108 protein-coding genes, 2 pseudogenes and 1 riboswitch are annotated in these 115,343 nt (G+C 51.2%); of the genes and pseudogenes, 34 read left to right on the top strand and 76 right to left on the bottom strand.

Translation table 11 applies throughout. The features are described from left to right. The first annotated feature begins 61 nt into the window (after positions 1-61). Positions 62-1,441, top strand: a complete 1,380-nt coding sequence (locus tag IEY53_RS21260) for an MATE family efflux transporter (protein WP_189028547.1) — start codon at positions 62-64, stop codon at positions 1,439-1,441. An 89-nt stretch (positions 1,442-1,530) separates the two neighbouring features. Here IEY53_RS21260 and IEY53_RS21255 read toward each other — a convergent pair whose 3' ends face one another. The 5 genes from IEY53_RS21255 to IEY53_RS21235 form a co-directional block, all read right to left on the bottom strand. After that, positions 1,531-2,415, bottom strand: coding sequence for a carbohydrate ABC transporter permease (locus tag IEY53_RS21255; protein ID WP_189028545.1), 885 nt, complete (start codon positions 2,413-2,415; stop codon positions 1,531-1,533). 33 nt (positions 2,416-2,448) lie between these two features. After that, the gene (locus IEY53_RS21250; RefSeq protein ID WP_189028543.1) at positions 2,449-3,330 is read right to left on the bottom strand and encodes a carbohydrate ABC transporter permease; all 882 of its coding nucleotides are present in this window, start codon (positions 3,328-3,330) and stop codon (positions 2,449-2,451) included. 17 nt (positions 3,331-3,347) lie between these two features. After that, a complete protein-coding gene (locus IEY53_RS21245; protein ID WP_189028541.1) occupies positions 3,348-4,685 on the bottom strand; it encodes an extracellular solute-binding protein in 1,338 nt (445 codons plus the stop codon). Positions 4,686-4,803: 118 nt separating this feature from the next. Further along, the gene (locus tag IEY53_RS21240; protein ID WP_189028539.1) at positions 4,804-5,604 is read right to left on the bottom strand and encodes a response regulator; all 801 of its coding nucleotides are present in this window, start codon (positions 5,602-5,604) and stop codon (positions 4,804-4,806) included. After that, positions 5,567-7,360 (bottom strand): sensor histidine kinase, encoded by a 1,794-nt coding sequence (locus IEY53_RS21235; RefSeq protein WP_189028563.1) that lies wholly within the window; start codon positions 7,358-7,360, stop codon positions 5,567-5,569. Before IEY53_RS21235 ends, IEY53_RS21240 begins: the two co-directional genes overlap by 38 nt. Positions 7,361-7,936: 576 nt before the next feature. On the opposite strand from IEY53_RS21235, the gene IEY53_RS21230 reads away from it, so the two are divergent. From IEY53_RS21230 to IEY53_RS21215, 4 genes are all read left to right on the top strand, one after another. Further along, positions 7,937-9,619, top strand: a complete 1,683-nt coding sequence (locus IEY53_RS21230) for a GAF domain-containing sensor histidine kinase (protein WP_189028537.1) — start codon at positions 7,937-7,939, stop codon at positions 9,617-9,619. An 18-nt stretch (positions 9,620-9,637) separates the two neighbouring features. Continuing rightward, positions 9,638-10,330 carry a response regulator gene (locus IEY53_RS21225; protein ID WP_229696269.1) on the top strand — a complete coding sequence of 231 codons (693 nt, stop codon included), beginning with the start codon at positions 9,638-9,640 and terminating at the stop codon, positions 10,328-10,330. 169 nt (positions 10,331-10,499) lie between these two features. After that, the gene (locus IEY53_RS21220; protein WP_189028535.1) at positions 10,500-11,051 is read left to right on the top strand and encodes an NADPH-dependent FMN reductase; all 552 of its coding nucleotides are present in this window, start codon (positions 10,500-10,502) and stop codon (positions 11,049-11,051) included. Then, on the top strand, positions 11,048-11,509 hold the full coding sequence (locus IEY53_RS21215; RefSeq protein WP_189028533.1) for a VOC family protein: 462 nt from the start codon (positions 11,048-11,050) through the stop codon (positions 11,507-11,509). The genes IEY53_RS21220 and IEY53_RS21215 overlap by 4 nt, the downstream gene beginning before the upstream one ends. A 120-nt stretch (positions 11,510-11,629) precedes the next feature. Here the strand turns inward: IEY53_RS21215 and IEY53_RS21210 are convergent, their stop codons facing one another. From IEY53_RS21210 to IEY53_RS21200, 3 genes are all read right to left on the bottom strand, one after another. Next, positions 11,630-11,860 carry a cold-shock protein gene (locus tag IEY53_RS21210; RefSeq protein WP_189028531.1) on the bottom strand — a complete coding sequence of 77 codons (231 nt, stop codon included), beginning with the start codon at positions 11,858-11,860 and terminating at the stop codon, positions 11,630-11,632. A gap of 126 nt (positions 11,861-11,986) precedes the next feature. Continuing rightward, entirely contained in the window at positions 11,987-12,187 is a 201-nt protein-coding gene (locus IEY53_RS21205; RefSeq protein WP_019914790.1) for a cold-shock protein, read from the bottom strand. 258 nt (positions 12,188-12,445) lie between these two features. Next, positions 12,446-12,724 carry a hypothetical protein gene (locus IEY53_RS21200; RefSeq protein WP_189028529.1) on the bottom strand — a complete coding sequence of 93 codons (279 nt, stop codon included), beginning with the start codon at positions 12,722-12,724 and terminating at the stop codon, positions 12,446-12,448. A gap of 296 nt (positions 12,725-13,020) precedes the next feature. Here IEY53_RS21200 and gdhA point away from each other — a divergent pair, with 296 nt between their 5' ends. Next, positions 13,021-14,406, top strand: a complete 1,386-nt coding sequence (gene gdhA / locus IEY53_RS21195; protein ID WP_189028527.1) for an NADP-specific glutamate dehydrogenase — start codon at positions 13,021-13,023, stop codon at positions 14,404-14,406. A gap of 86 nt (positions 14,407-14,492) precedes the next feature. On the opposite strand, the gene IEY53_RS21190 is transcribed toward gdhA, so the two are convergent. From IEY53_RS21190 to IEY53_RS21085, 22 genes are all read right to left on the bottom strand, one after another. Next, positions 14,493-15,206 carry an HAD family hydrolase gene (locus tag IEY53_RS21190; protein WP_189028525.1) on the bottom strand — a complete coding sequence of 238 codons (714 nt, stop codon included), beginning with the start codon at positions 15,204-15,206 and terminating at the stop codon, positions 14,493-14,495. Positions 15,207-15,222: 16 nt separating this feature from the next. Next, positions 15,223-16,509, bottom strand: a complete 1,287-nt coding sequence (locus tag IEY53_RS21185; RefSeq protein WP_189028523.1) for a DUF3999 family protein — start codon at positions 16,507-16,509, stop codon at positions 15,223-15,225. Beyond that, positions 16,478-19,045, bottom strand: coding sequence for a DUF2339 domain-containing protein (locus IEY53_RS21180; RefSeq protein WP_189028521.1), 2,568 nt, complete (start codon positions 19,043-19,045; stop codon positions 16,478-16,480). Before IEY53_RS21180 ends, IEY53_RS21185 begins: the two co-directional genes overlap by 32 nt. A 90-nt stretch (positions 19,046-19,135) precedes the next feature. Then, positions 19,136-20,707 carry a sensor domain-containing diguanylate cyclase gene (locus tag IEY53_RS21175; protein WP_189028519.1) on the bottom strand — a complete coding sequence of 524 codons (1,572 nt, stop codon included), beginning with the start codon at positions 20,705-20,707 and terminating at the stop codon, positions 19,136-19,138. A 417-nt stretch (positions 20,708-21,124) separates the two neighbouring features. Further along, on the bottom strand, positions 21,125-21,373 hold the full coding sequence (locus tag IEY53_RS21170; RefSeq protein ID WP_038597814.1) for a type B 50S ribosomal protein L31: 249 nt from the start codon (positions 21,371-21,373) through the stop codon (positions 21,125-21,127). Positions 21,374-21,579: 206 nt separating this feature from the next. Continuing rightward, on the bottom strand, positions 21,580-22,368 hold the full coding sequence (locus IEY53_RS21165; protein ID WP_189028517.1) for an SDR family oxidoreductase: 789 nt from the start codon (positions 22,366-22,368) through the stop codon (positions 21,580-21,582). Between the two features lie 52 nt (positions 22,369-22,420). Continuing rightward, a complete protein-coding gene (locus IEY53_RS21160; RefSeq protein WP_189028516.1) occupies positions 22,421-23,275 on the bottom strand; it encodes a diguanylate cyclase domain-containing protein in 855 nt (284 codons plus the stop codon). Beyond that, positions 23,265-25,355: a cellulose biosynthesis cyclic di-GMP-binding regulatory protein BcsB gene (locus IEY53_RS21155; RefSeq protein ID WP_189028515.1), complete on the bottom strand. Its 2,091-nt coding sequence runs from the start codon at positions 25,353-25,355 to the stop codon at positions 23,265-23,267. The genes IEY53_RS21160 and IEY53_RS21155 overlap by 11 nt, the downstream gene beginning before the upstream one ends. Before the next feature lie 14 nt (positions 25,356-25,369). Then, entirely contained in the window at positions 25,370-26,620 is a 1,251-nt protein-coding gene (locus IEY53_RS21150) for a glycosyltransferase family 2 protein (protein WP_189028514.1), read from the bottom strand. Between the two features lie 28 nt (positions 26,621-26,648). After that, complete coding sequence (locus IEY53_RS21145; protein WP_189028513.1) at positions 26,649-28,202, bottom strand: hypothetical protein; 1,554 nt, start codon at positions 28,200-28,202, stop codon at positions 26,649-26,651. After that, the gene (gene wsfD / locus IEY53_RS21140) at positions 28,199-29,746 is read right to left on the bottom strand and encodes a glycan biosynthesis hexose transferase WsfD (protein ID WP_229696268.1); all 1,548 of its coding nucleotides are present in this window, start codon (positions 29,744-29,746) and stop codon (positions 28,199-28,201) included. Before wsfD ends, IEY53_RS21145 begins: the two co-directional genes overlap by 4 nt. A 34-nt stretch (positions 29,747-29,780) precedes the next feature. Further along, positions 29,781-30,935 carry a hypothetical protein gene (locus IEY53_RS21135; RefSeq protein ID WP_229696267.1) on the bottom strand — a complete coding sequence of 385 codons (1,155 nt, stop codon included), beginning with the start codon at positions 30,933-30,935 and terminating at the stop codon, positions 29,781-29,783. A gap of 199 nt (positions 30,936-31,134) precedes the next feature. After that, positions 31,135-32,148: a potassium channel family protein gene (locus IEY53_RS21130; RefSeq protein WP_189028512.1), complete on the bottom strand. Its 1,014-nt coding sequence runs from the start codon at positions 32,146-32,148 to the stop codon at positions 31,135-31,137. A 30-nt stretch (positions 32,149-32,178) separates the two neighbouring features. Then, positions 32,179-32,571, bottom strand: coding sequence for a DUF350 domain-containing protein (locus IEY53_RS21125; RefSeq protein ID WP_189028511.1), 393 nt, complete (start codon positions 32,569-32,571; stop codon positions 32,179-32,181). Next, on the bottom strand, positions 32,568-33,230 hold the full coding sequence (locus IEY53_RS21120) for a hypothetical protein (protein WP_189028509.1): 663 nt from the start codon (positions 33,228-33,230) through the stop codon (positions 32,568-32,570). Before IEY53_RS21120 ends, IEY53_RS21125 begins: the two co-directional genes overlap by 4 nt. A 6-nt stretch (positions 33,231-33,236) precedes the next feature. After that, positions 33,237-34,439: a glutathionylspermidine synthase family protein gene (locus tag IEY53_RS21115; RefSeq protein WP_189028507.1), complete on the bottom strand. Its 1,203-nt coding sequence runs from the start codon at positions 34,437-34,439 to the stop codon at positions 33,237-33,239. Next, positions 34,436-35,134 carry a hypothetical protein gene (locus IEY53_RS21110; protein WP_189028505.1) on the bottom strand — a complete coding sequence of 233 codons (699 nt, stop codon included), beginning with the start codon at positions 35,132-35,134 and terminating at the stop codon, positions 34,436-34,438. Before IEY53_RS21110 ends, IEY53_RS21115 begins: the two co-directional genes overlap by 4 nt. A 26-nt stretch (positions 35,135-35,160) precedes the next feature. After that, positions 35,161-35,376 carry a hypothetical protein gene (locus IEY53_RS21105; RefSeq protein ID WP_189028503.1) on the bottom strand — a complete coding sequence of 72 codons (216 nt, stop codon included), beginning with the start codon at positions 35,374-35,376 and terminating at the stop codon, positions 35,161-35,163. A gap of 96 nt (positions 35,377-35,472) precedes the next feature. Then, entirely contained in the window at positions 35,473-36,810 is a 1,338-nt protein-coding gene (locus IEY53_RS21100; protein WP_189028501.1) for an MFS transporter, read from the bottom strand. 339 nt (positions 36,811-37,149) lie between these two features. Then, positions 37,150-38,076 carry an Rpn family recombination-promoting nuclease/putative transposase gene (locus IEY53_RS21095; protein WP_189028499.1) on the bottom strand — a complete coding sequence of 309 codons (927 nt, stop codon included), beginning with the start codon at positions 38,074-38,076 and terminating at the stop codon, positions 37,150-37,152. A 195-nt stretch (positions 38,077-38,271) separates the two neighbouring features. After that, complete coding sequence (locus tag IEY53_RS21090; RefSeq protein ID WP_189028497.1) at positions 38,272-39,600, bottom strand: nucleobase:cation symporter-2 family protein; 1,329 nt, start codon at positions 39,598-39,600, stop codon at positions 38,272-38,274. After that, entirely contained in the window at positions 39,594-40,208 is a 615-nt protein-coding gene (locus IEY53_RS21085; RefSeq protein ID WP_189028495.1) for a xanthine phosphoribosyltransferase, read from the bottom strand. The genes IEY53_RS21090 and IEY53_RS21085 overlap by 7 nt, the downstream gene beginning before the upstream one ends. Positions 40,209-40,382: 174 nt before the next feature. Beyond that, positions 40,383-40,486: riboswitch (purine riboswitch) on the bottom strand. Between the two features lie 202 nt (positions 40,487-40,688). Between IEY53_RS21085 and IEY53_RS21080 the strand changes: the two genes are divergently transcribed. Then, positions 40,689-41,252: a hypothetical protein gene (locus IEY53_RS21080; RefSeq protein WP_229696266.1), complete on the top strand. Its 564-nt coding sequence runs from the start codon at positions 40,689-40,691 to the stop codon at positions 41,250-41,252. Between the two features lie 184 nt (positions 41,253-41,436). Here IEY53_RS21080 and IEY53_RS21075 read toward each other — a convergent pair whose 3' ends face one another. Next, on the bottom strand, positions 41,437-41,826 hold the full coding sequence (locus IEY53_RS21075; RefSeq protein WP_189028493.1) for a winged helix-turn-helix transcriptional regulator: 390 nt from the start codon (positions 41,824-41,826) through the stop codon (positions 41,437-41,439). Positions 41,827-41,962: 136 nt separating this feature from the next. Between IEY53_RS21075 and IEY53_RS21070 the strand changes: the two genes are divergently transcribed. Further along, complete coding sequence (locus tag IEY53_RS21070) at positions 41,963-43,192, top strand: MFS transporter (protein ID WP_189028491.1); 1,230 nt, start codon at positions 41,963-41,965, stop codon at positions 43,190-43,192. 42 nt (positions 43,193-43,234) lie between these two features. Beyond that, positions 43,235-44,077 (top strand): aldo/keto reductase, encoded by an 843-nt coding sequence (locus IEY53_RS21065; RefSeq protein WP_189028490.1) that lies wholly within the window; start codon positions 43,235-43,237, stop codon positions 44,075-44,077. Positions 44,078-44,155: 78 nt separating this feature from the next. Here the strand turns inward: IEY53_RS21065 and IEY53_RS21060 are convergent. Together IEY53_RS21060 and greA are read right to left on the bottom strand one after the other, a co-directional pair. Further along, a pseudogene (locus tag IEY53_RS21060) lies at positions 44,156-45,086 on the bottom strand (AEC family transporter). Between the two features lie 191 nt (positions 45,087-45,277). Continuing rightward, positions 45,278-45,757, bottom strand: coding sequence for a transcription elongation factor GreA (greA, locus tag IEY53_RS21055; RefSeq protein ID WP_189028488.1), 480 nt, complete (start codon positions 45,755-45,757; stop codon positions 45,278-45,280). Between the two features lie 218 nt (positions 45,758-45,975). Between greA and IEY53_RS21050 the strand changes: the two genes are divergently transcribed. The 3 genes from IEY53_RS21050 to IEY53_RS21040 all read left to right on the top strand — a co-directional run bounded on the left by IEY53_RS21050 (position 45,976) and on the right by IEY53_RS21040 (position 49,490). Next, complete coding sequence (locus tag IEY53_RS21050; RefSeq protein ID WP_189028486.1) at positions 45,976-47,421, top strand: FAD-dependent oxidoreductase; 1,446 nt, start codon at positions 45,976-45,978, stop codon at positions 47,419-47,421. Between the two features lie 135 nt (positions 47,422-47,556). Next, positions 47,557-48,726 carry an ATP-grasp domain-containing protein gene (locus tag IEY53_RS21045; protein ID WP_189028484.1) on the top strand — a complete coding sequence of 390 codons (1,170 nt, stop codon included), beginning with the start codon at positions 47,557-47,559 and terminating at the stop codon, positions 48,724-48,726. 14 nt (positions 48,727-48,740) lie between these two features. Then, the gene (locus IEY53_RS21040; protein ID WP_189028482.1) at positions 48,741-49,490 is read left to right on the top strand and encodes an esterase family protein; all 750 of its coding nucleotides are present in this window, start codon (positions 48,741-48,743) and stop codon (positions 49,488-49,490) included. A 181-nt stretch (positions 49,491-49,671) separates the two neighbouring features. Here IEY53_RS21040 and IEY53_RS21035 read toward each other — a convergent pair whose 3' ends face one another. The 4 genes and pseudogenes from IEY53_RS21035 to IEY53_RS21020 form a co-directional block, all read right to left on the bottom strand. Next, positions 49,672-49,959: a DUF6509 family protein gene (locus IEY53_RS21035; RefSeq protein ID WP_189028480.1), complete on the bottom strand. Its 288-nt coding sequence runs from the start codon at positions 49,957-49,959 to the stop codon at positions 49,672-49,674. Positions 49,960-50,055: 96 nt separating this feature from the next. After that, the gene (gene rlmN / locus IEY53_RS21030) at positions 50,056-51,135 is read right to left on the bottom strand and encodes a dual-specificity RNA methyltransferase RlmN (protein ID WP_189028478.1); all 1,080 of its coding nucleotides are present in this window, start codon (positions 51,133-51,135) and stop codon (positions 50,056-50,058) included. A 265-nt stretch (positions 51,136-51,400) separates the two neighbouring features. Further along, a pseudogene (locus IEY53_RS21025) lies at positions 51,401-52,052 on the bottom strand (glycosyltransferase). A 94-nt stretch (positions 52,053-52,146) separates the two neighbouring features. After that, the gene (locus IEY53_RS21020) at positions 52,147-53,166 is read right to left on the bottom strand and encodes an AraC family transcriptional regulator (RefSeq protein WP_189028476.1); all 1,020 of its coding nucleotides are present in this window, start codon (positions 53,164-53,166) and stop codon (positions 52,147-52,149) included. A 115-nt stretch (positions 53,167-53,281) separates the two neighbouring features. On the opposite strand from IEY53_RS21020, the gene IEY53_RS21015 reads away from it, so the two are divergent. Next, positions 53,282-53,863, top strand: a complete 582-nt coding sequence (locus tag IEY53_RS21015; RefSeq protein WP_189028474.1) for an NAD(P)H-dependent oxidoreductase — start codon at positions 53,282-53,284, stop codon at positions 53,861-53,863. 177 nt (positions 53,864-54,040) lie between these two features. Here the strand turns inward: IEY53_RS21015 and IEY53_RS21010 are convergent, their stop codons facing one another. The 7 genes from IEY53_RS21010 to IEY53_RS20980 all read right to left on the bottom strand — a co-directional run bounded on the left by IEY53_RS21010 (position 54,041) and on the right by IEY53_RS20980 (position 61,298). Then, positions 54,041-54,205: a hypothetical protein gene (locus IEY53_RS21010; RefSeq protein ID WP_189028472.1), complete on the bottom strand. Its 165-nt coding sequence runs from the start codon at positions 54,203-54,205 to the stop codon at positions 54,041-54,043. A gap of 20 nt (positions 54,206-54,225) precedes the next feature. Further along, entirely contained in the window at positions 54,226-54,825 is a 600-nt protein-coding gene (locus IEY53_RS21005; RefSeq protein WP_229696265.1) for an acyl-CoA-like ligand-binding transcription factor, read from the bottom strand. 24 nt (positions 54,826-54,849) lie between these two features. Then, entirely contained in the window at positions 54,850-57,210 is a 2,361-nt protein-coding gene (locus IEY53_RS21000) for a PEP/pyruvate-binding domain-containing protein (RefSeq protein WP_189028471.1), read from the bottom strand. Between the two features lie 144 nt (positions 57,211-57,354). After that, a complete protein-coding gene (locus IEY53_RS20995) occupies positions 57,355-57,711 on the bottom strand; it encodes a nucleotide excision repair endonuclease (protein WP_189028469.1) in 357 nt (118 codons plus the stop codon). Positions 57,712-57,782: 71 nt separating this feature from the next. Next, positions 57,783-58,745, bottom strand: coding sequence for an NAD-dependent epimerase/dehydratase family protein (locus IEY53_RS20990; protein WP_189028467.1), 963 nt, complete (start codon positions 58,743-58,745; stop codon positions 57,783-57,785). A gap of 76 nt (positions 58,746-58,821) precedes the next feature. Then, on the bottom strand, positions 58,822-59,379 hold the full coding sequence (locus IEY53_RS20985; protein WP_189028465.1) for a TetR/AcrR family transcriptional regulator: 558 nt from the start codon (positions 59,377-59,379) through the stop codon (positions 58,822-58,824). A gap of 134 nt (positions 59,380-59,513) precedes the next feature. Continuing rightward, the gene (locus IEY53_RS20980; RefSeq protein WP_189028463.1) at positions 59,514-61,298 is read right to left on the bottom strand and encodes a helix-turn-helix transcriptional regulator; all 1,785 of its coding nucleotides are present in this window, start codon (positions 61,296-61,298) and stop codon (positions 59,514-59,516) included. Positions 61,299-61,497: 199 nt separating this feature from the next. On the opposite strand from IEY53_RS20980, the gene IEY53_RS20975 reads away from it, so the two are divergent. From IEY53_RS20975 to udk, 4 genes are all read left to right on the top strand, one after another. Beyond that, a complete protein-coding gene (locus tag IEY53_RS20975; RefSeq protein ID WP_189028461.1) occupies positions 61,498-62,409 on the top strand; it encodes an ABC transporter ATP-binding protein in 912 nt (303 codons plus the stop codon). After that, the gene (locus tag IEY53_RS20970) at positions 62,406-63,341 is read left to right on the top strand and encodes an ABC transporter permease (RefSeq protein ID WP_189028459.1); all 936 of its coding nucleotides are present in this window, start codon (positions 62,406-62,408) and stop codon (positions 63,339-63,341) included. The genes IEY53_RS20975 and IEY53_RS20970 overlap by 4 nt, the downstream gene beginning before the upstream one ends. A 25-nt stretch (positions 63,342-63,366) precedes the next feature. Then, positions 63,367-64,062, top strand: coding sequence for a DUF4097 family beta strand repeat-containing protein (locus tag IEY53_RS20965; RefSeq protein WP_189028457.1), 696 nt, complete (start codon positions 63,367-63,369; stop codon positions 64,060-64,062). A gap of 109 nt (positions 64,063-64,171) precedes the next feature. After that, on the top strand, positions 64,172-64,807 hold the full coding sequence (gene udk, locus IEY53_RS20960) for a uridine kinase (protein WP_189028455.1): 636 nt from the start codon (positions 64,172-64,174) through the stop codon (positions 64,805-64,807). Between the two features lie 146 nt (positions 64,808-64,953). Here udk and IEY53_RS20955 read toward each other — a convergent pair whose 3' ends face one another. The 8 genes from IEY53_RS20955 to IEY53_RS20920 form a co-directional block, all read right to left on the bottom strand. Continuing rightward, the gene (locus IEY53_RS20955) at positions 64,954-66,357 is read right to left on the bottom strand and encodes an amino acid permease (RefSeq protein ID WP_189028453.1); all 1,404 of its coding nucleotides are present in this window, start codon (positions 66,355-66,357) and stop codon (positions 64,954-64,956) included. Positions 66,358-66,381: 24 nt separating this feature from the next. Beyond that, complete coding sequence (gene mmuM, locus IEY53_RS20950; protein WP_189028451.1) at positions 66,382-67,320, bottom strand: homocysteine S-methyltransferase; 939 nt, start codon at positions 67,318-67,320, stop codon at positions 66,382-66,384. A 25-nt stretch (positions 67,321-67,345) separates the two neighbouring features. Beyond that, complete coding sequence (locus IEY53_RS20945) at positions 67,346-68,560, bottom strand: cystathionine gamma-synthase family protein (RefSeq protein WP_189028449.1); 1,215 nt, start codon at positions 68,558-68,560, stop codon at positions 67,346-67,348. Positions 68,561-68,770: 210 nt separating this feature from the next. Continuing rightward, positions 68,771-69,040, bottom strand: coding sequence for a hypothetical protein (locus IEY53_RS20940; RefSeq protein WP_189028447.1), 270 nt, complete (start codon positions 69,038-69,040; stop codon positions 68,771-68,773). 101 nt (positions 69,041-69,141) lie between these two features. Continuing rightward, complete coding sequence (locus IEY53_RS35920; protein ID WP_189028445.1) at positions 69,142-69,963, bottom strand: methyl-accepting chemotaxis protein; 822 nt, start codon at positions 69,961-69,963, stop codon at positions 69,142-69,144. Positions 69,964-69,984: 21 nt separating this feature from the next. Further along, a complete protein-coding gene (locus tag IEY53_RS20930) occupies positions 69,985-70,494 on the bottom strand; it encodes a hypothetical protein (RefSeq protein ID WP_189028443.1) in 510 nt (169 codons plus the stop codon). 41 nt (positions 70,495-70,535) lie between these two features. After that, positions 70,536-71,351 (bottom strand): sugar phosphate isomerase/epimerase family protein, encoded by an 816-nt coding sequence (locus tag IEY53_RS20925; RefSeq protein WP_189028441.1) that lies wholly within the window; start codon positions 71,349-71,351, stop codon positions 70,536-70,538. Positions 71,352-71,396: 45 nt separating this feature from the next. Then, the gene (locus tag IEY53_RS20920) at positions 71,397-72,266 is read right to left on the bottom strand and encodes an EcsC family protein (protein ID WP_373293898.1); all 870 of its coding nucleotides are present in this window, start codon (positions 72,264-72,266) and stop codon (positions 71,397-71,399) included. Between the two features lie 200 nt (positions 72,267-72,466). Between IEY53_RS20920 and IEY53_RS20915 the strand changes: the two genes are divergently transcribed. Then, positions 72,467-73,546 (top strand): GIY-YIG nuclease family protein, encoded by a 1,080-nt coding sequence (locus IEY53_RS20915; protein WP_189028439.1) that lies wholly within the window; start codon positions 72,467-72,469, stop codon positions 73,544-73,546. A 68-nt stretch (positions 73,547-73,614) separates the two neighbouring features. Here the strand turns inward: IEY53_RS20915 and IEY53_RS20910 are convergent, their stop codons facing one another. From IEY53_RS20910 to IEY53_RS20900, 3 genes are all read right to left on the bottom strand, one after another. After that, positions 73,615-73,950, bottom strand: coding sequence for a zinc ribbon domain-containing protein YjdM (locus IEY53_RS20910; RefSeq protein ID WP_189028437.1), 336 nt, complete (start codon positions 73,948-73,950; stop codon positions 73,615-73,617). 56 nt (positions 73,951-74,006) lie between these two features. Then, positions 74,007-74,771 carry a hypothetical protein gene (locus IEY53_RS20905; protein ID WP_189028435.1) on the bottom strand — a complete coding sequence of 255 codons (765 nt, stop codon included), beginning with the start codon at positions 74,769-74,771 and terminating at the stop codon, positions 74,007-74,009. Positions 74,772-74,897: 126 nt separating this feature from the next. Further along, a complete protein-coding gene (locus IEY53_RS20900) occupies positions 74,898-75,581 on the bottom strand; it encodes a Crp/Fnr family transcriptional regulator (protein WP_189028434.1) in 684 nt (227 codons plus the stop codon). 107 nt (positions 75,582-75,688) lie between these two features. Between IEY53_RS20900 and IEY53_RS20895 the strand changes: the two genes are divergently transcribed. After that, positions 75,689-76,540: a leucine-rich repeat domain-containing protein gene (locus tag IEY53_RS20895; RefSeq protein WP_189028432.1), complete on the top strand. Its 852-nt coding sequence runs from the start codon at positions 75,689-75,691 to the stop codon at positions 76,538-76,540. Between the two features lie 64 nt (positions 76,541-76,604). Here IEY53_RS20895 and IEY53_RS20890 read toward each other — a convergent pair whose 3' ends face one another. Continuing rightward, on the bottom strand, positions 76,605-77,309 hold the full coding sequence (locus IEY53_RS20890) for a TioE family transcriptional regulator (protein ID WP_189028430.1): 705 nt from the start codon (positions 77,307-77,309) through the stop codon (positions 76,605-76,607). A gap of 223 nt (positions 77,310-77,532) precedes the next feature. Here IEY53_RS20890 and IEY53_RS20885 point away from each other — a divergent pair, with 223 nt between their 5' ends. Continuing rightward, positions 77,533-78,390 (top strand): alpha/beta fold hydrolase, encoded by an 858-nt coding sequence (locus IEY53_RS20885; protein ID WP_189028428.1) that lies wholly within the window; start codon positions 77,533-77,535, stop codon positions 78,388-78,390. Here the strand turns inward: IEY53_RS20885 and ybiA are convergent. Next, entirely contained in the window at positions 78,383-78,949 is a 567-nt protein-coding gene (gene ybiA / locus IEY53_RS20880) for a riboflavin biosynthesis intermediates N-glycosidase (protein ID WP_189028427.1), read from the bottom strand. The two genes, IEY53_RS20885 and ybiA, sit on opposite strands and share 8 nt — an antisense overlap. Before the next feature lie 225 nt (positions 78,950-79,174). On the opposite strand from ybiA, the gene IEY53_RS20875 reads away from it, so the two are divergent. Beyond that, a complete protein-coding gene (locus tag IEY53_RS20875) occupies positions 79,175-80,065 on the top strand; it encodes a diacylglycerol/lipid kinase family protein (protein ID WP_189028425.1) in 891 nt (296 codons plus the stop codon). A 379-nt stretch (positions 80,066-80,444) separates the two neighbouring features. Here the strand turns inward: IEY53_RS20875 and IEY53_RS20870 are convergent, their stop codons facing one another. Genes IEY53_RS20870 through IEY53_RS20860 form a run of 3 tightly spaced genes read right to left on the bottom strand, consistent with a single transcriptional unit; the run spans position 80,445 to position 83,926 of the window. Next, on the bottom strand, positions 80,445-82,484 hold the full coding sequence (locus tag IEY53_RS20870; RefSeq protein ID WP_189028423.1) for a carbohydrate-binding domain-containing protein: 2,040 nt from the start codon (positions 82,482-82,484) through the stop codon (positions 80,445-80,447). A 22-nt stretch (positions 82,485-82,506) separates the two neighbouring features. Next, complete coding sequence (locus tag IEY53_RS20865) at positions 82,507-83,190, bottom strand: DUF4956 domain-containing protein (protein ID WP_189028421.1); 684 nt, start codon at positions 83,188-83,190, stop codon at positions 82,507-82,509. Next, positions 83,183-83,926: a polyphosphate polymerase domain-containing protein gene (locus tag IEY53_RS20860; protein WP_189028419.1), complete on the bottom strand. Its 744-nt coding sequence runs from the start codon at positions 83,924-83,926 to the stop codon at positions 83,183-83,185. The genes IEY53_RS20865 and IEY53_RS20860 overlap by 8 nt, the downstream gene beginning before the upstream one ends. A 231-nt stretch (positions 83,927-84,157) precedes the next feature. On the opposite strand from IEY53_RS20860, the gene IEY53_RS20855 reads away from it, so the two are divergent. After that, a complete protein-coding gene (locus tag IEY53_RS20855) occupies positions 84,158-84,835 on the top strand; it encodes a response regulator transcription factor (protein WP_189028417.1) in 678 nt (225 codons plus the stop codon). Continuing rightward, positions 84,835-86,109: a sensor histidine kinase gene (locus IEY53_RS20850; protein WP_189028415.1), complete on the top strand. Its 1,275-nt coding sequence runs from the start codon at positions 84,835-84,837 to the stop codon at positions 86,107-86,109. Before IEY53_RS20855 ends, IEY53_RS20850 begins: the two co-directional genes overlap by 1 nt. Here the strand turns inward: IEY53_RS20850 and IEY53_RS20845 are convergent. Beyond that, entirely contained in the window at positions 86,106-86,447 is a 342-nt protein-coding gene (locus tag IEY53_RS20845; RefSeq protein WP_229696264.1) for a DUF6944 family repetitive protein, read from the bottom strand. The two genes, IEY53_RS20850 and IEY53_RS20845, sit on opposite strands and share 4 nt — an antisense overlap. Positions 86,448-86,931: 484 nt before the next feature. On the opposite strand from IEY53_RS20845, the gene IEY53_RS20840 reads away from it, so the two are divergent. Both IEY53_RS20840 and IEY53_RS20835 read left to right on the top strand, forming a co-directional pair. Then, positions 86,932-88,164, top strand: a complete 1,233-nt coding sequence (locus tag IEY53_RS20840) for a nitrate/nitrite transporter (protein ID WP_189028413.1) — start codon at positions 86,932-86,934, stop codon at positions 88,162-88,164. A gap of 40 nt (positions 88,165-88,204) precedes the next feature. Continuing rightward, a complete protein-coding gene (locus IEY53_RS20835; protein WP_189028411.1) occupies positions 88,205-92,299 on the top strand; it encodes a bifunctional nitrate reductase/sulfite reductase flavoprotein subunit alpha in 4,095 nt (1,364 codons plus the stop codon). Positions 92,300-92,326: 27 nt separating this feature from the next. On the opposite strand, the gene IEY53_RS20830 is transcribed toward IEY53_RS20835, so the two are convergent. The 4 genes from IEY53_RS20830 to IEY53_RS20815 all read right to left on the bottom strand — a co-directional run bounded on the left by IEY53_RS20830 (position 92,327) and on the right by IEY53_RS20815 (position 95,200). Beyond that, entirely contained in the window at positions 92,327-93,526 is a 1,200-nt protein-coding gene (locus tag IEY53_RS20830; RefSeq protein WP_189028408.1) for a sensor histidine kinase, read from the bottom strand. Then, positions 93,510-94,202 (bottom strand): response regulator transcription factor, encoded by a 693-nt coding sequence (locus tag IEY53_RS20825; RefSeq protein ID WP_189028406.1) that lies wholly within the window; start codon positions 94,200-94,202, stop codon positions 93,510-93,512. The genes IEY53_RS20830 and IEY53_RS20825 overlap by 17 nt, the downstream gene beginning before the upstream one ends. A gap of 61 nt (positions 94,203-94,263) precedes the next feature. Next, entirely contained in the window at positions 94,264-94,566 is a 303-nt protein-coding gene (locus IEY53_RS20820) for a hypothetical protein (RefSeq protein ID WP_189028405.1), read from the bottom strand. An 88-nt stretch (positions 94,567-94,654) separates the two neighbouring features. Then, entirely contained in the window at positions 94,655-95,200 is a 546-nt protein-coding gene (locus IEY53_RS20815; protein WP_189028403.1) for a hypothetical protein, read from the bottom strand. Between the two features lie 99 nt (positions 95,201-95,299). Between IEY53_RS20815 and IEY53_RS20810 the strand changes: the two genes are divergently transcribed. Further along, positions 95,300-96,214 (top strand): phosphatidate cytidylyltransferase, encoded by a 915-nt coding sequence (locus tag IEY53_RS20810; protein ID WP_189028401.1) that lies wholly within the window; start codon positions 95,300-95,302, stop codon positions 96,212-96,214. 17 nt (positions 96,215-96,231) lie between these two features. Here IEY53_RS20810 and IEY53_RS20805 read toward each other — a convergent pair whose 3' ends face one another. Together IEY53_RS20805 and IEY53_RS20800 are read right to left on the bottom strand one after the other, a co-directional pair. Continuing rightward, complete coding sequence (locus IEY53_RS20805) at positions 96,232-96,903, bottom strand: YdeI/OmpD-associated family protein (RefSeq protein ID WP_189028399.1); 672 nt, start codon at positions 96,901-96,903, stop codon at positions 96,232-96,234. Then, positions 96,896-97,447 (bottom strand): GNAT family N-acetyltransferase, encoded by a 552-nt coding sequence (locus IEY53_RS20800; protein WP_189028397.1) that lies wholly within the window; start codon positions 97,445-97,447, stop codon positions 96,896-96,898. Before IEY53_RS20800 ends, IEY53_RS20805 begins: the two co-directional genes overlap by 8 nt. A gap of 121 nt (positions 97,448-97,568) precedes the next feature. Here IEY53_RS20800 and IEY53_RS20795 point away from each other — a divergent pair, with 121 nt between their 5' ends. Beyond that, positions 97,569-98,918 (top strand): DUF2252 domain-containing protein, encoded by a 1,350-nt coding sequence (locus IEY53_RS20795; RefSeq protein WP_189028395.1) that lies wholly within the window; start codon positions 97,569-97,571, stop codon positions 98,916-98,918. Positions 98,919-99,506: 588 nt separating this feature from the next. On the opposite strand, the gene IEY53_RS20790 is transcribed toward IEY53_RS20795, so the two are convergent. The 3 genes from IEY53_RS20790 to IEY53_RS20780 all read right to left on the bottom strand — a co-directional run bounded on the left by IEY53_RS20790 (position 99,507) and on the right by IEY53_RS20780 (position 104,242). Next, a complete protein-coding gene (locus IEY53_RS20790; RefSeq protein ID WP_189028393.1) occupies positions 99,507-100,718 on the bottom strand; it encodes a chromate transporter in 1,212 nt (403 codons plus the stop codon). A 119-nt stretch (positions 100,719-100,837) separates the two neighbouring features. Continuing rightward, a complete protein-coding gene (locus IEY53_RS20785; RefSeq protein ID WP_189028391.1) occupies positions 100,838-101,752 on the bottom strand; it encodes a MerR family transcriptional regulator in 915 nt (304 codons plus the stop codon). Between the two features lie 372 nt (positions 101,753-102,124). Continuing rightward, entirely contained in the window at positions 102,125-104,242 is a 2,118-nt protein-coding gene (locus IEY53_RS20780) for a methyl-accepting chemotaxis protein (RefSeq protein ID WP_189028388.1), read from the bottom strand. Positions 104,243-104,405: 163 nt separating this feature from the next. On the opposite strand from IEY53_RS20780, the gene tlp reads away from it, so the two are divergent. Beyond that, positions 104,406-104,630, top strand: coding sequence for a small acid-soluble spore protein Tlp (tlp, locus tag IEY53_RS20775; protein WP_189028386.1), 225 nt, complete (start codon positions 104,406-104,408; stop codon positions 104,628-104,630). 73 nt (positions 104,631-104,703) lie between these two features. On the opposite strand, the gene IEY53_RS20770 is transcribed toward tlp, so the two are convergent. Together IEY53_RS20770 and IEY53_RS20765 are read right to left on the bottom strand one after the other, a co-directional pair. Continuing rightward, on the bottom strand, positions 104,704-105,096 hold the full coding sequence (locus IEY53_RS20770; RefSeq protein WP_189028384.1) for a tetratricopeptide repeat protein: 393 nt from the start codon (positions 105,094-105,096) through the stop codon (positions 104,704-104,706). A gap of 66 nt (positions 105,097-105,162) precedes the next feature. Continuing rightward, positions 105,163-105,324: a hypothetical protein gene (locus IEY53_RS20765; RefSeq protein WP_189028382.1), complete on the bottom strand. Its 162-nt coding sequence runs from the start codon at positions 105,322-105,324 to the stop codon at positions 105,163-105,165. 401 nt (positions 105,325-105,725) lie between these two features. Between IEY53_RS20765 and IEY53_RS20760 the strand changes: the two genes are divergently transcribed. Both IEY53_RS20760 and IEY53_RS20755 read left to right on the top strand, forming a co-directional pair. Further along, positions 105,726-106,520 (top strand): AIM24 family protein, encoded by a 795-nt coding sequence (locus tag IEY53_RS20760; RefSeq protein ID WP_189028380.1) that lies wholly within the window; start codon positions 105,726-105,728, stop codon positions 106,518-106,520. 150 nt (positions 106,521-106,670) lie between these two features. After that, complete coding sequence (locus IEY53_RS20755) at positions 106,671-107,300, top strand: LysE family translocator (RefSeq protein ID WP_189028379.1); 630 nt, start codon at positions 106,671-106,673, stop codon at positions 107,298-107,300. A 69-nt stretch (positions 107,301-107,369) separates the two neighbouring features. Here the strand turns inward: IEY53_RS20755 and hprK are convergent, their stop codons facing one another. Further along, a complete protein-coding gene (gene hprK, locus IEY53_RS20750) occupies positions 107,370-108,287 on the bottom strand; it encodes an HPr(Ser) kinase/phosphatase (protein ID WP_189028377.1) in 918 nt (305 codons plus the stop codon). A gap of 231 nt (positions 108,288-108,518) precedes the next feature. Between hprK and IEY53_RS20745 the strand changes: the two genes are divergently transcribed. Next, complete coding sequence (locus IEY53_RS20745) at positions 108,519-109,097, top strand: class I SAM-dependent methyltransferase (RefSeq protein WP_189028375.1); 579 nt, start codon at positions 108,519-108,521, stop codon at positions 109,095-109,097. 28 nt (positions 109,098-109,125) lie between these two features. Then, a complete protein-coding gene (locus tag IEY53_RS20740) occupies positions 109,126-109,998 on the top strand; it encodes a GNAT family N-acetyltransferase (protein WP_189028373.1) in 873 nt (290 codons plus the stop codon). A 78-nt stretch (positions 109,999-110,076) separates the two neighbouring features. Here IEY53_RS20740 and IEY53_RS20735 read toward each other — a convergent pair whose 3' ends face one another. The 3 genes from IEY53_RS20735 to IEY53_RS20725 form a co-directional block, all read right to left on the bottom strand. Continuing rightward, complete coding sequence (locus IEY53_RS20735) at positions 110,077-111,645, bottom strand: ABC transporter permease (protein WP_229696263.1); 1,569 nt, start codon at positions 111,643-111,645, stop codon at positions 110,077-110,079. Between the two features lie 23 nt (positions 111,646-111,668). Continuing rightward, the gene (locus IEY53_RS20730) at positions 111,669-112,553 is read right to left on the bottom strand and encodes an ABC transporter ATP-binding protein (protein WP_189028369.1); all 885 of its coding nucleotides are present in this window, start codon (positions 112,551-112,553) and stop codon (positions 111,669-111,671) included. Between the two features lie 199 nt (positions 112,554-112,752). Beyond that, the gene (locus IEY53_RS20725) at positions 112,753-113,040 is read right to left on the bottom strand and encodes an alpha/beta-type small acid-soluble spore protein (protein WP_189028367.1); all 288 of its coding nucleotides are present in this window, start codon (positions 113,038-113,040) and stop codon (positions 112,753-112,755) included. Between the two features lie 252 nt (positions 113,041-113,292). Between IEY53_RS20725 and IEY53_RS20720 the strand changes: the two genes are divergently transcribed. Then, positions 113,293-114,117 carry a MerR family transcriptional regulator gene (locus IEY53_RS20720; RefSeq protein ID WP_189028365.1) on the top strand — a complete coding sequence of 275 codons (825 nt, stop codon included), beginning with the start codon at positions 113,293-113,295 and terminating at the stop codon, positions 114,115-114,117. Positions 114,118-114,149: 32 nt separating this feature from the next. Continuing rightward, positions 114,150-115,172 (top strand): serine hydrolase domain-containing protein, encoded by a 1,023-nt coding sequence (locus IEY53_RS20715; RefSeq protein WP_189028363.1) that lies wholly within the window; start codon positions 114,150-114,152, stop codon positions 115,170-115,172. Positions 115,173-115,343 lie beyond the last annotated feature (171 nt).

The raw sequence follows: 115,343 nt of genomic DNA, 5'->3' as shown, positions 1-115,343 counted from the left end.
TTAGTGTAGCATAAGACACACCCTATCCGAAGTGTTCTAACTCACGACTGAAGTCACGAGTTTGCGAAAACTGTCTATCAAATTAACCTGGCCCATCTTTTTGGAACTGTTTCTATTCATGCTGATGGGCAGTGTAGATACATTTATGATCAGTTCCGTCTCGGACGATGCCGTATCCGGCGTAGGTGCTGCCAACCAGATCATTACGATGGCGATCCTTGTGCTCAGTGTCATCGGGAATGGAGCAGCCATCGTCGTCTCCCAGTATTTGGGCTCACGCAAGCCGCTGGAAGCAGCTCAGGTTACAGGCAATGCGATTACGCTTAATTTGCTGGTCGGGATTGTGCTGAGTGTGGGTCTGCTGATTTTTGGCGGAACGCTGCTGAGCGTACTGAATGTGCAAGGCGATATTCTCGTACATGCCAAGGTCTACATCAACATCGTCGGGGGCGGTATTTTTCTCCAAGCCTTGATTAATGCCTTGGCGACCACCATCCGCACATACGGCTTCACCAAGCAGACCATGGTGGTATCTCTGCTGATGAACATCATTCACGTCGTCGGCAACTATCTGCTGATCTTCGGACATTTTGGTCTTCCGGCGCTGGGCGTGCAAGGTGCGGCCATCTCTACGGTTGTCAGCCGCCTTATCTGCCTGGTCCTGTTCTTCCTGCTGCTCTATCGGGTTAGCGAGGTACGGGTACGCTTCACCTATTACATTCATTTGTCCAAAAAATACGTGCTGCAAATCCTCAAAATCGGTATTCCGTCCGCTTTTGAATCGATCACCTATCAATCCTGCCAGCTGGTATTCACGCTTTACATTACGTATTTGGGCGCTGAAGCCATGGCTACCCGCCAATATGCGCTGAACATCTCCAGCTATATCTTTCTGTTCAGTGTCGCGGTATCGATGGGAACCTCCATCATTGTGGGGCATCTGGTCGGGGCCCGGCGGCCGCAGGAAGCTTACTCCCGCGTCTTCTCCAGTGTGAAGTGGGCGCTGCTGGTCACCGTCATCATCGATGCGCTGGTCATCTTGTTCCGCGTACCCCTGATGGGCATGTTCACAGAGAACGAAAGCATCATTCTGATGGGCGCGCAGGTCATTCTGCTCAGCTTCTTCCTGGAGACCGGGCGAACCTGCAACCTCGTCATCATCAACTCACTGCGGGCCTCCGGCGATGCCAAATTCCCGGTCTATATGGGGCTCATCTCCATGGTCTGCATGAGCTTGCCGCTCGGCTATTTCCTGGTGTTCGAGCTGGGTCTCGGCCTGGCCGGGGTATGGATCGCCACGGCGGTCGATGAGTGGGTACGGGCGGTCATTATGTACTTCCGCTGGAAAAGCCGCGCTTGGGAGAAACATGGCCTGATCGAGCACGAGGGCGCCGAAGCTGCACTGGAGCCCGGAGATCCGGCGGTGGCAACAGCGAATTAAATCCCTATAAACAGCAAAAAGGACGGAACAGGCACCCCCTGCTCCATCCTTTTTTTGTTGTCCCTTTGCCGAGTCTCCGCTCTTCGTCCTTAACCCTTCACCGACCCCGCCGCAATCCCCTCCACAATCCGTTCGCTCATCACCACGAACACCAGCAGAATCGGCAGGATGCTGATCACAAGCGTAGCGCCGATAGCTCCCCAGTCGGTGGTATACTGCCCGATGAAGTTCTGCACGCCGACGGTCAACGTCTTATATTTGTCTGAACTGATAAAGGTGTTGACGAAAATAAACTCATTCCAGTTATAGATCATATTAATGATGGCTGTGGTCGCCAGCACCGACGAGGTCATGGGCAGCACGATGCGGAAGAACAGAATATTTACGGAACAGCCGTCAATAATGGCGGCTTCTTCAACTTCCTTCGGCAGCGCGTAGTAAAAACCCAGCAGAATCATAATGGTAGTCGGCAGATTGAATGCCACATAGGACAAAATGATGGAGAGCGGATTATCCGTCAAATGCAGCTTGTTGAACATGCTGAACAGCGGAATCAGCGTGGAATGGACGGGAATCATCAGCCCTACCATAAACAATCCGAGCACCAGCGAGCTGCCCTTCCATTTCATCCGGGTGACCGCAAAGGTAACAAAACTGGCCAGCAGCACGGTACAAACAAGGGATACAGCCGTAATCCAGACACTGTTCACAAAATACCGGCCAATGTTCCCGCTGCTCCATACGGTCACATAGTTCGACCAATGCGGATGGGCCGGAATGGCAAACGGGGCCATCCCGAATACCTCCTGATTATTCTTCAGTGAGAAGATCAGCAGCCAGACCAGCGGCAATATCTGGACGAGTGCCACCGCAGCCAGCGCTATGTACATTACGGTATAGCCGAATTTGTGCAGCAGAAGTCTTCCGGGATATTGTCTTCCCGGCGGGGCGCCTATTACAGCCTCCGTTCTCATGAGTTCTCCTCCTTTCTTAAGTCGTGGTATGAATCAGGAATACTGAATCGTCTCTTTGGACGCTGTGGCTTTGCGGATTAGATAAGTCGCCACCAGGCAGATCAGCAGCAGGAAGAATCCGGCCGCACTTCCGTACCCGAAGTCAAAGCTGCGGAATGCCTGTTTATACATATAGGATGCCATCACTTCACTGGCCCCGTTAGGTCCTCCATCCGTCATAACATAAATCAGGTCAAAATATTTAAGCGAACCTACCACAGACAGCACCACCGTCACCTTTATGACCTCGCTCATCAGCGGCAGCCTGATCCGCACTGCAATCTGCCAGGGATTGGCCCCGTCGATTCGGGCCGCCTCCATAAGCGATTCCGGAATGTTCTTCAGCGCCGCATAATAGATCAGTATATAGAACCCGGCGTACTGCCAGACAATCGGAATGAACAAAGCCGTCAGGACCAGGGAAGGTTCGGCCAGCCACGAAGGCGGGTTCTCCACACCAAGCGACGTTAGCAGTGAATTCAGCACTCCATTGGTGGGGTGATAGATTTTCAGCCACAGCTGGGCGATGGCCACAGACGACAGCAGCATGGGAATCAGATAAATTTTGCGCAACAGATTGGCGCCTTTAATCCTTCCCGACAGCACCAGCGCAATCCCCAGGTAGCCTATGAGGCTGATGCCCGAGAACAGCGCCAGCAGCAGCGAATGGCCGGCGCTTTGCCAGAAAGCTGTATCCTTCAACAAATGCCTGTAATTGTCCAATCCGACGAAAGTCATGCTGCCGATGCCATTCCATTCGTTCAGCCCGTAGTAACCGGTCAACACAATCGGAATATAGATAATGCCCATAATCAGCAGCAAGGAAGGCATTACATACAAGGCAATGACCCATTTATTGGACATGACTTTATCCATGCCGGTGTTCCCCCTTATCAGTTGCCTTTTTCCACAGCTTCCTTATGTTTGGCAGCGAATTGCTCCGGTGTAGCCGCCTTGCCGAATAGCGCCTGAATCATATCCAGATGGACCTGAGCCGCATTCGGCTTCATCTGCACATCGGCGAACAGCGTGATGCTGCTGGCATTGTTCAGCTCATTGAGCAGGTCCACATAAAGCTGCGGCAGCTCGTTCTTTGTGGTATCCACTTTGGTTGCAGGAATAACGCCTGCAGTCGTGACGGATTGCTCCCCCCATTTGGAGACGAAGTATTCCACAAAAGCTTTGGCTTCGGCCTGAACCTTGGAATCCTGGCTGACGAATAAACCTACACCCGGTCCGCCTACCCAGCTGTTAACATTCCCTTTGCCGCCATCCACCGTCGGAAACTTGAAGAAGCCCACCTTGTCCTTGAACGCCTGCGGGATATCCGGGTTGGTGGTGAAGTTGGGCAGTTCCCACGTGCCCATGAGATACATGGCCGCCTTTTCGTTCATGAACTCCGCTTTGCCCTCATCGTTGGATAAGCCGTTGAATCCTTTGTTAAAAGCATTCATATCGACCAGCGTCTGCACCTCGCTTGCCGCCTGCACCAGACCCGGATCGTCAAACGAGCCCGAACCGCTGACCGCCTGTTTCAGCGTATCGCCGCCAGCCACCCGGTCAGCCAGGTACATGTACCACAGGGAACCTGTCCAGCGGTCCTTATTTCCGAGTGCAACCGGGGCCACCCCATTGCTTGAGAGGGTCTGGACCACTTGCTTGAACTCCTCATAAGTACCCGGCACCTCCAGCTTATATTTGGCAAAGATCTCTTTGTTGTAGTAGATGGGGGAGATATTCAATTCGATCGGCAGCGCATAAGTTTTGTTGTCCATGGAATAGGCTTCCGTTGTGCCTGATACAAATTTGTCCTTCAGCGGTTCACCGGTCAAAAGATCATCCAGCGGTGCAAATAATCCGCCTTTTACATAAGGCTCCATGAATCCGGCTGCCCACGTAATGCCGACATCCGGCAGTTCATTGGAAGCAGACAGCACCTTGAGCTTGTTCTTGTATTGCTCATTCTCCAGAACCTCCTGCTTGATGGTTACATTCGGATGCTCCTGCTGATAATCGGCAATAATCTGGCTGACCAGTTTATTCTGCTGTGCCGAGCTTCCGGCCGGCCAGAGATGCATCATATTGATCGTCACTTTCTCCCCTGCCGTATCGGTTGCCGAATCTCCTTCACTCCCTGTTTCTTGATTCTGCTTCGCTCCGCCGCATCCCGACAGAACAAGCGTCAGGACAAAAGTCAGCAGCAGGCCCCTCGTCATCTTGCTCTTGGACATTGCTATAACCTCCACATGTATGGGTTGTGCGGTAGACAATATGTAACCGCTCTCAAATTAATTCTAGCACCGCTTCCGGAACTCCATAAGATCACAGGCATTGGCAATAACTCCACTTTTATTGGATTTCATCCGGCCCTTTCGTGTACTGCTGCCGGTAGCGGCTGGGACTTACGGCCTCCAGCGACTTGAACACTTTGATAAAATACTTGTCTGTCCGGTAGCCGACCCGTTCACCAATCTCCGCAATGGACAGCCGTGTATGCAGCAGCATTTCCTTGGCCCGCTGGATACGCAGACGCGACACATACTCGCTGAACGATACCCCCGTCTGCTCCTTAAAAAGCACACTGAAATAGCTGGCATTCAGGTGAATTCTGCCTGCGATTTCAGCCATGCTGAAGGATTCCTGCAAATGCTGTTCCACGTAAGCCAATGCTTCTTTGACCGGCTCTCCCATTCCGGCCTGTTCCGGGTCAATCTCCAGCAGCTTCGGGTCGACCAGCTTCTCCAGCTTCTCGCGGCGCTGCTCTTCTTCCTCACGTCTAAGCGCATCCTCGACCACCCGCAGCAATTCCTGCTTGTCCAGCGGTTTCAGCAAATAATTCACAGCCCCTAGCTGAAGCGCCTCCTGTACATAGTGGAACTCGGCATACCCGGAAATAACGATAACCACCGGACGACGGGTATCTCCCTTCAGGGAACGGATTAAATCCAGGCCGCTGACCTCAGGCATCCGCACGTCGGTTATCAGCAGATGAACCCGTTCCTGCCCAAGCCGCCGGCCGGCTTCCACACCGTTGTCCGCCGTTTCCACCGTATACCGGCCGGCAGCCCACAGCTCCAGCATCTGCTTGATGCCCTGCCGCGTTCTCGGCTCATCATCCACGACCAGAATGGTCTTGGTGTTCATTTTCATAGGTCTTCCCTCCATTTCGGGGGATTTCAAAAAAGATCCGTGTCCCCTCACCCGGCTTACTGTCAATGGTCAACCCATCCGTTCTCCCGTCTCCTCCGCCATAATACAACCTTAGCCGCCGCTGCACATTAAACAGCCCCACACCCGTCCCCTTGGTAGATATGGAAGGGCCGCCTGCCAGTGTCCCGTACAATGCCGCCAGTGTCTCTGCGCTCATCCCGGGCCCGTTATCCTGAACGAGGATGCTGCTCCAGCCTTCCCGTACAGACGGGCTTATCCGCACATGAATGGCTCCGGCTCCAATCCGGCTCTCCACCCCGTGCAGGATCGCATTTTCCACGATCGGTTGAATCAGCAGCTTGGGGACGGGCACAGCCGCTTCCGTCGGCGACAGCTCAATCTCCCAGGTCAGACGCTCGCCGAGCCGCATCTCCATAATTTGCAGATATCGCTTCACCTGCTCAAGTTCCTCTCCGACGGTTACCCACTCATCCTGTCCGGAGCTTCCGATGATATACCGGAATAACCTGGACATGGCGACAACCCGTCCGGCCAGCTCCTCCTCCCCTTTTTCCTCCAGCGACCAATTGAACGCTTCCAGCGTGTTGAAGAGAAAATGGGGGTTGATCTGTGCCTGGAGCGCCTTCAGCTCCGTACGGCTTTGCAGCACTTCTTTTTCATAAACGACCTGAATCAGTTCATTCATATGGGTGACCATGTCATTGTAGGTATAGTTCAGCTCTCTTAGTTCCATCGTGGACACCACCTCTGAGTTGGGGGTCAGGACGCCCAGGCGTGACTTGCGCATCGCCCGGATCAGATGGATAATCGGCCGCGTAATCATGGTAGACAGAAGGAAGGACATGATGAGAAACAAAACCGTCCCTATCCCGCCGGAAGCCAGAAGCACCGTTCTCAGCACAGAGATTCCTTCCGTAACATAACTGACCGGGGTCAGCACCAGCAGGTTCCAGCGGGTTTTCTCCGAGCGCAGCTTAACCTTCACATATTCTTTTTCCATGAAGTTAACGGTCTGCTCCTTACTGTCCAGCAGCCCCAGCAGCGCCCCATGCTCCGCCTCTCCGCTCCCCAGCAGCTGCCCGGCGTCATCTACCAGCAGGATGGATTCCCCGCTGTCACTGCCCGAGAGCGGATCGCCCAGCTGAAAATAGCTGCGCTGAATACGCGCCATCAAATACCCGCCGCGCGAGAACCAGCGGTCCATCAGGCTGACCTGGCGGATGGCGAGCAGACTCTGGTCATCCAAAGGATCGACGCCGATCCACACCAGCCTGCCTTTTTGCCGGTTGGCTTCCGTGATATAGCGGCTGTCGATCCGCTTGTTCAGGCTGCCCTCCTTGATTGGGAACAACAGCCGGTAATCGGCTGTATACAGCTCTAATGAGCCTACACTTGGCATGTAAGCCTGGTAGCTGGAGACAATTTGCAGCAGCGACTGCCGCTGGTTGAAGGAAACCGTCTTCCCATCCAGCTCATTGAGCAGCAGTTGTTGAACCGTCGGATGGTTCGCCGCTTGCTCCATCAGACTATCAATCTGCCCAATCAGTGCATCCAGCCTCCCGCTGGCCTGAACGGCCGTCTGCTGGATATGCCGCTCTGCATTGTTTTTGAGCAGGTAGGACACTTTCCCGTACACGAATACTCCTGCAACGCCGAGAATCACCAGCATCACCAACAGAAAGCCGATAAAGATTTGATTGCGCAGCGTGTTCAGTTCCTTGAATTTCCCGGGCATTGGCATTCCCACTTTCACTGTTAGCGTTTCCAACTCTATTCTCCTCAAGCCCTAAATATTGTCAAGAACTATCTGTAAAGTGCACATGGTACAATAGACCAAACACACACTATATAGCTTGAACTGAACAATACAAAAACAGGGCACGATGAGGTCCCTTCACGATCTATCCACGACTGATGCGGACAGGAAATCCGTTATTGGGGAGGATTCATCTATTCAGCAGGACAAACGGACAGAGATTCCGCTAATTGTCCCATCTCCCCTCATTCTAGGCTCAAACAAACGAAATAACGGTTCCTGAGTCCGAATTCGCCAGTAAAGCACACTTTTTCACAAAATAAGGGCTTCTCTGTCCGCTTCACTCCGCAAATGGAGCCCAGCCCAATCCTCCTGCACCGCCTATTTCATCTGATGCTTCCAAGATATCCACATTTTGGCATTTCATCATTTCCTAAACGACAAGAAATTTGAAGACGGGCAGCGGCCGGAAGTCCAAACATTCACCGTAGTGACGATTGAAGCTTAAGTTAGCCTCTTAAGTTCAGCTTATATAGCCAGAGGAGAGAGCACTGTATGCCGGAACAGGCCAGAATTCAGGAACTGCTGACGCTCAAAACGATTGCGGAAACCTTGAACAGCGCAACCCAGCTGGACGCCATGCTGGATACGGTGATAGGGAAGCTGCTGGAACTTACCGGCAATAAGTCCAGCTGGATCTTCCTCAGCGAGGAGCGGATGGATTACAGCTTCGCTGCCGACCGCGGCCTGCCCCCGGCACTCCAGCGGAACAACAAGGAGCCGATGCGCTGCGGGAGCTGCTGGTGCCTGAACCGCCTGTGGGACGGACGGCTGGACCGTGCCGTCAATATCGTCCATTGCAAGCGGCTGGAGGAGGCGCGGCAATATTCCTGGGGCGACAGTCTCGGAATCACCCATCACGCCAGCATACCGCTACGCTCAGGCGAGCGGAGAATAGGGCTTTTGAATGTGGCCTCGCCGGGCAAGGTGCAGTTCAAGGACAGCGAGCTGGCTTTGCTCCAGGCGGTAGCCCTGCAGATCGGCGGCACGATTGAACGGATGCGGCTGTACAGCATCGAACAGCGCCGGGCCAAGCTATACGCCAGATTGGGCGAATTCAGCACCGCGCTGGGGCTGGCCGGGGCCGGATGCACGGAACCGGAAGCACTCGCGAGGCAATGGGCCGGATTGATCGGACGGCATTTTGATTGGCCGTTTGCTGCGATACTGGGGCGCCGGGAGCAGCAATTGGAGGTATTTGCTGTGCATACGGAAGATCCGGCAGTGACGAACCCCGCCGGCTTCCGGTGCTCCGCTTCGATGGAACGACGGCTGGAGCTGCTTGCGCAGGAGCATCGGTATGCCGTGCTCTCCCCGGATGAATCCCGGGAGCTTCTCATGGCCTGCTCTTCCTATTCGGCGCAGCCGGAAGCCGGGCGGATGACGATACTCGCCGCCCCCGTCCCGCAGATGAGCACGCAGAGAGCGGACCTGCTGTTGATCGCTTCCCCAGAAGCCCCCTCCTCCCTCCAGCCGGATGGAGAAGTACTTGAAGCGCTGGCAGAGCATCTCGCGGCCGCCCTTGAAAGCGTACGGCTCGGGGAGAACCGCCGCGAGCTCGCCCGGTTGGAGGAACGCAACCGTTTGGCGCGTGATCTGCATGACTCGGTCAACCAGATCCTGTTCTCCATGTCCATGACCGCCAAAGGCGTGGAGGCCATGCTTGCCCAGGAGCCCGCCGGGCATCCGGCTGCCGACGCAGTGCGGGACATCCGTGAGTTGTCGCAGACTGCGCTCAAAGAAATGCGCGCTCTTATTATGCAGCTTCGTCCCGCAGGACTGGAAGCCGGACTATTGACTGCTCTTCAGACCTATGGACAGCAGCAAGGGCTGCATGTCCGGACTAGCCGCAGCGGTATCCGGGAGCTGCCTCACAGCCTGGAGGAAGGACTCTGGCGGATCGGACAAGAGGCACTGAATAATGTGCGCAAGCATTCCGGGGTGGCGAAGGCGGAAATCTCTTTGCAGCTGCGCACGGAAGAAGCCATTCTAAGCATCGCCGACCGGGGACAAGGCGGGGCCAAACGCCGGCGGGCCGCCGCAAGCGGTGATTCGCTCGGCCTCCGCATTATGAAGGAACGGGCCGAAGCGATGTCCGGGCGCCTTGCTATCCGGAGCAGTATACGCCAAGGCACTGTGGTAGAGGTAACCATACCTCTGCCGCGTCAATCTATGTAAGAATCGGAGGATAACGGAATGACGATTACCTTATTATTGGTCGACGACCACGCGATGGTTCGCCGGGGGCTTCAGGTCTTCCTGGCCACACAGCCGGACCTCAAGGTCATCGGCGAAGCCGCAAACGGCCAGGAAGCCCTGGACCAGACAGCCAAGCTTAGGCCGGATATCATCCTGATGGACTTGCATATGCCTGCCATGGATGGCATCGAAACCGCGCGTCAGCTGCGGGTCTCTCATCCCGCCACCCAAATCATCGTCCTGACCTCCTTCTCCGATCAGGACCATGTGCTTCCCGCCATCCGTGCAGGCATTCGGGGCTACCTGCTCAAGGACGTCGAGCCGGAAGAACTGGTCAGCGCCATCCGCAAGGTCCATAACGGACAAGTCGAGCTGCATGCCGAGGCGGCCGGACAGCTGATGAAGATGATGTCCGATCCCGCCGCAGAGAACAGCGGGCCCGGAGCTGGGGAGGCCAACCCAGCAGTAGCTGCAGTAAATCCGGCAGCAGCTGAGGATCAGCTGACCCCGCGTGAACGGGAAGTGCTGGGACTGATCGCTTGCGGCATGAGCAATAAGGAAATTGCGGACGCGCTTGTCATCACCGAGAAAACGGTCAAGACACATGTCAGCCATCTCCTCGGCAAGCTAAACGTCGCCGACCGGACCCAGGCGGCCATTATGGCGCTCAAGAACGGCTGGACACGGTGAGCCAGCGGCCTGCATGTAAACACCTCTCCGCCTTTAGTTGTAGACGCTCAGCCTAAAGGTTGAGCGTCTTGTTCCTGTATATTCATGCCAAATACGGATGTCTGGCGGGGCAGAACCAGCTACTATTAGAGGTGTAGAGAATGATACACCGCTAAAGGAGATGAAGATGATGAGGATCGTTATACTGGCAGGGAGTAACCGGAAAGAAGCCACCAGCACCAAGCTGGGGGAATATGCCGCCCATATCATTAGGCAAAAAGGGGATGAAGCCATCCTGTTTGACCTCTATAAACGGCCGCTCCCCTTCTATAGCCCCGATGAAGCCGCCCTGGAGCATGAGCATTTAAGCGGGCTGATGCACGAGATGCTGGCGGCAGATGCCATTGTGCTGGTCACACCCGAATACCACGGCAGCATCAGCGGCGTGCTGAAGAACGCGCTGGATCATCTGGGCCAGGCCCATTTTAACGGTAAAGTGGTTCTGGCGGCCAGCTCTGCAGGCGGAGCGGTTGGCGTCAGCTCCCTGCTTCAGCTCCAGGCTATTGTCCGCAATCTGCACGGCGTGAATGCCCCGGACTGGATTTCCATCGGCGGTTTACAGCGCAGACGTTTTGAAGCCGGATATGACGGCTACGAAGGCGGGCAGGACATTGAAGACCGCATTCACCTGGTCGTAGAATCCTTCCTCAATCTGGCCCGCAAACTCAGTAGAGCGATATGATCACAGGATTATACGAAGCCCATCTGCCGGTCAGCAGCCTGTCCGTAGCCGAACCGTTTTATAAAAAGCTCGGTTTGAAGGAGGCCTGGCGTGATGAGGATACCCTGTTTGTCTGGATCGAGGAAGGCCGAAGCTGGCTGGGCCTCTGGGAAGGCCCGGAGGTGCATACTCCGTATCATCCGGCATTGCGGCATATCGCCTTCCGTGTCTCCTATACGGATTTGAAGCAGTCTGTGCAATGGCTGGAATCCCTGGGCATCCAGGCTGTTCCTTTTGGCAGCAGGACCTCCAGTGCCCCCTTCGTGCGTCCGCATCAAGGCAATGCCTCCGTTTACTTCAATGACCCGGATGGCAACAGCCTCGAGCTGATGTGCAGGGTTGAAGTACCCGATGCGCTGAAACATATCACGGAAAAGCTATCCTTCGAGGAATGGGAAGTAAGGATTCGGGGCTTGTAAGCAGCATAATATCAAATTTGTTTATCCACACGCAAAAAAGGTGCTCTGCGAGGCCATTCATTCATGGCTCGCAGGGCACCCTATTGTCGATTATCTATGTCGATGTGCGGCTAAAACAGGTCAGGTAATGGTAATCCCCTTCTTGATCGCCTTCATGTCAGCATTCGTATTTACAAGCATAGGCAGTATCTTCATGCTTCTGGTCATTGGAGAATTGCATTGCCAGCAGGTAGGTACATATTGAAAGGCAAAATTATCGCGCATCCAACCTGAGCAGTCTTCCTTGGTGCAGGACCAAATGGTTGTGTTCTCTTGCGGAAGATCCTCCAGCGCTTTTTTACGAAAATACATAAGTACCCCTCCTTGGTTCGAATCTAGACACTTGCACCACCCCCGAAAGGATTGCACAGATAAACCTTCTTTTCTCAAAAAAAAAGCTGCCCTCAACAGGTGTTAAGGGCAGCTTGCTTGGGTATATTACAGTTTTACAACGTTTTCTGCTTGTGGTCCACGAGCGCCTTGAGTTACGTTGAACTCAACGCGTTGGCCTTCGTCCAAAGATTTGAAACCGTCACCAGTGATTGCGGAGAAGTGTACGAATACGTCGCTTCCACCTTCAACCTCGATAAAACCGAAACCTTTGTCTGCGTTGAACCATTTAACTGTACCTGTTTGCATAATATTACCTCCAATATTGTATTTAACACATGTCCTTTTATTCCTACGTATTGTACGAACAAATAAAAATTCACACATTGGAAAAGGATTCATCGCACAAATGCCAACCTTTTACAATAAGTGAATTAAGGTTTAAATTTATGATTGACTTCATTGTAGCACACTTATTCTCCGAATGCAAAGCAATTGTCAAAAAATTTATCGGCTGAAGCCTGCAGCCCTAACGAAAAGAGCTGCGGGCCTTAGAGCCGCTTGGACTTAGTCGATGTAACCAGCCAGTCCCTTATCCATTAAATAATCCATCTCGGCATCGAGAATAGTCTCTACAGTAAGTTCATCAAGCTGTACGTCACGCTGACCTGTAACATAATCCACCAGATCGTCGTTATCGATATCCACCTCGCCTTTGGCATTGGCCTTGGCGTTATTGATAAAAGTCTGCTCGTGCTTCAGCACCAGCCGGATCAGCTTGGGATCAACCTTGGTTTGGGCAGAGAGTTCGTTTACCATTTCCTGTTCGTTCACTTGTTCACTCATTTTGAGTATCAGCTCCTTACATCTTTATGCAGTAATATTGTAGCATATTCCATTGCATCTCTGCGCTTTAGGCCTCAGGAATAACCCCCTTTCGTGCAAAGATTGAACAACCGGTGTTCGTGATAAAAGGAAAGAATGTCGTTAAATTTTCACAAATACATACCATGAAAAGTAAGATATTTTGAAAAAACTATTGTAGGCGGCCTTCACATGTGCCAAAATAAACTATATTTCCGTAGTTAGACACAGTAACGCGAAGAAGCACTAAATTAATATAAGCAAAGGCGGTTGAATTTATGAGCTCGATCCGTACCGTTGACAACGAAGTCAGCAATAGCGAGGCCCAACACTATATTGAGCGCGTATACGCAGAGGTTGTGGCGCGTAATCCGCATGAGCCTGAATTCCACCAGGCCGTCAGAGAAATCCTGGAAACACTGCTGCCGATCCTGGCCGCCGAACCTAAATACCAGCAACATGCCATTCTGGAAAGATTGGTAGAACCGGAACGGATGATCATATTCCGTGTACCGTGGACTGACGATGAGGGCAAGATCAGGGTAAACCGGGGATACCGGGTACAATTTAACAGTGCGATTGGCCCTTACAAGGGCGGTCTTCGCTTCCACCCCTCTGTTAATGCCAGCATCATCAAATTCCTCGGCTTTGAACAGATCTTCAAGAACGCTCTTACAGGCCAGCATATTGGCGGAGGAAAAGGCGGCTCCGATTTCGATCCAAAAGGAAAATCCGACGCTGAGATCATGCGGTTCACCCAGAGCTTCATGACAGAGCTTCACAACTATATCGGTCCCGATCAGGACGTTCCGGCCGGTGATATCGGCGTAGGCGCCCGGGAAATCGGATACATGTTTGGACAATATAAGCGGATTCGCGGAGGTTATCCGGCGGGCGTGCTTACCGGCAAAGGCATTATATATGGCGGAAGCCAGGCCCGGACGGAAGCTACAGGTTATGGTGCTGTCTATTTTGTAAATGAAATGCTGAAAGAAAATGGGCATCAGTTCGAGGGCAGCAAAGTCGTTGTATCCGGTTCAGGCAACGTGGCCATTTATGCGATGCAGAAAGCACAGCAGCTGGGTGCAAGAGTCGTGGCCTGCAGTGATTCTGAGGGTTACCTCTATGATGAGGACGGCATTCAGGTCGAAACCGTACGCCGCCTTAAGGAAGTGGAGAGAAAACGTCTGAGCGAATACGTCAAAGAGCATCCGCAAGCGGTCTTTACCAAGGGCTCGGAGCAGATTTGGACGCTTCCTTGTGACCTTGCATTCCCGTGTGCCACCCAGAATGAGATCAATGAGGAAATGGCCGGAACGCTCATTAGAAATGGGGTTAAAGCGGTCGGAGAAGGCGCCAATATGCCTTCAACGCTGGAAGCCATCCACCTCTTCCAGGAGGCCGGAGTCCTGTTTGCTCCTGCCAAAGCTGCAAATGCCGGAGGTGTGGCCGTCTCCGCACTGGAAATGGCCCAGAACAGCATGCGGTTAGGCTGGAGCTTCGAGGAAGTCGATGCCAAGCTGCACCAGATTATGAGCAGCATCTACCGCCAGGCCGTTGAAGCCGCGAGCGAATATGGCTTGCCTGGAAACCTGCTGGCCGGTGCCAACATTGCCGGATTCAAGAAGGTGGCCGACGCCATGCTGGCTGAAGGCGTGATCTAAATCCAGACAGTACCCTGCTAATGCTGACAAAGACCCCGCACTCCGGCTTGTAACCTGCCGGAGTGCGGGGTCTTTTGACCTTTTATCTAGCTGTCCCATCCGGGAATCTTCCGTAAATCCCCATCCCAGATTTGCACGCTGCTCTCCACCGGAATTCCGGAGGGAGAGGAAGCCGTATGGATATAGCAGGAGTCTAAGCCTGCCGCCCGCGCCCCCTCAATATCGGTTCGCGGATCATTGCCGATCATAAGGGCCGAGCTTAGGTCTGCGCCATAATTCTCGCTTAAATAACGGTAGAATAAGGGGTCGGGCTTGCTGATCGCCGCTTCCGAAGAGATCGCCACACCATCGAACAAATGGAGAATACCCAGCATGGTCAGTTCCGCCTCCACAAACGTCTTTTGGCCGTTGGAGAGCAGGAATACTTTTTTGCCGCGTGCCCGCAATGTCTGCAGGATTTCGGCGACTCCATCGTACAAGGAAATATGAATCATGGACAAGGTCCGCACCCATCTTACCGTTTCATGCAGCCAGGCCTGTCCCGGTTCTCCGCCCAACCTGCGGGCCACCGCGCGAAAGACCTCTTCCATGACGAAATCCGGGTACTGGCAGTACAAAGCGGCTTCCGCCAACTGCCGGTCCCGTTCCTGTATATAACGTCTCTGGAGCTCCTCTCCGGAAATACCCATGCCGTGGTAGCTGAAATGGAGAGATAGGCGCTCCCAGACTTCGGGGTTGTCTTCGTCGGTCTCTATATCAATCAATGTGCCATACAGATCAAAGATATAAGTCTGGTACATGTATGCAGGCCTCCTCTTAAGTTCGGGTCCGGTTCATCTTGCGGATCAGCACTATAATCAACAGCAGCGAGACGGCGACAATGATGATATTGAATCCGGTTTTGCTTTGCAGCCAGCCGGACCCGGCAGCTGTCCCTACGCTAGCCTCCCGGGTCATATTTTGCGTTCCAAGCAGGGCAAGATTAAGTGTACTGTTTTCGATATAATCTTTGAAATGGGCAATATCATACTGCGGCGCTGACGCTTGCGGATTGCCGTAGAGCAGTTTATACGGACCTTGCGTATCGGCAGCAAATACAAGCTTATCAACAAAATATTCAGTATGAACCTTGTTAATCCGCAGGGGTGCATCATCGTTGTTCTCAATGACAACCGTGAAGGACCGTGAACGTAGCAGCTGCAAGGGGATGATATCCGTCGCAGTAATCTTGGCGTCCTTAAAGTCAAGCCGGTACAATTCATCGCCGCCTGCGGTACCCACCGGTTGGCCGCTCTCGTCCAACAATTTATACTTCCGGCTGAAATTGCCCGTACTGTCCAACAGCACCTTCGAGATGTTCAGGCGGTTGCTGTTATCCACGATAATATGCGTCTCTTTGCCCTTTTGCGTAAGGGTGTATTCCGGCGTCTGCTCACGTTTGTAGTCGGTTTTCTTCACCTCTTGGCTGTTAAAGCGCAGCTCCAGCTTGTCAAAAGCGAGCTGTTCGATGTTATTCTCCACACGGAGGCGGTAATATCCGAATTTATAGGCAGCTCCCAGCTCAATACTGTTTTGTTCAAGCCCGTCCGTAGCATACAGATCCGCCTTCTGCAGCGGCTCCCAGACATTGCCGTCATAACTTCCGGACACCTGGACATGCTTCAGAAAGGCTTCCTCCGGAAGCTCAAACACCAGCTTATTGCCGACAATATCTGTATTCTCCCGGGCGGGCGTGATTTTATAGTCGAAGATGGCAGCTTTCCCTTGGTTAGCCGTATGAACCAGCTCTGAGGCATAAGCCGTTGTATACTCTCTGATGACCGTTTCCCCGTTGTCCATATAGAAAGGGACTGTCTTGCCCTGACCATCCACAATCCGCAGATCACTCAGATCCGCCGCCGCTTCCCGGTACACATCTTCATCCAGATAGAGTGCGCGATAAGGAACGTCTCCTCCCGCTTCAATCGGCTTTGAGAACCGCCAGGCTGCGTAGCTTTCACCACTCTCGGCAGCTGCCCCCGGAATATCCGGCAACGGAAAGCCTAGCCCGGAGAGAAACAGGACCGCCAGACTAACCTGCAGTATCTTGCTCTTTATCTTCATGAAGGTCCTCCATTCTGCTCGACACCCTTTGGTACAGATAGGAAATTCCCAACAGGCACACGCCGAAGCTGAAGTAGGCAACGATTTTGTTGCCGGTGTTCAACAGACTGAGGTCGTATAACAGCAGCTTTCCCGTAGACAACAGCGTGAGCCCAAGGCCCATGCGCCGGATATAGACATACCGCTGCCGGAAACCATACATAATAAACAGCACTGCCAGCAGGAGGTACACGAGACTGAAGATCAGTCCTGCATCGCTCAGCTGCAATTGGACACCCAGGAATGCCGTCAGGATCCCCAGCAGGTATACGGCCATAATGACAGGGTACAGCTCCATACTCTTGTATTCACGTTTGATGAAAGCCAAAATCAGCCCCCGGCCGCTAAACCAGACGAAAATATTGAAGACCGTCAGCACAAAGAGCGCAATATAGTCCGCTGCCGTATTCTGTTCCAGCTCTCCCTTCAAACTCGGCAGGGTCACGGTTATAGCTATGCAAACCGCGTAACCGGCCCCGTACAACACCCAGGAGTAATATTTGATGACCGTATCATAAAATATCTTGAGCTTGGTCAGCCCATAAGCCAGCAGCAGAGTAATCAGCGCTGCCAGCAGCAAGTTGTAAAAAGTCTTGTGGGCAAAAGCCTCCGGCAACAGGCGCTTATACAAGTAGCTGGATTCATATAGCGCATACGCCCATACATTCAGCAATGCCGCATACTTGAACCCTGCAGCCGCTTGTACCTCCCACGGTTTGCTGTGCAGCAGATTCTGCTCCCGGCTATGCTGAACCGCATAGAGCAGCGCTACAGCAAGCATACCCGCCGTAATGAAGGTATATCTCAAGGAGAAATACGGGTGGCTGTAATCCCCAAGGATAAAGGACCCCATGGTTTGCAGCGGGACATCCAGTCCAAAGAACACTGCCAGACAGAGCACCAGGATGCCCCAGCCTGCCCTTTCGAGACTCTTGAACCGGTTCAGGTGGCCGTAAACCGTGAGCACTACAGCCTCTACGAGCCAGCCTATGGACCACCAAACTGTCCCCAGCTGGAAGGGGATCATCAGCACGGCAAAGGTCAGCGACGTCGCATAGAAGAGCAGCATGCTCTGTTTCTCCTGCGGCATACGTTGTTCCAGAAAACGCCCAAGGCCCAGATACATCAGGCAGAACAGCAGGGCAAGCGCCCCCTTGTAATCACCTAGTCCTTCAGCGATAAATAGGCTATACAGGGAGACACAGCTGATAAGCGTATTGGTGCCCAGCAGGGAGAAGTCCCACCAGGACAACTTGCTGCGGTAATGCAACGGGTACCACAGCGTAATGCCGAGGTACATTGCAAAGGTCAGTACCACATAGAGCATGCTGATAATGTTGCTGTCAGCCAATAACAGCAGCACCAGCACGGAGGGTGCATTGAACAAAAAGCTGATGTAATTGACGATAACCCAGCGTTTGCGCAGCGAAATCAGCAGAATGAACAGATTCAGCACAAACAAATAACCCATTGCCACATATACCGCGTTGCCGCTGAGGCCAAAAGCTCCTATATAGGAGAATAACGGAAGATAGCCGCCGATGAGTCCCAGTGAACAGATGGTGCGCGACGCATATCTCAGCGACAGGAGCACGGCTGTCAGGGTAACCAGGACAGACAACGACAACCCCATATAAATACTGATGATATCCAGTAAAAAATAGCTGTAGAAGATGGACCCGTACAGTACCGAAATCCCGCCGCCCAACAGTCCGAGGGCAAACGTCCCTTTGCCTTTACGGAATAACCATTCTCCTCCGCCCACCATCAGAGCGCCCATCAGGAAAAAGGCACTTCCCTTCATATATCCGTTGAACCAGGTAGAATAGGTGTACCTGAATCCCGCACCCACGGCCAGAATCAGGAGCAGAATTCCCAGCCGGTTGATCCAGTTCAGCCCAATCTTCATTTCCATTTGATTCTGTTTTTTTCTGCGTTCCAGCACTTCCGGGCTAATCCCCTCTTCCGCCAATTCCCCCAGCTTGTGGTGGATGCCGGCCTGCAGGGATTGCTCCGCTTCCTTTTGAGCCAAGCGGCGGCGCAGGATGCGTTCATTCAGTTCGGCGGACAAAGCCTCCATGCGAACAGACAACTCCATCTTCTCTTCACCGAGCCCACGGGATGAAGCGCCGTACATCCGCTCAATTCGTTGCTTTGCCTCCTGCTCGAAAGCTGTAAGCCGGTTCGTGTATCCTTTGCTCATGGACGCAAAATACGTCTCCAGCTTTTGGCGGGATACCTTCAGAATATTCAGCTTTTCATCCAGCATTTGTTCGCTTAATGCGGTCCGCAATTCCGAATTCTCCTGCCTCAGCTGGCCGGCCTGAATCTTCAGCTCTGCCAGTACAGCCTTCTGCTCCTCATATTGCTTCTTTAGCTGTTCATTCTCATGGACAAGATCGGAACTCTCATATTCCATAATCAAAGCCTGATAATCTTTAATGAGCACATCCTGCTGCTCTTTCATCGATTTCAAACGATCTCTGAATTGCTCCATAGTGCCCCCCTGTTTCTTGGATTGCTCAGGGGTAATCCCATAGCAAATGCTGCTGCGGAGCTGCCCCTTATCCCATATGTATGACGCCATTCAACCCTTAAGTGCTATTCTCGCTACAGGCTGGGAGCTCAGTGTTACCCGGTTTTTGCCCGTGGCCTTGGAGCGGTACATCGCCTCGTCAGCTTCCCGGTACAAATCCTCGAAAGTCACATCGCTGCGCTCCGTATAGGCAATGCCAATACTGACCGTAAGGCGGATAGGATGTCCTCCATCCAGCAGGATCACATACTCCCCCAGATTGGTGCGGAAATTCTCCGCTTGCTGGTATGCGGCAAGCTCATCCTCAGCAAAAAAGCACACGGCAAATTCTTCCCCGCCCACTCTTCCGGCAACGCCAATGTCCTGAAAAAGGCTGCGGATCTTGTGCGATAATTCAACAAGCGCCTGGTCCCCGCCCAGATGTCCAAAGGTATCATTGATTAACTTGAAGTCATCAATGTCGAACAGCAGCAGCGCCATCCCCCCCTGAGCCTGCTTGCCATGATTCTGCACCATTCGCATGAAATGCCTGCGGTTATACAGGCCTGTCAAATCATCGACGGTAGCTTGATGCAGCAGCTCCCGTTCATAGCGCTTCTTCTCACTGTGGTCGCTGAAGACAATCAGCATCCCCGTCGCTTCCAGATCGGGTTCAGTTGGGCTTAGTGATACCCCGTAACACGTGCCGTCAGGACCGGGCGCTTCAATCTCGAATTGGCCCTCCGTCCGAGAGTCATAGCAGGCTCGCAGTTCAAGTTGCTGCTCCAGCAAGGGCTGAATGCGTTGACCCATCCAGCGTCCTTGCCCTTGGCCAGTAATATTGGACAACATCGACATCCCCGCAGCATTAATATCAATAATGATGTCATAGCGGTCCGTAAGCACAACGCCATCTTTCATTTTCTCAAAAATCTTATGCTTGGCCAGTGGATAAATGGACAGCCGCGGATCGCGGAACACAGAAAAATAAGCCGCCAGCGTGGCTGGCAAATAAACGAAAGCAGTAAAGCCCGTAATCTTAATTTTCAGCAGTGGAAGCAGGAAGATAGACGCAACCGGAATAATTAGCCCTGTTAGTAGCAGTATATTGCGCCGCAGATAGTATTTGGGAGCATTCCATACAGAGAGGGTCAGCAGATAGACGGCATATACCCCAAAGAGCTGATCATAGGCTATAAAGGCCATGCTCAGTGGCGTCGGCTGTACGGTAATTCCGGTAATGCCTGCTTCCGTGACCATACCTACTTCACTTCGCATCCAGTGATGATAGGAATCGGTAAAGATCAGGAGGGTGTCCAAAAGAACCGGCAGCGAGAACCAGAACAGCCTTCGGGACAATCCTTGTGCCGAACGGGAAACATATTCCTTGATTACGGCATAAGTAAATATCGTGCTTAGAAAAAGTGGAGGCTGCTGCATATTCCTCCAGAACAGCTTGAGCGTGTAAGTCGTAGACATAATCTCCGCCGTTGTGGCTGCGAATATGAAGGCGATCAGCAGCATCAGGACCCACACATATCGTCTCCCCGCAGTCTTCCGGTATCTATACGAGGTCAAGCTCATGTATGAGCTGAGAATACTGCCCATTAACAAATAATACGGATATCCCTGTATCCATGGCATGTCAAATTTCCCCTATTTCTAGATAGCTTTGCCTCATTATATCCTACTCTTTCGCACAAATGAATCCTTCTTCATAATAACCCGGGATAAGCTTTCCGATAACAAGTTGTCACTGGTCCGGCTGTTCAAGGATACGGACTCAGTGGACCTTATTTTGGTGAAACGAAATGTTTTGTCCTTTATGCGGACTCCAAAGATCTTATTTCATGATCTCTAGCCCAATACTAGGGTCAATCGATCATTTAGCGCACCCTGAGTCCGTTTGGCAAGAAAAATGGGCTTGTTTCTCGAAATAGCGCTTCTCTGGTCCGTTAAGTCATAGATGTTGGACTCCCCGTCACTGAATACATCAAAAAAGGGACAACCCCGAAGCCATCAGCTTCATTACGGAGTCGTCCCTTCTTAATGCGGTGCTTATTATTTCTTTTGAGCCAAACGTTGTTTGAACTTGTCCACACGGCCGCCTGTTTCTGCATCTCTTTGCTTTCCTGTGTAGAAAGGGTGCGATGCGGAACTTGCGTCCACACGGATTACCGGGTAAGTGTTGCCGTCTTCCCACTCCATAGTTTCACCGGAACTCTTGGTCGATGCACTCAGGAATTTGAAGCCTACGCTGGCATCCAGGAAAATAACCTGGTTGTACTTTGGATGAATACCTTCTCTCATTCTAATCGTCCTCCTTTGGAGCAAAATAATAAATCCTTTTATGGTAACTTAACCAATTTATCTCTAGGTCTATTTATTAATATACCTGTCAGACAATGGAAAATACATAAATCTCAAATTTAGGCCACCACTCCATCATAATTCAAATTGGAGCACAAAGCAACCATTTCCCCTATCATTTTAAGTAAAAAAGCTGTACCCTCCATTTACAGCGACTTCACGGAGCCCCCGTCTACCAATAGGGACTGGCCTGTGCTGTAGGTATTGGCAAAAGAACCCATAAACACCACTGCCCTGCCGAACTCTTCCGGCGTGCCCGTTCTGCCCAGCGGAATACCGTGCAGCGCCTCAGCTTGCACCTGCTCCAGGGGAACCCCTGCCGCATCCGCCCGCTTGGAGTCCAGCTCCCGGATCCGGTCCGTACCGATTCGGCCGGGAGCGACGGTGTTAATGAGAATGCCATCCTCCGCAAGCTCCGTAGCCAGACTTTTCGTCAACGCGTTCACACCGGCGCGGAATACGTTCGACAGGATCAGCCCCTGGATCGGCTGCTTGATGGAGACGGAACTCACATTCACAATCCGGCCGCCACCCGCCGCGCGCAGATGCGGCAGCGCCTCGCGGATCAGGCGGATGGTGCTCATCAGTGTCAGGTCGAACCCGCCGCTCCAATCGGCATCCTCCATCTCGGCGAAGCCGCCGCCCGGCGGCCCGCCTGCGTTGGTAATCAGCACATCAAGCCCGCCGTTGCGCTCGACTGCTGCCTGTATAGCCTCTGTGATCTGCTCGGGGGAGGTTACATCCATCTGTACTATGCCAACTTCCTGTCCTGTCGCTTCCTTGATTTCCTGCCGGGCGGCCTCCAACTGCTGAAGGTTCCGGCTGGCGATGACGACCTTAGCCCCTTCACGCGCAAACTCAAGTGCCGTTGCCAATCCCAAGCCTTTGCTTGCCGCAGCAACAAAAACCGACTTGTTCGCCAGGCCCAAATCCATACCCATCCGCCTCCCTTAGGTTCATTTCTCTTAGTATATTTACCCAGTAGGCTTACACATCATACTCCAGCTGTTTTTTAGCCTGCACAATAAAATCGAACGGATTCTCAATCGTATCCGCGTGGTATTGCACGGCACCGATTTTCAGACCCAGGTTGACCTTGTATTTGCGGGAAAACTCATTGTCGTTTAATTCCTGCAGCTTAAGCTTGATCCGCTCGATGACGATCTTTGCTCCATCCTGGTCGGTAAAGAGCAGCAGCCCCCAGGTGGCCTCCTCTTTGTCCAGCAGATACAGCGCATCATTCGTACGGATGCTCGACTGGCTGAGCTGGGAGACATCATAGATGGCATCCGCAAGCTGTTCCTCGGGAATCAGCCGGCGGATCTCGCTCCAGTACTTCACTTTCACCACAAGCAAAGTCAAAGGGATCTGATACCTTGTCGAAATACCGGTAAACAGACTGGCATCCTTTTGGAAGGAAATGCTGTTGCGCAGATCCGTGTTCTCGTCTACGGTCGCCAGGTTGGCCGTTTTTTTCTGCAGGATTTCGTTCTCGAGCTGCAGCTCACGGCTACTCCAGGTAAAGATCCACACGACTACGGTCAGAATCGGCGTCATCAGCAGCCAGAAATAGGTGTTGATGCCGATCGTTTCGCCCCGGGAGAGGGTCTGGTACAGAATGAAGAATCCGTAGCCGAAGATGAAAGCCAGATTCAACACCAGCCCTGCAGTAACTGTCGTGAAATAGGTGACTACCGCCAGCAGAAAAGCTACGTTCAGAATAATAATATTCTGGATATAGTGGTCCGGCGATCCGGCAATAAAGACAATACAAATGTACACCAGCACCAGAAAACCCAGAAAAGTCAGGTCCGATACCAGACCGCTGCGATTACGTCTCACGCCGATCCCCCCGTTTCTTCAGATGTTTGCGCAGCAGCAGAATCAGGGACAAGAGGACCAACGCAATCACCAATACAACCGCGACTATAAAACCGAAGACATCGCTGCGTTCCGTAATGTTCTGCAAAGCTGAATCCTCTTCCGTCCCGCTGATCGTCTTGAACCGGTAGGCACTGACATTGCCGTCTTTATCGGAGACTACACCGTCCCCAAACACCCTCCACTTGTCCTTCTCCGTCGCAATCAGTTTGGAGGACAAATAATAGTTCTGTGAATTCGCCCCCGTGACCGCCAGGAATCCGCGTCCACTCTCATAAGGGGATTCGATCAGCTGCAAAGTGCCGATTCGTGCCCCGTAAGCCGCATCTATACTCATTTTTTCATTCGACAGAATAGATGACCCATCAGTGTTATATTTAAAATACAGCTTGTCGTTGTTGTCCCGGATAACCTTGTTGTCCTCGTAGGTGCCGATGGCAATGATGTTGTTGTTCTGCAGATTGTCCGTATTCACACTGTCCGTGTAAAAATGAACATCTCCTGTATTGCCTGTGGCATATTGGCCCAGCAGATTGAACACATTCGCCAAGCTCTGGTACGAATAATCGTCCATCTCCTGCGGCAGCACCACTGCGACATGATTATAGACTTCATCGCGCAGGAAAGGGTACGGGTAGTTATTGAATAACAAGTCCGTGCGGTCCTTCGTATTCAGTTTCATCACCGAATCCTTGCTGATGTAAGCCCAAGGCATCTGCTGTGTATTCGGTGTGCAGATCAAGCTTGGCAGCTCCAGATCAAAGGCCACCTTCACCGAGAAATTACCCGAGATATTCAGGTTCTGCGGCACCGCCAGATTCAGTGAATCCTTATTCGCAAGCTCCTTGGTCAGCTTCTTGCTGCCAATTGGTGTATCATTGATGCTCACCGTAACCAGCGACCGGTCAAAATCAAGATTCTGGGCATAGCGGAAATCGAGGCTGATTTTGCCCGAATCTGCAATGGAACGGTTGGAAGGCAAGGAGACATAATAGATCTGCTCCTGATGATACGGCCCCGTCAGCTGATCGCCTGTTTCCGTAAAACTTACGTCCGAACTGATCGCAAGTGTTGGCGTGGCCGTTTCCGTAGCATCATCCACCACCTTCAGGTCGCTGCTGAGCTGTGCCAGCAGCTCACTGTTCGCAATCAGGCGTCCGGCTTTGATCAGCAGGCTCTCATCCTTGGAAGTAACCACCAGCGTAGGCTGGCTGTCCTTGTTCACTAATTGAATCAGCGCATGGCTCTGCAGATCCTCGTCTGTATCCAGCTGAGCCTTCAGAGCAGCCGGCACATGATCATACATCGCTACAAGCACTACCGCGCCCTTGCCCTTGACTGTATCCGCCCGGTAAGGCAGGAGCGGGAGGGTTCTATCACTCAGTGAATTGGCGTTCGCGAACCCCGAGAGGGCATAGGCCGCAGCTTCCAGCTCAGCGCCGGTACTGCCCTCGGGCACGGCAAGCAGGCTGCGGTTGCTCTTTACCGTATCGATTCCGGAGAAGCGCTGGCTGAAATCGCTGATGCCTCCGGTCAAGGCTTTAGGTGTGTATATGACATCCACACTGGAGGTATTGAAGAGATGCAGCCAGTTATCGGTTGTATTATGGACGACACAGACCTGGTCCAGATTCGTCGTTGTCCGCAGGTACCCTTGAATCGAAAGGGTATTCGTTCCCTCCTTGAGGAAACCCTTCGGTGCAGGAATGGTAAGCTGCTGCTCTCCATTGTTCTGTACAGTCGGCCGGAATGTGTAGAACGGACTGCCATTCAGCGACAAGGTTACACTTGATTCCTGATCTTCGGTGATCTGCGAGATCTGGAACCGCAGATTCACGCGCAGCTCCTCCACGTTCCAGTACTCCATCACTTCAAACGCCTGCTGCCGGGAGCTTGTCCCCGTCAACGTGTCCGTTCCGGTAAAGGACGTCACATAGGTCTGCCTGCCGTGTCCGGGAGGTACGGCCGCTGAAGCCGCCTCAATCTGGGTCAGGAACAGCAGGAAGCAGACGGCAAGAATGACCCATTGTTTTTTCATCATATTCGTATTCCCCTTTAATAGCGCTCGGTCTTGTACCATTTGACTTCTCTTTTAAAAATTGTATCTTTGATGTAATTGTACAAACCGTATGCGGCGACAAGCATCCACAGCTGGCAGTAGGAGACATACATCAACAGGATGATCCATACATTTGACAGGCTCATTTCGCCTTTCTCTGTAGTGAGTGTAATAAAAATACCTACAACGAACAGAACGATGGCGAGCAGCCACAGGAAGCTGCTGAGGCCGGCAATGGTCGTGTGAACATAGCCGAGCGCATGCAGAACGAGCAGCGTATCCGAAGTTAGCAGTGACAGCAGCAGCAGAAAATAAATCGACAGGTAATAGAGAATATCAAACCGTATTTTAGCCGCCGATTTATCAAAAAGCAGCGGGAAATTTTTGACAATCACGTAGATATTGCCCTTGGCCCAGCGCGTCCGCTGCTTGAACCAGACCTTCAGCGTCTGCGGCTCCTGCTCCCAGGTGACCGACTTCGGCTGGAACTTGATCCGGAAGCCCATCATATAGATACGGAAGCTGATTTCGGTATCCTCCGCAATCGCCTTAACATCCCACCCGCCGATGCTCTCGATAATGGATCTGCGCATGATAAAGTTCGTTCCCGGAATGGTGCACAGCTTGAACAGCTTCCAGCGGCCTGCCTGGGCCATCCATTGAAAAGACAGGGTCTCAATATTAATGAACCGGGTAAGCAGGCTCGCATCACGGTTGCGGGTCCGGAATTTGCCGATTACTGCACCCAATGTGGAATCATTGACGATCTCGGCCACCAGATAACGCAGCGCTGTTTTTTCCGGTGTATTGTCAGCGTCATAGATGGCAATCAGTTCCCCTTTGCTGCGGGTGAAGCCGATATTCAGCGCATTGGATTTGCCCTTGCCCCCGGTAACTGCATCGGTATTGATCACAATCAGGTTGCGGGACGGATTCTTCTTCTGGATATTCCCCAGCAAAAGAGCGCTGTTGTCCGAGGAATTGTCATTGATCACAATAATCTCGTAGCGGTCATGCGGATAATCCAAAGCCAGCAGGGATTCCACGGTTTTACTGATGACCACGCCTTCATTGTGGGCGGGCACCATAATGGATACAAAGGGCATTTCCCCCTCGATCTCGGGGATCTCCTCATTTTCAGTCTTGATGTAGTACAGATAGCCCGCGATAATGAGGGTCACATTCACCAGCAGCAGCGACCAGATGCAAATCACCGCGATTACCATCAGCACGTCTGGGATCGTCATAAAGTTCTCCTAGTCACAGTTGAATTTCTTATTTCAAATATTTCTTCCGGTACATCCGGTAGCCGATGATGAGCAATCCGCCAAAAAAGAGCAGGGAAATAATGATAACGACGATAAAAAACTGGTTCTGGACATTGAACAGCTTCGTGAAGCTTTTCTGCTGCTCTTCGGTGTATTGATAATTATCGCTGACCTGATCCCGCGGGGAATAATCCACATTCAAATGCTGGCCATTGAGGGTAATGCTCCCCCGCGAAGAGACCACTTTATTTGTATCTGTAACCACCCTGTGCTCTTCCTGCTTGTAATCGGCAAAAGAAATCCAATACCCGTCCAGGCGCTCCAGAAGCTCGGCCAGCCCGGCCTCATCCGCAGGGAGATTGAACGTAACCGCCGTATCCATGGGAAATGCCGGCATCACTTTCCCGCTTGTGCGCAGGCTCTGCAGAAATTCCAATGGCAGGCTGTACAGGGAAGATTCAAAAGCTGTAGAACGATTCGTCCGCTCCCTGTGCATCAGGCGCTCATCCGGGAAAAGCACCGCCGAGTCGAACCAGCCCATCCCCGCCGCTGCATACTCCTTATCGTACGCCCAATAAATCTCGGCCCCTATTCCAAGCGGAGCGATGCCATTCTTCACAAGCAAATCCACAAAACCGCTCATCTTCGACCCCAGTGTATCATCGCTGCCGCTGATCGAGGGCATGACCACCGGAGCATTCAGCAGAATACTGCCGTTTCTGGACTGCACGACCTTCAGCGCCTCCAGATAACGCAACATCGCCGGATAATCCGTATTGCTGAATACCGGGCGCACACTGGCGATGAACGGAATGCCCGCCTCATATAACCGCTCAGCTGTCTCTTCCAGCAAGGCGAGATCCGAGAACGGATAGATCTCTTTAAGCACGAAATACGTCTGCGGCATGGCAGTGCTGCCCAGCCATTCCCTCAGTACCCCGGCCATCGCCAGCACACTGACATTTCCCTGCTCCAGATAGGGAACATAAGTGTATCTCCCAGCACTTACGGCATAAGGAGCCTGCAGGCCGCCGCTCTGAAACACCAGACGCCCATAGTCCTTCTTCCCTTCGGCTGCCGTGATATAAGGCATCTCCTGAACCGGAAGGCTTGCTCCCGATAATCTGCCTGCCGAGAGGCCTGCGCTGCCGCCGTGCATAATGTCCGTGCTCAGCTTCAGCGCCTGCTTCAGCCGTTCCGGGGGGTTATAGCCGACATGCAGCTCTTGGCCCTTATAATTCCCGGCGTCTTCCAGATAAGAGCGGTTCGTCACGGCTACATCCGGCGCATTGATTACAGTAATCCTGTGGCTGTAAGCGGCCATGCCTCCCGGTTCATACTGGTCGAGACTGACCACTGTAACCTTGATGCTGTAAGCAGCCAGCAGGCGCTCAAGCTCCTTGATATTGCCTTCCCGCGGCGTCTCTTTGGCTTCGCTGTCGAACAGCAGCAGGACTTGCGGCGTTGCAGCCGCCGCCTGCGCCCGGCCCGCGGGTGGCTCCAGAACGCTAAGCAGCACCAGCAGCACCAGCAGGAATAAAGTCTTCCTCGTATTGCTCATGCACTCACGCCCTTTTGAACCTCAGTCTCAGAATGCGCCCTGGTCGGGCTGCCGGCCGAATGGCGGGTTCCGGGCGACAGCTTGCGGCTGATGACACTTGACAGGGTTAGAAACGTCACCAGATCGAACGATTGCGTGAACAGGAACTCATGCTTGGCAATGTCGGCATCTCCCGCCCCTATAATGGACACGAAGATGCCGGACAGGCCGACGCCCATAGTTGCCACAACCAGCACCATGCGCTGTACCCCCCGGATATCCCGGGCCCTTACCGCCTTCACCGTGGAGGGCATATACAAGCCGATAACGACGATCATCCACAGGATAATGAAGCCGAAGGTTTTGGGCGCAAGCGTCTGCTTAAGCAGACTGTATCCGGAGAAAAAGTGGCTTTGCGCACGGAAGGCCTTGCCAACCGACTCCTCATAGTTGCCCATTGCCGCCGGTTTGATCGTAAATGCGCTTTTGGCTGCTATATTCAGAATGGACCCCAGTTGGTCGGGGTTAGCCACATAGTATTTAAGAATGGATACGAAGCCGTAACGGCTGTAGAAGTTCTCTTGCAGAAGCGGCGAGTCGACATCCACTGTTCCGTATTGCTCGTAGTAAATATTGCCTTTCAGAATGGCGTACTGCTCATCAATGCCGAATGCTTTCAGCGAAGTTTCGGGGTTCCCGGCTTCCTTAAGCACACCCCGGGTCATCGCATGATATTGGTTAATGTTTACGAATTCCTTAGAGATGTTCAGGTAGGTGGCCACCCCCGCCAGCATCATCAGAAAGATAGAGGCCAACGTCAGGAACCGGAAGACACGGTCCTTGCGAATCCAGATCAGTGATACGGCCAGCATGGCAAGAATGATGCCTACCGGCGCATTTTGCTGCTTGGAGGTCGTCAGGATCAGACTGCTGACGGCAAAGAGCGCCAGCATGGCATAATCATTGTATCGCTTGCGGAATAACAGCAGCCACGAGGCGAAAACAAAGATCATCATAATCATCACAATGCTTTCACTGTAAAAAGAATTGAAGTACGCCGTATACCCTGTATCCCCAAAGATAAACACAGCAATCAGCGCCACGATCATTCCCTGCCTGCGGCCCATTCTCCAAGTAATAGCCTCTATCAGCAAATAAACGGCAATCACATATAGACATGTATATATCGCCGCCTGGAAGCGGATATCAAAGACTTCGCTGCTGAACAGCAGCTTGTTGAGCAGGGTGGCCAGCTTGATAAACAGAGACTGCGAAGAGTCCAGTGTAGCCCCATTCTCGTTGAAATACTGGAAGATGCCATACTGCTTCACAAAATAGCCAAAATACTTGCTGTCATAATCCGGCAGATTAAAGTAGATACCATTGCTGTAAATATTACGAAAAAAGTCCCCGTTATCCGCCATCCCAAGATATGGAGCGGTGAACAGGGCAATTACAGTAACAAACAACACGCCAAAAGCGGCGATAAAAGCGGGCGATACCCCACGGAATGCGGGCCAAAGCCCCTGCCGCAGGGGCGGTAATTGTATTGGGTTGTCTCTCATGCGGGTGCTCACCTTCACTTCTTTCCTTGTTGATTTAGTACGCGTAGGCCAATAAAGCCATCAGATTATCAAAAGAGTAAGCCTGCATGCTGCCCACATCCCCAAATCCGCCGTAAAGCTCGCTGCCGGCATCCGTCACCCGGAATTCATTCATTCGTGCAATACTGGTGTTATAGAGCTCATTGTCCCCGGTCTCCGCGCCGATCATGGCGGTAAGCGCATAAATGGCGGTGGAGCGGACATCAGTGGTCGGCCGGCCTTCCTTCGTGTATTGCCCGTACAAGGTCCCGGCTTCAACCTGCTGCTTGATGTACGCAATGCTGGCCGGAGCCTGCTGCTGTACCTCAGCTAGATGCAGGATGGTCAGCAGTGATTCGACCGTGTTGATATTCTCTGAGCTGTACGCTCCGCTCTCATAATGGAAGCGGGTCTCGTAAAGAGGGAAAACGTCTGACAAATAGCCCTTTTCCAAAACACCCTTTAAATGCCGGGTGAGGGTGTCGCGCGATTCGATAGGAATCGACAATTTCTGCAATGTGGACAAATCTATATAACACAAAGTAATAAATGCATTGGTAATTTGGTAGTTTTCATCGAAGAAATCATACATTTCTCCGTCTTTCACATTATGTTCATAGAACCTTTGGCCGTATCTGTCCGCTTCTTCCGTATACGCCGGATTCTTAAACTGCTCTCCTGCCTCATACAGCGCCCGGATCAGACGCAGATCATCCACTGCCGCATTTACCGGATACCGCTTCTTAAGCAATGGACTGTAACGGTAACTGAATCCGTCCTCCATATCAAAAGTCTGCCGGGCCAGCTTCCACTGCTCTGCGAATTGCTCTTCATTGCCGGTAAGCACTGCATACCGCATCAGAATCGAGGCTGACTCACTCAGCACCTCATGCCCGGTGGCGGCTTCCCCTTCCTGGCGGGTCTCCAGCAAATTGGTGAATACCCCGTGAGGTCCGGTCAGCTTGGTATGGATAAAAGACTCCAGCGCCGCCTGTTCCCGGCTCTGCTGCCCAGATCTTTCGCTGCGCGCAGCGTTTCCCTCAGCAGATGCAGAGGGTACCGGCGGCGCCTCCCCCGCGGACTCCGGCTGCACTTCACTGCCGCCGCTGCAGGCAGCGAGCAGGCCCATGCTGAGTACAGCGGCGAGGACCGTGTTTCTCTTGCTTTTCAACACGTCACCTCCTACAGTCAGCTGTTAAAATTACACCTTGCATATAATAACGGTAATATGGTTCCTATTATGAACGGCAAACCGTGAAGTTCCTATAATCTTTTTATCAGCACAAGTAAGGGCACAACCGGGTGACGATGCTCCGCCGCCTTCAGTTATGCCCTTATGTTATAGCCCGGATATCCGCAGGCCTCCCTGCCTATCCCTTGATCCGCCGGTACGTCTCTTCGTCCGCTACAATATAGAGCCGCGCCTCCGGGGGGATTCGCTCCTGCAGCTTACGGTTAATGCCCAGATCGCTCCGGTCGGACAACAGGGTAGCCCCCTGGGCCAGCAACCCTTGAAAGGCTTCTCCGTACGTTTTCCATGCAACATTCGTCGGGATCTCATAGATATCATCGCCATGCTGGCGGCTGAGCAGCTGAGAAAGAACCTCGGAGTTGCCTTCCTGCAGGGCGGCACGAACCGCCAGCCGTGAGATGGCGTCATGCGATAATACGAACTCGTTCACATGGACATGGCGAAAATTCCGAATATTATTCTCCAGCATAATCTCCACCGTCGTATGAACATGAGGAGCAATTCGTTCAATGCTGGAAGCGATCAGCAGTGACTTGCCGTCAATAAGCGAGGTCTCTTCAATCCGCGTATCGCCGAACACAATAGCTGCCCGCGCATCGTTGAGATTGGCCTTGAGCAGAACCTCGTCATTCGAGGCATCTCCGCTCACAAAATGCACCTGCTCCATATGCTCCAGCGGATGCCGCCCCGAATCGTCAATGATGACGATCTGGCTCTCCGGCGAGAATACCAGAATTTCATCCACTGCCGACTGTGCCTTTTTGCTCCAGTTAATCAGAATGACATGATCCTTGCCCCGAAAGCTCAATGTTCCCGCTCCTCTCCGTCGCTGCACCTCTGATATGGAATCAATTACTTTGCCGATAACCAAGCTGAGGAGACCAATGCCGAAGATATACAGAAACATCGTGAATCCTTTGCCCAGTGCAGTCTTGGCGAAAAAGTCACCGTACCCGACCGTAGCCATCGTCGTCATTACCCAATAAAAGGCGTTGAACCAGTTCCCGAACGTGTCCGGCTCCAGCAGAAAGGCGATCGTCGCGCTTACCATAATAAAGATTAAAATGATGAGTCCTATCTTCTTCTTGCTTAAGCGCATCATCCTCGTGGATATTCTCAGCAAAAAATGCATCCACGCATCCCTCCCGAGCCTCCGGCCATATTAAATAATCAGACTGCTGACCGCAAATGCTGTTCCGATAAAAACCATGCAGAGAAAGGTGCCTACAGCAACATTGCCTTTTTGCAGATGATCGGAAATCTTAAAGGTCGGAGTAACCAGCTCAAAAATCCAGTATGCCGCCACCAGACAGAGATAGCCGACTGCAAACCACAACATCATGAACCAAATGGAGGTATTGGTGTAAGCTGCTACACCCAGAATAATGGCCGTACCCAGAAACTTGCCGCCCAACGCAAGCGCCACTGCCGTATTGCCCTTCCTTAATTCCTCCATATCCTTAAATGGGGTCATCCAGCTAAACACAACCATTCCGAGCAATTGCAGCAGAATGATAACAAACACACTTACCAACAGGTTAATTACAATCGTCAATTAGCCCACCCCCGAAATTTCGCATAGGCCGAATCATAATCGGCGAAATCATGTATTTCTTCCAAGACTACGGACACCGTTTTCTTTTTCTCCATCGCTGTATAACGCTTGTCGTCAATCGGCTGCTTGATCCGGTTGCCAGACGGCAGTTCGACAACAGCATAGTTCCGCGTCTTGTCCTTGTATTTGGTTTTGTAGACCCCGACCAGATTCACATCCGTTGTCAGCGATACCTTGAGGTTCTTCAGATCCTCGGATGCCGTCTTCTGGTCTGCATACGATTTGATTGTCACCCATGACGACAAGCGGACTTCATTGCGCTGATCGGCATCCGTCACCAGTTCGGCATCCATGAATTGCAGCGTCCAGATCTTGTCACCTGTCGCATAATTGCCGTCATTAGGCAACAGCTCATTGTCCGGCAGTACGGTCATATCGCTGCCGATCAGGTCGCCCACCGTACTCTCCACCACCCGGTAATCCCAAGGTACCCTGGATACATTGGATGTTACCTCTGCTCCGGGATCGGTCGATAACACGCTGTCCGAATTGCCGCAGGCGCCAAGAACCATTGTCATAAGCAGCAGGAAGCCCAGCAGCGTAACACGCCGGGAATGTTGTCCCCACCCCCGGAGCTTCGCTTCCCTTCTCTTCTTCATCTCCAATTATCTCACTCCCAACGCGATAAAATGGCTGGTATTGCCTGTAATTAATCCGCCTGCCCGGCCCAGCAGGCCGCAGGGCTTGCCGTTGATGACGAACATGCCGGTCAGCAGATGGAACGGACCTTCCCTTGTTTCGATGCGGGCCATTTCAGCCCTTTTCTGATAGACCGTGGGGAACAGGATACTGCTGTCAAAACCGTCCTCGTCCGCGAGCTCCAGCGCACCGCTGTCGTCGAACAGGCGCACCGAGCCGCCTTCGCGCCCGAATACGGATTTGGACACAAAGTTGCCTGAGAAAACCGGCTTGTTATAGGTCGGCAGAATATAGCTTTCTATGGCTTTCCGTTCCTCTTCGTTGAACAGCAGACCCAGCTCGAACATGCCCCATACAGCCGCAATCAATCCTTTGGATTGGAGCAATATGCTGTGAGGTGTGTTGAATAATTGCAGACGCCCACTCTCCACTGCATAAGCAAGAGCCTCGCCGCCATCATCAACCGCCATCCATTCCTTCGGATACAAGGCAAACATCCGCTCAATGATCCGCCCGTTTCCGTCTTTGACTACTCCTTCATCGATGGATAGCTCCAGACAGTCCACACATTGAATATCGAGCCCGCTGTGCCGGACCAGTGCCTCAATCGTGCCGGAATCCTCCTGATGGGTTCCGTAGGCTACACAGGCAGCCGTATCGGGACGTTCATGCGCCCAGGCAGCGGCTACCTGCTCCGTCATCCCCTCATTCACACTTAACACGCCCGCCTGGCCACAAATCCACGGCGTAGCAATGGAAGCCTCCACATAGCCTGTAGGCGTGTCGGCATTCAGCTCCAGCAGCTTGATCGTGCCATTCGTTGCTATGGCAAAGTCAAAGCGCGCATATCGGCTGATATAACCCTGTGGCGGAAGCGGACATTCATCCAGCATCTCCCACAAGACCTGCGGGATGCCCATCAGATCGTACAGATCATGCCTGCGGTGAACATAACGAACCGCCTTGTCCAGAATGGACCACAGCTTGGCTGAAGCCTCCTCAAGCTCCAGGAATGTCTCCCGGCGCAAGACGGCAATTGCGTCAAGCCAGTACTCCTCTTCCTCCAGATCCGCCCAGGTGAAGCCAAGCTCGGAGAGCTGCCGCACCCTTGGGGCGCGTTCCAGTGAGGAAAGATCCATGTATTCGAATACACTTTGACCGGTACTCATCCGCCGAACCCGCTCTTGCTGCTGGAACGTGAAGATGACTTGGAACTGGATTTCGAACTGGATGAGGAGCTGGACGAGGATGAACCCAGTCCGCTTGACTTACCGCCAATACCTCCCGACTTCGAAGAGGTTGACCTCCTAGTAATCGAACCGGTCGATGAAGTTGAAGTCCTCGGCTTGGCCACAGAACCCGGCACGTTTTTGTTCTGGAACTTCCCGCTGTCGTACGTAGGCGCTTTGTACGTATTCCGTGTCCCGGGGTAATAGGTTGGCCGGTTATTGTGCCAGCCTCTTGAGGAGTAGTTGGAGCCGCTGTTGAACAGCATATGGTACAGCAGCACATCATCCCAGCCAAATCCGGAATTGTAGCCGTTATAATTATTGACTACGGTCGTGCCGTTGGAGGTGCTGACCCCTTCGGGCTGCTGAACCGCTTCCCCCGGCTCCTCTTCAGGATAAGGAATATTCCAATCCACATTTTTGTCAAAATAAGCCTTGACCTCTTCCGTCGACCAGGATACCAGCTGCGGCTCATCCGCTGCGGCATTGCCGCTCGCCTCCACAGCTCCCGGAATATACATGGCATTAGCCAAAAGGGCAATCCCGAGCGAAGTGGACAACACACGGATCGGTTTGCCCTCGGGGGTGAACCATCTGGATACGGACGGTTCCTTTGTCTTGTCTTCGTTAGCCAACACAGAGTCCTCCTTCCTGTCTTAAGTTACTCTACACGCATAGGAACAAGCAGAAGCTCCAGCTTCCCCTCGTCTACATTGAGCCGGCCTTCTACCGTCTCATACTCCTTGCCGCCGACAACCAGATAATTGACGTGCTCAAGCGCGGCAACCATGTTCATCGTCCACAGGCGCTCTTCGATCACGTTCAGTTCGCCTTCCGGCATTTTTTCAAACAAGATAACACTCATTCCATGATCCATTCCTGTTCATCCTTCCTCTTCCTCTTTATGCTTCTGATACGGTCTTTAAACCTGAACGTTTCATGCCGTGTGCAAGAATTGGCTCAGGATTGCCCCTTAAGTCCGGGCTGCTCCCCCGGTATTCCCCCGGAAGCGGGAGTGTCTATACCATAGTACAACGAGAAGGGAGACTACGCATACGCCAAATAGCATACTGTATACATGCTGATAAGCGATGGCAGATGCGGCATCCCGCTGCGCATGCAGCAGCAGACCGCATACAGCCACGGATACCGAGCCGCCGAAGAACTGAACCAGCTGCAGGAGCCCCATGCCGGAGCCGATCCACGCCCGCGGCAGGAGCATGGATGTCTCGTTGTTCAAGGACGCCATCGTTGCCGAGAAAGCCGGGGAGAAGATTAGATACCCGAACAACAGGAAAAGCGGGGAAGAAGCGAGATCCAGTGCAAAAAGAGCCATAACCCCTGCGAGCAGCAGATGCCCGATCAGCAGGAAACGCTGGTTGCCGAAACGGTTAATCCACTGCCCCACAAACCGTGTAAAGAAGGCTGAAAAGATAGCCCCCGGTGCGATAAACAATCCGATCATCAGCGGTGATTTATCGAATACGCGGGCCAGCGCAAGCGGCATCAGGAACAAGTTGCCCAGATTAAGCACCAGAATACAAAAGCCGATGACGACAAGCTTGCCGTAACCAGGCATCTTCAGCAGCAACGGATTGATGAATGATTCCTTCGCTCTTTTCAGATGCCAGGCATGCACCGCAAAAGAAAGGACACTGACGGCTAGCCAGACGGGAGACTGTGTCGTTACTGCAATCAACAAGCTGCCCGCATTGACAACGGTCAATGTTGCACCGGTGAAATCAAAGGGGGCCGGCTGCGGCTGCTCTTGGGGAAGCAGCCGCAGCAGCACGGGCAGCACGGCCAGGACGAGGCATGTGATCCCGAACAGCCCGTTCCAGCCCAAATATTGGCTGATCACCCCTCCTGCAATGGGTCCCAATCCAAAGGCCATTGCGCTGCCTGCAGAGATCATGGCTATGGCACCGCCACGTCTCTCGACAGGAACATACCGGCTCGCCAATACAAGACCCAGCCCGGCCATCGCCCCGGCTCCGGCAGACTGCACTATTCTCGTAATCAACAGTGCATAAAAGCTGTGTGCGAACAACCCATACACCGAGGCCAGTCCAAGCGTGAGCAGGCCCACCGTCAGTAATTTACGGATGGGCACCATGTCGGATAATCTGCTGTATATAATCGTCGACAAGGCATACCCAATGGAATAACTGGAGATCACCCATGAGCCAAGGTCGGCAGATATGTGCAAATCCTGAATAATGGTAGGAAGCGACACGTTAAACATAGTGGTATTCATGACTACAATAAATAAGCAGCAGGTCCAAAGCGGCATTACAATTTTATCGTTCACTTTTGTTCCATCTCCATCTATAGTATCTATAACTGCTTTACCAATTTTATTCCCATAGACCTACAGAAGCAATTGGAATAGATGGAAATCCGGATGGATTACAAAATGCTTTGGACCCATTTCTCCATGAGCTCGATCAGCACCCTCTCCGATCAGCGCTTACAAAAGTATACCTTGGAATCCCTTGTTTGATAAAGAAAAAAGAGAGTGCCCTTTGATAAATGGAGGAACCAAAAAGCAGCGGGTCCCCAGTGACTGGAGTCCCGCTGCTGCTTTACTGACCTTTCCAAAATGAAGAGGTTGGAGGCTGCCTTCAATATAATCAATAATTCAATCGTTTTATATCAGTTTCTTGATCTCATCCAGCGGAAGCTCCACTGCTTTGGCTACCGCTTCCGGCGAAAACCCATGATTCAGCAATTTGCGGATCACTTCCGTCTGGCCCTCCGCTTTTCCTTCGGCTTTTCCTTCGGTTTTTCCTTCTTCAAATCCCCAACGCTTCCAGGCCGGCATCAATTCCATAATCGCTTCACCTTCTTCCGGGTATTGTTCGCTAAGCTCACGCAGAATCTCTTCATCCTGGTCAAGATCCGGCTTAAAATACAGATCCGCCACTGACATAATCAGGGCCAGCCGGGCATCATCCCAGCGGGGACGAAGTTGGATCAGCATGCGTAAATAAGCTGTACGTACCTCTCTAGCTTCACGTTTAGTATACCCCATTTTGGCAAGCAGTGCAGCAGCCACCGGATTATCGGAATGGATAAACTCCCGCCAATTCCGCTTCCGCAGCTCGAGCTTTAAAAACTGGAAATGCAATATATTCCGGTCCGGAATATTCATAATTAAACGATCCGGCTCGTCCCTGATCTCGTCCGACGTAAAAATTGCAATCGGTATGATCAGCTTATGATCTTTACGGTGACGCTCAAACAGCCGGGCGAAATAAATGAACATCCGCTCGTGAAAAAGATGATCTTTGTAGGATTGCGGCTCCAGGTGTATCAGAATGAATCCCTCTAATCCCTTGTATCGCGTTTCCACCAGCAAATCGAGCTGCCTTGCCTCTTCCCCGATAATATCCACAAGCAGCTCCTGCATCAGAAACCGGGTTTCAGTATAATCAAGCAGCGAATCCAGCTCAGGGAAAAACAGCTCCATGAACTCCCTAAAGAAGGTTTCCAGTAATTTTTTGAAAGCTTCATCATGCCGGATGCTCGACTCCTGCTCCCCTCCCTTCATTAGAGAATGATAACTATCTTTCATTTTCAGCCTCCTCAGCTCCATTCTCCGGATCTTATAGACGGTTTCAGATTCCTATGAATGTAATTATATTCCTATTCGAGGTGAATCGTCTATAAAATAAGAACAAATGTTCTATTGTTGTCACAAAATAAAACCGGAAACCCTCCTCACTGGGACGGCTTCCGGCTCTGTCATAACTATTAAGAACAAAAAGTACTATGAAGCATTGCTGTCCGGCGAAACCGATAACGGCCCTTCCGGCCGATTTGCGGCAGACATGTCCTTTTCGCTGGTTCTGCTCAAGAATATATTGAGTACAATCGCCGTCAGCGAGCCGGAGACAATTCCGTTCTGCAACAGCATTTTGGCGAATTCCGGCAGCTGGTCGAACATCGCGGGAAGGGTTGCGGAACCCAGGCCAACGGCAATGCTGCAAGCGGCAATCAGCAGATTGCCATCCTTCCGCAGATCGACTTCGGACAGAATGGAGATTCCTGAGGCTGCTACCGATCCAAACATCACGATCATCGCCCCGCCCAGCACCGCATTTGGTACAACTGTTGTCAGTGCAGCCAATTTAGGCAGCAGACCCAGCACCACCATAATGCCACCTGCTGCAAAAATAACATTGCGGGTCTTGACGCGGGTAAGCGAGATCAAACCTACATTCTGGGAGAAGGCGGTATACGGAAAAGCATTGAATACTCCGCCCAGCATAATCGCGAGCCCTTCCGAACGCAGCCCATTGACGATTTGCTTCTGCTCCACCTTCTGCTCCGTAGCTCTGCCTACGGCAAAGTATACACCGGTAGACTCCACCATACTGACAATGTTCACGATAATCATTGTAAAGATCGCGGTAAGGCTGAATTCAGGCCATCCGAAGTAGAATGGCTGGGCAATGCTGATCCAGGAAGCTTCGCCTACAGTGGAGAAGTGGACAATGCCCATGCCATATCCAATCGCCGTGCCCACTACCAGCCCCACCAGTACGGAGATCGACCGCAGGAAACCTGTGGCCAGCCGGTTTACGGCCAGAATGACCAGCAGCGTAATCAGCGCGAGCAGCAGATTGCGGGGTTGTCCAAAGTCCGGGCTGCCCTGGCCGCCGGCCACATTGTTCATCGCCACCGGGATCAGGGAAAGACCGATGATCGTTACGACCGAACCGGTTACTATCGTCGGGAAGAATTTCAGCAGCTTGCCATACAGCGGAGCGGCCAATACTACAAATAAACCGGATATAATAATGGCCCCATAAGCGGTCGCTAAATTGTTAGTCAGGGAAATGGCGATAATCGGCCCCACTGCAGTAAAAGTACAGCCCAGGATAACGGGAAGCCTGCTGCCGAAATATTTGGTCCCCATAATTTGCAGCAGGGTAGCCAGACCGCAGGTGAACAGATCCGCAGCGATTAAATAGGCCATCTGCGTACTGTTCAGCTTCAGCGCACCCCCGACGATCAGCGGCACAATCACGGCCCCTGCATACATAGCCAGAACATGCTGAAGCCCCAGTGTAAATATCTTTTGTTTGCTTAACATCCTGCACTCTCCTTGATCAGTTCTACGGAAGACGCCTCATCGATGAACCGGATTTCTCCGGGGGCCATCGAAGCAATACGGGCCAGGGAATGTACGGCAACGCCTTTATCCTCGAGCAGGCTGCGCCCTTCCTGAAAGCTCTTCTCGATGACACACCCCACACCCATCAGCTGTGCACCGGCTTCATTTACAATATCCACCAGACCCACAAGGGCGGCGCCGGTAGCCAGGAAATCATCCACGATCAGCACTTTATCTTCAGGACCCAAATATTTCTGCGAAATACTGATCAGATAGTCCTCCTTGCGGGTAAAAGAATGCACCGGAGCCGAATACACTGCCTCCGAGAGCGTTACGGCTTTCTTTTTCTTGGCATAAATAAAGGGCACCTCCAGTGCAATGCCCGCAGCCATGGCGAATTGAATTCCGCTGGCCTCAACGGTCAGCACCTTCGTAATCGGCTGATGCCCAAAAATCCGCTTGAATTCCTGCCCAATCTGCAGGACAAGCTCCGTGTCAACCTGATGGTTCAGAAACGAGTCTACTTTCAGCACCGTATCCGACAGAATCAGGCCCTCTTGTCTAATGCGTTCTTGAAGTCCTTTCATGGTAACCTTCGATCGCTCCTTCTTCTGAATAAAAACAAAAAGGACAGATCCCTTGAGCGTTTCTCTCAAGTGAATCTGTCCTTCTGGGTTTTTGTCCCTTGGTGGTGTAACACATCAATCGTGTCCGCATCGCTCGGACCAGCCCTTCTTCGCATAAGCCAAAAAGCGGAACCCTAGACGCGCTATTTCACTCATAGTCGGATAATTACAATGGTTATCCGGTAGAAACTTATGGGCCCTATTCCCAAGATTATATGAGTTGATATAAATGTTCGTTTGAATACTTTGTATATCTTACACGCTCTCTATGATCGATACAAGCAAAATTTTAAGGATCCCGTGCTTATTTTAACCATAATGGTCCGGCTGATGTCGGCCTTGGGTTTACGCTCATTTTCGGGTACTGGTGCCCGTTTCCCTCACTTTTCGCTGCGTATTGCATTAATGGTAAGGTACTTAAGCGAAAGAGGGGCGAATGATGTGACGACAGCAAAAGATCGGATCATTGTCATCATCAAAAAGGGAAAACGCCGTATTATCACCAATACACCGCTGGCGGGAGTGGACCGGCTGGTGTTTGTTATTAACAACCAATTCACCAATGCACCCAATACAACTCAGCTCGCAAGCGGGGCGGGACGAAGCAGTGCCAGCGGCAGCAACGCAGCGGTTGCTTCCCCTTATACCCGCCAGCAGCAAAGTGTCGGGGCCGGAGGAGATGCCAAGAATAAGGGGCTGGGGAAAGGGGGCAGACCACGCGGAAAGTCAAAAACACCATTGCTATACTCCTGCGGCAAGGAAGTTGTGGTTGTGATCAACAATCAGACCGTCAAGCTTTCGCGGCGCAATCAGAATGCTTCTGCGACACAAGTAGCCAGCGGCGGGGGAACCTATAGTACAAGCGGAACCAACTCTGCTATCGAAAGTCCCGGTACCCGGCAGCAGCAGGCCGTTGGCGGAGGAGCGGGCGGTCATGCCTTGAACAAAGCAGGGGCCAGCCGGCGTCCCACCAAAAGACGCCCTCGCAGCAAGGCCCGCCAGTAACACCCGCCAGGTGGAAACTCCTCGGATCTACGATCAGGGATCCCGGCAGAAACACACCCGCCAAAACAGCCACCCCTGTTTAAAGGGATGGCTATTTTTGTTGATAGACTTATTATTATTCAGCGCCATGGAAGTTGTCCTTCTCATCCAGCTTAGCAATGTTCAGGACAAGCCCCCTCATTCCTTAATCGACGCTCGCCGGCTCTGGCTCCGGCTTCTTGTTGAGCACATTATCCTCCAGAACGGCAAATTTATCGCCATATTCTTTAATAATATGACTTTCTCCCCAAGCACACAAAGAGTCCAGGATAGGCCTTAGACTATTCCCATACTCACTGAGTTCATACTCTACTTTGGGCGGTACCTGATTATAACTGATCCGGTTGACGATCCCGTCCTGCTCCAATTCCCGCAGCTGCTGGGTCAGCATCTTTTGGGTGATGCAGGGCATGTTGCGCTTCAGATCACTGGTCCGCATCTTGCCGTGGGTTAAATGACAAAGAATCACGCACTTCCATTTTCCCCCGATAACCTCCAGGGTAGCTTCCACAGAAATATTATATTTTTTGGACATCAGATTATCCTTCTTTCCGGTTATGGGTACTTTTTGGTACCTATAGCACTTTAAAGTACGTACTGTTCTAATAGTCTGTATTAACTCATAATAGCACTTACCGGCCGGTGATTACTAGAGTGTAGGAGTGGGAACAATGTCCTTGAATCAACAACGCAGTACCTGGGCCTTGCTGGCCCTGGCCATCAGTGCCTTTGCCATAGGAACAACCGAGTTTATCAGTGTAGGCCTGCTGCCGCTCATCGCTGATGACCTGAACATATCCGTGACAACTGCCGGATTAACCGTCACTTTATATGCGCTTGGTGTAACTTTTGGAGCGCCTGTCTTAACGTCGCTGACCACGGCTGTCTCCCGGAAAACGCTGCTGCTGGCCATTATGATTGTGTTCATAGCCGGCAACAGTCTTGCCGCTTTATCGGATGGGGTAGCCGTCCTGCTGATTGCGCGGGTCGTTTCCGCCCTCTCGCATGGGCTGTTCATGTCGATTGCCTCTACCATCGCAGCCGATCTGGTACCCGAGAACCGCAGAGCCAGCGCTATCTCAATAATGTTCACCGGACTTACAGTAGCCACCGTTACCGGCGTCCCGCTGGGCACATTCCTGGGCCAACAGCTTGGGTGGCGTGCCGCCTTTATAGCCATCGTCGGGATCGGCATTGTGGCGCTGATTGCCAACCTGATGCTGGTGCCTTCCGGCCTGAAGACCGGATTGCGGACGCCGGTGCGGGAGCAGCTAAAGCTTGTAACCCATGGCCGCCTGCTGCTGGCTTTTGCGATTACCGCTTTGGGATATGGGGGGACTTTTGTAGTCTTTACTTATTTATCCCCCCTGCTGCATGAGATAACCGGCTTTAAGGAGCAGACCGTTGCCGTCATCCTGCTGGTCTACGGCATCGCCATTGCCATCGGCAACATGATTGGGGGCAAAGCCGCCAACAAGAAGCCTATGACCGCCTTGATGTATATGTTTGTACTGCAAGCGGTTGTGCTGCTTGTGCTGGCCTTTACGGCCCCTTTCAAAACTGCGGCTTTGATTACGATCTTTTTTATGGGGCTGCTCGCCTTTATGAGCGTTCCCGGACTGCAGGTGTATGTTGTTATGCTTGCTGACCGGTATGCACCGGCTGCCAGAGATGTCGCTTCGGCGGTTAATATCGCCGCTTTTAATGCAGGTATTGCGATTGGAGCTTACCTTGGCGGTGTCGTCACCGATTCCCTGGGGCTAATCCACACTGCATGGGTAGGAGCGTTAATGGTACTTGGAGCCGTGGTTCTGACCGTGTGGAGCCGGGCTTTGGAGAAACGAGATGAGCATATGCCCGGGGCGGAAGCCGTTCCGCTGACAACCGGCATTCAAGGATAACTACATTGTACAATTTTATATTAATTTAGGAGGTATTAAGTAATGATACAGCATTTACAAGATACAACTGTTTTGCATAACGGGGTGAAGATGCCTTGGCTTGGACTGGGCGTATTTCAAGTGGAAGAAGGCGCGGAACTGGTGCAGGCGGTCAAAGCCGCGATTGCCCATGGTTACCGCAGTATTGATACTGCGGCCATCTACCAGAACGAAGGAGGGGTTGGACAGGCCATTCGCGAAGCACTGGACGAGAACAACCTGACCCGTGAGGAGCTTTTTATCACTTCAAAAGTGTGGAACGCCGATTTGGGCTATGAATCTACCCTGGCTGCCTATGAGACCAGTCTGGCCAAGCTTGGCCTGGAGTACCTGGATCTGTACCTGATCCACTGGCCAAAGGCAGGTAAATATAACGAAGCCTGGAGAGCAATGGAGACTTTGTATAAGGAAGGCCGTGTGAAAGCTATCGGCGTCAGCAACTTCCAGATTCATCATCTGGAGGACGTGATGAACGGTGGTGAGATCAAGCCGATGGTCAACCAGGTCGAGCTCCATCCGCACCTGATCCAGCAGGATCTGCTCGACTTCTGCCAGGAGCAGGGCATCCAGCTTGAAGCCTGGTCTCCACTGATGCAAGGTCAGCTGCTGGAGCATCCTGTCCTCCAGAACATCGCTGCCAAACACAGCAAGTCGGTGGCCCAAGTGATTCTGCGCTGGGACCTGCAGCGCGGCATCGTGACCATTCCGAAGTCTACCAAAGAACACCGGATTATCGAGAATGCGTCCGTGTTTGATTTTGAGCTGAGCGCAGAGGATGTAGCGCTGATTAACGGCTTAAACCAGAATAAGCGGATCGGACCGGACCCGGACAACTTTGATTTCTAAAGCAGAGCTCCAGCACCACAGCCCCTTTCACTCCATACGGAATGAAGGGGCTTGTTAGCATCAGGTATTCATCCTGGATCAAGCACCGTTCACCAGGACAATCAAGACAGGCAACACCACAAAGGAGGCGAGTGTTGTCCATAAGATACACCGCGAGACCAAGGCCGGAGAAGCTTGAAACCGCTCCGCAAGGACCACTGAATTGACCGCCACCGGCATGGAGGCCAGAATCAGCAGCACCGGGAACAACGGGCCCCGGATCTGCAATAGCCAGAGTACCAGCCAAGCTACAAGCGGTGCCAACACAAGCCTGACGCTAATTCCAGTCCAAAAGGCCATTTCCACCTTGCGCTCTATCCCCGCCACTCCTACTTTGACCATCTGTGCGCCCAGGATGGCCAGCACCACCGGAGAATAGGCCCCTGCCACCATCGACACACCCGAGGCTACTTCCGTAGGCAAATGCAGCCCAAAAGCCCGCAGGAGCAGCGCCAGAATAGCTGCGTAAATGGCCGGCAGCGAGAACACGGACTTGATTGCCGCACCTACCTGAAAATTGGGACCTTGCGGCAAAATATACCCCTATCGTATTCACAATGACCATCTGGCCAATGACATAGACAGAAGCCTTGTCCAGCCCCAGCTGCCCAAAAGCCAGCAGCACCAGCGGGAGCCCATAATTGACGCTGTTCGTAAACGTCGACACCAGTGTCAGCCCGGCGGCTTCGGGGGGAGCCAGCTTGAGGATTCGACCGAGCCCATTTGCCAAAGCCCATAAGAACAACAGGTTGATTAAGGAAAAGGCCAACGTCTTATAAACATCGTCAAAAGAAATATCAGCCGAAGCGAGCGTATCGAGAATAATGGCCGGACTCAGAAAATACAGATACAGCACCAGCAGCGGTTTGGTATCAAGATTCTTGAACCGCCCCAGCAGCGCCCCAGCAATCACCGGAATGGAGAGTGGGACAATCACCTCATACAATGTCGATAATACACTTTGAATCACAAACAGGACTCCTCTGTTCTATAGTTACTTTTCACTATACGGCACAGCTGGGGTCCCGTCTAAGATTTGGAAGCAATAAGCTTGATAGACACTGGCTATGTAATGGGTTAGTGCCAGCCATGAACACAAAAAAGGCACCGTCCCTTACAGACAGTACCTGCTGCTCTAACACTTATTTTACCACCGCTGTACTACATCATTTTAATTTCCAGCAGCTCATACTTAATAACACCCATCGGTGCATTAACACTGATGATATCGCCGACTTTTTTGCCGATCAGCTCTTTGCCGAGCGGGCTCTCGTACGAGACCTTGTTATCCAATACGTCTGCCTCGGCAGGACCCACGACTCTATACTCGATTTTCTCGGAATATTCGATATCATTCAGGACCACAATCGACCCCACGCTGACGGAGGACAGATTCATCGTACTCTCATCCACGATCCGTGCTTTGGTCAGCATTTTCTCCAGAATCATAATCCGGGTCTCCATGAATGATTGGTCATCTTTAGCCGAATGGTATTCACTGTTCTCCTTCAAGTCGCCGTAGCTGATCGCCAATTTAAGCCGGGCAGCCAGTTCCTTGCGCCCCTCGGTCTTCAGTTCCTTCAGCTCTTCCTCTAACTTGGCCAATCCCTCTTTGGTCAAAAACACTTCTTCGTTGGACATAATTACAACTCCTATTCGGCTTGCTTTATTATATTTTAACCCATTACAGGGAAACATGCGACTTGTAAGCTAAAACGATCTAACCCCCGAAGTGCAAATTACTGAAATCGATACTTACAACAAGTTAAAAGATAAAGGAAAGGCAAAAATGACCATTTAGTGTAGAATATTGTTATATGCTTTTATTCTGACTACAGTAAGGGGAATAGTGAACAACAATGGTAACGAAGAAAAAAATGATTCGCGGTTTAACAAGTATCCTAATCATTACTTTAATGCTGCAAGCGCTCGGCTTAAGTTCGCACACGGTAACTGCAAAGTCTAACACTTCACCTGCAGTAATCTCGAACCGTTACGATGTGGTTGTCATCGGCAGTGAGATTCAAGGAGTACTGTTAGCCAAAGAAGCACGTAAGCTTGGACTGAATGTACTTATTCTGGATCCCCGCAGCAAACCGGGCGGCGAATTGATTCAAGGCCAAATGATTGTATTGGATGATGTGAAAGACAACAGCAAGCGCAGCCTCATTCAGGGCGAGATGAAGACTCTGTTCTCCAGCTATAAGTCAGGGTCCATTCGTACCTCTTCCGACTTCGACAATTACTTTAATAAACTATTACAAGGCATCCCGATAAAGAGCGGCATCGTTATCGACTCCGTGCAAACCATGTCCCTAACTAAAGGCAAATCGCTGCAATCCCTGTCTTACCATCTTAAAGACGGGACTAAATATATAGCTCAGTCCAAATACTGGGTTGAAAACACGGATTTCAACGCTTTGACCGCCAAGCTTAATGTCAAGCGGATTCCAGGAATGGAGAGCCTTTACAACAGCAAGCAGGCTGATTATATGGCAGCCACTTATATGCTGAAATTCAAAAATGTTGAATGGGCCAAACTTCATCAGGCTATTCTTAATGATTATCCATTAACGAATGTAGCCCAAAAATATGGACCAAATACATATGTAGACTGGCATTTTGCCACCGGCTTCAGCAATGTCACAGCTAAGTACACGCCGCACAGCAACTTGCTCAAACTGAGGGGCCTGAATGTAACGTACCAGAAGGATGGACAAGCCATTATTAACGCCTTGCTGCTGTATGACGTTAATCCGGCGGACTCCAGCTCAGTTCAGAACGCAGTTGCCAAGGGCCGTGCTGAGGCTCCTTATATTCTGAGTTTTTTACAAAAAAATATTCCCGGCTTTGCCAAAGCACAGCTTAACGGCTTCCCAGACTATTTATATATTCGTGATTATAATCGTTATGAGACCAAATATGTGCTCGATTATCCGGACCTGCAGAATAGCAGAATGTTCTGGGATAACGTGAGCATAGGCGGGTATTCCATTGACCTGCAAGGAACCAAAACTATACCTACAGGGGTAGGGTTCGGCAAACCTGACCGGTATGGCTTGCCGCTCCGCTCTTTTGAGTTACAGTCCTATGACAACGTGCTGGTGGTGGGTAAAAATGTTGGTGCGGGCATCAAAGCTTATGGCAGTGCCCGCATTATGCCAACTACTGCTTTGGCTGCCCAGACCATAGGCATTATTCTTGGCCGGGAGAAAAACAAACGTTTGGTTGATTTGAATCCAGCCGATTTCAAGCGTATCCATAGTTATCTGGAGAAGGATTATAAGCTCATCCTGCAGCGTTAAACCTTAGCACAGCCCCCTCCACATACCCGGGAGGGGGCTGTTGACGAATCTGAATGAAACTGATAGATTGAGTTTAACATTATTAATCATACAATTTAACTCGGAATTAAACTTTGAGCCTAAGGGGTGTTACGGTTGAACTTTATTTTCTTTTCCCCGCATTTCCCTAAGAACAGCGCTGAATTTTGTTACCATCTGCACGAACAGGGAGCAACGGTGCTTGGGATCGGAGATGCGGAATACGCCGATCTTGCAGACAAGCTCAAAGCTTCGCTGACGGAGTATTACAAGATTCAGGATCTGGAGAACTACGATGAAATCCTTAGAGCGGTCGGGTTCTTCACCCATAAATACGGCAAAATCGACCGGTTCGAGTCGCTGAACGAATACTGGCTGGAACAGGACGCGCGGGTACGGACCGATTTCAATATCTATGGCACCAAGACGGATTTTGTCTATAATCTGAAGCAGAAGTCCAAGATGAAGGAGTTTTTTCGTAAAAGCGGTGTGAGCACCGTACAATTCTCGACCGGGACCACGCGGGACAGCATCGACGAGTTCATCCGCAGCGCAGGTTTCCCGCTGGTGGTTAAGCCGGACCTCGGCTCGGGAGCCAGCATGACCTATAAGATCAGCAGCCCGGAAGAGCTGGATCATTTTTTTGCGACCAAGCCGGACGGCGTCTCCTTTATTATCGAGGAGTTCATCGACGGGATCATTCTCACCTACGACGGCCTGGTCGATATCGACGGTGAAGTCCGGTTCGCGGCCAGCCACCGGTTCGAGCAAAGTGTCATGGATGTCGTGAATACGGACAACCACCTCTATTATTTCTGCCTGCGGGACATCAGCCCGGAGGTGGAGCAGGCCGGAAGAAGTATTCTGAAGGCATTTGACATCAGAGAACGCTTTTTCCATATTGAATTGTTCAAATCGCATAAGGATGGGCGGATCATCGCACTCGAAGTGAACATGCGGCCACCCGGAGCCTGGATGACAGACGCGATCAACTTCTCTTATAACGTGGATATTTACCATGAATGGGCGCGCATGATTGTTCATCATGAAGTCGGAGGCCCTTACACAGGCCAATATTATACGGGATATGCCAGCCGCAAGCAGCACAAGCTTTATGCCCATAGCCATGAGGATATCCTGAGTACCTACGGCGGCCAGATCGTGAATTACAACGCCATTGAAGAAGTTTTCAGCAGAGCCATGGGGAACAGCGCCTATCAATTCCGCGCGCGGGAGCTGGATGAGGTCAGGGATATCGTGAATTATATTCAACTAGAAGAGGAATAGGGTGTGTTTAAGGGATGAGGATAAGCTACCATAAGGAATACAGTTCTTTCCTGAACCGGGAGATGGAATATAAGATCTATGGTCACGCCGGCAAGCCGATGCTGGTCTTCCCGACTTCACTCGGACGTTTCTATCAATTTGAGGACTCGGGAATGATTGAGACGCTGCACGAATTCATTGATGCGGGAAAGCTGCAAATTTGGGCCTGCGACAGCATCGATGGGGAGACCTTTTTCTCTGCCCACTGGAATAGAGAGGAGCGGATCAACCGGCACGAGCAATATGACAAATATATCACCCGGGAGTTGATTCCCGGCATTCTTCATCAGAGCAAGGGGAACAATGGCGGGGCCGAGCAGAAGATTCTGATCTCCGGGTGCTCCATGGGAGCTTATTACAGCGCCAATTTCTTTTTCCGCTATCCGCATTTCTTCGATACCTTGATTGCCCTGAGCGGGGTCTACTCGACCCAATATTTCTTTGGAGATCATTTGGACGGGAACATTTATTATAACTCGCCCCTCCACTACTTGCCGCAGCTTGAGGATGCGGGTTACCTGAACCAATACAGGAACAGCCGGATTATTGTCTGCTGCGGACAAGGCGCGTTCGAAGATGAAATGCTGCATGAGACCCGTCTGCTTCAGGAGCTGCTGATGTATAAACAGATTCCGGCCCGGATTGAATACTGGGGACATGACGCCGATCATGACTGGCCTTGGTGGAACAAGCAAATCCACTATTACGTGGAAAGCTGTCTGTAAAGGAATGAGACACTCTGTCCCATGCCAAGAAGAAACGGCTTCGCCGTCCTCTGGAAGAGGAGGGTATCCGTTTCTCGTAGAAATATAAGACTGATTTATGGCGTAAACATATAAATCCTTATATTTCAAAAAAGCCGCAGGCGCTGCCTGGGGCTCTTCATCTTGCCTTATAGCCTTCTGCTTATTCCGGCAAATGTTCTTTGCAGAACTGGAGCAGCTCGGCTTCTTCGTCATCTTCCATATCAAACTCCAGAATCCGTCCGGTAGTCGTCTCCTGCAAATCGCAGCTGACGATACTTACCGCCTCTTCCTCCGCTTTGACAATGACACGGGCAGACACCCCGTTGTCTGTATATAGCTCATCCTCCTCCGGAACGTCCAGATTGACGAGGAACTCATACCGCTTGCCGGTAAGAATACCGAAAGGGTCCTTTAGAATCTCCACACTGTGGCCTTTGATTGTCAGCATCGCTTCTTCGACCTCATTTCCTAATGACTGCCAAGATATTGTATCACAAAAAAGGCCACCGCCCATAACCGGACGGTAACCGTTGATATTCGAATCCTACCCTGCCGCGACCGTGTCTTTTGCCTTCTTGATCTGCTTGCTGCGCAGCTGTCCGCAGGCGGCGTCAATGTCCACGCCATGCTCGAGGCGGGTGCTTACGCTGACACCTTGTTTCTTCAAGGTGTCAAAGAATGCCCGCACCGTCTCCCGCTCACTCCGCTGGTATTGGCTGTGCTCATCCACCGGATTGTAAGGAATCAGGTTCACATTCACAAGCTGCCGCCGGTCCGCGATCAATTCCGCCAGCTCCAGCGCATGCTCCCGTCGGTCATTGACATCCTTCATCAGGATATACTCCAGGGTGATTCTGCGGTTGGTCCGCTCCAGATAATAATCAATGGCCAACATCAGCTTCTCAATCGGAATAGCCTTATTGATCTTCATAATCTGCGTGCGCAGCTCATTATTCGGCGCATGGAGAGAAATCGCCAGGTTCACCTGAGTGTTCGCATCCGCGAACTCCTTGATTTTGCCTGCCAGTCCGCTGGTCGATACCGTAATCCCTTTGCCCGCAATGGCCAGCCCTTTGTGGTCCTTGATAATTGCCAGGAAATCGAGCAGGTTCGCAAAGTTGTCAAACGGCTCGCCAATCCCCATCACCACTACGTGGCTGACTTTCTGCTCCCGGTTCGCCGTATCCAAATGCTGCTGAACCTTCATAATCTGCTCCACAATCTCTCCGCTGGACAGATCGCGGCTTTTGGCGAGCAGGCCGCTGGCGCAGAAGCTGCAGCCGATATTACACCCTACCTGAGTGGTCACACATACGGACAAGCCGTATTTCTGCTTCATCAGCACCGTCTCAATCAGATTGCCGTCGGCCAGCCGAAATAAGAACTTGAGAGTACCATCTGCAGATTCCTGCTTCACATGCTCCTCCATCGTCTGAATCACATAATGCTCCGCGAGCAGCTGTACACAATCTGTATTCACATCAGTCATTTCCGCGAAATCGGTAATCCGCTTCCGGTACAGATAGTCCCAGACCTGGGTGGCCCGGAATTTCTTATGCCCGTGTTCGGACAGCCATGACGTCAATTGTTCAAAAGTTAATCCATAAATGGATGATTTATTCATTCCTTATCCTCTTTTCAAGACGTTAACGTTCAGTTCTATTCTACCCTGCATACGTTATGGGAACAATGCTTACTTATTGTCTCAAATTTTTTTTATTAAAACAAGGGGAGTTACGGCGCGATGGCGAAGTTTACAGGTTAGAAATGGGCTTATATCCATCGTGTTCACACCGCTCGCTGCCGTTCTGTTCGTCGGCGGTTCAACCGAAACGGGGGTGTCCCTAGCGCACATGGCGTTTGGGACACCCCCGTTTGTATTGCGGTCTTTAGAATTTATCAGGGAATTGCTTGATAATCCCTGTGCTTAGGGTATCCGCAAGCTTGATGATATGGTCTTCCCCTTTATCGGTGGCGGCGATTTCCGCTTCCCAGTTCTTTGCGATCCGGGCCGTGGCTGCCTCAGTGAGCACTTGCAGATGGGTGTACAGCAAGTCCTTCAGCGCCTGATTGGGCCAGTTCGGATTGGCTTTGCTGAGGAATAACGCAATATCATCGGCATTGCGGTGCCATGCTTTGTTGGCTTTGTCCAGCTCAAGTGAATTGCCGGCCTTCGCAGCTTCAACCACTTTTCCGGCAATCAGGATATGCTCACGCAGCAGCTCGGTCAGCTTATTGCCTGCCGCTTCACCATAATAAGGCTTAATGGCATCGCCGATATCCTGCTGATTCTTCAGCAGCCTGGCCAGCACTTCCTCCTGGTCCTCCAGACCTGCTACCGCACTTACGATGTAACCTCTCGTCCAGAATACATGGTCAATCCAGAGCTTTCTTTAAGTCGGCTTGAAGCTGGGCCATAGCCGGGCTTAGGCATTTTTTCTGCATCTTTACCTGTTTGTCTACTGCGGCCTCAGCACGGACCGGCGTCAACCCTGAGGTGAGGAACATGCAGATCAACATTATTTTTACGAATCTTGCCATACATACATTCTCCTTCAAGCATGAATTGTTCATCCTGTGTTATTGTGGACGATTCAGCCCAATTCATGCATCCATAGGAAAATTAAGCCCCTGCTCACTTCAGCACTTCTATACGATGCCTGTACTCACCGGGGGCGGCTCCTGTCCATTTGCGGAATGCGGACTGGAAAGCGCTTGGCTCCGAGAAATGCAACAGATAGGCAATCTCGGCGATGGTATACTCCGGCTTCGCCAAGTAATGAATGGCCAGCTCCTTGCGGACTTCATTCGCCAAACGGTTGTACGAGGTATTCTCCGCCTTCAGCCGGGCCTGCAGCGTTCGCACACTGAGATGCATATGCCGCGCGGCATCCTGCAACGCCGGAAAATAGGTCGGCATGCAGTCAATAATCCACTTGTACAATTCACCCGTTAACACCGAACCTTGGGTAAGCTTCATCCTTACCTCTTCGGCAATCCCTTCGAATATCCCCAGCAGCCGCCGGTCTGCACCCAGCACCGGATACTCCATAACCTCTTTAGCAACCGTTAACGTGTTGGCCTTTTGGTTGAACTGCGGTGTGACGCCAAAACCTCTCACATACTCCTCCGCTATCCCGGGCGGCTGGTCATGCATGAATTGCACCGCCTTAAGGGGGATGGAGCGGCGGCTCAACCCTAGCAGCATCTGGTAAAATGAAGCCGTCATATCCTCCATGCAGTGCCTGCTTGGAAGGGCAGGCGAATCATTGATGAACAGGGAAATCACTGCGTCTTCTCCCTGTATCTCCAGCTTGGCGTTGAAGCCGCTGCAGACAATAAAATTGTATTTCTGATAAGCGGCTAACGCCTGCCCAAGTGTCTGCGAATGCAGCATCACATAACCCAGCACACCCAAATCCGAAATGCTCATATGCTGTCCTTGATGCAATCCAAACAGCTCGTCACCTGTGTACAATGCAGCCGCCTTTGTCATACGTTCAAATTCCGGCTCTGCAATTCGGGCTTCAGCATTATGGAACAGGTCGGGATCGATTCCGGCGTACCGGCAGAAGGCATCCCAGTCATAACCAAGCCGCCCTATCGTCTTCATTACGGGAAACAGCAGAGACACTGATACTCCCTGTCTATCCATGGCCGACTCCCTCCTTTGCATAAATGAACATGTTTTTTGCGTCTTCCATCATAGGTAGAACCCGCTCTTAACTATAGAATTACAGTATACCTATTTTACCACTGGAGGATAAGAAATGAAGAAGAATATTGCTGTCATCATCGGTCACCCCTATGCCAAAAGTTATTGTAACTCCTTAGCCGCAGCCTACACGAAAGGGGCCGTCGCCAGCGGTGCCACCGTCCGCACCATTGACCTTAGCGAGATTAGTTTCGAGCCCAATCTTAAATATGGATATACCAAACGTACCGAGCTTGAGCCGGACTTGCTGGCCGCACAAGAAACCATCCGCTGGGCAGATCATCTGGTCTTTGTCTATCCTACCTGGTGGGGAACGATGCCCGCCATTCTAAAGGGCTTCTTTGACCGGGTGCTTCTTCCGGGGTTCGCTTATAAAACCAAGCCAAACTCCGTCATGACCGAGAAGTTGTTAACCGGGAAAACCGCTCGACTGCTCGTTACGATGGATGCTCCGGGCTGGTACTACCGGCTGGTGCTTCGCGGTGCAGGCCACCGGATTATGAAGCAGGCCATTCTGAATTTCTGCGGAATCAAGCCAGTACGCATAACCCAGATCGGCACAGTAAAGACCTCAAAGCCCGAGGTGCGCGAAAAGTGGTTGAGCAAAATCGAAGCCATGGGGAGACGCGGAGCTTAAGTCATAACTTGTACTCACAAAACTATGTAACCTAGGAACAAGTGGGCAACAATCAGGACATTGTCACCCGGCATTGATGGCGGAGGCACCCACACCCGGGTGATGGTTAGTGATCTTGAAGGAATCTGCGGATCAGGTTCGGGGAGTAGCTGCCGGGATTGCTGACTCGGAAGAGGATCAGGTGGAGGCGTTGAGCTGCTGGCCTCCGGCAATCACAAAAGCTTCAAATTGGCGACGCCCCGCTTCTCTCCGGCTGCAGGTTCTGTTCTGTACGCTATCAGCCGCGTCCCGGGCCACCTTATCAGTGACCAAGTCATCCGCAATCTGGAAAAGAGTGTCCATACCCGGTTCTAAACCGCCAGCTAAAGAGGAAACCCTTGTTCCAGCATGTCCAGCGCCTCACCCAGCAATGTGCCAAAATCAGCGTCCAGGTGCTCTGCATAATGAAGCATAACCGAGATATTCACACCTACGACCGCACCTGCCAGCGTCTGCACAACGAAATCATTCTTTTCCCGGCCGGTACGAGAGGCTAACAGCTCCGCAAGCAGCTGCGTCATTCCGGTCATATTCTTTAACATTGCCGATCTCAATTCCGGAATCGAATAGATTAATTGATTGCGTTCACGCATCGTTTCCAGCTCTTCATCCGACAGTTTGGTGATTTCGGACAGCATGGCATCCTTCAGCGCCTGAAGCGGGCTTAAGCCAAGCGGCTCCGCCTCGAACGTGCTGATCAGCAGCGGATCATAGTTATCGCGGATCAAAACTTCTTCCTTGCCGGCAAAATAGCGAAAAAAGGTACTGTAGGAAATTTCCGCAGCCTCGGCGATCTGCTCCACGGTAGTCGCTTTATAACCCTGTTCGCGAAAGAGGCGCAGGGCGTGTTTTTGAACCAACGCCATAGTCTTGGCCTTTTTACGTTCCCGAAGCCCCATCTTCCGTGTATCTCCCGAAAACATTCAGCCACTTCCCATCCTGTGAATTTAACTAATGATTTGTATAAGGCCTTGCCCACCGTCCACGACCACGCGGTCTCCAGTCTTCAGCCTTGTGGTTGCGGTGCCGCACCCGACAACAGCCGGAATCCCCAATTCCCGGGCGACAATGGCAGCATGTGAGAGTGGAGCACCAATATCAGTAATAATAGCTGCAGCCCTTGGAAAAAGCGGAGTCCAGCCCACATTGGTCGTCGCAGCCACCAGAATTTCACCGGCCAACAGCTGATCACCATCCTCTGGACGGCTCAGAACGCGTACCTGCCCTTCAATACGCCCGGCAGCTCCGGCAAAACCTCTCAGGCTTTCGGTGTCCGGGCGTTCAATGGGTATGGAGGCATCATAATAATCCAGTCTCCGGTGGGGATCCTTCTGCCAGATCCATGGATCGAACCGGCCGCGGATCATCGAGGGCAACGGCGGCAGGGATTGATATTTGAGATACATTTCTTTTCGCTCCGAAATAAATCTTACAGCAGACAATTCGCCTCCGGCAAGCCAATCCAGAATTTCATCAAGGTACAGAAAAAATATATCATCACCGATACCCGCAAGTTCACCGGCCTTTAATGCAAACACACGGTTTACCCGAAAAGTTCTTGTCCATTCTGAACGAACCGCCTCCCGCAGACGCGGGCCTTCCGTACATGCTGCGATTTGCCTGGATAGCCGTTTCACTTTTTGCGGGTAATTGCGTTCCAGTCTGGCCGAGGCCTCTTCGGCCCGTATCCGTTGTTGTCGCAATAGCTCTTCCACATCCAGCGGTGCCTTGTGATATTCGGCGATATGCTGCTCCAGCCATGCCTCGTCTTCTCCCGGATCGGGAATGGATAACTCGAACTCATGCGGGCCGCGGTGTCCGTACTTCTCAGTATACTCCTTGCGGCTAAGTTCTCCCTTGACCACCCTTGAGATTCCCGTCAGCGGCCCCAAGCTCGCCAGCTTTGAACCGTTCCCGGCGCTCGAAAGGAGTATATTCGCATCCTCCTCTCCAACCAAGAGGGTCAGCTTGCCGAGCAGTTTCTCCATTTTCTGCATCTTGGCGGCATGGGCTTCAAGCCCGGACCACATGGCCTTTACATTATGCGGCCACAGTTCACTGTTCCACAAACGCAGCAATTCATCCCTGGTCTGGGCTTCCTGCAGCATAGCCGTCATTTCTCTGCACCACTGTGGTGACTCCTTCAAATGCCGAGGAGAATTCCGGACCGCCTCATTGACCCGCTTCATGCTGTATATGATTTTGGGCAGAACTGTCTTGACCAGTTCACGCTTGGAGAACGGATGCACAGGCACACTCATCCCTTCCGGTATTTCTCCAAACACACGGCTCATTTTTCGCAATATAGGCTTTATGTTCAGCCCCAATGACGAGAACAGGGATACCGACAGACTAACATTAGCATACACTCTTCCACAAATATTTCCGGAAAAAATATACTGCCCCGGTATGACGTTATGCTCTTCATCCAAAGCCCGGAGAACGGACCAGCTCAAAGGGGTGAATACATCGGATATCGATTCGCCTACATTATTATTGGTCCAGAGATAATCCCCGGTCAAGGAGTCGTTTATGGCAAAGGTATCGCGATTGCCCGGAGTTAAGGTTGTAATGGGCCTGGTCTGCAAAAGATAAATCTTGCCCGCGGCAACAGCCCATTCGATATCCTGGGGAACGCCCAGCTCCCGCTCAAGTCTGGCCCCATACAATGCCAACCGGCCCGCATACCGCTTAAATTCACGTGGTCCCTCATATTCCCTCCCCTTTCTGGAGAGGGTGAACGAATAGGCGTTACTCTCACCCGAGACGAGCTGTTCGCCCAATCCATGGACATAATTTCCGGGCATCGCCATACGGCTTCCCGTAATGGGATCAGCTGTAAACAGCACGCCTGAAATCTCGGATGGCACCATCAATTGGACGACAACTGCAAGCTGATGCGCTGAATCCACGCCTTGAACAGCGCTGTATACCTGCACTCTTTTGGCATATTTGGAATGAAGAACTGTAAATAAAGCCTCCCGAATCTCTTCATCTGTCCGCACATTCAGCACCGTATCAAACTCCCCGGCAAAAGAAGCTGCCGCCGAGTCTTCGCTCAAGGCGGAGGACCGGACGGCAAAGGACGCATCCGGCCGGAGCTCTCGGAGCCGGTTCAATCGCTCCACGCACTGCTCCCAGGCCGCTTTCCTTAATTGATCTCCTTCAAACGAGGAAGGCATGACAATAAACCCATCAGGTACAGGGTAACCTGCTTGAAACATCCGGGACAACATCATCCCCTTCCCCCCTGCCCCTACCCAAAGCTCAGGCTCCAGCTCGGCGAACCCCTTAATCATTTCTGCCATCTTTTTCACTCCCGTAATCGCATAGTAACGTAAATTATGATATATAGTTTCATTTGATATATTATTCCACTTTAATCTTTGTGTCAATCATGCACAGCACACAAAAAACCGCCCCCGGGTTGGGGGCGGTTCAATTCATCCAAATTATTTGTAGAGTACTTTGTCTACGTTGTATTTGGCTCTGAGCGTATTCACAATATACGTCTCATATATTTCTCTGTCGACCGCATCATCCACGATGCACACCTCGATCTTGGTGACTTCATCACGGTGATCCTTGATAACAGAGACGGTATCTTCGAAGTGTTTCTTGATGCGCGGTCGCAGCTTGCGTGCTTTACCCACGAACAAAAGCTCATCCTTGTCATTGTAGAACATAAAGATTCCGCCCTTGTCCCGGGTAATCAGGTGGAAGTCCGTAAATCCATAAATATTGCTGAGCACAGGATTGTCCTGCTTGGTAATCGTAACATCCGGTGTTGGAATGGTAATGCTGATCATTAAAGTTCACTTCCTCATTCTATATAGGACTAAATAGTATCATAATTCCAGAGACAACACCAAACTGCCCGTTATCGGCTCATCAGCGAATGAATTGTGGCTGTGATCCCTTCCTCAAACGAAGTGGACGGGATGGGCCCGATCAGACGTTCATACTTCCTGCCGCTTAATCTAAGCGGTTCCTTGGTTAAATAGAGCATTTCAACGATTTCTTTCATCACCGGAATAAACACCCCCAGGATGGATAATCCGACGGCACCGACTGGGAGCACTGCTTTGGAGGTTCCGCTGGCCTTGCGGGCGATTCGCACAATGTCCCGGCCCGAGATCACACCTGCACCCGGAATGTTCCAGTTCTGCCCGTAAGCTTCTTCCCTGCCCGCGAGCTCAACCATCATTACCGCCGCATCCGGAAGATAGACATATTCGCGCGGAACCGTCATGTTGCCGATGAACATACCCGGTTTGCCGGAGGCAATCGAAGCCAGGGTGGAGCCTAGGTAAGAGGCTTCATTTGCTGTAGGCCCATAATAATCAGGCAGCCGTACGATCATACCTTTAACCTGGTTCGGGCCTGGACTGAAGAACATGCGCTCAAACTCCAGCTTCACTTTTCCCTTACGGGTATGCGGATGTTTCGGATAATTCTCGTCAATCGGCTGCTCATCCGTTCTTTTCCCATAAGGATAAATGCCATCCACAGCAACAACCTTCACCCCGCGTTTGTTCGCCGCCTGCATTACCGCCTCTCCCATGGGCAGCAGCTTCGTACTCATTTCATGATAAGGAATGGAAGCACTATGAAAAATAACGTCCACCCCCTGCGCCGCTTCATAAACATCATTTGAATTGAACACATCACCAGTCCGGAGTTGCAAGCCCGTTGGGTTGCCGAGTACTCCTGCCAGCTGTTCCAGCTTGTTCATAGACCGCCCAAAGGCTACCGTTTCAACGCCTCTTTTTAAAAGCTCCGCAATAATGACCGTTCCTGTACCGCCCGTTGCACCAAGTACCAACGCTTTGTTTAACATCATTTATTCCTCCTCGGATTTAGTTATTGATTAGTCACTACTTATGAATCGGAATAATCCAAGGGCATAGCCCCCAGATCTACTCTTGTTCCAAATGTTTCGGCTTCAGCTCAGGCATTTCAAGTGACATCGCAATGTTGCAAAGCATGCCGTTCGCCATAAATGTGCTGACCAGCACTTCCGGATGATCCAGTCCGGCAGCAGTGAACTTGCCTTCGACAAGACCCGTGACCTTGCGCATTCCATCCTGCATAGCTCCGCGAATGGCTTCATCCCGAATCCCTAAGGCCTGCACCTGCAATATAATCTCATTCGGGTGCGTCTCCATCAATTGCTCGTACACCTGGATGGCCTCCCTGAGTACCTGATCCCCTGCCGTCTCAAGCCCTTCAAACGCACGGACGATCCGGTCAAAGGCCCGCCCAAGAGCAGCCACAAATAACTCTTCTTTATTCTTAAAAATCTTGAACACATAAGGCTGGGAGATTCCAACCTGTTCAGCCACCTGTGCGGTGGTTGCCCGGTAATACCCATGTTCCGCAAAAACAGCAACAGCTGCCTCCAAAATCTGCTCCCGGCGGTTCACAGCGGTTGCTTCTTCTCCTTTGCCCCGGTTGGGACTTGACGGTCTGGCCATGGCAGCCTCCTTATCCAACAAATTTCAGTTGGTTATTGGTCAATCACTATATAAATGGAGTATAAACCTCTCTACTCAGAAATGCAACTCCTAATTGCAGCTCATTACAATTAGGAGTTGCCCACACTCGGATGTTACGGGATTAACCGCTCCTCTATGATCTTCTCCACCGCTTCCTCGCGGCTTCCGACCTGCAGCTTTAAATAAATCGAAGAAATATAATTTCTAATGGTTCCTTCCGAAAGATGCAGATTCTGGGCAATCGTCTTATTGCGATGTCCTTGGGACAGCCCTTGAAGAACATCCAGCTCCCGCTCTGTAAGATCATAAGGATTATGCGGCACGTTCAGCTTTTGATCATGGAACAGATGCCCGGCCACATCTTGGGAAATCATGGTCCCGCCCCCGTTGACCAGACGGATTGTAGCCGCCAGCTCCTTCGGATGAATCGATTTGAGCAGGTAGCCCTCCGCCCCCAGCCTAAGCGCCTCGGCAGCGTAGGATACGTCCTCAATCGTGGTAATCATAATGACACGGATCTCCGGCCAGGACTCCTTAATCAATTTGGTGGCGCTCATCCCATCCAGCACCGGCATATGAATATCCATTAGAATCAGATCGGGCGGATCGGCCCGGCAGATCTCCAGGGCTTGTTGGCCGTCTCCGGCGGCACGAATGTGGAAATCTTTCTCCTCCCCCAGCAGCAGCCTTAGACTCTCACGGATCAAGGGCTGATCATCCACGAGCAGAATGTGAATCTGCTGGCTGCCTTCATGGGCCTGATTTGGAAGGATGCAGGTTACCAGGGTGCCGTCCTCCTCCTGTGAATCCAGGTAGAGCTTTCCTTGCAGTGAAGCCAGCCGCTCCTGCATGCCTGTAAGGCCGAATCCATATTGAAACTGCGCCCTGCCTCTTCCATTATCCTGTATTTGCAGCATGACCTGCACCGGATCATACTGCAGAACGACCTGGATGGAGCTGGCCTGTCCGTGCCGGCTGGCATTGGTCAAAGCCTCCTGCAAACAACGGTATAAGGTATGCTTGGCCTGCTTCATCACGGAGTAAGGCTCCCCCATCGTACGAAAAAAAACGCGAATCCCCGTATTGGACTGGAATTGCTCCACAATCTGAATCAGAGCGCGGTCCAGCGGCAATTCCTCCTCAAGCGGGTCCATTTGATGAATTTGCCGGCGGATATCCTCCAGGCCTGTTCTTGCCAGCTCCAGAATCCCCTGAAGCTTGACCTCGCCTTGCTGGGAATTCAGGTACGGCTTCATAGTCTCCATTCCCAGAATTATCGAAGTGAAGCTATGCCCGATGGTATCATGCATCTCCCGGGCCATACGGTACCGCTCCTCCAGCAAAGTCATGCGTTCGATCTGGGAAGAATACTGTTGCAAAATAACATATTGTTCTTTCGTCAAAGCAAGCTTTTGCCGGATTGCATTGATCGCTCCCGCTCCCTTTTGCAGCGCAAACCCCACTCCATATACAAACAGAGCGTCTGTCGTTATTTGCCAAATAAGCGGGTGCGATAAGGATAACATTACCGAATCTGCCGCGCTTACCATATACGCAGCCATGGTGAGCGGCAGCGCAATATAATGGGCTTTCCCCCGGCTATAGAATGCAATCGTAAACACAGCCGGAAGGAACAACCGGGTCAACCCATACTGATGGACAAACAGAAGACACAGCCCTCCGGTAAGCAAGACTTCAACAGCCAGATACCGCGGGTAAGGGCCGGGCACCAATACATAAGAAACTCCACTGCAAAGCAGAAGAACCACCAGCACGACCGAAAAAGGAAAATCCGGTTGATCCCGGTACATCAACAGGAGCACCGATGCACTCCACAGGATTCGTGTGGTGAGTATTGTCCAATCCTGCCACGACCATTGCTGCTTCAAGACCTTCATTCCTGCAACCCCACTCCCCTATATGACCGGACCTGTGCCCGGTATGACCCTCAGAATTCCTTGTCACATCAAGCTTGTGACAGTGTGTCACTGTTCATTATGACTGCACCGCTGCTACATTGGTGGCGGATGTAATGAACCTGATAGATATGGAAAATTATATCTTACAAACCACAATCGGAAAAGGGAGGGCTACTCATTGCCGCTGCTGCAAATTCAGGATCTTACCAAAAAGATCGGCAAAAAAATACTGGTAGACCATTTAACGCTGGAGATGGATAAAGGGGAGATTCTGGGCCTGCTGGGCCCAAACGGAGCTGGAAAAACCACCACCATCCGCATGCTGGTCGGGCTAATCTCGAAATCGGAAGGGCAGGTGCTGATCAATGGCTTGGATACCAGCCAGCATTTTGAACAGGCGATGGCCCAGGTAGGGGTAATTGTGGAACAGCCCGATTTATACAAATATCTCTCCGGCTATGACAATCTCATCCTGTTCTCCAGAATGTCCAAAGGAGTGACCCGGCAAAGAATCGACGAAATCGTGCAGTGGGTAGGGCTTGCGCACAGCATCCGAGACAAGGTCAGCTCCTACTCGCTGGGCATGCGGCAGCGCCTGGGCCTGGCTGTTGCCCTAATGCATAAGCCGCTGCTGCTGCTGCTGGATGAACCGACCAACGGCCTGGACCCCGCAGGCATCCGCGAGCTTAGAGAACATCTGAAGCTTCTGGCCCGGCAGCAGGATGTGGGAATCGTGATCTCCAGCCACCTGATGTCGGAAATGGAAATGATGTGTGACCGGGTAGCGATTCTGCAGAAAGGAAAGCTGGTTGGCGTCCAACGTGTCTCCGATATGGTTCAGGATGAGCATGCCCAGGTGCGGTTTGAAGTTGACCGTCCCGATCTGGCGGTTCAGCTGCTTCAGTCCTTATTATCCGGCGAGCAAATTGATGTAGAACAGGAGCAGCTGCGTGTCCGAATTCCCAAGAACCGGATTCCTGAAATCAGTCAAAAGCTGCTGGATGCAGGCATTAGTGTCTATGGGGTAACTACCATCAAAAGAACGCTGGAAGACAAGTACATCGAGATCACGGGAGGGGAGCCTCATTGAATCTGTTAATTCAAAATGAAAATCTGAAAATATACAAAAGAAAACGTACCTGGATTCTCATTGCCATAGTGGCCTTGTTCGTCCTGCTCCAGATCATTAACCTGCATACCTCCGGCAGCCCTGCCGCCTCTGAGGATTGGCGGGCGCAGTTGGAACAGGAGAACAGTTGGCTTACAGAGGAAACATCCGCTCCCGATGCGCTGAACATTGAGATTAGACAAGCAGAGAAGCAACTTTTGCTGAACCAGTATCATCTTGACCATGGAATCCCCCCGCAGCAGAGTGCCTGGAATTTTGCGGTCGATCAGGTGGGCAATGTAGTCTTCGCCATCTCACTGATCGCCATCATCATTGCCGGTGAAATTGTCGCTGCCGAGTTTGCATCGGGAACCATCAAGCTGTTATTGACCCGGTCGGCTAGCCGGACCAAGATTTATTGTGCCAAATATATCGCCTCCATCCTGTTTGGACTCGCTTTAGCCTTGCTTGGTCTGCTGTTATCCATTTTGTTTGGCAGCCTGATCTTTGGCTTCGGCGGTTTGGATCATTCCTATCTGTATGTAAGTGATTCTGCCGTAGGAGAGATCCCCCTGCTGCAGGCATTACTTGGCAGTTATCTGTTCCACCTGCCGTTTATGGTGCTGACTGTCACCCTGGCTTTTATGATATCAGCCGCTTTTCGCAGCACGACCTTTTCCATTGTCATTTCCCTGCTCGCTTCAGTAGCCGGATTTGTTATCGCTATAGCTATGAATGGCTGGGACTGGACCAGGTATTTTGTTTTTTCCCACACCGACCTTACCCCCTACATTTGGGGTGATCCGCCTGTCGGAGAGGTGAGTCTGGCTTATGCGCTCGTCTTTGTCCTGATTCATCTCGCCGTCATGCATTTGGTCTCCTACACGGCCTTTGTCAAACGCGATGTAACTTAAATAATAATTTTAAAGGAGTATCCTCATGAAATTCATCAAATATGCATTGATTGTGTCAATAGTACTGCTTGTAACTGCATGTTCGGGGGGCGAAGAAAAAACAGCAACCCAATCCCTTGAATTGGACGCGGGTGGACTGACCCAGCTTACGATTGAGAACAAAAATGGAGAGATTGAAGTTACAGGATATACCGATTCGGAGCGGATTGAAGTTGCGGCCACGGTGCGGACCCAGGGATTCCGGATGAAGGAGCCGAAGCTTGAGCTGCGGAAAGAGGAGCAAACCGCTTATTTGGATGCCTCGTTCCAAGCCCAGTTCGGGGCCATGGGGGTAGCTGCCGTCGATATGGAGATCAAGATTCCCCGGCATCTGGGACTGGAGCTGAAATCCCACAAGGACGGGAAGCTGCGGATCTCTGATCTGGATTCCTCCATCAAGATCAACAATGTGAACGGGCATATGGAAATTATAGACTCCAAAGGGCCACTGACGATCCATAACAGGGATGGAGATATCCTGGTGCGAAACCTCACGGCCGACCTCAACATCCATAATCTTAACGGAGGAATCACAGTGGACAAGGTTAACGGCTCGGCTGTAATTGCAGTTGGAGACGGGACACTGGACATCGATCATATCACCGGGGATGTGCAGATTTCCCAGTCTGGGAACGGTGAGATTCGTGTCGGCGAAGTACAGGGCAAGGTCATCCAAGATTAATTTCTAAAATTGCCAACTTTGAACACCCGTTGCGGGATGAAAAAAAACCTGCGCTGTGCTACAATATTGGAATTGCAACGGCAACGTTTAGGAGGTTTATTGAAACGCCATGCTCATTATTGGTATCGCCGGCGGCACCGGTTCAGGTAAGACTACGGTAGCACGCTCTGTCATTGACCGGCTTGGATCAGGTAAAGTGACTTTCATATCCCAGGATAACTACTATAAAGACCATTCTCATCTTAGTTTTACCGAACGCGGGTTGATTAATTATGATCATCCGTTCGCTTTTGACAATGAACTGTTAATTCAGCACCTCAAGGAACTGAAGCAGGGCTTGCCTGCACAAGCTCCAGTCTATGATTTCACAGTTCATGCCCGTTCCACTGTCCTGACAGAAGAGCTGGTACCGAACAATATTGTCATTCTGGAAGGCCTGCATGTGCTGTCCGATGAGAAGCTCCGGGAAATCCTCGACATTAAAGTTTTTGTCGACACCGATCCCGATGTGCGGATTCTCCGCCGGGTCCTGCGGGATATTGAGGAACGCGGGCGCACGATCCAATCGATCCACCACCAATATTTAACCACGGTCAAGCCGATGCATGAGGCCTTTATCGAGCCTTCCAAGAAATACGCCGATTTGATCATCCCTGAAGGCGGTGAGAATGAAGTGGGCATCCAGCTCCTCTCCATTCTCACCGAGAAATACCTGACGGGTGACCAGAAATGGAACGGGGCTTAACCACAAGCGGGACAAGCCCTTGTGCAAGGACCAGAAAAGGATGCTCCAAAGTCAAGTAAGCGACTTTGGAGCATCTTTTTTGTTGTGTGGCGCGGGGGAACCGTAACTGGGCGCTAACATGTATCCTGCTCCAAAACCGAAGAGGGTTAAGGCTGAGCGCCTGGAACCGGACGTTTCCTTCTATTTTTCACATAATAATACACATAGCAGACAGCGACAAAAGGAACTCCGTAATAGAGCGCCACACGTTGGGCGGGATCAAAATAGAGTCCAATGCAAGAGATCAGACATAAGATAAACGCGGCGATGGGCACAAACGGATACAGCGGCGTCCTGTACTTCAAATCTTCAAGGCGGCCATTTGCTCTGAGATAATGCCTTCTGAACATGAACTGGGAAGCTGCAATCGACATCCACACAGCGACTACGGCGAACCCGGAGATGCCAATGAGCACAATGTATACGGTATCGGCCGCAACTACGCTGGAAAGCAGCGACAGACAAGCTACCAGCATACTGACAATCAACGCATTAAGCGGTACACCCCGGGCTGTAATTCTGCCGAGTGCCGGACTGATCATATTCTCCTTGGAAAGTGACCATAACATACGGGTAGAAGCATACAGACCGGAATTGCCTACCGACAGCAGTGCGGTAAGAATGACAAAATTCATGATGTCTGCGGCGTAAGGAATCCCGATCCGGTCAAAAATATGCACAAACGGACTCTCGATCACACCGGCTTTCTGCCAGGGAATAAGTGCTGCCAGCACAAAGATGGCTCCGACAAAAAACAGCAGGGTGCGCCAAACTACATTTTTGATCGATTTGGGGATATCCTTGTCCGGATTCTCGCTCTCCCCGGCCGTAATGCCGATCAGCTCTGTCCCGGAGAAGGCAAAGTTCACTGAAATCATCACGAATAAGACCGGAAGCATTCCGTTCGGGAACAATCCTCCCTCCCCGGTGAAATTAGACAGGACAGCGGCGTTCTCCCGGCCTTCCATCGGAATCAGACCCAGGATAACTCCGCCGCCAATAAGGATGAACAGGATGATTACAATAATTTTGACCCCTGCGAACCAGAACTCCGACTCCGCAAAAAAGCGGACAGACACCGCATTAAAGATAAACAGCAGCGCAGCAAAAAATGCGCTCCAGATCCACACCGACACATCGGGGAACCACCGCTGCATCAGAATGCCGGAAGCCGTAAATTCCGAGCCTACCGTCACTACCCAGGTGAGCCAGTACAACCAGCCCACCGTAAACCCTGTCGCCGGCCCCAGATACTTGGTGGCATAGGATTGGAAAGAACCCGTGACTGGCATCGCTACGCTGAGTTCACCCAGGCACAGCATGACCAGATACATAATCAGTCCCCCGATTAAATAGGCTAAAACGGCTCCACCCGGGCCCGCCTGATTAATCGTATAGCCGGAGCTTAAGAAAAGTCCGGTGCCAATCACACCGCCAAGGGAAATCATAAATAAATGTCTGCTCTTCATTTTCCGGACCAATTCGGGCTGTTCTTTGTTAGTGCTACCCATTCCCATCCATCCTCCGCCTTAAATTTATCTGGCCCACTTGGCTATTGTCCGAATATCTTCAGGTGTGGTGCGGCAGCAGCCGCCAAGCAGCCGGGCGCCTTCGTGATACCAGCTTTTTGCACGCTCTCCGAACCCTTCCTGACAGGAAGCGCCTTGCCAGTTGCGCGTGCCCGCATCATATTGTTCACCTGAGTTGGGATAGACAAGGACCGGCTTTTTCGTATGCAGGCTTATCTGGCCAATCAACGAACCGATGTATTGGGGTGAGGTACAGTTCACGCCAAGCGCAGCTACTTGTTCATGCTTGTCAAGCCACGTTGCGCAGTCGGCTATAAGCTCCCCATTGCTGGTATGCAGGCCGTCTTTGGCGCTGAAGCTGATCCAGGCATAAGCTCCTGGGAATTCCTCCAGTAATTTCACAATCGCTTGCGCCTCCAGCAGACAGGGTAGGGTTTCGCAAGCGAGGATGTCGGCTCCAGCTTCCAGCAGCAGCTTCATGCGCGGCCGGTGAAAGTCCATCAGTTCTTCCTCCGTAAGCTTATAGTCCCCCCGGTATTCCGATCCGTCTGCCAGAAAAGCGCCATAAGGCCCTATAGACGCAGCAACCAGCGGACGGGGACGGAGACGTTGGCGTTCTTCCGGCAAGCCTGCCCAGAATCCCTCTCTGGCCTGTACAGCAAGCTCTACCGACTTCCGGATCAGCTCCGCAGCTGCTTGCCCGGATAGACCTTGCCGCACAAATCCGTCAATAGTCGCCTGATAGCTGGCTGTAATGGCACAGTCAGCACCGGCTGCAAAATAATCCGTATGCACTTGTCCAATCAGGTCCGGGTTCTCCAGCAGGATTTTGGCCGACCATAGCGGATCATTAATATTGCACCCCCGGTGCTCCAGTTCGGTTGACAGGGCGCCGTCCAGAATAAGCACCGGAAACTCAGCTAGAATATGTTCGATAGGATTCACCATGCAACGCTCCTCGTTCAATAAATTAGGTTGTGTAATGAAGACGCTCCGACTGCAGGTAAGCAAATGCCTGGCGGAGATCCTCGATCAGATCCTCCGTATCCTCGATGCCGACGGAGATCCGCAACAGTCCTTCGGAAATACCCAGCGCCTTCCGTTCTTCGGGGGTACACTCCACATGGCTTGTGGTGCGGGCCGGGCCGTATATCGTTTCTACAGCACCCAAATTTCCGGCTCTGTTGGCATATTGCAGCCGGGAGAGCAGACATTTGATGCCTTTCATTTCGTCTTTAAGGACAATGCTAACAATGCTGCCGTAACCCCGCATTTGTTCCTTGGCTATGTCATGGCCGGGATGTGTGGAAAGGCCCGGATAATAGACAGCTTCGACAAGTGGTTCCGTCTGCAGGTATTGGGCAATTTCCATGGCACTTTTCACTTGCTGCTGTACACGCAGTTTTAGGGTTTTGGCCCCTCTCAGGATGAGATAGGCTGACCATGGGTCCATGTTCGCCCCGTTGATCTCACGGTAATGATAAACTGCCTTCATCAGCTCCACGGAGCCGCAGACTACGCCCCCCATGGCGTCCGCGTGACCGCTTATAAATTTGGTAGCACTGTGAATTACAATATCCGCCCCCAGAGCCAGCGGGTTCTGCTGAATGGGTGTGGCAAATGTATTGTCCACGAGAACCAGTGCTCCTGCGGCGTGTGCCGCTTGAGCCAGACGCCGGATATCCGTGATTTTGAGGGTCGGATTGGTCGGGGTCTCCAGATACAGCAGCGTGCAGCCCTTGGCAATCTCCCGCTCAATCTGTTCCTGATCTTCCGTCGTACACAGCTCAACGCCGACCTGAATATTCGGCAGAAATTCGGTAAAGACCTTATTCGTCCCGCCATACGTATCCTTCAGCGAAACCACCCGGTCCCCGGGCTTAAGAAACGTGTACAGCGTACTGCTGATAGCTGCCATTCCCGACGAGAAAGCAACTGCCGCTTCTGCACCCTCCAGCATACGTATTTTCTCTTCCAGAGATTGAACGGTAGGATTGTCCATACGGTTATAAATGTATCCCGGCCGCTCGCCCATTGCGGCTTCGTACCAGACATCCACATCCTCGTAGTCGTAGGCAACGCCAAGCATGACAGGGATTTGTGTGGACCCGAAGGCTCTGAATTCCTTCTCCCCTGCCCAGACCGCCCGGGTACCCATGCGTGCGTTGTCCATTTCCTTGCCCATTTTTGTACCGCCTTTCGTTCTCTGGGTGTGTTTTTGTATATTGTATACAGTATACAGATTAATGCATGTGCTGTCCTGTATGAGAATTAGGAATTTTACAAATTTAAAAGAAGCCCATCCTGTTTGGGATTAGGCTCCTAGTCCGGTGATGCACACCAGAACAGCCCGCCAAGCTTAAGTGGCTTGGCAGGCTGCACGGGATGGCGGGTCTTATTGATTGTCGCCCTGATTAACCGGCGACATCCGGCTCTTCTCGTCTTCCAGAATTCCTTCTAAATATTGCACTCCCTGGTCATCCAGAGTCTGCTCCGCCTGCCGAATTGCTTCTTCCGCATGTTCCAGACTGTTCGCGGCCTGCGCTGTTGTCTGCTCATTCGGATGGCTCAGGGCCTGGGATACGGCACCATGCAGCCTACTCACGGAATTCTTCACTTGGGCTGCGGTGTTGTTGTCCTGCAAGCTGGAATCGTAATGTTTCATGCGTGAGAACCTCGCTTTCTAGAGTGCACCTGTTCTCTTGTAGCATGGATAGGAAGAAAGGTTCTTATGCATGTCATGAAGAAGTTCATGCCAGTATTCACTTATTGCATGATCGATTCGATAAAAGCAGTCATCTCATTGCTTGTGTTGTTCAGCCGCTCGATTACCTCACCGAATTCAGTGACAAGTTCAGCCTGCGTATTGGACGCAGCGGCCACAGCCTCCAGCTCCTGCTCCATTTGCTTGATGGACTGCTGGACACCGCTGAGGGATTGTTCAATATTCTGCGTGGCATCCTTCGTATGTACGGACAGCTTGCGCACCTCCGTAGCTACGACTCCAAAACCTGCCCCCAGCTCTCCTACCCGGGCAGCCTCTATAGCAGCGTTCAAGCCCAGCAGATTCGTCTGCTCGGAAATCTCGCGAATGAAGCCGGCAACCTTATTGACCTCCCGGGAATCGGCTACCGCCTTGCGTGTATTGTCCAGAATCTGCGTAGAGGTCGCGGACAACTGCTGAGATTGAGCGGCAACGTTCTGAACCATATCGACCAGACGCCCGCTAATCGCCTGGATCTCATCCGTAAGCCGCTCCATTTGCGCCTCATTCTCCAGCGTATAGGCAATGGCCAATACACCAATCACCGTCTCATCCGGCCCATACAGCGGCACCCCGGAAGAAATAACGGTATGCCCATAGACTTCTGCCGGGATACGGTTGACACTCGCCCGCCCCTGCAGCGCATTCGTCAGTGTTGGATCTTCACTGGAGACAGGGCTCCCTTTTTCCAGGGCCAGATCAATATTTTTGCTCGGTGCATAATAATGAAAAATTTCCCGGTCCGTGATGCCAATCATAATATCCTGTGCATGAATTAATTTAAAATAAGGGGCAGCTGCAACCAACGCATCAATAATATTCATCTGTTATTCATCTCCCTGAAGTTATGGTATGCCCATTTTATCGACAGCTTCAGGGGTGAAATGTAGAGAAAAATTCCAATTTACCGAATGGTAACGCTTCATTGTTCCGGGTATTCCCAACTGGACATCCGGAAGCAGCCGGAGCTGTAGCTGTACACTGTTGGCCTCGGAGAGCAGGGGAGCTGCTCTGCCTCTCGTTTCGTGCCACAGGCCCGTTTCTTTCAAACCAAAGGCATTTTTGCCTCTCATTCTGGGCCACAGGCCCGTTTCGCTCAAACCAAAGGCAGTTTTGCCTCTCATTCCGCGCCACAGGCCCGTTTCGCTCAAACCAAAGGCATTTTTGCCTCTCATTCCGCGCCGCAGGCCCGTTTCGCTCAAACCAAAGGCATTTTTGCCTCTCATTCCGCGCCACAGGCCCGTTTCGCTCAAACCAAAGGCATTTTTGCCTTTCGTTCCGCGCCACAGGCCAGTTTCTCTCAAACCAAAGGCATTTTTGCCTCTCATTCTGGGCCACAGGCCCGTTTCGCTCAAACCAAAGGCAGTTTTGCCTCTCGTTTCGCGCCACAGGCCCGTTAGCTAAATCGGGCACGGAGCCATGCTGCAGATTGCTCCATATAGGCAAGCTGGTCCAGCGCATCAAAATGCTCGATGGCCAGCGTATCCACATAACCGTACGCTTTCAGACGCTTCAGAATTTCTTCAATGGCGATGATGCCAGACCCGACCGGGGACGGATAGAGAGCTGTGCCGTTAAGGGTGATTTTGGGCTTTCCGCCATTCCGTTCATCCAGCGCATGGTCTTTACAATGTACATGGACGATTCTCACCTCCAGCTTCGCATAGGCCTCCAGCTCATCTTCAGCGCTGTAAATAAAGTTCCCCGTATCAAAGGTGCAGCCCAGCTGCGGAACCCGGTCCAGGAACCACAACAATTGATCCGCAGTAGCGAACGGGGCCCGGACATCGTCGAAGTCCTCCATTGTAACCACGATGTTCTTTTGTTCCGCATAGCTGCACATCTCCTGCAAAGCCGCTGCCATCCTCAGAAGGGCCCGATCCCGGGTTCCCGGGCTGGCCGATTCATCGATAAAACCGGGGATGGCCAGCACTTTTGGTGCACCGAAAAATTCAGCAGCATCAATAAATCTCAGGCCGGACTCTACATCCGGGTCATTCCCGTAATCAAAAAAGGCGTACATGGAAGCCACAGCCAGCCCAGCTTGCGCCAGCTGCTCCCTCAGTTCCCCGCGTCCCGGCTTGACCTCGGCCAGATCGAGCTCTACCGCATCAATGCCGAACCCTTTGATTCGCTTGAGCACCTCCGCCACCGTTAATCCCCTCTGCCCGCTTGCTGCGAGAACATGGCTGTAAAACACTGAAATTTGCATGAATGCAGCCTCCACATCTTTATCATGTTTACCCTTGTCCTGATGCTATACCCCGCTCTCCTTCAGCCGCTCCAGAATCCGTCTCTTCCGGTACAGCATCCTGGCGGCTTCCGCCACCTCACCCAGTGCTTTCCGGTTCGTATACGCGCCAAAGAACATCCCGGCTACCGGGATGGTTTGCAGCAGCTTTTTCCAGCCCCAGTTGTCGCGGTAGACGGTGATTACCTCTTTCCAGCCTTGAATCTTCGAGACCGCAGCTGTTGTAGCAGCCCGGATGTCACCGTCCCCGCCTGCCTGCAAATTCAATTCTTCTAAAATAGTCCGCTTGCCCACTACATCCGAGGAGGCGAACTGCATCACTTTAACCGTAAAGATCCGTTCCGCCTTGTCTGTAGGATCATACCCATAACAAAGGGCAATCTCCTGGATCACCTTCAAGGACAACCCCAGTATAGCCGGGATGTCGGCTGCCAAGGTAAATACCCCGCCGAAGCCTGTTGTTGCCCCTTGCGCAGTCGCGGCATTCTGCCCGCTCTCCGACAGCTGAAGTGCAGCTGCATCCATTGCAGCGAGAGAGTACGGACCGTCATCCGGTCCTCCCGTTGCCAGGCTGGCCTTGGAGACCAGTGAGCCCACTTTTCGTCCGGCCACCAGATAGTTTCCGCCATTCTGGATGTATCCGCCAAGCTCGTCCAGAAGCTGGCCCACCTTCTCATGAATAAATTTCGGCGTTACCTTATCCAGCAGCTTGAACGGCAGACGGGTGATGCGGTCCCAGATCATCAGCTTATTCTGTTCCTTTTCCCATTTGACGATTTCAGACAGCGCGGAGTGCAGTTGTTCCGGCGTCTCCAGATGTGTTGCGGTTGGTTGATTGTCGGTCATGTCGTCATCCCCTTTTGGCAGATTGGTCATCTATTGTTTAGAATCACTACGAACGTTCCCTGTATCACGGTGCATAATATTTTTTCAGGCTGATTCTTCTCCTATTTGTATACCCGAATTCCCGGGCCCTGCTCTCCTATCCTCCATAATAGATTTAATTCACCGGCATGAATTCATAGACTATAATGAAGACACAGGTTTAACCACATGATGGCGACGGAGGAATTCGTATGAATCTAGCTGAAAAAGTCACCAGCCTCCCCTTATCACCCGGCGTGTATCTGATGAAGGACAGTCTGGGCCATATTATTTATGTCGGCAAAGCCAAGTCTCTCAAAAAAAGAGTCCAGTCTTATTTTCATAATGCCAAATCACACTCTCCCAAAGTAAAGCGGCTTGTCCAGCATATCAGAGATCTGGAGGTTATCCTGACGGATACCGAGTTCGAAGCCTTCCTGCTGGAATGCAGCCTGATCAAGCAAATCAAACCGATGTATAATAAAAAAATGAAAAACCCCTTAGCCTATACCTATATTATCATACGGACAGCCCGTCCCTGCCGGCAGATTGAGCTTTCCTATGACCCCGGTGAACCGGGCGGCAATCTTTGTTTTGGCCCTTATACCAGCAGAGGTACTGTGGAAAGAGCGGTGCTGGGACTGAAAGAAAGCTTGCACATTCTGTGCAGCAGTCCTCATATCAGGAATTCTCCTTGTCTCAATCATTCGCTCGGCCTGTGCCTTGGTGTGTGTACCGGAACAGCGGACGCCGTAAAGCGATATGAGGACATTCTAGATCGTATTATTGCCTTATTGAATGGAACTGACACGGGAATTCTGAAGGAGATGGAGCAGCGGATGGCCGGGGCAGCGGAACGATTTGATTTTGAGACGGCAGCCAAAACCCGCGACTCTATCGCAGCGGTCAGCTCCCTACTTCATAAGGAAAAAATCACCCGGTTCGCCCAAGAGAATCAGAACCTTGCTGTCTTTGAACCGATGGATGAGCACCACTCCAAGCTTATGCTGATTAAGGGCCATCGAATGATTGGGGCGGCCAGAATCGCCACCGGGCACCTTGGTACAGAACAGCTCCATTCTGTTGTACAATCCGCAATAATGGAGCATTTCAAGCTGCCTTCTGCTCACCCCTCCCTCCCCCTCAGCCGGGATGACATTGACGAGGCCCAGATCATTTATAGCCATCTGCAGGGCAATTCCTGCCGTTATATCAGCATTCCCGGGGAATGGCTTGCCGGAGGAGACACGCCCGCATTAAATGCAGCGGTTGCCGAACTGATCGAAGCCTGATAAACAGATGACTTACACGCAACAAAAAGAGCCAACCCCTGAGGGCTGGCTCTTTTGCTGACTGCTCATTAGATCTTTTTGACAAACTCGGATTTCAGTTTCATGGCTCCGAAGCCGTCAATTTTGCAATCAATATCATGGTCTCCGTCCACCAGACGGATGTTTTTCACTTTGGTACCAATCTTTAAGACCGATGAGCTTCCTTTGACCTTCAGGTCTTTGATCACACTTACTGAATCGCCATCGTGCAAGACGTTGCCGTTGGCATCCTTCACAATTTTGTTTCCCTCATGGTTCTCCGCTTCCAGCGTCCACTCATGCGCACATTCCGGACAAACCAGCAGGCTTCCGTCTTCGTAGGTGTATTCGGAATTGCACTCCGGACAATTGGGCAGATTAGACATTTCGCTAGGCTCCATTTCTATCTGTGGAGGGCCTGGTCAGGCGCCTCACAGCAACTTTAGTAGTTAGAGTACTTGTCCTGGTATTGATCTAAAGATTTCGTAAAAGCATCCAGGTATTTCTCGCCCGCAGCGATTTTTTTATTGGCTGCAGAGAACATTCCAAACTTGACATTCGGATTATAAAGAACCTTCTGCATCATAGTAAACCCCTCCAGTTGGAGCCGGGTACCCTCCAAAGACAACTTGTGAATCTTGACCAGCTCAGGGTTGGCAGGAGTCACTTTCTTGAGTTCAATTCTAAACTTTGTATAGCTCGGAACAATTATCGTGTTAAATGAGATGTAAGCCTGCTTCCTGTTGCTGCTGTCCACGATATTATGTTTGTTGTATTCAGTGGTAGCTTTCTCTTCTAATTCTGCGGCATACGTCAAATCATCATAATATTGCTGAAGATCCAGCAGTTGCTGAGGCAGCTGTGTATCTTCCGTCACATAAAACGTAAATCTGAGCTCATCGTAGTCACTTGTAGAGGAGACAATTACATCTGCGACTCCTTCCGAGACCCCCGTTACTTCTAGGCTTGTAAGATCTCCTGAAACCTTAAGAACCGATTCGTCCGAAGACTTTACAACAATTGCCGGTATCGAATCATAAGTTTCAGAACCTTTGGGATCGACCGCCATTTCGACAGTTTCACCTGCATACAGGTCCTCTCTCTCCACATATACAGCCACATAATCCAGCAAATCTCTGCTTGCTGCAAAAGCGCTGATTGGAAAAAGCAATACCATGGACATCACTAACAAAACTAGCTTCTTCATAAGTACCCACCTTATATCATTTATATTTATAATTTGTTATTAATTGTATGGTAATTTATAAATTAATTCAAGAAAATTATGGTAGGCCATTAGAACTATTGTTTCTGTTTTCAAATAGTCCTTTCTCTAATCCCCTTGTCTATACTCAAGCAAATACCCTGGGTCCAGTACGGTAATCTGTTGCTGACGGATGTCGATGATCCGGTGATCCTGCAAATCCTTCAATACAAGGGTAGTAGTCTCACGCAAGGTTCCAATCATATCGGCAACTTGCTGATGGGTCAGTCTAAGATCAATATAATGCCTACCTTGCTCTTGTGCGCCGAACCTCTGATAGAGCCTGCCCAAGGTAAAAATCGTGCGCGCCCTGGCATCATAAATCTTCATTTCGTGAAGCATCCGGTTGGAGAGGATTAGGCGGTCCATCTGAAGCAGCAGAAAACGGTTGTTCACCGCCGGGTAATCGGCAAGCAGACGTTCAAACGGTTCCCGCCTGATCTCAAACACCACCATATCACTCATGGCAACGGCCGATAGTAATCTTATATTCGATGGATGAATAACTTCCAAATCTCCGAAGAAGTCCCCTTTTCCGAAAAGGTCCACCGTATGCTCTCTTCCTTTTGTCGTAGCAAACACTCTTAGAATTCCCGTATGGATGACGTATGCATTAGCCCCCGGATCTGATTCTGCAAAAATCAGCTTCCCCTTAGAATACGCTTTACGGGTGAATAATCCGCAGACTGTCCCGATCTCCTCCGGGCTTAATCCCTGGAAGAGCGGAATCTCCGCCCAAAACGAGTCTTCCATATCAAAATCCCCTTCTGCATAACAAATTAGATTTGTATGCCATCATACAGATAATAGATCAAAGTCCTGCTATATTCTATCGTAGCGCTGCAAAAGGAGAGATATTCATGAAATATAATTTTGATGGAAAAGGACTGACTGAAACGCCGGCTATCGTCTTCGAAACCCAAAACCTCACGGAGCTAAGTCTTTATAACAATCAGATTTCGGAGATCCCTGAGCGGCTTTTTATTCATGATACATTGGAAGTGTTAAATTATGCAGACAACAATATTGAAATGCTGTCCGAGGAGGTCGGGCGTTTGGTTCATTTACGGATGCTGGATCTGGGTCATAATCGCATGAAGGTTCTGCCTGGGGGGATTGGCAAGCTGCAAGGATTGGATTCTTTTTTATACCTCAGCAATAATCAGTTCGAGCAGCTGCCCGAACAGCTCTGTGCTCTTGGGCAACTTAAGTATCTAAATGTGACGGATAATCTGCTGAAAAAACTGCCCCGCAACATAGGTGATCTAAAGAGTCTGATCGAGCTGCGGGTATACAATAATCAGCTGGTTAGTCTGCCCGACTCCATCACCCAAATCAGCAGTTTAAGAGAGCTTCATGTCTATGGCAACCATTTAATGAGCCTGCCGGAACATTTGGGGGCACTGGAAGAACTGCGTGTACTGGATGCCAATGATAACCGGTTAACCGAACCCCCCCCGTCCCTCGGCAGGCTTGGCAAATTAAGGCGGCTAAGCTTTAGAAAAAACAAAATCAACCAGCTTCCCGAAGAGATCGGTGCATTGGACAACCTTATAGAGCTGGATTTGAGAGACAACCTTCTGCGGGATCTGCCGGACTCCATCCTAAGGCTTGAACGTCTGGAGAAGCTTGATCTAAGATGGAATCACCATTTGCAAGCAAACGAGAACCTGGAGCAATTGGAACAAAGAGGATGTATTGTTTATAGATAAGGACCATAGAGCGGCGTCCGTCTTACGGGCCAGCATTCTTCTATAACGTTGTCAGTCAGAACACTTAAAGTAATCCTACTACGCCGCACAGCTCCATAAGCTCATGTACACCACTGTACTGCTGGCGGTTGCGGAGATGTATGCTTATCAGCGCATTCTCGGTGACTTGCTTCGCTTGTTCAATGTTGTAATGCTGGACGGCCTCCACAATGTCTCTCATCCGCTCCAAATAATACACGGTTCTCCGCAAGGTGCGGATGAGCAGAATTTGCCGAACATGCACAGGAGTATACATACGATATCCATTGTCGGGATCTCTTTGCGGCAGCAGGAGCCCTTCACGCTCCCAGTGGCGGATGGCCGAAGTCTCCACATGGGTTAGAGCCGCCACTTCGCCGATAGTCATTTTAGCCGGGATCGTTTTGCCTTTGAACAGCGTTAAGTCGGGAGCTTGCAGCAAGGCCAACGTCTGGTCAGCCATTTTTTTCTCTTCCTGCAGACCGGCCTGCTCAGCACTCACCAACCATAAGGCTTGATCCAGTTCTCCTTGCTGAATATAACGAAGCACCTCATAGGTTACTTTGTAGCCGAAGCCGGGAGTCATCGCCCGCAGACAGCGGAAATAGGCCAGATGCAGGCCGGTGTACAGACGATAGCCGTTCTCTGACCGCTCAGGTGCCGGTACAACACCCCAAGCTTCATAATGTCTCAGCGCACTGGTGCTGATATTCAGCTCCTTGGCGATATCTTTGGGTCGGTAATAGGTCATTTCGTCACCTCATGACAGGTAGGAGTTGTCTCCTAAGCTACCAAAAATCACCCTCCAACGCAAACCTTAAATTAAAAGCTTAAAGTGCTTTGACAATCTTTTTTGAATAACAATATTAAAAAACAAGCCCTTCCATCACCTTACTTTCTCACTTGCATCAATGTTGTATATTCGTTTATGTAGGACGATTTCAACTTATAGAATGAAGGGGAGGAAGCTGTACATGATTGAAGTAACCATGCATGACGTGGCTGTAATTGAAGCGGAGGTGCAGGGCACAGGGCCGGACTTGCTGCTGCCGGTCAATCCACATCCGGCAACAGGGCCGCAGGCCGAAGAAATGCTGAAATGGGGAGCAGATCCGGCACTCGGACGTTCACTTATCGAAGGGCTCAGCAGCCATTATCGTGTCATTGCTTTTGACTATGAGGGTCATATCCAACAAACACCCAAACCGGAAACTCTGACACCGGCTAACATCTCCAGCGACTTTCTGGCGATTGCCGATGCGGCAGGGGCGCCGCACTTTGCCTATTACGGTTATTCCTGGCTCGCACTTAGCGGCATGCAGCTGGCCCTTCGGACGAACCGGCTGTCGGCGTTAATTATGGGCGGATTTCCGCCTATCGAAGGTCCCTACAAGGAGATGTTGCGGGTTACCGCCGCCACTTATGAAATGGCTGCCTCCCCGGCTGCAAGTTCCCCCGGCATCGGGGATGCCTGGGGCGGTACAACGTTCGACTGGTCCACCGTTGAAGTGACGATGAGCGAAGCACAAACTAAGCAGTTCGTTACCTTATATCAGTCGCTGCAAGACTTTGAGGATCGGGCAGTACAATCTTCCATTTCTTGCCCCCGTCTCTGCTTTGCCGGTTCTGCCGACAGGATCGAATATGGCGAGCGCTGGGGCAATGTTACCGTGAATATCGCCGGCCCTCTGCTCAATCATCGCCATGAGCTGGAGGCGTTAGGATGGAAAGTGTCGGTGCTTGAGGGGCTCGATCATACCGGAGCTATGCAGGCAGCTAAAGTTCTGCCGCTCCTTCGCCCTTGGCTCGACTCCAAACTGCTCTCTATTTAGCTCTCTCCTCTGCCTCTGCAAGCATAAGATCTCTCACCTCGGCCAAAGCAAAGCCCAGCAGGTTGTTCCCTCTCCATTTCATGGGGTTCTCCACTTCGGGGTGGTCCTTGGCCATGCCGATTCCCCAGATACGGTCTGCCGGGCTGGCCTCGACCAAAATACGGTTTTGGGTTGCTTTCAGAAAGCTGCCGAGTTCCGGGTTCTGCGTGAATTTGGCAAAATTTCCACGTTTGACGATATCATAGCAGGTTTGGTCCCACAACTTCGCGTCAAACGGGGTAACCGCCCGGCCATATGCCTTCATTGCTTTGGGATGCCCAGCCTCCATAATCTTCTTCAGCATCTCCTTGTCCCCGAACAGCCGTGCCTTCTCCGCCATCATATACTGTTCGGTACAGGAGTATTGTTCATGATCCACGGTAAACGGGCTGGTGAACCATTGGCTGAAACAGCTCTGATTGATACTGCCGCCGGCAGGCGGCGTATGCCCCCAGAAGAATAAGAACTTGAACTTCTGTCCTTTCCGGTACGCTTGCTGCAAATCCTCTAAATGATACATTAGCCAAAAACCTCCTACGTTATAAATGATTTCTTTTCGTTCAGCTGCTTACTCCAATTAAAAAGCTTTATATGTTCCAAACCTTTAGTTATTATCTAATTGTTAATAACAAAATATGCGAATTCCCTGCTTTTGTCAAGCCTTCCCTGCGATATCAAAGGTCCTTTTTTCGGGTAATTGGGTAAGAGGCGCAGTGAATAATTTCATTCAGAGAGGAATTTGTGTATGCAGCAGGCCATGATTATTATCAACCCCTCCTCCGGCAAGGAAGAAGCGCTGGAATATGTCAGGAATGTAGAAGATATTCTGCAGGGCCAAGGGTACGCGGTTACGGTAATGAAGACGGCCAAAGAACTGGATGCCACTCATTTCTGCATCAGAGCCTGCGAGGAACATTATGACCTGGTCGTGTCTATCGGCGGCGATGGTACGCTTCATGAAACAATTAATGGCTTCATGGACCAGCCTCACCTTCCAAAGCTGGCCGTGGTGCCACTCGGGACGGTTAATGATTTCGCCCGCGCCCTACAGATACCGCTGAACCCCGCCCAGGCCATTCGTACTCTTACTTCCTCCAGAATACAGAATGTGGATATCGGCCGCCTGAACGACCGGTTCTTCGCAAATGTCGTGGCCACAGGTTCGCTGGCCGAATCCCTATCCTCCGTATCTTCAGAAGATAAATCCAGGCTGGGTGCTTTCGCCTATTTGAAAGAAGGGATTAAGGAGCTTGCGGGCAAGACCGCCCATTCCCTGACCATTCGCCATGACGGACAGACCTGGAAAGGCGAAACCCCGCTTTTTATCGCCGCGTTAACCAATTCAGTAGGCGGTTTTGAGAAGCTGGCTCCCGATGCGGTGGTTGACGACGGTCTGCTGCACTGCTTTATCTTCAAGGATCTTAATCTGCTCAATACGCTGACGGTCAGCCTCTCTTTACTGCTTGGCAGCCTGAAGAATCACAAGGATGTCATTTATTTCACTGCCCGGAATGTCAGTGTAAGCTCAACAGACCCGGTCCGGACGAATGTAGATGGCGAAGAGGGACCGCCTTTACCCCTTGAGCTCAGTACTATTCCCCGCCATCTTCACGTCATTGTGCCAGAAGAGGAATAAGGTTCTGCTCAAGAAACAACCCGTGGTTCACAAGAACCACGGGTTGTTGGGAGCTTTTTGGGTGTCTGCTCATGAATCCTGACTGGGTGAAGGAGGGAACGGGTGTGCCATACCGTCAGGGAGGTCAGCGGTTCTGATGTATTTCGTGCAGCAGAATGGCTCCGGGAGCGCCCGAAAGTCCGTTTGGATGTATTTTGTACATCAGAAAGTCAAAAAACAGGCTTGGACTGTTTGTTCTGATGTATCAAATGCAGTCTAATCAAAAATACGCTTGGTTTTCCCGGATTCTGATGCACAAAATGCAGTCCAGCCTGCCGCCCGTCACCGGAGAACACCCCTTGAGTATAAGCAAATCTCCATATGAAACTTACATCGTGTTTCAGCTTCCAGATACATCCCCCTCTACGGGTGTGTCCCCGCTTCCAGGCCCCATCCCACCTTCAGGTATTACCCCACCCTCAGGTAATTTTCCGCCTTCGGGTCTGATTCCTTCCCGTCCGCCGCCGCCCGGTCCTGGGCCGCCGGTATTTCCGGTGGTTACTCCCGATTCGTTAAGCCAGGTGACACTGCTGGAAATCTCAAAGCCGACTACCTCAGTGCCTCCTGTATATTCGCCCTCTGTGTACAGTCCGTTTGCTTCGCTGCCGGTCGAGGTTCCTCCCGAGTAGAGCGTGTAGGCAGCTCCCTCTTTCAAATCCGGCGAACTGATCACCACAGACTGATAGTTCTTCGATGGGGCAAAGGTCAAAATGGCGTTGCTCTCGTTGTCTTGCAAATGAACCAGGGTTCCAGCCTGCTGGACCTGCGGGTATGTCATGACCACCGAGAATTGTGCGGAATCCCCGGAAGGTGCCTGGGCCATGCCTGAGCTGCCCGCAGCCACCAGAGTTCCTCCGCTCTGTACAAAGCTGCCGTCATAATCCAGCGGCCCGTTGCCGTTGTTGGTGGGGCCATTCACAGTAACCGTCCCGCCTGTCATGTAGATGGACCCATTGGAATCGAGCCCATCACCAGTAGCATCCACAGTTAGAATCCCTCCGCTGAGGGTCAACTGATTGCTGCCAGAAGCTGTGAACTGATCCTGTCCTTGCGATCCGCCGGCAGCCGAGGCATCATTGCCACCCGCCACATTCACGCCATCATCGGAAGCCACCACTTGCGTCTCACCGCCCAGCACTGTAATGTTCGCTCCCTCCAGGCCTTCATAACTCTTCTTAATGTCGATCTTTCCGTCAGCGATTGTCAGCAAAACATCCGCATGAATGCCGTCGTCGCCGGTTGTGATGGTGAACCCTCCGCCCGCTACAGCAACATTGCCATTACTGTGGATGGCATCATCCGCAGCATCGATGGTCCAGGTTCCGCCGTTAATCGCAACGTCGCCGCCGGCTTTTAATCCCTTCATGCTTGCCGTCTCTGTCTCCGCAGAGCCGGCCGTGGCTGAAGCAGTTCCGCTGCCAGAAGCTTCAGGAGCTTCAGGACCTCTCGCTTCCACCTTCACTTCACCGTTCACACTGCCGCCGCCCGTAATCAGGTTGTACGTGCCGCCATCGGCGACGAGCGTTGTTTCCGCTTGAATACCGTCATTAACAGCCTTGATGTCAAAAGTCCCTCCGGCTATAGCCACGAATCCCTTGTCCGCCTCGGTATCATTGGTAGATTTGATCCCATCCCCACCGGCAACGATAGTGATCTTCCCCTCTTGCACCGCCACCATATCTTTGCCCACAAGCCCGTCATCGGCGGACTGAATCCCGATCAGCCCTGATACGATTTTCAGATCGTCCTTGCTGGTAATCCCGTCCTTATAATTGGCGGTAACCTTCAGGCTGCCTGTTCCATTAATGGCCAGATCCGATTTGCTGAAGATGGTTGCGCTGGGCTCGTCCGTAGCGGCATCGGCGTAAACATAGACTGCACCATCGGCTACGGTATTCTCCGTTCCTTCCTGCAGCGTAATAACGGTTTTACCGGCTTCTTTGATATAGATGGCCGCGCTGTCGCTGTCCTGAATATCCACTCCGTTCAGCACCAGCCTTACGGTTCCTTCGTCCTGAACATCGACCACAATTTGTCCGTCGCTTAGCGCACCTTTGAGGACATAGGTTCCCGAGGCTGTAATGTGTACCGATCCGTCTGCCGCCGCCGCTCCCGAACCGACGATTGTGGCCGCCGTGCCATTCAGCGTTATGGTTGTGGACTCATCCGCACTCCATTCCGCAGTTGTATCACTTTGGTCAAACGTCACAAGGTCCGGCAATTTCGCGCTGACGGCCTGTACGGCCGGAGCCGTTCCGCTTTGAACAGTGGCGGTGGCCTCCACAACAGCTTGTGAGGCAGAGGTATTGCTGCAGGCCGACACTACGGCCACGCTCATCAGACTGAGCCATAATTTACTGCTTATCATTAATTTTTTCATCTTAATCATCCTCTCGTTTCGCTTAGTAGTCATTCAGGGTTGGACTCATCGTCAAGGAGATATCCAGATTGCCGTTTCTGCACCGGATCGCATCGAGGAACGCCTTCTGGTTGGTCCTTTCATCCAGGGTTACGGCATAGACCAATTCATACAAGCTGCCCAGTTCGGTCGTTCTGATCTTTTTAAGCTCAAATCCGACTTTATACTGGCCGAACACTTCAGCGAAGGCTTCTTCGTACCCCAGATTTTCCGGGATGGTGACCTTAAGTACCTTCTGCAGTGTTTGTCGTACGCCAAAGTTCGTGCGGCTCAGGATAAACATCAGTAGGCATAAAATGAGAGTGAACAATACGGCGTAACCAAATGCGCCTACCCCGCAAGCCAGGCCGGACGCCATGGTGAACAGGACAAAGGTGATATCCTTCGGGTCACCCGGCGCACTTCTGAACCGGATGATGGAGAATGCGCCTGCCAGGCTGAAAGCCCGGGCTACATTGCTGCCGATGAGCAGAATGATAATCGCCACAATCACCGGAAGCAGGACCATCGTCAGTGTAAAGCTCTGGGAATACGCATTCGGATTGGTCTTCATATAGGTGAAGCTAATGATTGCGCCGAGCGCAATGGAGAGAAGAATGGTTACAATCGCATTGGTAAACGTTAATTCTGTACTTGTCAGCGCCGCGGAGAATAAAGAATCAAGCATAAAGGGCACTCTCCCTTTCTGTTTTGCTATTTTTCAGCATCTTTTTGTATTCATTGCCGTACTTTGAGAAGCTGGTGCGATACATCTGGTGTTCGGAGAGCAACCTCGACAGCCACATCGGGATCGTCTTCTCGGCCTTCACTTCCATCAGCCATTGGCCGGGTTCCAGCAGCGCTTCTCCATAATTACCGTGCTCCAGCAGCAGATCATGCCGCCTGCACCGGATATTCGTATCGAAGGTGATTCTAAGATCACGGTTATTTTTACAAAAGAGGGCTTTCCGGTCATAACCCAGATAGAGCTTGGGCTGAAGCTCATATTGCCGGAGGAAATAGGTGATTTCCTGCAGGACCTGCCGGTTCATATATTCCTGGAACACCGGCTCTGCTCCGGTACGGACAAAGTCGTACGCCTCATGCAGCTTCAGCGCCGTTCTTCTTTTGTTGACCAGGCCGAGCACCTTCTTTTTAATCTCCAGGTAGACTTTTGCCTCCCGGCCCGGTGTGCCGTAAGCTCTCAAACGGAGCTTCTCCTTATATTTGGGCTTGGCCAGACTGTTGCGGATCAAAGCATTGTGTTCAGTGTCATAATACAAATTGGTAATGGAATAGAACTCATGCTGTTTGTTGTAATCGTCCAACTCCATATATTCCAGCAGTGCAAGGTAGAATGTCCGGTAGGCATTGCTATCCAGCAGATATTTGTTCTCGTACCGGTTAAAGACCTCGATGGCCATAGGGGTTCAGATCCTTTCTGTTTGACGATTGTCTCGCTTGTTATGTTTGTATCTTAGTCCCCCAACCTTTAATGAATCTTAAATGATTTTACAGTCTCATAATCTTTTTTTACACAGCCTTAATCGTTATAGACCCGGCCTCGGCACCTTCCAATTAAGGTTGACTAAAGGTAATCTTGATACTATATAGGAAGCAAATAAATACAAACCCTACGCAGAGGATGACAACCCATGAGAATCTTAATTGTTGAGGACGAGCTGCACCTTGCCGAGGCCCTGACCCAAATTTTAAAAAAACATCATTATTCCGTAGACGCGGTCCATGACGGCAGATCAGGGCTGGATTATGCGCTCAGCGGGATCTATGATCTGCTGCTGCTCGATATTATGATGCCTGAAATGGACGGAATCAGTGTGCTTCGGGCATTACGCAATGAAGGCATATCCACCCCGGTCATCCTCCTGACCGCCAAAGGCGATATTCCGGATATGGTGGCCGGGCTGGACCATGGCGCCGACGACTATATTCCCAAACCTTTTGCCTCGGAGCTGTTATTGGCAAGAATCCGGGCCGCTTTAAGACGCAAAGGTGAGGTTCTGCCGGAGGATGGATTGAAGTTCGGGGATCTTGAGCTGAACACAGCCAATCTGCGATTGTCGGTGAAAGGCAAGGAAATGAAGCTGAACCTGAAGGAATGCGAATTACTGGAGCTGTTGATCCTGAGAAAGCAAGGGGTAACCTCCAAGGAGCAAATTATCGAGAAGCTGTGGGGATTCGATTCCGAGGTGGAGCACAACAATGTTGAGGTATACGTTTCTTTTTTGCGGAAAAAATTCACCTTTCTGAATTCGGATGTACGCATCAGCACGATCAGAGGGGTAGGTTATGTATTAGAGGTGAACTCCTGATGTTCAAGAAGCTCAGAAACCGGTTCCTGATTGTCAACCTGGCCACAATCTCCATTATTATGCTTGTCGCTTTCGCCGCCATATACATCATCACCTACCGGGATGTGCAGCGTGATATCCGTATGGAGCTCCACAAAATATCGGAGTCCTATCAGAGACCTCCGGGCAAATCCGGACGGACGGGCGCAGCCGAGGGCACTTCCCTGCTGCCGCCGGGGGACAACCAGCCTAGGGCCGGCGGGAATCCGCCACCCGAACGCTCCGTTTCCTTCATGATCGAGACCGATAAGGAATGGAGCAATGCCGTGCCTACCTCTTCATTCGAGATGGACGACGAGTTCTATGCTGACGCTCTGCAAAAAGCGGTGGCCCTCGATTCAAGCAGCGGCCGTTTTAATCTGGACGGGAGCCACTGGATTTACCAGGCCCAGCCCACAAATGAAGGGTACATGCTTGTATTCCTGGATATTACCGCACAGCAAAATATTCTGACGAACTTAATCTATACCTTTACTGTAGTGGGATCGGTCATGCTGGTAGTCATCTTTTTCACCAGCCGTTTCTTCGCCAACCGGTCCATCGCGCCGGTTAAGGAAGCTTTTGATAAACAGAAGCAGTTTATTGCCGACGCCTCCCATGAGCTGAAAACACCACTGACCATCATTAACACCAATGCCGATGTTCTTTTATCCAATCACGAGGATACCATTCATAATCAGTCAAAATGGCTCCACTACATCAAATCAGAGACAGAGCGGATGACCCGGCTGACCAACGATCTGCTCTATCTGACCGAAATGGATGATGCCAGAGCCGGCATGATGTTTGCTAAATTTAATATGAGCGAGGCGGTTGAGAATATTCTGCTGACCATGGAAGCTGTCATCTTTGAGAAGGATGTGGCCCTGGAGTATGACATTGAACCGGAATTGATGGTCCAGGGCAACAGCGAACAAATCAAACAGGTGGTTATGATTCTCCTGGACAATGCCGTCAAATATACGAATCCCAAGGGTAAAGTAACCCTTTCCCTGAAAAAACAGCATCACGAAACCGTGTTATCGGTCTCCAACACCGGTGAAGGCATCGCCCCTGAGCATCTGTCCAGGATCTTTGACCGGTTCTACCGTACCGACACTTCGCGTGCCCGCCGCCAAGGCGGTTATGGATTAGGCCTGGCCATTGCCAAGTCCATTATCGAACAGCACAAAGGGAAGATTTATGCCAAAAGTGTGGCGGGTCAATCCACTACATTCTATGTGCAGCTCTTCTAACTTTCGTTGCTCGCAATGATCTGAATGCTGTTGCCAATGGCCTGCAGCAGATTGCCCAAGGCATTCAGGTTATTCGAAGCTGTGTTGCCCTGCTCCAGCGTGAGCGCCGACTGCGCAGTATTGGCCAGCGCCTGCAGGGCATTCCCAATATCAATCAGCTTTTGCCCCTCGGCTTGTATGCTTTTACGCCTGGATAGCTGCTTGGTCTGCCCGATAGCCGTAATATTCGTACCCAAAGCCTGCAGCCAGGCGTATGCGGCCAGTTGCTTGTTAATTTCCGTCTGCAAGGCTGCTGCTTGCTGCTTGGCTGTTCTTCTAACAGGACGTTTGGCTGGCACCCCGATCCCCTTCCTTCATCCGGTGTAAAATCTCCTTCTACTTCTGATTACAATATACGCAGACGCTTGCGGTTTGGACTGGATCATAGGCCTGCCGATGGTTCTGCCTGCGAACAGATAATATATGTGATTTAATGTTATATTATCTTACATAAAAAACGCGATTTTTGAGCTAAAACTGGTTAAAATCCAGTTATTTTAAATTTTTATGTTATTATTATTGACATTATTTAAAAAGGTCACTATATTGACAATATACAGATTCCAATTGACACAATAGTGTGTCAGCTTTGGAAGCAATCCAGTCCTTCCGCACAATGTTGTGGCCGGAGAGGACGATTGCACGGCTACACTTACATCAACTATACAAGTCAGTCACGATGGCGTGACTGCAATAGGCAACGGGGCCGATTAACGAAATCCGCAGATTTGCGGGTTCTGTCAGTCGGCCCTTTTTTGCCCATTCCAAAGGAGGATGTTAGATATGGAAGCAAAAGGTTTTCGCAAGGCCGGTCATTCCCCGAGTTTGTTCTCAGCTTTTTTATACTTTGATATCAGCTTTATGATTTGGGTCTTGTGCGGGGCCTTGGCGCTTTTTATCACCAAAGATTTCGGTCTGACGGATACTCAAAAAGCTACCATGGTCGCTATCCCCATTCTGGGCGGCTCGGTGTTCCGGATTCCCATGGGAATCCTGGCAGACCGCATCGGCAGTAAAAAAGCAGGCCTGATCGGGATGTCCCTTACCCTTATTCCTCTTTTTTGGGGATGGCTCGGGGGAACAAGTCTGCTGGAAGTGCAGATGATCGGATTCCTGCTCGGTTTCGCCGGCGCAAGCTTTGCCGTCTCCTTGTCCCTGGCCAGCCGCTGGTATCCCCCGCAATATCAGGGGCTAGCCATGGGCATTGCCGGAGCCGGGAACAGCGGAACAGCACTGGCCACCTTTTTCGGACCGCAAATTGCCCAGACTTACGGTTGGCATAATGTGTTTGGCATCGCACTGATTCCTTTGGTTATCGTTATGATCGTGTTTGCCATTTTGGCCAAAGATGCCCCGAATGCACCTGCCCCCAAACCTCTAAAAGATTACTTCAGCGTCTTCAAGCATCCGGATACATGGTGGTTCTCCGTATTCTATGCCATTACCTTTGGCGGCTTTGTCGGATTCGCCAACTATGCAAGCATCTTCTTTTACGATGTGTACGGTGACGGTGTTCGTTCCGATGGCATTACCAAAATTCAGGTAGGTTATCTGGTCACCATCACAGTCATTGCAGGCAGCTTCTTCCGCCCTATCGGGGGATGGATCGCCGACAAGATCGGCGGCATGCGCCTTCTGGTCATTCTGTACAGTGTGGTTTCCCTCTGTGCCTTCGCTATTGCCTCCATGCCCAGTTCGTTCCTCGTCATGCTGATTTATACCAGTGTGATGATGGCCTGCCTTGGGATGGGCAACGGGTCGGTATTCCAGATCATCCCGCAGCGTTTCTCCAGAGAGATCGGAGTCATCACAGGCATTGTCGGAGCTGCCGGCGGTCTGGGAGGATATATCCTGCCCACCTACATTCTTGGGCCTCTCAAGCAATCCACAGGTTCCCAGATGGCCGGATTCCTGGTAGTGGGCTCGATCGTGTTAGTGACTACACTTATTTTTTACGTGGTCACCCGTTCCTGGAGAAAAAGCTGGGCTAAAACAGAATCCGGAGTCAATTTCTGATTAGACCCTACAAATGTGAACAGCAGGAGGTGAACTCACTATGACAACCGAAAAAGTAAAAAGCGTGTGTCCATACTGCGGGGTTGGCTGCGGAATCGTACTCGAAGTGTCCGGCAACCGCGTGGTCAAACTCACTGGAGATCCGGAGCACCCGGCCAATTTCGGCCGGCTGTGCACCAAAGGCAACACGGCGGCGGCCGCCATTACTGAATCCGGGCGCATGAAATATGCCTATCAACGTCCGGCCCGCAAAGCCGAGCCCGTTAGAGTTGCAATGGACGAAGCCATCGGCAACACGGCCAGACGGCTCCGTTCTATTCTGGAGGAACACGGGCCCGATGCGTTGTCCTTTTATGTCTCGGGTCAAATGTCACTTGAAGCCCAGTACCTCATCAATAAGCTGGCCAAGGGTTTCATCCGGACGAATAACATCGAGTCCAATTCACGCCTGTGCATGGCCAGTGCCGGCAGCGGCTACAAGCTGTCGCTTGGCGCCGACGGCCCTCCGGGATCTTATCAGGACCTGGACCAGGCCGATTTATTCTTCGTTATCGGTGCCAATATGGCCGACTGTCACCCCATTCTGTTCCTGCGCATGATGGATCGGGTGAAGGCAGGCGCCAAGCTGATCGTCGTTGACCCCCGCCGTACAGCCACTGCAGATAAAGCCGGTCTGTATATGCAAATCCGGCCGGGCACGGATCTCGCCCTGCTTAACGGCCTGCTGCATCTGCTGATCGCAGACGGCCATACTGATCCGGCCTTCATTGCCGAGTTCACCTCCGGCTTCGAGCACATGCCCGGTTTCCTGGAGGACTACTCCCCGGACAAAGTAGCGGAAATTACCGGGATTCCCGAAGCGGATATCCGCAAGGCCGCGGCGTGGATCGGCCAATCGCCCGACTGGATGACCTGCTGGACCATGGGCCTTAACCAGAGTACACATGGCACATGGCATACCAATGCCATCTGCAATCTGCATCTCGCCACAGGCGCAATATGCCGCCCGGGCAGCGGCCCCTTCTCCCTTACCGGCCAGCCCAACGCCATGGGCGGCCGGGAGATGGGGTACATGGGGCCGGGATTGCCGGGGCAACGTTCGGTCCTGGTTGAGGCTGACCGCAGCTTCACCGAAGCGTTATGGAAGGTGCCCCGGGGGACTCTGCGGACCGAAACAGGCAGCGGGACCGTCTCCATGTTCGAAGGCATGGCCTCCGGCAGCATCAAGGCCTGCTGGATTATTTGCACCAATCCTGTCGCCACGGTCCCCAACCGCAGAAACGTCATCGCCGCCCTTGAGGCCGCAGAGCTGGTGATTGCCCAGGATGCGTTTCTGGATACCGAGACCAACCGGTATGCAGATGTTTTGCTGCCCGGCGCCTTATGGGCTGAGGCCGAAGGGGTGATGATTAACTCCGAACGCAATCTGACCTTGATGCAGCAGGCCGTCGATCCACCGGGGGAGGCCCTCCCCGACTGGCAGATTATCGCCCGGGTGGCCTGTGAAATGGGCTATTCGGCGGCGTTCACCTACACCTCCTCGGAGGAGGTGTATGAAGAAATTCAACAGGCCTACAATCCGAACACCGGCTATGACATCCGCGGGGCAACGTATGAATGGCTGCGCGATCAGCCGGTGCAATGGCCTTGTGCGCCGGACCATATGGACGATCGCAGTCCCATCCGTTATCTGCGCGAGCAGTCCGGGCGGGGTCCGCGTATTGTATTTCCGACGGAAAGCGGGAAAGGTATTTTCTGGGCGCGCCCCTATCTTCCGCCGGCAGAAATGCCGGACCGCGAATATTCCTTTGTGCTCAATACCGGGCGGGTGCAGCATCAATGGCATACCTTGACCAAAACAGGAAAGATCCCCGTACTCAGCAAGCTGAATCCGGGGCCCTTTCTGGAGATTCACCCGGAGGATGCCGCCATGCTCGGCATGAAGGACCGCGACCCCGTGGAGATCCGTTCCAAACGGGGGCAGGCCACCCTTCCGGCGCTCATCTCGGACCGGGTACGCCCCGGCAACTGCTTCGCCCCTTTCCACTGGAATGATGTATTCGGGGCCAATCTGGCTATTAATGCAGTCACCAATGATGCCGTTGATTCCCTGTCCCTTCAGCCCGAATTGAAATTCTGTTCCGTGTCGCTCGTCAAGGCTGCGGTACACCCATCCCCCGCGCCAGTTAGCGCAGGGAACACTAATCCAAAGGAGACCGTGTATATGGCGCAACTTGATACGCTGGCCACCATGCTGGGTATTCCCTCGCCCAAAGTGATGACCCTGGATAGCCATGAGCAGGCCTACCTGTCAGGCTTCCTGGCAAGTCTGCGCAGCGAGGATAGCCGGATAACCTCCAGCGTTCCAGTTCTGCCGCCGAGTGCGCCGCTTGAAGCGGATAAACGATACTGGGTAGACGGCCTGTTGGCCGGGATGTTCTCCCGCAGTCCCCTCCCGGGTGCCGCGGCTGACACAGCGCCGGCACTCGGCAACGAAGGGAAGCTGCCGGTTACGATTCTCTGGGCTTCACAGACCGGCAATGCGGAAGGTGCGGCCATCGGCTGCGCGAAGAAGATGCAGGATGCCGGCTATAATGTAAAACTCATAAATATGAATCAATATTCCGTGCCGGATCTGGCCCATGAACGTTTCGTTCTGTTCATCACCAGTACCTTCGGAGCCGGCGATCCTCCCGATAACGGGGAGGTATTCTTTCAATCGCTGCAAGCAGAACAGGCCCCTCCATTGCCGAAACTGCAGTATGCCGTGCTTGCCTTTGGAGATTCCAATTACGATCCGTTCTGCGGCTTTGGCCGGAATCTGGATTTGCGGCTGGAAGAACTGGGGGCCCGGCGACTCCTGGACTGTACTCCCTGCGATACGGACTTTCAAGAGCAGGTAGACACGTGGACACACACGGCTATAGAACTGATAGGTAAATTTGGAGAGGCTGCTGAAGCCACACCAGCACTGGCACCGGTTGGTCCGGGGGCCCAGACCAAGGTACAACCGGGCTACAGCCCGGCACACCCGCTGCCTTCGCGCCTTCTTTTCAAAAAGCGCCTGAATACAGAAAGCTCCGAGAAGGAGACCCGCCACTATGCCTTTGATCTCGGCAATACCGGTCTGCAGTTTGAAGCCGGTGACGCTCTCGGGGTATGGCCGACGAATTGTCCCGAACTGGTAAGTGATATTCTTAGCGTTGTCAAGCTGGACCCTTCGATTCCGGTAGGGGTCAAGGGCCGGGGCGAAATGCCTCTTGGCGAGGCGCTGCTCCGCCATTTCGAGATCACCCGCGTAACCGGCGAGATGCTCCGGTTCATCCGGGATCAGTCGCAGCATAAGCAGTTAAGCGAGCTCCTTGAGAGCAGTAATCAGGCCCGGCTGAAGCAGTGGCTGTGGGGACGCCAGCTCATTGATGTTCTGGAGGAATTCCCCGTCTCCGTAAGTGCAGCCGACTTTACGGCGTTGCTTAAGCCTTTGCAGCCCCGCCTGTATTCCATTTCGTCGAGTCCAAAGGCTCATCCGCAAGAGGTTCATATCACTGTGTCCACCTTGCGTTACGAATATGGCGGCAACCGCCGAAAAGGCGTCTGCTCCACCTTCCTGGCCGACCTGGCGACACCGGATACCGACATTCCGGTCTTCATTCACAGGAATGCCCATTTCCGTCCACCGGCCAATCCCGGGGTGCCGATGATTATGGTCGGTCCAGGCACCGGCATCGCGCCTTTCCGCGGCTTCCTGCAGGAGCGCCGGGCCACCGGTGCTTCGGGCAAAAACTGGCTGATCTTCGGTGAACAACGCGAAGAGAGCGACTTCTACTTCAGGGATGAGCTTGAAGTCTTGCGGAAGGAAGGTTTCCTGCATCGCCTGGATACAGCTTTTTCCCGGGACCATGCCGAGAAGGTCTATGTACAGCACCGTATGCTTGAACAAGGCGCGGAGCTCTGGGCTTGGCTGCAGGAAGGCGCCCACTTCTATGTGTGCGGAGATGCCCAGCAAATGGCCAAAGCGGTGGATGCCGCGCTGAAGGCCGTGATCCAGCAGCATGGCGGCCTGACTGAAGAAGCAGCGAAGGATTATGTAAAGGAAATGTCGCTAAGCAAGCGGTATGCGCGCGATATTTATTAGAACCCAAAAAGGCGGCAGGACAGGACCTTACCCGGGTCCCGCCTGCTGCTGTTTTTTGGTATATGGACAAATTCCTGAAATTACAAAACATGTACCCGCGTTTACCGTACTTTCCCCTTTTATATGCCAGCCATGCCTCTCCATACTTGCTTTCACAATGGACAGCCCTAAGCCTGCTCCACCGATCTTGCGGGATCTGGAGGAGTCCACCCGATAAAAAGGCTCGAATATTCTCTGGAGATCGTCTGGCGGAATCCCTGCCCCCGAGTTCGCAATACTGATTTTCCCCGTATGATCTTCTTCGATCCATGTCTTGATTTCAATGGACCCGTTCACGATATTGTATTTCATGGCATTCTCAAGCAAATTAAAAAATGCCCTGTACACTATCCTGGCATGCCCCGGAATTGTATTCAGTTCAAACACATGGGTGATATGAATATTTTTATCGTGATATATCGACTGCAGCTCCGCTTCTATCTGTAAAAACAACGGCTCCAGATGGATTTCATCCGCATATTCCATGTCACTGTCATTGGTAAGGACCAGCAGGTCATCCACAATATTCATCAGCCGCCTTGTATTGCGCTCCGCCATATCAATGGTTTCCTTATAGTCTTCAACTGTAGGGTCCTCATCGAGACGCAAAACCTGCAGGCCTGCATTCATAATGGACAGCGGGGTCTTAAGCTCATGGGATACATTGGCGGAAAAACGTTTCTGCCGCAGGAAGGATTCATCCAGTCTTTCCAACATCGCATTAAAAGAATTGGACAAACTTCCGATTTCGTCATCTGCACCCGAAGCGGGAATCCGTTCTTTGAGATTATGCTCTGTAATATTGACAATCGACTGATTTAAATCCTGTAAAGGTTTCAATGCTTTTCCTGCCAGGATATAAGTAAGAATCATGCCGATTCCCGAAATCACTGCCAAATAGATATAACTCCAGTTATCAAACTGCTTCTTGGCTTGGGTTGCTGCAACGGCCGGAACAGAGACAGGTCCTTCCACCGGCAAATCACCGGCTTCCGGTTGTACCCGGCCAATGTCCCTTTCATGCACCAATGGCCGCTCAGCCGCTTTATTCGTGTTCAGATGTACAACAAATTTATCCTGCGCATTATATATGCTGGACCATGTTAAGAGTATGGAGGCCGTCAATAAGATTCCCCCTGCCAACAGGGTAACTCTCATTCTGATCGAAACCTTATTCAGCAGTCCCATGACGATCCTCCAATAACATATATCCCTGCCCCCGGATATTCTTGATGTATTCGGCATTATGGCCGGATTCATTTATTTTCTTTTTTATAGAGTGAATATGATATTTCAAAGCGTTGGAGAACAAGTCAGCTTCACTGTCCCAGACATGCTCTATAAGCTGCTCCGAGCTGACAACGGCGTCTTTATGAAGGAATAGATACTCAAGGACGGCAAATTCTTTTTTGGTCAGGGGCAGCAATGACTCCCCGCAATATGCCGTTTTGGATAAGGTATTTAGGGTAAGATCGCCACATGCCAGCACGGCCTTGGTCTGCGAAAAAGATATTCTTAACAGCATGCGTATCCGCGCCTCCAGCTCTTTGAAATCAAAGGGTTTGATCATATAGTCATTTGCTCCGGAATCCAGACCGGTCACCCGGTCTTCCACATCACTGCGGGCAGTCAGCATAAGAACTTTGACGGAGCTGTCCTTGTCCCTTATGGTGTTCAGGATCTCGAATCCGTCCAGCTTCGGCAGGTTGACATCCAGAATAATCAGATCGTATTCATTCACCTCATAGAGATACATCGCTTGCTCACCATCATACGCCTGATCTATGGCATATCCGCTTTTCCTTAAGCCTTTGGCTATAATAGCGGCTAACTCTTCCTCATCTTCAACCAGAAGCAGCTTCATCCTGCGGCACAACTCCTTGTAAAAAAATAGCAGCAGCTATACTTATAGCTGCTGCCTTGGACTAATTGAGGGGTTTGACTGCCGGGGTTGCCGGAACACTGTCTTCAGAGCCGCCGGGATGTGTATCCGGGCCTGTCTCCACTCCCGCTGGTCCGACTGCCGGAGCTGTTTCCACCGTGTTGACGATTTCGTTATTCTGCAGATCGTATACTTCGATTTCTCCCACCGCTGTTTTATCTGCTACTTTTATGGCCGTACCGTCCTTTTCATTGCTTGCTGCAAATGCCGCCGTAGACATGGATGCCACGATCAATACCGCTATCGCCGAAACCCCGATAGTTTTTACTTTTTTAGTTAACATCATTGTGAATTCCTCCGGTTCCTGGATTGGATTAGTTATAGGGTTGCAACCTCTATGTGCCCACTATACCAAAACAAAAGTTAGGAACCGGTTAGTTTCCCTTCGGTTTATACTCCCTCAATCTGCCTTCATAGATCAGGTGCAGCCGGTCGCTTTTGCGGAAATCATCCGGGGTCACGAGGGCAGGCAGCTTGTTCCAGATCTTAATGCCGGACCGCTCCAGAATTTCGGCGACGAACTGCGAGCAGAAGTAGGAGTTGCTGAATTCGACCGGTTCTTTGAGCGCGATGCCGATCACACCCAGAATATTATAAAGATACTTCTGATGCTTTTGAATGAATACCTGGAGCACCCGCTTCATCTTCTCAACCTCGCGCTCCGTAACCCAAAGCTCATAGATCACGCACGTGGTATTGGGATATTTGCTGTATGTGCCTGTCTGAATATCCTCCTTGACGAATCCCCCGTTCAGCGGGTTGTTCGGGTGTTTCCTGCCGAAGCTGTAGAGCTCCGAAAGCTCCCGGTCAAAGGAGATGGAGGCGTGATTGTAGGGCGCTTTGGTATAGGTCTGAATAACTCTTGTAAAAAGAGTTCCCGTGTTCGTAAGCATAATAAAGACCGAGTGATCAGCTTCCATTTACAAAATTTCCCCTTATCAAGTGTGTACGTTTCCTTCATAATAACATATGATCCCTTTAATGGAATCCTACCTCACACGATAAGTTGGTGATTGGCAATGAGCAGCTCACTGTTTACTTTGGTCCTTATTTTCACGGGATTATTAATCATCCAGTTCATTTATTTAGCCATAAGCAAGATACAGCCGGACAAAGATTATGCCGCTATCGGCGTGCGCATCAAGACCTGGTGGGGCATGCTGTTCATCTTCGGGCTGGCCACTCTATTCAATCCGGTCGTCTCCCTGCTGTCTCTCATGGCCTTAACTTTCTTTGCACTGAAGGAATATTTCTCCATGATTAAGACGAGAAAAGCGGACCGCCGGCTCTTTTTGTGGGCCTATCTGGCCATTCCTGTTCAGTTCTATTGGATATATACCGAGTGGTACGGCATGTTTATTGTGTTCATTCCGCTGTACGTATTCCTGTTCCTCCCGATTCCGCGCCTGATCAACAAGGGAACGGTCGGATTCCTCCGCAGCGTCAGCTCGACCCAGTGGGGGCTTATGCTGATGGTGTTCGGACTCAGCCACCTGGCTTATTTTCAATTCGCTACACCGGCCTATGGGGCGGGACTGGTGCTGTTCCTGGTCGTGTTGACCCAGCTTAATGATGTTATTCATCATGTGGCTTCGATCTACTTTGGCAAACACAAAGTCGTGCCGACCGCCAACCCTTTTCTCACCTGGGAAGGTTTCGTATGCGCGTTCGTCGTCACCACAGGAGTGTCCTACCTGATCTACCCTTATTTGACACCCCTCACCCCGGCGTTCGGGGTCGTGTCCGGCATGCTGATCAGCCTCAGCGGTTACTTCGGCAGCTTAACGGTATCCGTGCTGAAACGGGATTTGCTGATCGGGGATGACGATAAATTCGAAACGCTGAAAAAGAGCTACTTGAGCCGGGTCGACAGCCTGGCCTACACTTCGCCGGTTTTTTTTCATATGATACGTTATTTCTTCGATTTCATGTGACCGTACGCCGGATTGAATTACCGGTCTTTAAGGTAGAGATCCCGGCTCTTGTAGCCCTCACCCAGGATTCTTAACATCTCCTCGCGCCGTTTGGCTCGGGTCGCCTCCTGCCTGGCACTGTATATATAACGGGCCCAATCTTTGCGGTACCCCGGAGTCAGCGATTGGTAGAACGCCAACAGCTCCGGGGTGTTCTGCAAATCCTTTTCCACTTCCGGAATGAACGCGATATAGTCGTCAACACATTGACTGGCTTTGGCAGAGATGCGGTTTTTGTTGCGTGCATCCTCTTTTAGACCCACAACAGTAAACACCTCGTTCAGACCTACCATACGGGCAAATTTGATGTCGCTGGTTCCGATATAACCCTCTTCATCCGCACCCAGTCCGCCCAGCAGGTCATCGCGGTGAATGAAGGCGGGGTATACTTTATTTCCTTTTTTGGGATACGCAAGATAGATATAGGCATCCTTATTCAACCTATGCTCTTGGATCACCCGGTGCACAAGTCCCTTTAAAGACTCCATATCCAGCACAAAAGCAAAAATAAGATCATACGTATTTCCTTCGATGAGCCTGGTGTCATAGCCGGACAATTCCTCCAGCTCCTGTGTGCCCTCAGGTACATCCAATACGGCCACTTTGTTATACTTCAGCAAGTTCAGCTTCTCTATTATTGTTTTAGTCATATTTTCTCAACTCCGATTTGACCACAGCACACATGTACAGGTCATCATATTTGCCGACAGTATATTCATACTGGGTCAACAACCCTTCTCTCCGGAAGCCCGCTTTTTCGAGCAGCCTCAGACATTGGGCGTTCCCCGGTTCTACAAGCGCCTGAATACGGTTCAACTCCAGTGTACGGAATCCATAGTCAAGCACAGCTGCAATAGCCTCCAGCATCAAGCCTTGCCCCCAATGGCTTCTGGACAATTCAAAGCCGATCTCAGCCCGCCGGTGGCGCTGATTCCGGTTAAGAAATCCGCAAGAGCCAATGACCCGGCCTTCTTCCGTTTGCAGCGCCCAGCGGATGCCCTCGCCTGTCTCCAAGATCTGATCGTACCATCCGATTTCCTCCAGCGCCTCCTGTTCAGATTCAAACGGCTGAAGCCCGTAGAACTTTAAGACTTGCTCATCTGTAAAGTATTCCATCATATCCTTACTGTCAGACGCGACCATTCTTCTCAATACAAGACGACTGGTGGTCATAACCGGAAACTCCGTATTCATTTTTCCCTCTCCTAACTTCCCGGCAAATTGTACAATGCAGTTTTATCCAGTAAAATGAACGAAACCGGGTGCAATTATACCATGAATACCAGGCTAAATTCTTGTTAAAGGGAGCGTTATCATGATTAGTCCATCCATAACCGACGGGGTCATTCGTACACGCAACAAACTCCGCAAAGATTTACTGATCTCTATGTTCGATGAATTCGACGGCAATCTCATGGGACTGAGCCCGGAAAAGCGGGCCGAAAAGTATCTTAAAATGTCTCAGAGTCCGTTTTTATTTTATCGCGGCAATGCGTATCTGTTTTATTTCGATGCTACCAGACAGTATTTTCCTTACCACACCCCAGAGGATCGGCCTACCTGGATTCAGGGAGATCTGCATTTCGAGAATTTCGGCGCTTTTCGCAGTGAAGACGGTCAAATTGTCTATGACGTCAATGATTTTGACGAGGGATATGTCGGCTCTTATTTGTATGATTTGCTGCGGATGGCAGGGAGCATTGCGCTGGTAGCCCGCCAGTTCGGCCACGGGAAAGACCTGCAGCTCAGCTTAATCGAACATTTCGTTCACTCGTACGCCAAGCAAATCCGCCGCTTCTGCCAAGGCAAAGATGACCCTGCAGATTTTGTGATCCACGAGGGTACGGCCAAAGGTCCGGTGAAGAAACTTCTTCGTAAGCTGGAGAAGCGCAGACAAGCTCATTTCCTGGAGAAGGTGACTGCCCAGATGCAGGATGGCCGGGTCTTCCTGGAGAATTCCGAGCTGACGGTCCCCGCTTCATCCGAGCAGGATCTGCTGGAGAAGGCTTGGGGTTTCTATACAGAGACCGTCGTTACCGGGAGCCGAAATGAAGAGCACTACAGGATCAAAGACATTGCCGTCAAACACGGCTCTGGCACGGCATCCATCGGGCTGGACCGCTATTATATCCTGATTGAGGGGGGCCTGGAGCAAGCTGAGGATGACGACACCGTGCTTGAAGTCAAAGAGGTACGCGTTCCCGTTCCGGCTTATTTCATGCCATATTCAGAGTCCTTCTGGGACTATTTCGGGCATCAAGGCAAACGCGTGACCGCTACACAGCAGGCCATGCATCATAAGGCGGACCCTTATCTGGGCTTTCTGACGATGGAAGGACGGCATTTCTATGTAAGAGAACGTTCTCCTTATAAAAAAAGGCTGAAGCCAAAGGACATCGCAACCGCAGAGGACATGCTCCGGGTGCTTGAGGTCATGGGCAGCCTGACAGCCAAAATGCATGCCCGGGCCGATGCGGATGTAGACAATGGACTTCTGCCTTATCATAGCGAGAAGGAAATTGCCAAGGCCATGGGCCCGGACCCGGATGCTTTCGCCCGTCATCTCTCCCACTGGGCCTATGCTTATGCCGGCCAGGTGGAGAAAGACTATAGCATGTTCTGCGAATGGGTCCAGGAGAGCTTCGGGGTCCAGCAACAGCAGTAACTTTATTCCCCGAGTGTCCACAATAAACACCAACATCAAAATGCCTCTCATGGACCGCCCGGCGCAGCTTTGGGCGGAAAGAGAGGCATTTTTGCCTCTCATGGGGCGCCCGGCGCGGCTTTAGGCCGAAAGAGAGGCATTTTTGCCTCTCGTGGGGCGCCCAGCGCGGCTTTGGGCCGAAAGAGAGGCATTTTTGCCTCTCGTGGGGCGCCCAGCGCGGCTTTGGGCCGAAAGAGAGGCATTTTTGCCTCTCGTGGGGTGACCGGCGCGGATTTGGGCCGAAAGAGAGGCATTTTTGCCTCTCGTGGGGCGCCCGGCGCGGATTTGGGACGCATCTCTTCCTCCCGGCCAACTGTAGAACAACCGGGACTCCCGTAGATTCCAGCTTCGAGAGCTGGAAAAATTGCGAGGGCGAGCAGCTTACCCTCGCCCATAATCGGCTGAAACAAGCCGCCGATGACCAAAAATGAAAGAGCAGCGATTCTCCGGGTAACGGGAGCTTCGCTGCTCTGCTGCTTTTGGCAGGGATTAAACAGGACAAGACGGTCTTATCCAGTAGAACAGAAAGGTTACTTATGAGAAAGCCACTTACCCCAGGAGCATCCCTCCCGCAGCACCGGCAAGTACCACCATCCAGGGCGGAAGCTTCCAAAAGACCAGCAACACAAACAAAATCAGCGCCAGCGAAAAATCCAGCGGGCCCAGAATAGCGGTAGTCCACAGCGGATCATAAAGCGCCGCCAGCAGGATACCGACCACCGCCGCATTGATCCCCATAAGTGCCCCCTGAACGGCCGGGCTGCTTCTTAATCCGTTCCAGAATGGCAGGGCACCGACCACCAGCAGAAAAGCCGGCAGGAAAATGGCCAGTGTAGCAACGGCTGCTCCCGGCAATCCTCCAGCCATGGCTCCAAGGTACCCTGCAAAGGTGAACAATGGCCCCGGGACAGCTTGTGTGGCCCCGTAACCTGCGAGGAAATCCTCCCCGCTAACCCATCCTGCCGGAACAACCTCTCGTTCCAGGAGCGGAAGGACCACATGCCCTCCGCCAAATACCAAAGATCCCGAGCGGTAAAAGCTGTCAAACAGCGCCAGCCCGCCGCCTGCCTCCCCCGCAGATCTGAGAAGCGGGAGGGCGATAAGCAGAACGGCAAACAGGATCAGCGAGCAGACAGCAAAGGTCCGGCTAATGGCAATGTGGAGCGCCGGCCCGGGTTCTGCCGTTTTCTTCCGATATAACCACCAACCTACCGCACCAGCAGCTATAATGAGCAGAACTTGGCTGTAGGCTGTATGCCATGTCAACGATATCACTGCGGCAGCAACGGCGATAGTTGCTCTGGTCCGGTCAGGAGCCAGCTTCTGGCCCATGCCCAGGATGGCCTGGGCCACAATGGCTACAGCGACGATCTTCAGTCCATGAATCCAGCCTGCGCCCGCAACATCATACCCCTGAAGCAGGAAGGCAAAAGCCACCAAAGCTATCACAGAGGGCAAAGTGAAGCCGATCCAGGCCACCAGACCTCCAAGCAGCCCTGCTCTTACAGCCCCAATTCCAATGCCAACCTGGCTGCTGGCCGGTCCGGGAAGGAACTGGCAGAGCGCTACCAAGTCGGCATAGCTTTGTTCATCCATCCATTTCCGGCGGCGGACATACTCATTATGGAAGTATCCCAAATGTGCCACTGGCCCTCCAAAGGAGGTGAGTCCCAGCTTGGTCGAAACTCCCAGTACCTCCAGAAGAGCAGCTATCCGCCCTTTGGGCGTTCCCTGCACTGTCTCTTGCTTGCTGTGTTCCATAGAGGAGCAGCTCCTTTTCTTGATTCTTCTCTTCTCAATATAACTGAACTATGTAAGCTCAATCACCTGATTATATGAATTCGGAGTCAAGAACAGGAGACTGTGGCTCCTCAATAAAGTTATTCCTGAACGGTTGAAGGCCGGCCGGGAGACAGGGCGGACATTTGCGGATAGGCAGCCAGCAGCTTCTCATTGGCTGTACGCAGCTTTTCTTCGTACTGGCTGTAGGCGCAACTTACTATTTTTAGATTGGGGATAAAAATATCGTAATACCCGCTATTTTTTTGAAACTCCATGATCATTTGCTGCATCCTGTATGCAGGGCTTGTGCGAAAGGCCTCGGAGCTGCGGTATTCCAGATAATCCGCCAGCATGGTCTGCTGAGCTTCCAGATAACGGTCAAAGTCACTCAGCATTGCCTCCATATGTTCATCCATCTCCCGTACGTCAGCCTCCTGCAATGAATCGTATACAGCGCTCACATACTTCTCCAGCTCCTCCGGAAACTCCAGAGCCGGGAGATTATCCAAAAACTCCATGATCCGGTTGAAGGCAGCAATCTGCTCCGGGCTCTCTATCTTATCCTCAAGAAACTTTCCGAAATGGATATACAAATATCTTCCATAGTTCCCTGGGAAGGACTGCAACAACTTGTCTTTGATCAGCATATTGTCGTCCAGCAGTTGTTCAATTTCATCAAAAGATTGTTCAATCGCTTCATGGCTTGCCAGCAATACCGCAAGTCCAGCAACCTGGGCTTTCATCTGCCGCAGCTGAAATTCCTTGTTCACCTGAACCTTCTGCAAAGCTTGATGTTTGTCCTCACTCGCCATAATATCCTTAATCTCAGCAACAGTTATACAAAGCCTTCTCAGGATGGTAATCTCCTTCAACTTCTTCACATCGTTATCGTTATATACCCGGTATCCGCTCTGGTTGTATTTAACGTCCAGTAACCCTTGCTGTTCATAATAACTTATGGCTTTTTTGGTTGTTTTACAGCATTTCGAGAGCTCATGTATAAGCAATGCCATCACCTCAGCTTCATTGTGGACCCCTCCCCAAGGGGACAGTCAACCGAAATCCCCAATGAGCGTTTAAATTCAGTTACAATGTTAGTCCCCAGGAAGCTGCGGCAGGGTTCAACACGCTATAAGCCTAGGGCGGAGATCGCTAGAGTGCACTTTATACATCAGGATGGGCAAAAGAAGGCTCGTTTTAGGATTTTAGTGTATTTGGTGCAGCAGGAACCGCAGCATTAGCCGAAAAGTGCCTTATGGCTATCCTTTGAATGTACAAAATACATCATGATGGATGTTTGGGCCTCGTTTTAACCATTCTGAGGTACTATATACATTAGAACACTGTACTAGTGCTGAACATACAATAGCAATCTCCGATTGTCCTTATTCCACAGCCAGTGTAAACCTGGCTAATTCCTCCTGCAGCTTGATGGCATGGCTGCTGAGCGACTCCGAGGACGCCTGCACTTCTTCCATCGATGCCAGCTGTTGTTCGGTAGCTGCGGCCATGGACACGGCTTCCTCCGCCGCTTGCCGGGAGATATTGGTCGAATCGGCGAATGCTGCCGCTACCTGCTCGGTCCCTGCCGATAATTGCTCGGCAGCCGCAGAGACTTCTTCAATTTGGCCGGTAACCTGCTGGATAGCCTCTTTCATCAGCAGAATTTCTTCATCTGCTTGTCTGATCATCATTAACCCCTGCTTGGCTTCGGAGCTGGTCTGTCCCATCGCCTGCTGCACCTGGGCGATTAGGCTGCGGATTTCTTCCACCACACCCGTGATATGCTCTACCGATTGTTTGGACTGGTCTGCCAGTTTCGCCACCTCAGTAGCGACTACGGCAAACCCCCTGCCATATTCTCCGGCCCGCGCAGCTTCAATGTTGGCATTCAAGGAAAGCAACTGAGTCTGGGAAGAAATGTCCATAATAATGGTAGTAAGTTCATCAATTCTTTGTGAACGTTCGTCCAGGGAACGTACGGTATCACTTGAATGTGAAACTGAACTTTGAATCTGCTGCATCTGTTCCACCGCAATCCGGAGTTTACCGGCACCCGAGAGGGCACGGGTGACGGCTGTTGCGGCTCCCTCTACTACTTCCGCAGAAGCTTCCGCAATCCGGTTGATCCCCACGGACATTTCCTGCAGGGCGGTATTGTTCTCGGCTGCACCGGCCTGTTGGAGCTCTGCACCCTCGGCAATCCCGCCTACTGCCAGTGCAATCTGCTGCATCGCCTGCGAGGACTCATTAGAGACCGAACTCAGCTGTTGGGACGACGCGGCCACTTGCTCGGAAATCTCCTGGTTATTCTTCAACAGCCCATTCAAGGATTGCAGAATCACGTTGAAGGAATCGCCTACCAGGCTTAATTCATCTTTTGTTTGAAGCGCTACCCTGCGGCTCAGATCCCCCGCTGCAATCCGTTCAGCTTCGCGTTGCAACTCCCTGATCGTCATAATTACATTGGAATAGAAGGCCAGGAATACCGCCGTTACCAGCAGAAGGGTCACTGCAAGCATCAGGAGCATCGTGAGCCGTTCGGTTGAAAGGGAATCCACACGTTCATTTAAGAGCCGGTCAAGCTCCTTCACTGTGCCGGTGAACAGAACATTTGCCTTCTCCAGAGTGGCGGTTCCTTTGGCAAAAAAATCCTCCGGCTTCATGGTTAAGGATGTTGACCGAATCAACTGTGCATCCATGATCTTCAGATAATCCCTGATGGCACCCGTGGCATCTGTCCCTAAACCCTGAACCGATTCTGCCAAGGATGAGTTATAACCAATCGCCTTGGATAACGCCTTTTCTAAATTTAATATGTTATTCTCGATCTTATCCTTATAGAGCATTAAGTTGACCTGCTCATCACGGGTTAATTGCTTCCGCGCCAGAATGCCGTTTCCCTGGCCCCGTGACCGGGCAGTGTATTCCATTATACCGGGAAGCTGTTTAGACATGACCTCGTTCAGGTAAAACGTGTCAATTTGAGGGTCCAAAGTCAGCCCCGAGTTATCGGCTGCCAAGGTGAGCAGCTCCAGCATTTTTTCTATTAATGCAGTATGTCTCTCAAAACTGTCAGTAGGGGTGAGTGTCAGTGTTTCTTTTTCCAGCACACTCCAATCCTTCTTCAGTTCTTCCCAGGTCTCATTGGCAGATACCACATCCCCATGTTCTATTTGAATCTTGTCGATCATAGCGATACTTCCTGCAAGCTCCTGTTTGACGGTCTTGAGCCGGGCCTCAGAGGCGGTCTCCCCATTCAAAATGCTGTTAGCCAGACCACGGTGCTGCTGTAGCTGCAACATATAGGGCATCAGGGCTTCAATGTATTTCACGCCTTCTGTTTCCTTCTGGGCGAACCGGATTTCCTCCCCTAAATTGCGCAGCCAGATTGTTAATAGAAAAACGAGCGGAAACAAGAACAAAATACTGAGCAGGATAAACTTCTGACGGTACTTCATTCTGGAAATCAGGTGTGTCACTGGTGTAATTAATTTATGCATCGCCCATACCCTCCGGAATCTGTCTTGTTGCTATGCAGCAACAGTATTATCTATATCGGCAGAAGAGGGGCAGAATTTATTCATGCATAAAATCGCCCGGCAGCGTTCAGGCTAAGAGTCAGCGCTCTCCTGAGCGAACTTGACATCTGGAGGTGAAACACCAATGGCTAAACCGGATAACCGGGCCGATAATGTTGAGCATTTACAGCAAAACATTCAGAATACTCAGCGAAATTTATTTGAAGCCGAAGACTATTTGAACGAATTCTCCTCTGAAATCAGCACGGAGGAGCGCAACCAGATCGAAGAGAAAAATGAACGCCGCAAACAAAGTATTAGAGGGTTCCGTGCAGAAGTGAAAGACGAAGCAGCTCACGCCGAGGAATAGATAACAAAGAAAGGCGGCCAGCTCCGAATGGAGTTTGGCCGCCTTGTGTCTATAGATATTCCCGACAGGGGGACTAGCTGTCGGAATCTTCGGCAGAAGCTACGGCAGGAGCGCTGGCCGCCTCATTCCGGCTCCACTCCAGAAAGGTTAGCGTATCTTCATCCTCCGGATCCAGTTTGTGCGCCATTTCAAACGCTTTGATCGCCTCGTCCAGACGGTCCAGATAATAATAGGCATACCCTACACGGAAATGCCACAGCGGATCCTCTTTGCTCTGTTCGGCTATCTTCTTGAACCACTTCAACGCCTCTTCGTAACGTCCCAGATTATTTAGGGCTCTCCCCAAATGTACAGCAAGCTCATCATCGATCAATATTGTAGGAACTTCTTTAATCCGATCAACGATTTGCTGGTACTCATCTTCTTCATGCCAAGCATTCAGCTGGGCGATAAGCTCATCTCTCATGACTCTGCCTCCCGGTTAATAGGTCAATTCTCACTTAGAATTACTTTATCACTTCGGGCGGAAGGATCACAATGCTTTAATCCATTTCCCAACCCGCCAGCATTCATCCATCCCCGACTCGTTCATTTCAACCCGCTCCGGGTTCAGGTGCAGACCCTGCCGCTTCGCCGCGGCTAACAGTTCATATTTTACATTCAGATCATCACTCGATTCTTTTGGTGTTGTCATCTGACATTCTCCTTTTCGGCCTAAAATATAAAAAACACAGACATTCTAATGTCTGTGCAGCCATAATCGAATCAAGCAATGCCTGAATATCCGCAAAATACTCATCCCTTGAGGTATAAGGAAAGACCACTCTCTTAGCGGAGAGCGTCACACTTTAGTTGCGGTTAGATTTGAAATAGGCAAACTTATCCCGGGGTTACTCTGCACAAGTTTATCACACATAACCTTCCAATAGGTAAGATTCTCCTATTTTACCATGTACGGCTTTGCAGCGGCAACTTTGGAACTGACCAGACGGCAGCAGTAGCAAGGAATCTGCCTTTTTTTGTCGAATACCTATCCCTTGAAGGAATGTCTGTACATCTCGACAATAATACCTGGCACAGGAGGAATGAAACATCATGGCTTTCACGATCAATAATCTTAAGGATAACAGCAACGTTGTGGTTAAAGAGCAGCTTGGCGGATTCTCGGTCATTGAGTACAAAGAGGATTTGAGCTGTACCACTTATGCTGAAGCCCAATCCAACTTTTTCATGAGCAAGAGCAACATGCGCAATAAGCAGCTTATGATCGAGCTGAACAGCAGTGAGGTTATGCTGAGCGCCGGAGCAATGCAATATATGATCGGCAATATTGAAATGACCTCCGGGGTTAAAGGGGTTGGAGGGTTGATGAGAAATATTATGTCCAGTGCAGTCACCGGGACCAGTGCCATCAAACCACTCTACAAAGGCACGGGAACGATTCTCCTCGAAACCACCTATAATTATTTATGGTTAATTGATGTCGACAACGACCATATTGTTATTGATGACGGCATGTTCCTGGCCTGCGAGTCCACGCTTGAGGTCGCAGTCACGGCGCGCAAGAACCTTTCCTCTGCCGCATTGGGCGGAGAAGGACTGTTTAATCTGAGTGCCAAAGGGAAAGGCATCCTTGCCCTGGAAGCGCCGATTCCTTCCGAAGAAGCAGTGGTCATCGAACTGCAGAATGATGTGCTGAAGGTCGACGGGAATTTTGCGTTGATGTGGTCCAATTCGCTTGACTTTACTGTCGAAAAGTCCGGAAAAACCCGTATGGGCTCTGCGGCTTCGGGGGAAGGGCTGGTTAACGTCTACCGGGGAACCGGTATGGTATGGCTGGCACCGCTTATGTCATACAAAAACAGCATTTTCCAACCCACGAACGCATAATCAAGCGCAACCCACTGTCATTTCCGCAAAAACAAGGAGCAGGCCGCCCAGGCGGTCTGCTCCTCCTGTGAGGAAGGACACTTACTTAGCAGAACCTGCCCCTTCGTGAACGTTTGGGAAGCAAATCAAATAACAGGAGCTGAAAGTGAAATGGAGATAATGTCTATTCTGGCCTTTCTGGGCACTGCTGTACTGCTCACCTTAATGCCTGGGCCTGATAATCTGTTCGTGCTTGCACAAAGCATCGCACAAGGAAAAAAAGCCGGCATCGCCACTACCTTCGGGCTGTGCACCGGACTTTTGGTACATATAACGGCTGCGACACTGGGAATCTCGGCATTGATCTATCAGTCCGCTTTGGCCTTTACCCTTGTTAAATATGCAGGAGCCTGTTATTTGCTGTTCCTGGCCTACAAGTCTTTTAAGGCAAAAGATTCGGAGCTGACCGTTGACCGGCAGGAATCACAATCCATTGACCTCCTGTCCCTATACCGGAAAGGGATTCTGATGAATATTCTAAACCCCAAGGTGTCCTTGTTTTTTCTTGCCCTGCTGCCTCCGTTCGTCAACCAATCCGCAGGTCATGTTTCCTTGCAAATGCTTCTGCTCGGTGTGGTTTTCCTGCTTCAGGCTCTCGTTATTTTCTTTGCGATCAGTGTTTTCTCGGGTAAAGTCCGCGTGATCTTACTGAAGAATCCACGTGTATCCCGGAAAATCAATCTGATTCAAGGCACACTTCTGGGCATTATCGGCTTAAAGGTGGCCTTTAGCGGCAAGTAAGAGGACGCCCATGCGGAAATATGGGTTGCATCTTTGTAATTGCTAGGCACATCATAACTTCTTTTGAATTCAGCACTGCATTCCGTCTTCTATCCGCTTCATGAACTCTTCAGCGGCGCTGTAGCCGAGCTGCTTGAGATACCAATTATTGGCGGCTGCCTCGATCAGGCCGGCTACATCACGTCCCGGCTGAAGCTGGACCTCGATATGCGGAATTTGGACGCCGAGATAGTCCGTGAACTGGGGCACCACCTCCAGCTCATTGTTCAGCGAATTTTCCTGCCATGGAGCCAGCTCGATATCGAGCACAATTCGTGTCTCATCCTGAAAAGCCCTGCGCCCGTATTGGCGTACAACATTGATCAGGCCGATGCTGCGCAGCGCCAGGAACTCGCGTGTGGTCTCGTTATGTGTCCCGAGCAGTGTCGCCGGCCCCAGCTTTTTCAATACCACGATATCGTCGGCCACGAACCGGTGGCCTCTTCTGATGAGCGTGTGGGCCGTCTCGCTTTTACCAATCCCCGACTTGCCCCTGAGCAGGATGCCTATGCCTGATACGTTCACGCATACTCCATGAATCGACAGCTCCGGCGCCAGCGTCTTCACCAGATAACTATCCAGCTTGGCAATGAACTCCGTCGTCGTATCTGCAGTCCGCAGCAGCGGAATCCCCTCTTGATCACAGAACAGCGTCAGATAAGGAATCTCTTGCTGGCCTGTCGTTACAATAAAACACGGCGGATGATATTTAACGATATTCCCGATATGCAGCATGCGTTCCTCTACGCTTAGCGTCAATAAATAGGTGATCTCCTTACGGCCAAGTACCTGTACCCGTTCCATTGGAAAAAAGTCAAAATAACCTACAAACTCCAGCCCCGGTCTGTGTGTCCGCGGGCGGGTAATCGCACGGTCCATGCGGCTGGCTCCGGCCAGCACTTCCAAATGGAACGTTTCCGTAAGGCTTTGCACGGTGATGGATTTCATGTTGTTCTCCTCCTGCGGCTAGGGCATATGCAAAATACGCCTATAGTTCAGTAATCTGCTTTCCGATATATTCAACGATCCCCGGCAATAATCCTGCAAACAACAGGTTGCTTTCGTTCTTTGGCCGAATCAAACATCGGCTGTCTGCTCAACAATTTATTTTGCGGGATAATGCTATATAATTCTCTTAGACGGTCTATATAATAACAGCAAGCTAACAAGGAGGTAGGTATGCCCGTCATAGAAAGGATTGCGTGGATTACTGCACTTGCAGTGCTGTTATCTGTAATGTGGATCGTGGTCACCAGCTGGAAAAATGGAATATCGCCCATGCCCTCCTCCAAGGCTGTACGGCTGGCGGTGGCCGGGGAGGTAAACCGGATTACGGGATACGGCAATATAATTGAGGCGGGTTCGGGCTGGGGAACACTGGGGCTGGATCTGATTCGCCGTTGTCCAGGCAAAAGGCTGACTGGCCTTGAGAACTCAAGCCTTCCCTTGTGGTTCTCGCAATTGCTTGTGGTACTGTTTACCCGCTTCCTTCCAGCACCCGGCAAAGGGGCGGCTCTGCGTAACAGGGTTTGTTTCAGGCGGGGAGACATTTACCAAAGCTTTTACGGCGATGCCGACATTGTACTTTGTTATTTGTTCCCTGGAGCGATGGAACGGCTGGCGGAGAAATTCAAGCAGGAGCTGCCGCGCGGGGCAGTGGTGATCAGCATCTGTTTTGCCCTTCCTGGCAGGTTGCCTGTCCGCACCATAACCTGTAGGGATAATCTGCGGACCAAGGTCTACGTGTATACCTTCTAGCGAAGATTCTTTTATAAGGGGACATTCAATGAAACATTATCATTTCACTAAACTGACTGATTATTCAATTCATCAGATGGATCAAATCCGAAGGTTGGAACAATTATGCAAGGATTACGACGAATCCAGTCTGAGAGTTGGCGTAGAAAGTATTAAGGAACAGGGGGGAGACGAGGCCTTTCTTTGTTCATTAGATGATCAATTAATTGGTTTTCTTAGCTGGTATACATCGGATGGAACAGAGGCTAATATCAACGCCATGGTTCATCCCGCTTACCGGAGGCAAGGAATATTCCGGAATTTATTGAACAATGCGGTTGTAGAGATGAACATTAAGGGTATTACAACTTGTCGTATTAGAGTCCCCTCCAACTCCAAGCCCGGGATGGATTATCTTAATCATATAGGGGCCAGCTTTAGCTCATCGCAATTTACTATGTATTTTGTTCTGCCTCCGTCTCACGAAGCGACTAACTCTGGCTTGGTTTTACGGCCCGTAGAAGCTCATGATTTTGACTTTATGGTTAAATGTTCATCCCAGGCTTTTGGAGATTCAGAGGTTTGGACGAGGAATTACTTCAAGAACACAAACGAACCGGAGCGGCATACTTACATTGCTATGGACGGTTTGAGCCCCATAGGCATGATTAGAGTTAATCATCTCCAGGATGACACAGCGGTTATTCATGACTTTTGTGTGATTCCATCCTGTCAAGGTAGAGGATATGGCCGTGAAATTCTTGTTCGTTTAGTTAATTCCCTGCTTACCCGGGACTATTCCAGGATTCGCTTAAGTGTGGTCACTAAAAATAGACGTGCGTTGACTCTGTACCAGTCCGTAGGATTTGAGGTTACTGCTGAGTCGAATTATTACGTAAGGAAGATCGATGACATAGTCTAAACTTCGCCCTCCCGCTATTCGAAATAAGCCCCAAGCCTTGAATTGCTGAAGGGCCATTATGGCGGGAGGTTGCTTACGTCAATGATACCTTTTTATCTGATGCACTCTTCCTAGTAGAGCTATTATCAGCAGAATAATGGTCACTGGCAGATAATAAAGGAATACCCCCTGCTCAAGCGATTGCGTCGAGGCTCCCATAAAATCCACAACCCCCCATTTGTTCAATGGGCCCAAATACCACATTAACATGTAGATCAATTGAAACAGCTTGCCATTTCCAGTCCACATGCCTAAAGCTGCAGCCAGCGTGGGAATGAATAATCCGCCTACGGCCATGGCTGCCAATCTCTCCCCTTCTCCCGTGACCGCAAAATGAACCATGGCTCCGCTGCCCGTCAAATAAGCAACAATAACGCCACCCAGCCACAAGACAATAAATTGATTCCTAACCGGGTGCATGGCCGTAAAAATCAGTTGATGGGTACGGTAAGAGGTTTCATTCGTGCCCATTGCCGACCAAATGAGCACAGGCCACAACCAGGTGAACGGCAGAACAACCTCTGTTACGATTCCCACTGGCAAAACAAGCCCCAGGATGATCAAGATCAATGCGATTAAATACCACCACAAAGGCAGCCCTTTGAGCATAAGGCGCAGCTCCATAAGTAAAGTTAAGGCAGGTCTGGACCGACCAGGGCTGTGCGTATAGGGGGTCAGCTTGATTGTGGCCTCATTCCCAACAATTACAGGCTGAGCCATCGGTTCCTCTTTAGCAGCCTTCCTGGCTCTGGCCTTTTTGCTTGCGGGAGCCGCACGCATTAGATCAAACCGGTGAAAGAAAAGTGAGGCCAACGCCGCAATGACTAGTGCTGCTGCCAACCAACTGTAGCGTTCCAGGAACATCCCTATTGTCCAGGGTATGCCGTTCCAATCGTAGGTTACAAGCTCTCCTTTTAGCGGACTTATCCCCGAAATATGATGTCCTTGATGCTGGGGGGACCTTTCAACTGCCTGGCTCGACAGCTGTTTAAGAATCGGAGAAAGCCCGAGCACGTCCTCGCTGGGGTGGGCCGCTGCAGTCGATAATTTAATCGAAAAACCCCACAGTATGAAGTACACCAAATTCCCCAAACCCCTGCTTAGGAACGGTACGGATTCAAACAAGATGGCTACTGAAGCTACCAGTGCCATAGTCGGCAAGGTGGAGAATAAGAAGGGCAGCACCAAGTCCGCCACATCAACCGAATAGTCTTCCCCTCTAATCAATTGCATAGCCAGCGCAGATACAATCAGTACAGCAACCATAGACATCAACAATACGAAGTTACTCCACATTTTACCCATAATGTACATCCAGCGGGTAAGCGGGGTTGTTGCAATAATTTGTCCTACCCCCGTCTGAACATCACGCTCTATCGCATTTTTTACGAGAAAAAAGGCGGGAAGGCTCAGCAGCATGGAGGCCAGTGTAGCAATGGCGCTGCCGACCCAGGCGGAGTTATAAATTCCACGAATACCGTTTAACGATAAGGTTAAATAACGCTCATCGCTCGCAGGCAGGAATTTGAACACAATAAATATGGAGATAAGCACGGTTATAAAAAAGCTATATCGGCGAACCCGCTCCAGATAATCGGCTTTCATCATATGAAATAGAATCCGCAGCGATGTCATACGGTTGCCAACTGTTTATGTGCGGAAATGAAATACAAATAGGCATCTTCCAAAGTCGGATTCACCAAGCGGCTTTCTGCCGATGGCTGAGCATCCGCAATAACCCTTATACGCACGCCGTCACTGCCTTGAACGGTGCTGCTTATTAACAATTGATTACGTATTTCCATCCATGCAGGACCCGGCAGGACCCACTCCCACACTTTCCCCACCGCCGCTGCCAATAGTTCGCTTGGAGTTGCCTGGATCACGAGTTTCCCTTGATTGACAATCGCTATATCTGTTGCGGTCGACTCGACATCGGATACAATATGAGTGGATAACATTACAATTCGCTCACCTGACAATTCGGATAAAAGATTGCGGAAACGAATCCGCTCTTCCGGGTCAAGTCCAACCGTCGGCTCGTCGACGATTAACAGCTTGGGATCGTTTAATAACGCCTGAGCGATACCTACACGTTGCTTCATCCCGCCTGAAAGGCTATTCAGCGGTTTCTTGCGTACCTCATAAAGATTCACCAAATGAAGCAGCTCATCAATCCGCTTCCTTGCAATGGCAGGCTCAAGTCCTCTTATCGACGCTAAATATTCCAGGAATTCAACGGCATTCAAATGAGGATATACGCCAAAATCCTGCGGCAAATAACCCAATATTCTTCTTATCGCATTGGGATCTTTGGTAATATCGACGCCATTCCAGCTTATCTTGCCTGCTGTGGGTTTGGTAATGGTAGATAAGATGCGCATCAGTGTTGATTTGCCGGCTCCATTCGGGCCGAGCAGCCCTAGTACACCTGTGCCGATCTGTAAAGATAAGTCACGGAGCCCATAGGAGTCACCCTTATATTTCTTGCTCACACCTTCAATAACCAATTCCATAGATGGCCTCCTGCTCTCCCTTTAATATTCTGTTTGACGTAATCCGGGCAGGGTACACCTGCAATCCCTCTTAATTTATCGGAGGAAGTACAATAAAGTCCGGTTCTCGCCATGCAAATAAAAAATGCCTCCGGCTATAGAGACCGAGACATTTTTGGAAGAACGGTGAAAAAAGATCCCTGCTTGGAATGTGTATTTTTTATGATTTCTCCCTGTTTGCCAGTTGTTCCTGAGCGAGGCGGACCATTTCCCGCACCATGGAACCGCCAATTTTGCCGCCGACATGGCCTACTGCCTCCGTAGTCAGACCGCCATTGTTGCCTGGCTGCAGAGGCACACCAAGCTCCTTGGCCACTTCATATTTCACGTCATCCGGGTGGTTAGGATCAACCGTATACCCTTCACGCTTCATTACTTCCGCTTTGAAGTTCTGCATTCCCTCTGCTACCCCCGGCACCGCATACTTCCTGTTTCTTCTTCTGGCCATCTTGATGCACTCCTTTGCTGTCCTTTCCCCTAACTTGCCCGGAGGCCTAAAGCTTCATCCATTACAAAAAAGCCCAGAGCATTATTACCCTGGGCCTCGGTTTAAGTTATTTATTAGATGTTCTCTTTTGATAAATCAAGACTTTTTTCTCAGGCATGAAATGTTCTTAAAGAAGCACCGATTTTTTCGCAGTGGACTTTACCCTTAGGGCAAGGTGTACAGTAGAATTGATCAATGAATGGAGGTGACCTTTTGCTGTCGATTGGAGAATTCTCGAAGATCTGCAAAGTATCTACAAAGACGCTTCGATATTATGATGAAATTGGATTGATTACTCCTGATGCCATTAATGCTGAGAACGGTTATAGGTATTATTCCATCCGGCAATTCAAAAAGCTGCTCTTTATTAACCGCTTGAAATCCTATGATTTTTCTCTTGAGGAAATCAAGGCCCTTCTGGAGTGGGAAGAGGATCAATCAGAGGAAAAGCTTTATGCTGCCCTCAATCGCAAGCATAGGGAAATACAAGAAAACCTGAATGCTTTACAATATACCCTCAATCAAATGAGCAATGATATTTCCAGTATAGAGAGAGGGGTTCCAATCATGTCCTACCTCGACCATATCGAAGTGCAACTTGTTGAAACGGAGCCCATGAATATCCTTTATACGCGTCAGACCATGAGCAGTGACGAATATGCTATAGGATATGGAAAGTACTTCAGCAGACTATATGAAAAAATGGCTACCGAAAAGCTCACCTTAACGGGTACGCCCATGACCATTTATCACAGCCCTGAATACAATCCTGCCAGTATTAGTATAGAGTTTGCCATCCCGGTAGAAGAGATTGTAACTGGGACGAGAGAAATACCTGGAGGCCTTTGTGCGAAGTCTGTTCTAAAAGGGGCCTATCCGGAATTGACGTCAGTATATGCCAAACTGCGGGAATGGGTGGAACATGAAGAATATGAATTGGTGAGATCACCCTATGAAGTCTATCTGACCGATCCCTATCAAACCGCCGTCCCCGGGGATATGGTTACCGAGGTTTATTTTCCCATAAAGAAAAAATAGTACAAAAAACGTCTTTGGAGGAGAACTCTATAATGCATAGAAACTATTGGCCTACTACAGAATGGCAAGCCGCAGACCCGGCTACCTTGAGAATGGATGCTGAAAAGCTTCGGGAGCTAGAACCTGTGATACAATCCGAGTATAGCAATATCAACGGTATCGTTGTTGTGCGGAATGGATCTATTGCTTACGAAAGGTATTATAATGGGTATGGCCCGGATGATCCGCATCATGTGGCATCTGTCACAAAAAGCATCCTGTCTGCTCTCGTTGGTATTGCCATAGAGGCAGGATATATTACAAACATAGACCAGGAGGTGCTGGATTTTTTCCCCGAATATGTTCCGGATGCTGCTGACAGGTTGAAACGGGAAATCACCCTGCGCCATCTTCTTACGATGACAGCCCCCTATGCATTTGAGGACTGGCACGAACCGCTGGACCAGCTGTGTATGCAAGCAGACTGGGTTAAATATACTCTGGATATGCTAGGCCGAAACGGGAGTGTGGGGACCTTTAAGTATTCCACCGCAGGGGCACACCTGCTTTCAGCCATCATCACCCGCTGCACAGGAACAAGTGCCCGGGAGTTTGCCAACGAACGTTTATTCAAACCCATCGGTATGAAAGACATTCCGGATCATGAAATGAAATCATTTGGGTTTGAAGACTTATTCGGGGAACATGTGAAGGGCTGGGTTAAAGACCCGCACAGTAACTCCACGGGAGGATGGGGCCTTACGCTCAGCCCCCGTGATATGGCACGTTTTGGCTTTCTATATCTGAACCGTGGACTTTGGGACAATAATCAAATTGTTCCCAAAGCCTGGATTGACGAATCGACAACTATGAACCCCAATAAATACGGTTATCTATGGTGGCTAGGCGAAGAGAACGGTGTTGTTGCATACTTAGCCCTGGGCGATGGCGGCAATATCATTTGTTGTGTTCCGGAACAAGACCTGGTCGTAGCCATTGCATCCGAATTCATCATAAAGCCCCGTGACCGGTGGACATTGATCAAGGAACATATTCTTCCGGCTGTAATCGAATAGACTAACCGGCACTCCTTGTTAAACATGAGGTGGACGAGGTTATGCGGTGATAGGGAATACTACCCACTAATTGTGAATGATTGACTCGGGGCGGATTGTTATAGGGAAAACCGGATTAACCCCCTAAATTTGGACACAACCACATTCATTCTTGCAAAATCGCATTAAAGC

This window comes from Paenibacillus albidus (genome assembly GCF_014644435.1).
GTDB lineage: Bacteria > Bacillota > Bacilli > Paenibacillales > Paenibacillaceae > Paenibacillus_AQ > Paenibacillus_AQ albidus.
Note: the sequence above shows the minus strand (reverse complement) of the source record. Positions and strands in the feature narration are given on the sequence as shown.

Coding starts and splice junctions, on each gene's coding strand:
- IEY53_RS21255 (WP_189028545.1), bottom strand. CDS start 2,415: ATGAGAACGGAGGCTGTAATAGGCGCCCCGCCGGGAAGACAATATCCC.
- IEY53_RS21250 (WP_189028543.1), bottom strand. CDS start 3,330: ATGGATAAAGTCATGTCCAATAAATGGGTCATTGCCTTGTATGTAATG.
- IEY53_RS21245 (WP_189028541.1), bottom strand. CDS start 4,685: ATGTCCAAGAGCAAGATGACGAGGGGCCTGCTGCTGACTTTTGTCCTG.
- IEY53_RS21240 (WP_189028539.1), bottom strand. CDS start 5,604: ATGAAAATGAACACCAAGACCATTCTGGTCGTGGATGATGAGCCGAGA.
- IEY53_RS21235 (WP_189028563.1), bottom strand. CDS start 7,360: ATGCCCGGGAAATTCAAGGAACTGAACACGCTGCGCAATCAAATCTTT.
- IEY53_RS21230 (WP_189028537.1), top strand. CDS start 7,937: ATGCCGGAACAGGCCAGAATTCAGGAACTGCTGACGCTCAAAACGATT.
- IEY53_RS21225 (WP_229696269.1), top strand. CDS start 9,638: ATGACGATTACCTTATTATTGGTCGACGACCACGCGATGGTTCGCCGG.
- IEY53_RS21220 (WP_189028535.1), top strand. CDS start 10,500: ATGAGGATCGTTATACTGGCAGGGAGTAACCGGAAAGAAGCCACCAGC.
- IEY53_RS21215 (WP_189028533.1), top strand. CDS start 11,048: ATGATCACAGGATTATACGAAGCCCATCTGCCGGTCAGCAGCCTGTCC.
- IEY53_RS21210 (WP_189028531.1), bottom strand. CDS start 11,860: ATGTATTTTCGTAAAAAAGCGCTGGAGGATCTTCCGCAAGAGAACACA.
- IEY53_RS21205 (WP_019914790.1), bottom strand. CDS start 12,187: ATGCAAACAGGTACAGTTAAATGGTTCAACGCAGACAAAGGTTTCGGT.
- IEY53_RS21200 (WP_189028529.1), bottom strand. CDS start 12,724: ATGAGTGAACAAGTGAACGAACAGGAAATGGTAAACGAACTCTCTGCC.
- gdhA (WP_189028527.1), top strand. CDS start 13,021: ATGAGCTCGATCCGTACCGTTGACAACGAAGTCAGCAATAGCGAGGCC.
- IEY53_RS21190 (WP_189028525.1), bottom strand. CDS start 15,206: ATGTACCAGACTTATATCTTTGATCTGTATGGCACATTGATTGATATA.
- IEY53_RS21185 (WP_189028523.1), bottom strand. CDS start 16,509: ATGAAGATAAAGAGCAAGATACTGCAGGTTAGTCTGGCGGTCCTGTTT.
- IEY53_RS21180 (WP_189028521.1), bottom strand. CDS start 19,045: ATGGAGCAATTCAGAGATCGTTTGAAATCGATGAAAGAGCAGCAGGAT.
- IEY53_RS21175 (WP_189028519.1), bottom strand. CDS start 20,707: ATGCCATGGATACAGGGATATCCGTATTATTTGTTAATGGGCAGTATT.
- IEY53_RS21170 (WP_038597814.1), bottom strand. CDS start 21,373: ATGAGAGAAGGTATTCATCCAAAGTACAACCAGGTTATTTTCCTGGAT.
- IEY53_RS21165 (WP_189028517.1), bottom strand. CDS start 22,368: ATGGATTTGGGCCTGGCGAACAAGTCGGTTTTTGTTGCTGCGGCAAGC.
- IEY53_RS21155 (WP_189028515.1), bottom strand. CDS start 25,355: ATGATGAAAAAACAATGGGTCATTCTTGCCGTCTGCTTCCTGCTGTTC.
- IEY53_RS21150 (WP_189028514.1), bottom strand. CDS start 26,620: ATGACGATCCCAGACGTGCTGATGGTAATCGCGGTGATTTGCATCTGG.
- IEY53_RS21145 (WP_189028513.1), bottom strand. CDS start 28,202: ATGAGCAATACGAGGAAGACTTTATTCCTGCTGGTGCTGCTGGTGCTG.
- wsfD (WP_229696268.1), bottom strand. CDS start 29,746: ATGAGAGACAACCCAATACAATTACCGCCCCTGCGGCAGGGGCTTTGG.
- IEY53_RS21130 (WP_189028512.1), bottom strand. CDS start 32,148: ATGCATTTTTTGCTGAGAATATCCACGAGGATGATGCGCTTAAGCAAG.
- IEY53_RS21120 (WP_189028509.1), bottom strand. CDS start 33,230: ATGAAGAAGAGAAGGGAAGCGAAGCTCCGGGGGTGGGGACAACATTCC.
- IEY53_RS21115 (WP_189028507.1), bottom strand. CDS start 34,439: ATGAGTACCGGTCAAAGTGTATTCGAATACATGGATCTTTCCTCACTG.
- IEY53_RS21105 (WP_189028503.1), bottom strand. CDS start 35,376: ATGGATCATGGAATGAGTGTTATCTTGTTTGAAAAAATGCCGGAAGGC.
- IEY53_RS21095 (WP_189028499.1), bottom strand. CDS start 38,076: ATGAAAGATAGTTATCATTCTCTAATGAAGGGAGGGGAGCAGGAGTCG.
- IEY53_RS21090 (WP_189028497.1), bottom strand. CDS start 39,600: ATGTTAAGCAAACAAAAGATATTTACACTGGGGCTTCAGCATGTTCTG.
- IEY53_RS21085 (WP_189028495.1), bottom strand. CDS start 40,208: ATGAAAGGACTTCAAGAACGCATTAGACAAGAGGGCCTGATTCTGTCG.
- IEY53_RS21075 (WP_189028493.1), bottom strand. CDS start 41,826: ATGTCCAAAAAATATAATATTTCTGTGGAAGCTACCCTGGAGGTTATC.
- IEY53_RS21070 (WP_189028491.1), top strand. CDS start 41,963: ATGTCCTTGAATCAACAACGCAGTACCTGGGCCTTGCTGGCCCTGGCC.
- IEY53_RS21065 (WP_189028490.1), top strand. CDS start 43,235: ATGATACAGCATTTACAAGATACAACTGTTTTGCATAACGGGGTGAAG.
- greA (WP_189028488.1), bottom strand. CDS start 45,757: ATGTCCAACGAAGAAGTGTTTTTGACCAAAGAGGGATTGGCCAAGTTA.
- IEY53_RS21050 (WP_189028486.1), top strand. CDS start 45,976: ATGGTAACGAAGAAAAAAATGATTCGCGGTTTAACAAGTATCCTAATC.
- IEY53_RS21040 (WP_189028482.1), top strand. CDS start 48,741: ATGAGGATAAGCTACCATAAGGAATACAGTTCTTTCCTGAACCGGGAG.
- IEY53_RS21035 (WP_189028480.1), bottom strand. CDS start 49,959: ATGCTGACAATCAAAGGCCACAGTGTGGAGATTCTAAAGGACCCTTTC.
- rlmN (WP_189028478.1), bottom strand. CDS start 51,135: ATGAATAAATCATCCATTTATGGATTAACTTTTGAACAATTGACGTCA.
- IEY53_RS21020 (WP_189028476.1), bottom strand. CDS start 53,166: ATGGATAGACAGGGAGTATCAGTGTCTCTGCTGTTTCCCGTAATGAAG.
- IEY53_RS21015 (WP_189028474.1), top strand. CDS start 53,282: ATGAAGAAGAATATTGCTGTCATCATCGGTCACCCCTATGCCAAAAGT.
- IEY53_RS21010 (WP_189028472.1), bottom strand. CDS start 54,205: ATGGACACTCTTTTCCAGATTGCGGATGACTTGGTCACTGATAAGGTG.
- IEY53_RS21005 (WP_229696265.1), bottom strand. CDS start 54,825: ATGTTTTCGGGAGATACACGGAAGATGGGGCTTCGGGAACGTAAAAAG.
- IEY53_RS21000 (WP_189028471.1), bottom strand. CDS start 57,210: ATGGCAGAAATGATTAAGGGGTTCGCCGAGCTGGAGCCTGAGCTTTGG.
- IEY53_RS20995 (WP_189028469.1), bottom strand. CDS start 57,711: ATGATCAGCATTACCATTCCAACACCGGATGTTACGATTACCAAGCAG.
- IEY53_RS20990 (WP_189028467.1), bottom strand. CDS start 58,745: ATGATGTTAAACAAAGCGTTGGTACTTGGTGCAACGGGCGGTACAGGA.
- IEY53_RS20985 (WP_189028465.1), bottom strand. CDS start 59,379: ATGGCCAGACCGTCAAGTCCCAACCGGGGCAAAGGAGAAGAAGCAACC.
- IEY53_RS20980 (WP_189028463.1), bottom strand. CDS start 61,298: ATGAAGGTCTTGAAGCAGCAATGGTCGTGGCAGGATTGGACAATACTC.
- IEY53_RS20965 (WP_189028457.1), top strand. CDS start 63,367: ATGAAATTCATCAAATATGCATTGATTGTGTCAATAGTACTGCTTGTA.
- udk (WP_189028455.1), top strand. CDS start 64,172: ATGCTCATTATTGGTATCGCCGGCGGCACCGGTTCAGGTAAGACTACG.
- IEY53_RS20955 (WP_189028453.1), bottom strand. CDS start 66,357: ATGGGTAGCACTAACAAAGAACAGCCCGAATTGGTCCGGAAAATGAAG.
- IEY53_RS20945 (WP_189028449.1), bottom strand. CDS start 68,560: ATGGGCAAGGAAATGGACAACGCACGCATGGGTACCCGGGCGGTCTGG.
- IEY53_RS20940 (WP_189028447.1), bottom strand. CDS start 69,040: ATGAAACATTACGATTCCAGCTTGCAGGACAACAACACCGCAGCCCAA.
- IEY53_RS35920 (WP_189028445.1), bottom strand. CDS start 69,963: ATGAATATTATTGATGCGTTGGTTGCAGCTGCCCCTTATTTTAAATTA.
- IEY53_RS20925 (WP_189028441.1), bottom strand. CDS start 71,351: ATGCAAATTTCAGTGTTTTACAGCCATGTTCTCGCAGCAAGCGGGCAG.
- IEY53_RS20920 (WP_373293898.1), bottom strand. CDS start 72,266: ATGACCAATCTGCCAAAAGGGGATGACGACATGACCGACAATCAACCA.
- IEY53_RS20915 (WP_189028439.1), top strand. CDS start 72,467: ATGAATCTAGCTGAAAAAGTCACCAGCCTCCCCTTATCACCCGGCGTG.
- IEY53_RS20910 (WP_189028437.1), bottom strand. CDS start 73,950: ATGTCTAATCTGCCCAATTGTCCGGAGTGCAATTCCGAATACACCTAC.
- IEY53_RS20905 (WP_189028435.1), bottom strand. CDS start 74,771: ATGAAGAAGCTAGTTTTGTTAGTGATGTCCATGGTATTGCTTTTTCCA.
- IEY53_RS20900 (WP_189028434.1), bottom strand. CDS start 75,581: ATGGAAGACTCGTTTTGGGCGGAGATTCCGCTCTTCCAGGGATTAAGC.
- IEY53_RS20895 (WP_189028432.1), top strand. CDS start 75,689: ATGAAATATAATTTTGATGGAAAAGGACTGACTGAAACGCCGGCTATC.
- IEY53_RS20890 (WP_189028430.1), bottom strand. CDS start 77,309: ATGACCTATTACCGACCCAAAGATATCGCCAAGGAGCTGAATATCAGC.
- IEY53_RS20885 (WP_189028428.1), top strand. CDS start 77,533: ATGATTGAAGTAACCATGCATGACGTGGCTGTAATTGAAGCGGAGGTG.
- ybiA (WP_189028427.1), bottom strand. CDS start 78,949: ATGTATCATTTAGAGGATTTGCAGCAAGCGTACCGGAAAGGACAGAAG.
- IEY53_RS20875 (WP_189028425.1), top strand. CDS start 79,175: ATGCAGCAGGCCATGATTATTATCAACCCCTCCTCCGGCAAGGAAGAA.
- IEY53_RS20870 (WP_189028423.1), bottom strand. CDS start 82,484: ATGAAAAAATTAATGATAAGCAGTAAATTATGGCTCAGTCTGATGAGC.
- IEY53_RS20865 (WP_189028421.1), bottom strand. CDS start 83,190: ATGCTTGATTCTTTATTCTCCGCGGCGCTGACAAGTACAGAATTAACG.
- IEY53_RS20860 (WP_189028419.1), bottom strand. CDS start 83,926: ATGGCCATCGAGGTCTTTAACCGGTACGAGAACAAATATCTGCTGGAT.
- IEY53_RS20855 (WP_189028417.1), top strand. CDS start 84,158: ATGAGAATCTTAATTGTTGAGGACGAGCTGCACCTTGCCGAGGCCCTG.
- IEY53_RS20850 (WP_189028415.1), top strand. CDS start 84,835: ATGTTCAAGAAGCTCAGAAACCGGTTCCTGATTGTCAACCTGGCCACA.
- IEY53_RS20840 (WP_189028413.1), top strand. CDS start 86,932: ATGGAAGCAAAAGGTTTTCGCAAGGCCGGTCATTCCCCGAGTTTGTTC.
- IEY53_RS20835 (WP_189028411.1), top strand. CDS start 88,205: ATGACAACCGAAAAAGTAAAAAGCGTGTGTCCATACTGCGGGGTTGGC.
- IEY53_RS20830 (WP_189028408.1), bottom strand. CDS start 93,526: ATGGGACTGCTGAATAAGGTTTCGATCAGAATGAGAGTTACCCTGTTG.
- IEY53_RS20825 (WP_189028406.1), bottom strand. CDS start 94,202: ATGAAGCTGCTTCTGGTTGAAGATGAGGAAGAGTTAGCCGCTATTATA.
- IEY53_RS20820 (WP_189028405.1), bottom strand. CDS start 94,566: ATGATGTTAACTAAAAAAGTAAAAACTATCGGGGTTTCGGCGATAGCG.
- IEY53_RS20815 (WP_189028403.1), bottom strand. CDS start 95,200: ATGGAAGCTGATCACTCGGTCTTTATTATGCTTACGAACACGGGAACT.
- IEY53_RS20810 (WP_189028401.1), top strand. CDS start 95,300: ATGAGCAGCTCACTGTTTACTTTGGTCCTTATTTTCACGGGATTATTA.
- IEY53_RS20805 (WP_189028399.1), bottom strand. CDS start 96,903: ATGACTAAAACAATAATAGAGAAGCTGAACTTGCTGAAGTATAACAAA.
- IEY53_RS20800 (WP_189028397.1), bottom strand. CDS start 97,447: ATGAATACGGAGTTTCCGGTTATGACCACCAGTCGTCTTGTATTGAGA.
- IEY53_RS20795 (WP_189028395.1), top strand. CDS start 97,569: ATGATTAGTCCATCCATAACCGACGGGGTCATTCGTACACGCAACAAA.
- IEY53_RS20790 (WP_189028393.1), bottom strand. CDS start 100,718: ATGGAACACAGCAAGCAAGAGACAGTGCAGGGAACGCCCAAAGGGCGG.
- IEY53_RS20785 (WP_189028391.1), bottom strand. CDS start 101,752: ATGGCATTGCTTATACATGAGCTCTCGAAATGCTGTAAAACAACCAAA.
- IEY53_RS20780 (WP_189028388.1), bottom strand. CDS start 104,242: ATGCATAAATTAATTACACCAGTGACACACCTGATTTCCAGAATGAAG.
- tlp (WP_189028386.1), top strand. CDS start 104,406: ATGGCTAAACCGGATAACCGGGCCGATAATGTTGAGCATTTACAGCAA.
- IEY53_RS20770 (WP_189028384.1), bottom strand. CDS start 105,096: ATGAGAGATGAGCTTATCGCCCAGCTGAATGCTTGGCATGAAGAAGAT.
- IEY53_RS20765 (WP_189028382.1), bottom strand. CDS start 105,324: ATGACAACACCAAAAGAATCGAGTGATGATCTGAATGTAAAATATGAA.
- IEY53_RS20760 (WP_189028380.1), top strand. CDS start 105,726: ATGGCTTTCACGATCAATAATCTTAAGGATAACAGCAACGTTGTGGTT.
- IEY53_RS20755 (WP_189028379.1), top strand. CDS start 106,671: ATGGAGATAATGTCTATTCTGGCCTTTCTGGGCACTGCTGTACTGCTC.
- hprK (WP_189028377.1), bottom strand. CDS start 108,287: ATGAAATCCATCACCGTGCAAAGCCTTACGGAAACGTTCCATTTGGAA.
- IEY53_RS20745 (WP_189028375.1), top strand. CDS start 108,519: ATGCCCGTCATAGAAAGGATTGCGTGGATTACTGCACTTGCAGTGCTG.
- IEY53_RS20740 (WP_189028373.1), top strand. CDS start 109,126: ATGAAACATTATCATTTCACTAAACTGACTGATTATTCAATTCATCAG.
- IEY53_RS20735 (WP_229696263.1), bottom strand. CDS start 111,645: ATGATGAAAGCCGATTATCTGGAGCGGGTTCGCCGATATAGCTTTTTT.
- IEY53_RS20730 (WP_189028369.1), bottom strand. CDS start 112,553: ATGGAATTGGTTATTGAAGGTGTGAGCAAGAAATATAAGGGTGACTCC.
- IEY53_RS20725 (WP_189028367.1), bottom strand. CDS start 113,040: ATGGCCAGAAGAAGAAACAGGAAGTATGCGGTGCCGGGGGTAGCAGAG.
- IEY53_RS20715 (WP_189028363.1), top strand. CDS start 114,150: ATGCATAGAAACTATTGGCCTACTACAGAATGGCAAGCCGCAGACCCG.